Annotated in this window: 98 protein-coding genes and 2 tRNA genes (1 of these 100 only partly in view); 54 read left to right on the top strand and 46 right to left on the bottom strand. The window is 56.4% G+C overall.

Annotated features, from left to right (window positions below; genetic code table 11):
* On the bottom strand, positions 1-603 hold a 603-nt coding region (locus tag ACR0AA_RS08410), incomplete at its 3' end, for a PepSY domain-containing protein (protein WP_480755832.1).
* 193 nt (positions 604-796) lie between these two features.
* On the opposite strand from ACR0AA_RS08410, the gene ACR0AA_RS08405 reads away from it, so the two are divergent.
* The 11 genes from ACR0AA_RS08405 (at position 797) to ACR0AA_RS08355 (ending at position 11,535) form a co-directional block, all read left to right on the top strand.
* Positions 797-1,912, top strand: coding sequence for a hypothetical protein (locus tag ACR0AA_RS08405; RefSeq protein ID WP_480661903.1), 1,116 nt, complete (start codon positions 797-799; stop codon positions 1,910-1,912).
* Between the two features lie 638 nt (positions 1,913-2,550).
* Complete coding sequence (locus tag ACR0AA_RS08400; RefSeq protein ID WP_480755831.1) at positions 2,551-2,685, top strand: hypothetical protein; 135 nt, start codon at positions 2,551-2,553, stop codon at positions 2,683-2,685.
* A 358-nt stretch (positions 2,686-3,043) separates the two neighbouring features.
* Entirely contained in the window at positions 3,044-3,226 is a 183-nt protein-coding gene (locus ACR0AA_RS08395; protein WP_480661901.1) for a Flp family type IVb pilin, read from the top strand.
* Positions 3,227-3,378: 152 nt separating this feature from the next.
* Positions 3,379-4,194, top strand: a complete 816-nt coding sequence (gene cpaB, locus ACR0AA_RS08390; RefSeq protein WP_480661899.1) for a Flp pilus assembly protein CpaB — start codon at positions 3,379-3,381, stop codon at positions 4,192-4,194.
* 36 nt (positions 4,195-4,230) lie between these two features.
* On the top strand, positions 4,231-5,712 hold the full coding sequence (locus tag ACR0AA_RS08385; protein WP_480661897.1) for a pilus assembly protein TadG-related protein: 1,482 nt from the start codon (positions 4,231-4,233) through the stop codon (positions 5,710-5,712).
* Positions 5,709-6,200, top strand: coding sequence for a TadE/TadG family type IV pilus assembly protein (locus ACR0AA_RS08380; RefSeq protein ID WP_480661895.1), 492 nt, complete (start codon positions 5,709-5,711; stop codon positions 6,198-6,200). Before ACR0AA_RS08385 ends, ACR0AA_RS08380 begins: the two co-directional genes overlap by 4 nt.
* Positions 6,197-6,835 (top strand): TadE/TadG family type IV pilus assembly protein, encoded by a 639-nt coding sequence (locus tag ACR0AA_RS08375; RefSeq protein ID WP_480661893.1) that lies wholly within the window; start codon positions 6,197-6,199, stop codon positions 6,833-6,835. The genes ACR0AA_RS08380 and ACR0AA_RS08375 overlap by 4 nt, the downstream gene beginning before the upstream one ends.
* 11 nt (positions 6,836-6,846) lie before the next feature.
* Positions 6,847-8,052 (top strand): CpaE/TadZ family protein, encoded by a 1,206-nt coding sequence (locus ACR0AA_RS08370; protein WP_480661891.1) that lies wholly within the window; start codon positions 6,847-6,849, stop codon positions 8,050-8,052.
* 49 nt (positions 8,053-8,101) lie between these two features.
* Positions 8,102-9,502, top strand: a complete 1,401-nt coding sequence (locus ACR0AA_RS08365; RefSeq protein ID WP_480661889.1) for a TadA family conjugal transfer-associated ATPase — start codon at positions 8,102-8,104, stop codon at positions 9,500-9,502.
* A 12-nt stretch (positions 9,503-9,514) separates the two neighbouring features.
* Entirely contained in the window at positions 9,515-10,543 is a 1,029-nt protein-coding gene (locus ACR0AA_RS08360) for a type II secretion system F family protein (protein ID WP_480661887.1), read from the top strand.
* A 14-nt stretch (positions 10,544-10,557) separates the two neighbouring features.
* Positions 10,558-11,535 carry a type II secretion system F family protein gene (locus ACR0AA_RS08355; protein ID WP_480661885.1) on the top strand — a complete coding sequence of 326 codons (978 nt, stop codon included), beginning with the start codon at positions 10,558-10,560 and terminating at the stop codon, positions 11,533-11,535.
* Positions 11,536-11,561: 26 nt separating this feature from the next.
* Here the strand turns inward: ACR0AA_RS08355 and ACR0AA_RS08350 are convergent, their stop codons facing one another.
* The 4 genes from ACR0AA_RS08350 to ACR0AA_RS08335 form a co-directional block, all read right to left on the bottom strand.
* Positions 11,562-12,053 carry an A24 family peptidase gene (locus ACR0AA_RS08350; protein ID WP_480661883.1) on the bottom strand — a complete coding sequence of 164 codons (492 nt, stop codon included), beginning with the start codon at positions 12,051-12,053 and terminating at the stop codon, positions 11,562-11,564.
* Entirely contained in the window at positions 12,053-12,799 is a 747-nt protein-coding gene (locus ACR0AA_RS08345; protein WP_480755830.1) for a helix-turn-helix transcriptional regulator, read from the bottom strand. The genes ACR0AA_RS08350 and ACR0AA_RS08345 overlap by 1 nt, the downstream gene beginning before the upstream one ends.
* 525 nt (positions 12,800-13,324) lie before the next feature.
* Positions 13,325-14,182 carry a class I SAM-dependent methyltransferase gene (locus ACR0AA_RS08340; protein WP_480661879.1) on the bottom strand — a complete coding sequence of 286 codons (858 nt, stop codon included), beginning with the start codon at positions 14,180-14,182 and terminating at the stop codon, positions 13,325-13,327.
* 25 nt (positions 14,183-14,207) lie between these two features.
* Positions 14,208-16,250, bottom strand: coding sequence for an ASKHA domain-containing protein (locus tag ACR0AA_RS08335; protein ID WP_480661877.1), 2,043 nt, complete (start codon positions 16,248-16,250; stop codon positions 14,208-14,210).
* Positions 16,251-16,466: 216 nt separating this feature from the next.
* On the opposite strand from ACR0AA_RS08335, the gene guaB reads away from it, so the two are divergent.
* From guaB to ACR0AA_RS08320, 3 genes are all read left to right on the top strand, one after another.
* Positions 16,467-17,915, top strand: a complete 1,449-nt coding sequence (guaB, locus tag ACR0AA_RS08330) for an IMP dehydrogenase (protein ID WP_480661875.1) — start codon at positions 16,467-16,469, stop codon at positions 17,913-17,915.
* Between the two features lie 90 nt (positions 17,916-18,005).
* Complete coding sequence (locus ACR0AA_RS08325; protein WP_480755829.1) at positions 18,006-19,163, top strand: RsmB/NOP family class I SAM-dependent RNA methyltransferase; 1,158 nt, start codon at positions 18,006-18,008, stop codon at positions 19,161-19,163.
* Between the two features lie 104 nt (positions 19,164-19,267).
* Positions 19,268-21,562, top strand: a complete 2,295-nt coding sequence (locus tag ACR0AA_RS08320; protein ID WP_480755828.1) for an ATP-binding protein — start codon at positions 19,268-19,270, stop codon at positions 21,560-21,562.
* 4 nt (positions 21,563-21,566) lie between these two features.
* Here ACR0AA_RS08320 and ACR0AA_RS08315 read toward each other — a convergent pair whose 3' ends face one another.
* Positions 21,567-22,160, bottom strand: a complete 594-nt coding sequence (locus ACR0AA_RS08315) for a sulfotransferase family 2 domain-containing protein (RefSeq protein WP_480661869.1) — start codon at positions 22,158-22,160, stop codon at positions 21,567-21,569.
* 192 nt (positions 22,161-22,352) lie between these two features.
* Between ACR0AA_RS08315 and recA the strand changes: the two genes are divergently transcribed.
* From recA to ACR0AA_RS08295, 4 genes are all read left to right on the top strand, one after another.
* A complete protein-coding gene (recA, locus tag ACR0AA_RS08310; protein WP_480661867.1) occupies positions 22,353-23,420 on the top strand; it encodes a recombinase RecA in 1,068 nt (355 codons plus the stop codon).
* Positions 23,421-23,586: 166 nt separating this feature from the next.
* Positions 23,587-26,256, top strand: a complete 2,670-nt coding sequence (gene alaS / locus ACR0AA_RS08305) for an alanine--tRNA ligase (protein WP_480661865.1) — start codon at positions 23,587-23,589, stop codon at positions 26,254-26,256.
* A gap of 1 nt (position 26,257) precedes the next feature.
* Positions 26,258-26,545, top strand: coding sequence for a DUF1330 domain-containing protein (locus tag ACR0AA_RS08300; RefSeq protein ID WP_480661864.1), 288 nt, complete (start codon positions 26,258-26,260; stop codon positions 26,543-26,545).
* 368 nt (positions 26,546-26,913) lie between these two features.
* Positions 26,914-27,537: a transglutaminase-like cysteine peptidase gene (locus ACR0AA_RS08295; RefSeq protein ID WP_480661862.1), complete on the top strand. Its 624-nt coding sequence runs from the start codon at positions 26,914-26,916 to the stop codon at positions 27,535-27,537.
* A 130-nt stretch (positions 27,538-27,667) separates the two neighbouring features.
* On the opposite strand, the gene ACR0AA_RS08290 is transcribed toward ACR0AA_RS08295, so the two are convergent.
* The 6 genes from ACR0AA_RS08290 to ACR0AA_RS08265 form a co-directional block, all read right to left on the bottom strand.
* Complete coding sequence (locus ACR0AA_RS08290) at positions 27,668-28,426, bottom strand: hypothetical protein (protein ID WP_480755827.1); 759 nt, start codon at positions 28,424-28,426, stop codon at positions 27,668-27,670.
* Positions 28,427-28,862: 436 nt separating this feature from the next.
* The gene (gene typA, locus ACR0AA_RS08285) at positions 28,863-30,680 is read right to left on the bottom strand and encodes a translational GTPase TypA (RefSeq protein ID WP_480661858.1); all 1,818 of its coding nucleotides are present in this window, start codon (positions 30,678-30,680) and stop codon (positions 28,863-28,865) included.
* 76 nt (positions 30,681-30,756) lie between these two features.
* Positions 30,757-31,092 carry a DMT family transporter gene (locus tag ACR0AA_RS08280; RefSeq protein WP_480661855.1) on the bottom strand — a complete coding sequence of 112 codons (336 nt, stop codon included), beginning with the start codon at positions 31,090-31,092 and terminating at the stop codon, positions 30,757-30,759.
* Positions 31,093-31,481: 389 nt separating this feature from the next.
* The gene (locus tag ACR0AA_RS08275) at positions 31,482-32,639 is read right to left on the bottom strand and encodes an HD domain-containing protein (RefSeq protein WP_480755826.1); all 1,158 of its coding nucleotides are present in this window, start codon (positions 32,637-32,639) and stop codon (positions 31,482-31,484) included.
* Positions 32,636-32,881 (bottom strand): hypothetical protein, encoded by a 246-nt coding sequence (locus ACR0AA_RS08270; protein ID WP_480661851.1) that lies wholly within the window; start codon positions 32,879-32,881, stop codon positions 32,636-32,638. The genes ACR0AA_RS08275 and ACR0AA_RS08270 overlap by 4 nt, the downstream gene beginning before the upstream one ends.
* On the bottom strand, positions 32,881-33,534 hold the full coding sequence (locus tag ACR0AA_RS08265) for an alpha/beta hydrolase (protein ID WP_209503893.1): 654 nt from the start codon (positions 33,532-33,534) through the stop codon (positions 32,881-32,883). Before ACR0AA_RS08265 ends, ACR0AA_RS08270 begins: the two co-directional genes overlap by 1 nt.
* A gap of 177 nt (positions 33,535-33,711) precedes the next feature.
* Between ACR0AA_RS08265 and iscR the strand changes: the two genes are divergently transcribed.
* The 10 genes from iscR to ACR0AA_RS08215 all read left to right on the top strand — a co-directional run bounded on the left by iscR (position 33,712) and on the right by ACR0AA_RS08215 (position 41,518).
* Positions 33,712-34,170 carry a Fe-S cluster assembly transcriptional regulator IscR gene (iscR, locus tag ACR0AA_RS08260; protein WP_480661849.1) on the top strand — a complete coding sequence of 153 codons (459 nt, stop codon included), beginning with the start codon at positions 33,712-33,714 and terminating at the stop codon, positions 34,168-34,170.
* A gap of 51 nt (positions 34,171-34,221) precedes the next feature.
* Positions 34,222-35,265: a cysteine desulfurase family protein gene (locus tag ACR0AA_RS08255; RefSeq protein WP_480755825.1), complete on the top strand. Its 1,044-nt coding sequence runs from the start codon at positions 34,222-34,224 to the stop codon at positions 35,263-35,265.
* A gap of 18 nt (positions 35,266-35,283) precedes the next feature.
* Positions 35,284-36,804 (top strand): Fe-S cluster assembly protein SufB, encoded by a 1,521-nt coding sequence (sufB, locus tag ACR0AA_RS08250; RefSeq protein WP_480661845.1) that lies wholly within the window; start codon positions 35,284-35,286, stop codon positions 36,802-36,804.
* Complete coding sequence (locus tag ACR0AA_RS08245; RefSeq protein WP_480661843.1) at positions 36,804-37,007, top strand: hypothetical protein; 204 nt, start codon at positions 36,804-36,806, stop codon at positions 37,005-37,007. Before sufB ends, ACR0AA_RS08245 begins: the two co-directional genes overlap by 1 nt.
* A 51-nt stretch (positions 37,008-37,058) precedes the next feature.
* Complete coding sequence (sufC, locus tag ACR0AA_RS08240) at positions 37,059-37,814, top strand: Fe-S cluster assembly ATPase SufC (protein WP_480755824.1); 756 nt, start codon at positions 37,059-37,061, stop codon at positions 37,812-37,814.
* Positions 37,814-39,094, top strand: coding sequence for a SufB/SufD family protein (locus ACR0AA_RS08235; RefSeq protein WP_480661840.1), 1,281 nt, complete (start codon positions 37,814-37,816; stop codon positions 39,092-39,094). The genes sufC and ACR0AA_RS08235 overlap by 1 nt, the downstream gene beginning before the upstream one ends.
* A complete protein-coding gene (locus tag ACR0AA_RS08230) occupies positions 39,094-39,579 on the top strand; it encodes a YIP1 family protein (RefSeq protein WP_480661838.1) in 486 nt (161 codons plus the stop codon). The genes ACR0AA_RS08235 and ACR0AA_RS08230 overlap by 1 nt, the downstream gene beginning before the upstream one ends.
* Complete coding sequence (locus ACR0AA_RS08225) at positions 39,576-40,142, top strand: YIP1 family protein (RefSeq protein ID WP_480661837.1); 567 nt, start codon at positions 39,576-39,578, stop codon at positions 40,140-40,142. The genes ACR0AA_RS08230 and ACR0AA_RS08225 overlap by 4 nt, the downstream gene beginning before the upstream one ends.
* Positions 40,143-40,154: 12 nt before the next feature.
* Positions 40,155-41,375, top strand: a complete 1,221-nt coding sequence (locus tag ACR0AA_RS08220) for a cysteine desulfurase (RefSeq protein ID WP_480661835.1) — start codon at positions 40,155-40,157, stop codon at positions 41,373-41,375.
* Positions 41,376-41,441: 66 nt separating this feature from the next.
* Positions 41,442-41,518: transfer RNA gene (locus ACR0AA_RS08215), tRNA-Arg, on the top strand.
* A gap of 240 nt (positions 41,519-41,758) precedes the next feature.
* On the opposite strand, the gene ACR0AA_RS08210 is transcribed toward ACR0AA_RS08215, so the two are convergent.
* Both ACR0AA_RS08210 and mepK read right to left on the bottom strand, forming a co-directional pair.
* Entirely contained in the window at positions 41,759-41,935 is a 177-nt protein-coding gene (locus ACR0AA_RS08210; RefSeq protein WP_480661833.1) for a hypothetical protein, read from the bottom strand.
* 452 nt (positions 41,936-42,387) lie between these two features.
* On the bottom strand, positions 42,388-42,957 hold the full coding sequence (mepK, locus tag ACR0AA_RS08205) for a peptidoglycan L,D-endopeptidase MepK (RefSeq protein ID WP_480661831.1): 570 nt from the start codon (positions 42,955-42,957) through the stop codon (positions 42,388-42,390).
* Positions 42,958-43,311: 354 nt separating this feature from the next.
* On the opposite strand from mepK, the gene ACR0AA_RS08200 reads away from it, so the two are divergent.
* Genes ACR0AA_RS08200 through ACR0AA_RS08185 form a run of 4 tightly spaced genes read left to right on the top strand, consistent with a single transcriptional unit; the run spans position 43,312 to position 47,552 of the window.
* Positions 43,312-44,916 carry a L,D-transpeptidase family protein gene (locus ACR0AA_RS08200; protein WP_480661829.1) on the top strand — a complete coding sequence of 535 codons (1,605 nt, stop codon included), beginning with the start codon at positions 43,312-43,314 and terminating at the stop codon, positions 44,914-44,916.
* A 36-nt stretch (positions 44,917-44,952) separates the two neighbouring features.
* Positions 44,953-46,044 carry a UDP-3-O-(3-hydroxymyristoyl)glucosamine N-acyltransferase gene (lpxD, locus tag ACR0AA_RS08195; RefSeq protein WP_480755823.1) on the top strand — a complete coding sequence of 364 codons (1,092 nt, stop codon included), beginning with the start codon at positions 44,953-44,955 and terminating at the stop codon, positions 46,042-46,044.
* 32 nt (positions 46,045-46,076) lie between these two features.
* The gene (locus ACR0AA_RS08190) at positions 46,077-46,334 is read left to right on the top strand and encodes an acyl carrier protein (protein WP_480661825.1); all 258 of its coding nucleotides are present in this window, start codon (positions 46,077-46,079) and stop codon (positions 46,332-46,334) included.
* 9 nt (positions 46,335-46,343) lie between these two features.
* Complete coding sequence (locus ACR0AA_RS08185) at positions 46,344-47,552, top strand: beta-ketoacyl-[acyl-carrier-protein] synthase family protein (RefSeq protein WP_480661823.1); 1,209 nt, start codon at positions 46,344-46,346, stop codon at positions 47,550-47,552.
* A gap of 66 nt (positions 47,553-47,618) precedes the next feature.
* On the opposite strand, the gene ACR0AA_RS08180 is transcribed toward ACR0AA_RS08185, so the two are convergent.
* Positions 47,619-48,227, bottom strand: a complete 609-nt coding sequence (locus ACR0AA_RS08180; RefSeq protein WP_480661821.1) for an invasion associated locus B family protein — start codon at positions 48,225-48,227, stop codon at positions 47,619-47,621.
* A 431-nt stretch (positions 48,228-48,658) separates the two neighbouring features.
* Here ACR0AA_RS08180 and ACR0AA_RS08175 point away from each other — a divergent pair, with 431 nt between their 5' ends.
* Complete coding sequence (locus ACR0AA_RS08175) at positions 48,659-50,200, top strand: helicase HerA-like domain-containing protein (protein WP_480755822.1); 1,542 nt, start codon at positions 48,659-48,661, stop codon at positions 50,198-50,200.
* Between the two features lie 38 nt (positions 50,201-50,238).
* On the opposite strand, the gene ACR0AA_RS08170 is transcribed toward ACR0AA_RS08175, so the two are convergent.
* From ACR0AA_RS08170 to ACR0AA_RS08155, 4 genes are all read right to left on the bottom strand, one after another.
* A complete protein-coding gene (locus ACR0AA_RS08170) occupies positions 50,239-50,490 on the bottom strand; it encodes a hypothetical protein (RefSeq protein WP_480755821.1) in 252 nt (83 codons plus the stop codon).
* A 187-nt stretch (positions 50,491-50,677) separates the two neighbouring features.
* A complete protein-coding gene (locus ACR0AA_RS08165) occupies positions 50,678-51,991 on the bottom strand; it encodes a branched-chain amino acid ABC transporter permease (RefSeq protein WP_480755820.1) in 1,314 nt (437 codons plus the stop codon).
* A complete protein-coding gene (locus ACR0AA_RS08160; protein ID WP_480661813.1) occupies positions 51,988-52,998 on the bottom strand; it encodes a branched-chain amino acid ABC transporter permease in 1,011 nt (336 codons plus the stop codon). The genes ACR0AA_RS08165 and ACR0AA_RS08160 overlap by 4 nt, the downstream gene beginning before the upstream one ends.
* Positions 52,999-53,234: 236 nt before the next feature.
* Positions 53,235-53,609, bottom strand: a complete 375-nt coding sequence (locus tag ACR0AA_RS08155; RefSeq protein ID WP_480661811.1) for a hypothetical protein — start codon at positions 53,607-53,609, stop codon at positions 53,235-53,237.
* 537 nt (positions 53,610-54,146) lie between these two features.
* Here ACR0AA_RS08155 and ACR0AA_RS08150 point away from each other — a divergent pair.
* Positions 54,147-54,497 carry a hypothetical protein gene (locus ACR0AA_RS08150; RefSeq protein ID WP_480755819.1) on the top strand — a complete coding sequence of 117 codons (351 nt, stop codon included), beginning with the start codon at positions 54,147-54,149 and terminating at the stop codon, positions 54,495-54,497.
* Positions 54,498-55,018: 521 nt separating this feature from the next.
* Here the strand turns inward: ACR0AA_RS08150 and ACR0AA_RS08145 are convergent.
* From ACR0AA_RS08145 to ACR0AA_RS08135, 3 genes are all read right to left on the bottom strand, one after another.
* Positions 55,019-55,849, bottom strand: a complete 831-nt coding sequence (locus ACR0AA_RS08145) for an ABC transporter ATP-binding protein (RefSeq protein WP_480661807.1) — start codon at positions 55,847-55,849, stop codon at positions 55,019-55,021.
* Positions 55,846-56,634, bottom strand: coding sequence for an ABC transporter ATP-binding protein (locus ACR0AA_RS08140; protein WP_480661805.1), 789 nt, complete (start codon positions 56,632-56,634; stop codon positions 55,846-55,848). Before ACR0AA_RS08140 ends, ACR0AA_RS08145 begins: the two co-directional genes overlap by 4 nt.
* A 127-nt stretch (positions 56,635-56,761) precedes the next feature.
* Positions 56,762-57,943, bottom strand: coding sequence for an ABC transporter substrate-binding protein (locus ACR0AA_RS08135; protein WP_480661803.1), 1,182 nt, complete (start codon positions 57,941-57,943; stop codon positions 56,762-56,764).
* A 154-nt stretch (positions 57,944-58,097) separates the two neighbouring features.
* Between ACR0AA_RS08135 and ACR0AA_RS08130 the strand changes: the two genes are divergently transcribed.
* Complete coding sequence (locus ACR0AA_RS08130; RefSeq protein ID WP_480755818.1) at positions 58,098-59,192, top strand: PQQ-dependent sugar dehydrogenase; 1,095 nt, start codon at positions 58,098-58,100, stop codon at positions 59,190-59,192.
* Between the two features lie 7 nt (positions 59,193-59,199).
* Here the strand turns inward: ACR0AA_RS08130 and ACR0AA_RS08125 are convergent, their stop codons facing one another.
* Positions 59,200-60,204, bottom strand: a complete 1,005-nt coding sequence (locus tag ACR0AA_RS08125) for a GlxA family transcriptional regulator (RefSeq protein ID WP_480661798.1) — start codon at positions 60,202-60,204, stop codon at positions 59,200-59,202.
* Between the two features lie 169 nt (positions 60,205-60,373).
* Between ACR0AA_RS08125 and ACR0AA_RS08120 the strand changes: the two genes are divergently transcribed.
* Entirely contained in the window at positions 60,374-61,744 is a 1,371-nt protein-coding gene (locus tag ACR0AA_RS08120) for a class II 3-deoxy-7-phosphoheptulonate synthase (protein WP_239335189.1), read from the top strand.
* A 154-nt stretch (positions 61,745-61,898) separates the two neighbouring features.
* Here the strand turns inward: ACR0AA_RS08120 and ACR0AA_RS08115 are convergent, their stop codons facing one another.
* Both ACR0AA_RS08115 and ACR0AA_RS08110 read right to left on the bottom strand, forming a co-directional pair.
* Positions 61,899-62,369: an aminoacyl-tRNA deacylase gene (locus ACR0AA_RS08115; RefSeq protein ID WP_480661796.1), complete on the bottom strand. Its 471-nt coding sequence runs from the start codon at positions 62,367-62,369 to the stop codon at positions 61,899-61,901.
* A 188-nt stretch (positions 62,370-62,557) separates the two neighbouring features.
* Complete coding sequence (locus ACR0AA_RS08110; RefSeq protein ID WP_480661794.1) at positions 62,558-63,232, bottom strand: PAS domain-containing protein; 675 nt, start codon at positions 63,230-63,232, stop codon at positions 62,558-62,560.
* A gap of 244 nt (positions 63,233-63,476) precedes the next feature.
* Here ACR0AA_RS08110 and ACR0AA_RS08105 point away from each other — a divergent pair, with 244 nt between their 5' ends.
* The 12 genes from ACR0AA_RS08105 to ACR0AA_RS08050 all read left to right on the top strand — a co-directional run bounded on the left by ACR0AA_RS08105 (position 63,477) and on the right by ACR0AA_RS08050 (position 75,243).
* Entirely contained in the window at positions 63,477-64,367 is an 891-nt protein-coding gene (locus tag ACR0AA_RS08105; RefSeq protein ID WP_480755817.1) for a YicC/YloC family endoribonuclease, read from the top strand.
* 16 nt (positions 64,368-64,383) lie between these two features.
* Complete coding sequence (gmk, locus tag ACR0AA_RS08100) at positions 64,384-65,025, top strand: guanylate kinase (RefSeq protein ID WP_480661791.1); 642 nt, start codon at positions 64,384-64,386, stop codon at positions 65,023-65,025.
* Complete coding sequence (locus ACR0AA_RS08095; RefSeq protein ID WP_480661789.1) at positions 65,022-65,546, top strand: gamma carbonic anhydrase family protein; 525 nt, start codon at positions 65,022-65,024, stop codon at positions 65,544-65,546. Before gmk ends, ACR0AA_RS08095 begins: the two co-directional genes overlap by 4 nt.
* A gap of 32 nt (positions 65,547-65,578) precedes the next feature.
* Positions 65,579-66,625 (top strand): sensor histidine kinase, encoded by a 1,047-nt coding sequence (locus tag ACR0AA_RS08090; RefSeq protein WP_480661787.1) that lies wholly within the window; start codon positions 65,579-65,581, stop codon positions 66,623-66,625.
* 196 nt (positions 66,626-66,821) lie between these two features.
* Positions 66,822-67,862, top strand: coding sequence for a substrate-binding domain-containing protein (locus ACR0AA_RS08085; protein WP_480661785.1), 1,041 nt, complete (start codon positions 66,822-66,824; stop codon positions 67,860-67,862).
* 83 nt (positions 67,863-67,945) lie between these two features.
* On the top strand, positions 67,946-69,418 hold the full coding sequence (gene pstC, locus ACR0AA_RS08080; RefSeq protein WP_480661783.1) for a phosphate ABC transporter permease subunit PstC: 1,473 nt from the start codon (positions 67,946-67,948) through the stop codon (positions 69,416-69,418).
* Positions 69,415-70,776 carry a phosphate ABC transporter permease PstA gene (gene pstA / locus ACR0AA_RS08075; RefSeq protein WP_480661781.1) on the top strand — a complete coding sequence of 454 codons (1,362 nt, stop codon included), beginning with the start codon at positions 69,415-69,417 and terminating at the stop codon, positions 70,774-70,776. The genes pstC and pstA overlap by 4 nt, the downstream gene beginning before the upstream one ends.
* 12 nt (positions 70,777-70,788) lie before the next feature.
* A complete protein-coding gene (pstB, locus tag ACR0AA_RS08070; RefSeq protein ID WP_239335200.1) occupies positions 70,789-71,586 on the top strand; it encodes a phosphate ABC transporter ATP-binding protein PstB in 798 nt (265 codons plus the stop codon).
* Between the two features lie 16 nt (positions 71,587-71,602).
* Positions 71,603-72,304 (top strand): phosphate signaling complex protein PhoU, encoded by a 702-nt coding sequence (gene phoU, locus ACR0AA_RS08065; protein ID WP_480661779.1) that lies wholly within the window; start codon positions 71,603-71,605, stop codon positions 72,302-72,304.
* Between the two features lie 12 nt (positions 72,305-72,316).
* Positions 72,317-73,006, top strand: coding sequence for a phosphate regulon transcriptional regulator PhoB (gene phoB, locus ACR0AA_RS08060; protein ID WP_480661777.1), 690 nt, complete (start codon positions 72,317-72,319; stop codon positions 73,004-73,006).
* A gap of 123 nt (positions 73,007-73,129) precedes the next feature.
* A complete protein-coding gene (locus tag ACR0AA_RS08055; RefSeq protein ID WP_480661775.1) occupies positions 73,130-74,359 on the top strand; it encodes an acyl-CoA dehydrogenase in 1,230 nt (409 codons plus the stop codon).
* A gap of 116 nt (positions 74,360-74,475) precedes the next feature.
* The gene (locus ACR0AA_RS08050; RefSeq protein WP_480661773.1) at positions 74,476-75,243 is read left to right on the top strand and encodes an SDR family oxidoreductase; all 768 of its coding nucleotides are present in this window, start codon (positions 74,476-74,478) and stop codon (positions 75,241-75,243) included.
* Here the strand turns inward: ACR0AA_RS08050 and ACR0AA_RS08045 are convergent.
* Together ACR0AA_RS08045 and ACR0AA_RS08040 are read right to left on the bottom strand one after the other, a co-directional pair.
* Positions 75,240-76,109: an acyl-CoA thioesterase gene (locus tag ACR0AA_RS08045; RefSeq protein WP_480661771.1), complete on the bottom strand. Its 870-nt coding sequence runs from the start codon at positions 76,107-76,109 to the stop codon at positions 75,240-75,242. The genes ACR0AA_RS08050 and ACR0AA_RS08045 overlap by 4 nt on opposite strands.
* A gap of 47 nt (positions 76,110-76,156) precedes the next feature.
* A complete protein-coding gene (locus tag ACR0AA_RS08040) occupies positions 76,157-77,386 on the bottom strand; it encodes a serine hydrolase domain-containing protein (protein ID WP_480661769.1) in 1,230 nt (409 codons plus the stop codon).
* Between the two features lie 197 nt (positions 77,387-77,583).
* Here ACR0AA_RS08040 and ACR0AA_RS08035 point away from each other — a divergent pair, with 197 nt between their 5' ends.
* Positions 77,584-78,192, top strand: a complete 609-nt coding sequence (locus tag ACR0AA_RS08035) for a DsbA family protein (protein WP_480661767.1) — start codon at positions 77,584-77,586, stop codon at positions 78,190-78,192.
* Positions 78,193-78,204: 12 nt separating this feature from the next.
* Here ACR0AA_RS08035 and ACR0AA_RS08030 read toward each other — a convergent pair whose 3' ends face one another.
* Entirely contained in the window at positions 78,205-79,230 is a 1,026-nt protein-coding gene (locus tag ACR0AA_RS08030) for a phosphotransferase family protein (protein WP_480661765.1), read from the bottom strand.
* Between the two features lie 23 nt (positions 79,231-79,253).
* A complete protein-coding gene (locus tag ACR0AA_RS08025) occupies positions 79,254-80,072 on the bottom strand; it encodes an SDR family oxidoreductase (protein WP_480755816.1) in 819 nt (272 codons plus the stop codon).
* A 134-nt stretch (positions 80,073-80,206) separates the two neighbouring features.
* Between ACR0AA_RS08025 and ACR0AA_RS08020 the strand changes: the two genes are divergently transcribed.
* The 3 genes from ACR0AA_RS08020 (at position 80,207) to ACR0AA_RS08010 (ending at position 82,538) form a co-directional block, all read left to right on the top strand.
* Positions 80,207-81,208 carry an NADPH:quinone oxidoreductase family protein gene (locus ACR0AA_RS08020; RefSeq protein WP_480661933.1) on the top strand — a complete coding sequence of 334 codons (1,002 nt, stop codon included), beginning with the start codon at positions 80,207-80,209 and terminating at the stop codon, positions 81,206-81,208.
* Between the two features lie 128 nt (positions 81,209-81,336).
* Positions 81,337-81,786, top strand: a complete 450-nt coding sequence (aroQ, locus tag ACR0AA_RS08015) for a type II 3-dehydroquinate dehydratase (RefSeq protein ID WP_480661762.1) — start codon at positions 81,337-81,339, stop codon at positions 81,784-81,786.
* On the top strand, positions 81,783-82,538 hold the full coding sequence (locus ACR0AA_RS08010) for a LuxR family transcriptional regulator (protein WP_480661760.1): 756 nt from the start codon (positions 81,783-81,785) through the stop codon (positions 82,536-82,538). Before aroQ ends, ACR0AA_RS08010 begins: the two co-directional genes overlap by 4 nt.
* A 364-nt stretch (positions 82,539-82,902) precedes the next feature.
* Here the strand turns inward: ACR0AA_RS08010 and tsf are convergent, their stop codons facing one another.
* The 5 genes from tsf to ACR0AA_RS07985 form a co-directional block, all read right to left on the bottom strand.
* Positions 82,903-83,778 carry a translation elongation factor Ts gene (gene tsf / locus ACR0AA_RS08005; protein WP_480661758.1) on the bottom strand — a complete coding sequence of 292 codons (876 nt, stop codon included), beginning with the start codon at positions 83,776-83,778 and terminating at the stop codon, positions 82,903-82,905.
* A gap of 77 nt (positions 83,779-83,855) precedes the next feature.
* A complete protein-coding gene (rpsB, locus tag ACR0AA_RS08000; RefSeq protein WP_475203200.1) occupies positions 83,856-84,647 on the bottom strand; it encodes a 30S ribosomal protein S2 in 792 nt (263 codons plus the stop codon).
* A 166-nt stretch (positions 84,648-84,813) separates the two neighbouring features.
* Complete coding sequence (olsA, locus tag ACR0AA_RS07995) at positions 84,814-85,689, bottom strand: lyso-ornithine lipid O-acyltransferase (protein ID WP_480755815.1); 876 nt, start codon at positions 85,687-85,689, stop codon at positions 84,814-84,816.
* Complete coding sequence (gene olsB, locus ACR0AA_RS07990; protein ID WP_480755814.1) at positions 85,655-86,410, bottom strand: L-ornithine N(alpha)-acyltransferase; 756 nt, start codon at positions 86,408-86,410, stop codon at positions 85,655-85,657. Before olsB ends, olsA begins: the two co-directional genes overlap by 35 nt.
* Before the next feature lie 98 nt (positions 86,411-86,508).
* Positions 86,509-86,691 (bottom strand): DUF3553 domain-containing protein, encoded by a 183-nt coding sequence (locus ACR0AA_RS07985; RefSeq protein WP_480661752.1) that lies wholly within the window; start codon positions 86,689-86,691, stop codon positions 86,509-86,511.
* A gap of 44 nt (positions 86,692-86,735) precedes the next feature.
* On the opposite strand from ACR0AA_RS07985, the gene ACR0AA_RS07980 reads away from it, so the two are divergent.
* A complete protein-coding gene (locus ACR0AA_RS07980; RefSeq protein ID WP_480661750.1) occupies positions 86,736-87,332 on the top strand; it encodes a histidine phosphotransferase family protein in 597 nt (198 codons plus the stop codon).
* On the opposite strand, the gene ACR0AA_RS07975 is transcribed toward ACR0AA_RS07980, so the two are convergent.
* From ACR0AA_RS07975 to ACR0AA_RS07930, 10 genes are all read right to left on the bottom strand, one after another.
* Positions 87,329-88,591, bottom strand: coding sequence for a glutamate-5-semialdehyde dehydrogenase (locus tag ACR0AA_RS07975; RefSeq protein WP_480661748.1), 1,263 nt, complete (start codon positions 88,589-88,591; stop codon positions 87,329-87,331). The two genes, ACR0AA_RS07980 and ACR0AA_RS07975, sit on opposite strands and share 4 nt — an antisense overlap.
* Before the next feature lie 44 nt (positions 88,592-88,635).
* Complete coding sequence (proB, locus tag ACR0AA_RS07970) at positions 88,636-89,742, bottom strand: glutamate 5-kinase (protein WP_480661746.1); 1,107 nt, start codon at positions 89,740-89,742, stop codon at positions 88,636-88,638.
* Complete coding sequence (gene obgE, locus ACR0AA_RS07965; RefSeq protein ID WP_480661744.1) at positions 89,730-90,764, bottom strand: GTPase ObgE; 1,035 nt, start codon at positions 90,762-90,764, stop codon at positions 89,730-89,732. Before obgE ends, proB begins: the two co-directional genes overlap by 13 nt.
* A gap of 37 nt (positions 90,765-90,801) precedes the next feature.
* A complete protein-coding gene (locus tag ACR0AA_RS07960; RefSeq protein WP_480755813.1) occupies positions 90,802-91,338 on the bottom strand; it encodes a GNAT family N-acetyltransferase in 537 nt (178 codons plus the stop codon).
* Positions 91,335-91,943, bottom strand: coding sequence for a LysE family translocator (locus ACR0AA_RS07955; RefSeq protein ID WP_480661740.1), 609 nt, complete (start codon positions 91,941-91,943; stop codon positions 91,335-91,337). Before ACR0AA_RS07955 ends, ACR0AA_RS07960 begins: the two co-directional genes overlap by 4 nt.
* The gene (locus ACR0AA_RS07950) at positions 91,940-92,443 is read right to left on the bottom strand and encodes a GNAT family N-acetyltransferase (protein ID WP_480661739.1); all 504 of its coding nucleotides are present in this window, start codon (positions 92,441-92,443) and stop codon (positions 91,940-91,942) included. The genes ACR0AA_RS07955 and ACR0AA_RS07950 overlap by 4 nt, the downstream gene beginning before the upstream one ends.
* A gap of 84 nt (positions 92,444-92,527) precedes the next feature.
* On the bottom strand, positions 92,528-92,797 hold the full coding sequence (gene rpmA, locus ACR0AA_RS07945) for a 50S ribosomal protein L27 (protein ID WP_050602452.1): 270 nt from the start codon (positions 92,795-92,797) through the stop codon (positions 92,528-92,530).
* Positions 92,798-92,808: 11 nt separating this feature from the next.
* Complete coding sequence (locus ACR0AA_RS07940; RefSeq protein ID WP_480661737.1) at positions 92,809-93,426, bottom strand: 50S ribosomal protein L21; 618 nt, start codon at positions 93,424-93,426, stop codon at positions 92,809-92,811.
* Between the two features lie 206 nt (positions 93,427-93,632).
* Positions 93,633-94,355, bottom strand: coding sequence for a DUF2059 domain-containing protein (locus ACR0AA_RS07935; RefSeq protein WP_480661735.1), 723 nt, complete (start codon positions 94,353-94,355; stop codon positions 93,633-93,635).
* Positions 94,356-94,432: 77 nt separating this feature from the next.
* Positions 94,433-95,275, bottom strand: a complete 843-nt coding sequence (locus tag ACR0AA_RS07930) for a DUF2059 domain-containing protein (protein ID WP_480661734.1) — start codon at positions 95,273-95,275, stop codon at positions 94,433-94,435.
* 123 nt (positions 95,276-95,398) lie between these two features.
* Between ACR0AA_RS07930 and ACR0AA_RS07925 the strand changes: the two genes are divergently transcribed.
* Positions 95,399-95,488, top strand: a tRNA-Ser gene (locus ACR0AA_RS07925).
* A 499-nt stretch (positions 95,489-95,987) separates the two neighbouring features.
* On the opposite strand, the gene ACR0AA_RS07920 is transcribed toward ACR0AA_RS07925, so the two are convergent.
* Together ACR0AA_RS07920 and glsA are read right to left on the bottom strand one after the other, a co-directional pair.
* The gene (locus tag ACR0AA_RS07920) at positions 95,988-96,857 is read right to left on the bottom strand and encodes a hypothetical protein (RefSeq protein ID WP_480661732.1); all 870 of its coding nucleotides are present in this window, start codon (positions 96,855-96,857) and stop codon (positions 95,988-95,990) included.
* Between the two features lie 29 nt (positions 96,858-96,886).
* A protein-coding gene (gene glsA / locus ACR0AA_RS07915; RefSeq protein WP_480661730.1) for a glutaminase A crosses the window boundary here: on the bottom strand, positions 96,887-97,207 show its 3' portion. The gene runs 468 nt beyond the window's last position; the window shows 321 of its 789 coding nt (coding positions 469-789); its start codon lies beyond the right edge, outside the window — the gene reads right to left on this strand; it ends in the stop codon at positions 96,887-96,889.

Genomic DNA, 97,207 nt, shown 5'->3' with positions numbered 1-97,207 from the left:
GCCACCGGAGTTCCCGTTGCCACCGGAGTTCCCGTTGCCACCGGAGTTCCCGTTGCCACCGGAGTTCCCGTTGCCACCGGAGTTCCCGTTGCCACCGGAGTTCCCGTTGCCACCGGAGTTCCCGTTGCCGCCGGAGTTCCCGTTGCCGCCGGAGTTCCCGTTGCCGCCGGAGTTCCCCCTATTGTCGGAATTGCTCCTGCTACCAAACGCATTCGGGCTTCTGTTGGCGTTCCTGGCAATTGAAGCGGCGCTTTGCGCATTACCCGGCGAGGATTGTGCAGCTTTCGAAATCTGACGGCCGACATTAGACCGATTGGAAACGACGACCCCGGTTTTCGCGTTGACAATCACGCTCTGAATCACTCCATCAGGCTTTTTAACGAGAATTCGGTAGTAGATTTCGTCCGTTTTAAAAGCCCGGGCGTCAACCGGGGTTCCGCCGAAAACTCTCTCCACACCCTTGATGACCCGCTTCAAGCGGATGGCTTGTCCTGATGTGGTCGCCTTGCGGAGTTCCGACTGCCTCAATTCCTGGGCGTCGGCATGCACGTCTCCAGCAACGAAGAAGGACACCAGGCAGGCAAGTATTAAGAGCGTTTTCATATTCTCTCTTTGCACGAAACTATCCGATCAAACTCTACCCGTCGCAATGTGAACCCCAGGTGAACGACCGGTTTCGCGGTCGTTCATCTACGTTGCCGTCAACTAAAGAGGTTGTTTGGTGATTCGGCTCAACCACTCGTTGGGCTCCGAGACTAGAAGAGAAAAAAGGTCCAATTTTGGCATTGGGGGAGTGATGGGAGTTAAATCGTCCTGCTTTTTGAAAGCGACTACCATCGTTATCGCCCTTTTGGGGGGCGCGGCAGTTGTTTCAACTGTTGCGGCCCCTGATTTTGCTTTCGCTAAAGAGGGCAAAGGAAACGGAAATGGCGGCGGGAAGGGGAACGGAAACTCCGGCGGCAACGGCAACGGAAACTCAGGCGGTAATGGAAAAGGAAACTCTGGCGACAACGGAAATGCCAGTCGTGAGGCCAAAGGTAACGGTGCAGGCAAAGGCATCGGAGCTGGCAATAGTAAGTCGAAATCCGTGGCCGGCAGTAGAGGCGACCTGCAGAAAGGTAAGAAAACGTTAGCTGGCAAATCAAATCTCGGACGTTCGAAATCGACACGTAATAGAGACAATGTCCTTGAGAGAGTTGAATTGTCTCTGAGGGAAGTTTTTGGAGGAAAAAAAGCAAGGCAAAAAACGACAAAGCCTCAATCTCACTCCACTGGCTCAACCAAAGTGCGCCGCACAGTTGAAAAGAGAACGCTAGTAACGACTTCAACTCGACCTGAAGCCCGGACAATCAAACATGAAATGGCATACGTGCTTGGAGCACATCCATCCGAGTTGGGTGCGTTGAACGCAGCTCATGCCAGCGAAAACGCGCTACGCAATGCGGCGCCTAACTCGCGTGTCGGTCGTATCGCGACCTACCGGGATACCGTAATTGAAGGCGACGAACTGCGTGACGAATTAGCTGACAGAGAGGACTTCCTCGCGGGGCTGCAAGAACCGGAGCGACCAATATCGGAGATTGAAGATGATCTTAAAGACGCCGTGACGGACGTTCGTGAAAACAGAGATCGCGTTCAAGAACTGGAAGAAGCATTCGAAACTGATCCATCGCTCGAGGATGAGCTCAATCAGGCCAAAGAAGAACTGGCGGACTCAGTCGAAGTTGCCAGGGATTTGAGGGACGAAAGAAGGGCGGCCGTAGAGTACGAAGAGACGGTTCAGGAAGTAGAGGATCTGGCAGAGCAAGTAGAGGATCAGGAGGTCCTTGAAAGGGAAGCACTTGAAGAAGCTGCCAACAAGCCGGTTACGGACGAGGTCGAGGCTGCCGTAAAGGAGCTGTTGGGTATTTAATCAGAACAACTTAACAGTGTAAAAAGTTAGCGCAGTTTTTAAGGCGAATCTGTTATCAGAAGTACCAACCGCAAAATCGGATTTTTTTGATTTTGTCTTTCTTTTTAAGTATTATTTTATGTGTCTCGGGTGCTGTTCTGCCCCAGTGATATCAAGGACAAGTAAATCATAAGCTCGCCAAATCCTAAAGTGATTTGGGAATTTATTAGTTATGGTTCAGAGATTTTCTGACTCGCTGCCCTGAGCCACTTGTTGTTTGCGATCTCAAGAAACGCGACGTCTACCGGAGGAAAGTCGGAAAGCTTCGACGTGTTCGCAATCCTTTGCTCCTCCAGCAATTTGAGTGGAGGAACCGACCGGCTAGTCTGCTTGTTTGGCGTGGCATGTTTGACAATAGTTTTGTTCATGCATCCCCCTCTTAGAGGTCTGGAAAACTACTTCACGACGTTCGCTTGTGCTCATTATGGTGGATCGTGCTTTAATGTAGTAATAACAAACTGTTAAACTATTATTCATCTTGCTTTATACTGCTGGATTGCAGCGTTCTCAAAGCACATTTCACGCCGGTTGGTTGGCGGATCTCAAGTGCAGGAAATCTTCGACAGACAAACATGAACGCAATTCGCACGTGAAAAGTCTTGCGGGGATATCGTTCCGATAAGGAACTGCTGTGCGTTGGTGGTGACGTTGTTCGTTCACCCAGGGAAGAGGTCGATGTTGCCGACAAAGTCGCGCTTTCGTGGGTCGGTCTGGATCTGCTGATCCTTTGGTAGGGATCCGTTTGCCTTGGGGGGAAGGAATGGGGTCGTTTTGCTTTCCGTTAATGTGGTGGTGCGACTAAAGAGGTCGAACTTTCTTCGATCGCATTTAAAGGGTGTAGACATAAAACTCCACGAGAGAGTGAATTGGGTTTTGATGGGTTTGTGAATTTGATGTTTTTAAATTTGGATCGAATGGAGTTATCTAAAAACTTATTCGAGACGAAAAGAAAACACTTTTAGCGGGAAAAAGTTTTTGTTTGGGGGGGCGTTGGTGCGGCCCGCGCTTGTTACAGATTCAACAGGCTAGGGGGAAAACCTCGAGTCTGTGCGCAGTCCGCGCATAGTCAAAAACAGACTGGAGAAAAAAATTATGTTGAATGGAATTCGTAAGATCTTCGTACGCCTTCGCCGTGACGAAAGCGGTGCAACGCTGGTTGAATACGGCATCGCGCTGTTTGTTGCGATTGCGGTTGGCGGCTTTGTGCTGACCGACCTCGGCGCAGAAACTCTCGCGAACTTTACTGCAGCGGATGCAGCCGCGACCCGTCCGTAAACTGGAATTTTGTTCGGACTTTAACTTTCTTGCCTCCCCGTTGAGTTGCGGGGGGGCAAGACAGAGAAAATATCCAGAGAATTTATTTGTTGTTCGTCGCGCAAACGCAGGTTCAGCAAGTCGGTCCGTAGCCCTGAGTATTGGAGGATACAATGCGTTTGAAATCGTTAATGATGACCATTTTGGGGGTTGGGCTAGCTGGCGGTGCAGTAATGTTGGCCCAAGAGCAAATTCGGAACAGCCAGGTCAATGCCGATCCGACGATCGTGCGTGTTGTGGCCGTGGCCGAAGCAATCCCATTTGGCACGCCGATCGAAGGCTACAAGTTGACGACCATCGACTGGCCATCGGAGTCAGTTCCCGCAGGAGTTTTTACAAGTTTCGATGATGTGCTTCCAGCAAATGGCGGGGAGCCTCGCCGGGCCAAACGTGCTTTGGCACAGGGCGAGTTGTTGCTGGCTTCGAAAGTCTCGGAATTTGGGGAAAAAGTTACTATCGTTCAAACACTTGGCGAAAACAATAGGGCCATGGCCATCAATGTTGATGCCCAGACTGGTGTTGGCGGGTTTGTGACACCTGGTGACTTCGTCGACATTGTACTGACCCGAGGCAAGAACGAAGAATTGCGGGCGGTGACAATCCTGCAGAACATCCGGGTTGTTGGCGTCGATCAGACAGCTGACGAAGAATTGGACGAACCCGGTATTGCGCGCACTGTGACAGTCGAGGTGACGCCGGAACAGGGCCAACGACTGGCGCTGGCGCAAAAGGCCGGGCAACTCAGCCTGTCGCTGCGTTCCTTACAAACCGTCGAAGACGAGCCCCTAGAGGCTATTCGACTGAGTGACATCCTGCTTGAGAAATCTCCGGTCGTTGACGGAGCACCGAAACCGATCGTCAAGGTGCGCCGTGGGACGTCCGAAATTCAGGAAGTACCGGTCGCCACAAACGAGACCCGCACAAATTGATTTATTTCGCAGTTCATTGGCAGAAAGGTTGAGGGCATGTTTTCTCCGCGCAAATTCAAGAGAGACGAAGAGGGGACAATTCTTGTCTTTGTCGGGATTTGCATGGTGGTCATAATGGGAATGGCGGCTCTGACGTTCGACTTGGGACGTTTGGCCTCGACCCAAACTGATCTTCAGGCTTACACGGATCACGTAGCCTTGGCCGCGGCCGGAGAACTGGATGGCAACAATGACGCCATTACTCGGGCGACCAACGCTGCCGAGAACATGATCGAAGATACCCAGTTCTTTGCGGACGGTAGCCAGGACCTTGGTTCAGCCGCGGATTTTTCGCTGCGGTTTTTGACCGGACTGCCGTCACCTGACGATGATCCGAAAGACGAAGATTCGGTTGCGGGCTTCGCAACAACCGACCCGGCGCGTGCTGTAATGGTCGAGGTCACGGCAACACCCAGAACCGTCTTTCTGCCCTTCGGGCGTGCGTTGGCTGATTTGTTGGGCGTCACCCGACCGAACGAGGATGTGAACGCGGTCGCGATCGCTGGTTACACGCAATATGCCTGCGATGTGACACCATTGATGTTTTGCATCCCACCCAACTGGACAGCAGATGCAAACGAAGGTGCTGCGATCAAGTTGCGCACGGGCGGAAACAACTCTGCTTGGGGGCCTGGAAACTTTGGGTTCCTTGATCCGACGGATATTGGCATCAACCCGAATGGCCCTTGTGCCGGGGAAACCGGTGCCAGGCTCTACATTTGCCTGATCGCCGCGCATGGCAACTTGACGCAATGTGTTTCGCAGCGCGGCGTCGACACTGAGCCCGGACAGCGGAACGGGATCGGCAGTGCGATCTACAACTCGCGCTTTGACCTATTCCATTCGACCATGAGCAATCTGAGAAATGATCCTGCGTATTCGCCTGGCCCTCAGGTTATCGCTGGGTGGGAAAACACAGGTGGAAGCTGCCTGAATAACAACCCTACGGTTTCAAGCGACTCAATGCCTTTTCCGCCGGATGACTGCTTTGCGTCCGGTTCATGCGCCCACGGCGGCCGGTTTGGCGATGGCGATTGGTCGTCCGGGCGGACTGCATATCTGGACATGAACTATGGCGACGGTCCTGATGGCAGTCTGACGCCGCATCCATTGGGCGACCCAAGCGGAACCACGCGGTACCAGATGTATTTGGACGAGGTTGGCAGGTCTGCGGGGGGCAATATTCTTTCTGACCGCAGTGAAACGGGTCGCCCTCAATGCGCCAGGGAGACTCTGGACGATCCGGATCGCCGGACCTTCATTGCAGCCGCCATAGATTGTAACGCTAACCCGGTCTCTGGCCGCGCAAGGGATGTACCGGTCAAAGAATTCGTTAAGGTCTTTCTGATCCAGCCGTTGGAACAGTCCTCCGGCACTGATTTCGATATTTACGTTGAAGTGGTGGAACAGGTTGGCGGCGGTGTCGGCAGCAGCAGCGACGATGGCATCTTCCGCGATGTTGTGAGGCTGTACAGATGAAAAAACTGACCACGCTCGTAACCCGTATGAAACACTGTGAATCCGGCGCGCCTATGGTCGAGTTCGGGATGGTGTTGCCCCTGATCCTGCTGTTCTTCGCTGTGATCATTGAAGGTGGGCGCATTACATGGATCCATCAGGCAGCCGCTGCCGGAGTACGCGACGCTTCTCGCATGATTGCCCGAATTGCGCCGATTGACGCGTGCACTTCAGGCGGCGTCGGAGGGTATGACGGGATGGCAACGACTATTGTCGAAAACCAGTTGGGCGGGTCGTCGATCATGCCACATGGCACAACCGTCATTGATGTGACACCCACATGTGTCTCGCGGTCTGGCGCGTACAGGGTCGATCCGACCTCGATTGTCGAAGTTACGGCTGAGATCCAGATCGACTATCTGTTCGGCAACATGTTCAGCTTGTTTGGGGCAGGGCTTGGGCCGCTCACCACGGAAATTTCCGATCAAAGCAGGATTTTCGGGGTATGAGACATCTGACGCATATCATCCGATCGTTCTGGCGTAACGAGAAGGGCGGCGCTCTGGTAGAGCTTGGGATGGTGATCCCACTGTTCCTGGTCCTTATCTTCGGCATACTCGATTATGGCCGCCTGTATTGGTCAACGACTATGGCGCAGAAAGCCATGCAGGTTGCGTCGCGATTGGCAACTGTTGGTCCTCCACTTTGTGGCGCATTGCCCCCTGACCACGAATTGTCCAGTTCGGCACCCGCAAACACGCGGTTTGGTGCCTTGTGCCGCAGTGGTAACATATGTGCAGTTCCTAACCTGCCTCCCCCGTGTCAACTCGACACGTCGATGGCCTATGGCGAACGCATTTGGGATGAAATCGAAATGCTTCTGCCACCGGGCTCAACCGCAGCAAACGTGCAGTTCACCTATTCTCACGACACCCGTCTGGGATTTCTCGGGGGGCCTTATACGCCTGTAGTGACGGCGGAAATCGTGGATCTCGAGTTCGATTTTGCGCTGCCTCTGGGACCCCTGGCTGCATTGGCTGCAAGCGATCCGTCAATCACCTCAAGTAAACTGAACACTATTTCAATCCCTGCAATGAGTACATCGGTACCGGCCGAAGATTTGGCCGTCGGGGCCGTTGAGTAAGGAGTAAGATCATGAGTGCCAAACAGATTTCAGTTTTGTTGATTTCGCCGGACGAGCAAATCTATTCGGCAATCGAAGGATCTCTTGCCGGACAGGCCAACTGCCGCTTTACCGGTCGTCAGGATACCGTAAGCGGGGTTAACGGTGCTGCGGTTTCGCTTACGGCCCGTCACGATGTCGTTCTGTTTGATGTCGATGATCAGTCAGACGACCTGATGCAAACGGCGCGCACGATCTGCGACGCCAGAATGCCGAACGCCATCATCATTGCGCTGGCATCCGAAGATCTTCCATTGGAAAAAGCGCGCCAGCTTAGGAAGCTTGGTGTGGACGACGTGCTGCCGCGAACAGCGATCAACGAGGAAATCGTTCCTCAGCTCGATGAAATTCGCGCCCGTCGTCAAGCGCAGTTGCCTGCCCTTTGGGGAGGGCAGGCAACACAAGGCAAAGTCATCGCCGTTGCAAAATCTCGCGGTGGCGTAGGATCGTCGATCGTTGCTGCCAACATGGCAAACGAGCTGCAGTCGAAAGAGGGGTTCTTCAAGAAGAAAGCCACGAATGAGGTCGCACTTGTGGACCTAGACTTCCAGTTCGGCTCGCTTGCCGCGTTGATGGATGTGGAGGAAAGCGACGCAATGTGGCGAATGGCGATGGAAGAAAGCATTCCGGATGCTGCGTTCCTAGAACAAGCCATGATCAAGTCGCCATGTGGTGTGGATGTTCTTTCAGCCCCGTCGCGGTTCGGTCCGCTAAGCGCGGTGAAAGAAGAACAGATTGCCGCGATTTTGGACTGTCTCAAGCGCAGCCATGACTATGTGATCGTTGATCTGCCGCGTGCGTTGGTCGAGTGGATTACGCCCGTCCTGAGCCAGGCAGATCGCTTGTACCTTGTCACGGACGTAGCAGTGCCGTCGGTTCGGTCGGCGCGAAAGCTGATAGATTTTTACCAGTCCGAGAATCCAGCGCTGGAAATTCAGCTTGTCGCGAACCTTGAGAAAAAGCCGATCATTCCTGCGGCGCATCATCGCGCAGCCGCGAAACTGCTGGAGAGGGATTTCGCGTTCTGGGTTCCCAAGGATGATCGGACCGTGCGTGAGGCGGTCGACCGAGGTGTCCCGCTGCAGGACGTATCGAACCGGGCTCCCTTGACCCGGGCAATCAGGAAGCTGGCCCAACAGACAACTGCCGCTTTGCCTCCGCGTGTCGTGCATCACTGAGGCAACATTCAAGTTTGTGACGGTTATAGAATAAAAAGGGTAAAAAGATATGTTCCGTGAATTCGACAGAACAGGGCGCTCAGGACCAAAGACAGCAACAGTTGTGCCGTTGGGCGCGAGGCAATTGGTCGACCAAGAACCTGCAGAGGTCACCGCTTTTGAGGCCGAGAAGCTTGCCGCACAGCGCGACATGGAGGCGGACCGGATCGACCTGAAGGCGCGGATGCACAATTCGCTTTTGGACAAGCTCAACCTCGCGGTTATCGAGAAGGTCGAAGAAGAAACGCTGCGCGGTGAGATTGGCAAACACGTGACCGAACTGTTGCGGGCGGAAGGCCGCGCGATGCGCAGCGAGGAAGTTAAGCTACTGGTCGAAGAGTTGATGCATGAGGTTTTGGGGCTAGGGCCGTTGGAGCCTCTGCTGGCGGATCCGACCATCAACGACATCCTGGTGAATGGGCATAAACAGATCTTTGTCGAACGTTCTGGGATTCTTGAGAATACCTCGGCCAGATTTAGGGACGAGCGTCACTTGCTGCGGATCATCGACAAGATCGTAAGCCGCGTTGGGCGCCGTATCGATGAACGTCAGCCTTGGGTGGACGCGCGTCTGGAAGACGGTAGCCGCGTCAACGCAATCATTCGCCCATGTGCCTTGGATGGGCCGGCGCTGTCTATCCGGAAATTTGCCCGGATACCTCTGACAATGGAACGTTTGATCAAGAACGAGGCTTTGAACGACAGTGCGGCAGCCTTACTTCGCGGTTTGGTTGAAGCCAAAATGAACGTTCTGATCTCTGGCGGGACCGGTTCCGGTAAGACGACAATGTTGAACGCGCTGTCCTCCTACATCAGCCCCCGCGAACGGATCGTGACGATCGAAGACGCCGCTGAACTTCAGCTGCAGCAGGAACATGTTCTACGAATGGAAACCCGGCCAGCAGGCCTGGATGGAACCGGCGCGGTTGCGCAACGGGATCTGGTCCGGAACGCTCTGCGCATGCGTCCGGATCGCATCATCGTCGGCGAAGTTCGTGGATCTGAGGCGTTCGACATGCTTCAGGCGATGAACACAGGCCACGACGGCTCCATGACAACCGTTCACGCCAACAGTCCTAGAGATGCGCTGTCGCGTGTCGAACAAATGGTTCAGATGGGTGGCATCGAACTGCCCCATGCGGCCATCCGGGCGACCATTGCGTCGGCCATTCATTTTGTTCTTCAGCTCAATCGTTTGTCCGATGGCACGCGCCGCGTCACGTCCATCGCTGAAATTACGGGGATGGAGGGCAATATCGTCACGATGCAGGATATCTTCGTCTTCAAGCGCGAGGGCAAGGATGAGGCCGGGAACATTCTGGGTAAGTTCATGCCAACCGGCATCCGCCCAAAGTCAAGCGACGCCTTGGCCGCAGCTGGCGTCGACCTGTCCAACGTCAAGTTCAATTGAGGAGGGCAGAACATGTTGGAAGAAATTCGGTCCTACCTACCAAACGTGAACCTCGATGTGCTCATCGGGCCCGAAATGGAGATAGCCGGTTTTGACGGGCGGTTTGTTATCTCACTGCTCATCTTCATCGGTGCGCTAATTGCGTTTGAGGGTATTCGTCAGTTTCTGAAACGCGGCGAAAACAGGGAAGAAGCTATCAACCGCCGCATTCAGATGCTCAACCAGGGTAAATCGGGCGAGGATGTGCTGGATCTGCTGAAACCGCAGGAAGCCAAGCCTTTCATGAAGTCATTTCCTTTGGTCGGTGACTTGCCAGGAGCTTTGGCTGCTGCAGGCTTGACCATGTTGCCCGAAATGTTCCTGCTGGGATGTGGTGCGGCTTTCCTGATTTCGGCGATTGGTGGCTCAATGGTTGCTGACCCAATGAAAGTCGTTCCGATCTGTGCGCTGTGTTTCATCGTTTTGCCTTTGATCTTTTTGGGTGAAAACCTGAAGAAGCGGAAAGCAGCTCTGATTAAGCAGCTTCCTGACGCGCTGGACTTGATGTCTCGGGGATTGAAGGTCGGTCACCCTTTGAACACGACTTTGCAGAGCGTTGCCAACGAGATGCCAGACCCAATCGGTACCGAGTTTGGTCTGGTCGTCGATCAGGTTGCGTACGGTGAGGAATTGACCACCGCCATCAGAAATATGGGCGAGCGCGTCGAGGAAGAAGATATACAATACCTCGCGGTCGCACTGACGATGCAACACGGGACCGGGGGTGATCTGGCTGGTATACTTAGGACTCTGGCCAGCGTGATCCGCGCCCGGATGTCGCTGCGCAGAAAGATCAAAGCGATTTCGGCCGAGGGTCGGATGACGGCGTACATCCTTTCTCTTATCCCGGTCGGTATCGCATTGGTCATGACCATTATGACGCCGGAATATTACGGCAGCGTTATGCACTATCCCGTGTTCTGGCCGGTAATGAGTGCCATTGGCGTAGCCATCGTGCTCAACGCCATCATTTTGTTTAAGCTTGTCAATTTCCGGATCTGAAGAGGAGAGTGAAGATGGAGTACTTGAACACGTTCCTCGATAGTGGTTTCAACTCTCAGCTGTTGATCTTCGCGCTTGTTGCTGTGGGTGCAATTATCGCATTTTTCGGTATCTCTTCCTCTTTGAGCGAGCGTTCGACCGCGGCAGAGCGGATGATTCCCAAGCGACAGCGTCAGAACCTTGCTCGGCTTGTTCCAGATAATGTAGAGGGCGAAGAACCAACGGGCTTGAGCGCCGCTCTAATTCCAAGCGATGCTAGCCTTAGGCTGGAAGTCGGCCAGGTTCTTGCGCGCGCAGGGTTTCGTGGCAAAAACGCAATCGCAAACTTCTATTTGACCCGTTTAGGCCTGGCAACGTTTCTGCCTTTGGTATTCATGGTCCTGCTTTATTGGCAGCCTTCCAACAGTGCCGGTGCCCGTATCGCTGACTACGTGGCCGGACTTAACGCTTTTGAAATTCTGAGAAATCTGGGGATTCTATGTGGTATCGGGTTCTTTGTCCCTCAATTTTGGATGAACTCCCGCATCAAAGAACGCAAGCGCCGGATGGAAAACGCGTTTCCCAACATGCTGGATCTGCTTCAGATCGGTATCGAGGCCGGTATGGGGTTTGACCAAGCCTTGTTAAAAGTTGCGGTGGATATGCAAACCGTTTCCCCTGAAATGTCCGAAGAGATCTTAATTGCTCTGAGTGAAATTCAAGCCGGACGCGATCGGGAAATTGCGCTTATGCGCATGGCGCGTCGCACGGGGATCGACGAGATGAGTTCTTTCGTTAGTGTCGTCTTGCAGTCAACCCGGTTTGGCGTACCGCTTTCAGCGGCGCTGACCACCTATGCCGAGGAAATGCGTGAGTTGCGAGAACTTCGCGCCCAGGAAAAAGCCAATAAGTTGCCGGTGCAGATGTCCGCAGTTATGGCAAGCCTGATGCTGCCCTCCATTGCTGGTCTGATACTGGCGCCAATCGTTATACGTTGGGTGGAGACGTTCTGATATTGGATTGGCCGGGCAGCAAACGTTTATGGGAAAGTAACGTAGACAGACAGGCCGGCCAGAATTAGTCCAGCGGACCCGATTGCTATTCCCATTGGAAATTTGTTGGACTGAATCGTTTCTACAAACGCCGGAGAAGGGTGTTTTACGGCTTTTCGGAGCAGGGCCAGGGAGAACAAGCCTATCGCCATCGAAAACGACAGTAAAATCATATAGGTGGAGATGGCTGGTAAAGGCACAGCCAAAAACACTATGGGAAGTATTTTAGCGTCGCCACCGCCAAGCCAACCTATGACAAACAATCCTAGGCAAATTGAAAAGCACAATGCTGCGACCGCAAGGCGCGGAGGGATATCATTAAGTCCTAGAAAGGGCATTGTGATTACAAAGAGCCCGACACCTACTAAACAGTAGAAGTTAGGTATTCGAAAATGGATGAGATCCGTCCATGCGATGGCCACAAACAAGGGACAAAAAAGCCAAAGCGTTAACCAGCTTTGCCAAGGTACTTCCAGCATTACGCCTGCGCCTGACGTTGAATCCCATGCAATGCTTCGCGTTCCTCGAGGCTAACAAGGCGACGTGCTAAGTTATGAAAACTGTCATGCGCCGTTTTTGAATAGATATGCTTCAGGTGCGTTCTGACAGTTGCAGGCCCAATCCCAAGCTCTTCACCAATAGACTGTGAAGAAAGTCCGCGAGAAATGAGTACGCACACTCGCCATTCTGCCCGGGTTAGCCCGGCAGGATTATCCACGCTCATTATTAGCGCGTTTTCAGTTGGTTTTTTGAGTTTTACCAGCGATTGCCGCGACAACGCCTCGGTAATCAGGCCGGGACGGCGATTTTGGTAAATTTCAGACAGCTCTTCGGCGATAGCCTCGATGCCGACGCGGTACTCCTGCTCGCGGTCGCGGCGGAAATGCAATTCCAGGAAATCGAGCTCATGCCCCTTGTTGTCCAGGCAAAGAAAAAGGATGTCGTGCAGCTTTCGGTGGGACACCCAGTCCAGAACCAGAGAGGACATGTCTGCCGGGTCTTTTCCTTCTTCCAGGTAACTGAAAACTGATGCGCGCTTCGGTTTATTGCTGAACGGGCCCAATACATCGTTCGTGAAGGAAAGAAACAACGGGCGCTTGCTGTTTTGACTATGTCTATCGGCGCGGGCGGCTACTCTGTCAGACCCCTTGTTGAGCCACACACGACTGACAACGCCGCATTCTGCGCCAAACGCATCTATAATTGTTTCCAGTGCTGCGTCCAAAACGACTGCGCCTTGGCTCCACTGTATAAAATTTATCAATGCCTTAGTGTGTCGTGCGTTTGGAAACCACGCTCCACCTTGGCCAATCCCCAATCTCATATTGCACCAACTTTAACTCGTACAAACTCAAACTGTTCACCTATTACTTGGTGTTTGATTTTTGGCGCTCGAAGCCCTCATTAAGAGAGTACACGTTGCGTAAGAAAGTTCACTCAATTTGAGAATAACCGCTCGAATTCCAATCCGATTGTTTCGCTTAAGCGCACAATAGTGTTTGGAAAAAATAATTGAATTGCTCACGTGCTGAACGCCCGACGAGTCAGTAGACAAACTAGTGCTTATTTACCCGAGACATTGATCGCTAGATAGAAGCCTAATCACAATCCGTGCAGCGATGTTCAAGCAACTGGCAATACCCAATGTGACTCAATTGAACCCTGACAACTACGCCGTACCGACTCCAATTGATCTGTGGTTATTTAAAGCATGCTGCAACAGTAACATGGTGTACACGGCCAGTTCCAATCACTCGGATCGACGGGCCTGAAACAGATTGATTTCGGCAGGAATATGAACGGCGTCCCCGGTAGCATAGGGACAGAACGCGTTGGCAACGGAATGCTGAATCGCGGCTACATCCTCGGGCTGACCGTCGAAATGGGCGATGACGCGGGCCGCGGGGCCAACGCTGGTGCAAAGCTCTGCACAACCTTGCAGCGTTCCTTGAAAGTGCAGAGAAAGCGGCGCAGCCTCGACGCGAATGTCGGTCAGACCTGCCTGCGCCAGCAGCCCGCAGACGCGCTCCCGATCATGAAACGCTAGCGGGCCGGGAGCATTGCGGTCCACCTTTGGCGGGGTGCCAAGGCGTTCGGTTGCCGCGACGTGGGGCAGTTTAAACCATGGGTTCCCGGCCAAGGGACCCCAGGCGGCAAAGATCATCTGGCCGCCGGGCTTCAAAGCTCGGGCCATGTTTGCGAAGGCCGCCACGGTGTCCTCGAAAAACATGACACCGAAACGCGAGATCATGACATCCCGTTCACCCTCGGCGAATGGATGGGTTTGGGCGTCTGCGAATTGAAACGCGATATTCTCGGCGCCGGCATCGGACGCGCGACGTGCCGCGCGGTCTAGAAATTGCTGTGAAAAGTCTGCAGCCAGAACATGTCCGTCCGAACCGACGGCCCGGGATGCAGCGATTGAACTAGCGCCTGTGCCGCATCCGATGTCCAGCACGTGCATTCCCGGCTGAAGCTCTGCGCGCTCCAGCACGAGTTTCAGAACCGGGGCCATCAAATCGTCTAGCTGATCTTCATATGTCAGCCATTTGACCCCGGACGGAGATTTGCCCCAGTATTCAGCCTGTTCTTCGTTTGCTGTTTGCATGTCGCCCCTCCGTATTCAGGGGCGACTATGACCTCCTGCGCCGCCGACGACCAGATTTTTCTTCCGAACCGCCAGAGTTAAACGACGGGGACGGAAGAGTGACCACCTGGGCCAGTTCGGGGAAGGGATCCGTTTTGTGAGGAATCGCATTGGCGGCGACGAAGTGCTCTTGAAACTTCGGTTCGATGGCCGTCTCGACCTTGGTGATCTCACGCACAACTCGTTCGATTTCGGCACGGGAACCGATGTTGCACAAGGCGATCCGCGCGCCGGTGCCAGCGGCGTTACCTGCGCTCGAGACCTTGTCCAAAGGCGCATCGGGGATCATGCCCAGAACCATCGCGTGTTTGGTCGAGATATGCGCGCCAAACGCCCCGGCGAGGACAACGCGGTCGACGGTGTCGACCTCCATCTCATCCATCAGCAGCCGGGCACCGGCATAAAGCGCGGATTTGGCCAACTGGATCGCGCGAATGTCGCCCTGAGTGACTGTGATGCGCGGGCCACCCTCGGCGCTTGAATCGTGGATAAGGTAGGCATGGGTGCGGCCTTCAGGAACGCAACGGGTCGTGCCGGTTTGCTCGGCCGATCCGATCAGACCGCCTTCGTCAAGCAAGCCTGCGATGCGCATTTCGGCAACCGCCTCGATGATGCCCGAGCCGCAGATGCCGGTGATGCCGGTCGTTGCGACGTCCTGATCGAAGCCTTCCTCATCCGACCATTTCTCGGACCCGATGACGCGGAAGCGGGGTTCTTTCGTGACCGGGTCTATTTCGATCCGTTCAATGGCCCCCGGTGCTGCGCGCTGACCCGAACTGATCTGAGCGCCTTCGAATGCGGGGCCAGTGGGCGAGGAACAGGCCAGAACGCGACTGGTGTTGCCCAACAGGATTTCCGCGTTTGTGCCCACGTCGACGATCAGAACAAGGTCCTCGGATTTACCGGGCTCTTCGGACAGGGCGACAGCTGCACAATCCGCGCCGACATGGCCAGCGATGCAGGGCAGAATATAGACCTGCGCGCGCGGGTTCATCTTGGTCAGGTCCATCTCGCGCGCGGGCAGGGACATGCTTTCCGACGTCGCCAAAGCGAAGGGGGCTTGCCCCAGCTCAACCGGGTCGAGACCCAGCAGCAAGTGATGCATGACCGGGTTGCAGACGAACACGGTTTCCACGATTAACTCGGCGTCGATCCCGGCTTCCTCGGCAATCGACGTTGTCAGGTCGTTGATGGCCTCACGCACGGCTTTGGTCATCTCCTGATCGCCACCGGGGTTCATCATGGAATAGGAGACCCGGCTCATCAGGTCTTCGCCAAAGCGAATCTGCGGGTTCATCAGGCCCGAAGAAGCCTTGACCTCACCGGTTTCCAGATCGGTCAGGTGGGCAGCGATGGTGGTCGATCCGAGGTCGATCGCCAGACCATAAAGCCCGTGCTCATGCAGGCCGGGCCAAATTTCGACCACACGCGCCACGTCATCCTTGTGACCTTTGTGAACGGCGACGGTGACCTCCCATTTGCCTTTGCGCAGAACGGGTTGGAGTTTGGACAACAGCGACAGATCGGCGGTGACGGCGTCGATGTTCCATTGCTCGCGCAGGGCACGCTCAAGCCGTTCCAGATCCCCGGTGGGCGAGTGCATGTCGGGTTCTTCAACGACCACGAAGTACAGTCGAGTCGCCGGATCCATGGTGATGGCGCGCGCAGCGGCGGCCTTGCGAACGACCTGACGGTGCACCTGGCTTTCGGGTGGCACGTCGATCACGATGTCCCCCTGAACGGTGGCCTGACAGCCCAGACGGCGTCCAGTTTTCAAACCGCGCTTATCGTCATAGCGTTGCTCGACCGCGTTCCATTCGCTCAGCGCGTTTTCGGACACGGTGACGCCATGCTTGGGGAACTCACCATAGCTGGGCGTGATCTGGCATTTCGAGCAGATCCCGCGACCGCCACAGACAGAATCCAGATCGACACCCAACTGTCGTGCAGCGGTCAGAACCGGAGTACCCACGGGGAAGTGCCCGCGTTTGCCTGACGGGGTAAAGACGACAAGGGGGTCGGTGGTCATTTTTGGCCTGCCTTTTGTATTCGCGCGTATGCCGGGCAAGATATGGGTTTACGCGCAAAGGGAAAGCCATTCAGCGGCACGTTTTGCACGTCTTGCGTCGTTTTTTACCGTAGTATCGCTCTGCAGCGGGAAACTAGTTTAGGTCAGGGGCTTTTCCTCGGCTCAAATCCATGTAATAGGGTCACCGCCAAACGGGCTTTTGCATGGGGTTAGTAGATGCAGATTCGTGAGGCGCTTACCTTTGACGACGTACTCTTGGTTCCGGGGGCATCGACGGTGCTGCCTGCTACGGCGGATACGACGACGCGCGTGACGCGCGAGATCACCATGAACATCCCACTGCTCAGCTCGGCCATGGACACAGTGACCGAAGCGCGCATGGCCATCGCGATGGCACAGGCCGGTGGCATCGGTGTCATCCACAAGAACCTGACAGTCGAAGAGCAGGCACGCGAAGTACGGCGGGTGAAACGGTTTGAGTCTGGGATTGTTTACAACCCCGTAACCCTGCGCGCGGATCAGACGCTGGCGGATGCTCAGGCGCTCGTTCAGCGGTACAACTTCACTGGTTTCCCTGTAGTCGACGATGGCGGTCGTGTGGTTGGCATCGTGACCAACCGCGATATGCGTTTCGCCACTTCGGACGATACGCCGATCAAGGCGATGATGACGGCTGATAACCTGGCGATGCTGCAAGAACCTGCGGATCTGGAAGAAGCCAAGAGCCTTATGCGGGCCCGCCGGATCGAAAAGCTGTTGGTTGTTGATGGAAACGGCAAGCTGACCGGCCTGCTTACCTTGAAAGACACCGAACAAGCTGTGCTGAACCCAACCGCTTGTAAAGACCGGCTGGGCCGCCTGCGGGTGGCTGCCGCAACCTCGGTCGGTGATGCGGGATTTGAACGGTCTGAGCAATTGGTCGATTCCGGCGTTGATATCATCGTGGTGGACACGGCTCATGGTCACTCACAGGGCGTTCTGGATGCGGTGAAGCGGGCCAAGACGCTGTCGAACGAGGTTCAGATCATCGCGGGCAACGTAGCAACCGGTGAGGCCACCAAAGCGCTGATCGATGCGGGCGCGGATGCGATTAAGGTGGGCATCGGGCCCGGTTCGATCTGTACCACGCGGATGGTTGCCGGGGTTGGTGTGCCTCAGCTGACAGCGATCATGGACTGCGCGACGGCTGCCGGAGACGTTCCGGTGATTGCGGATGGTGGCATCAAATTCTCTGGTGACTTCGCGAAGGCAATCGCGGCCGGCGCGTCCTGTGCGATGGTCGGCTCGATGATCGCGGGCACGGATGAAAGCCCGGGCGAGGTGATCCTGTATCAGGGCCGTTCGTTCAAATCTTATCGCGGCATGGGCAGCCTCGGCGCTATGGCGCGCGGCTCGGCGGATCGCTATTTCCAGAAGGACGCAGCAAACGACAAGCTGGTTCCCGAAGGGATCGAAGGGCAGGTGCCTTATAAAGGCTCCGCCAGTGCGGTGGTGCACCAATTGGTCGGCGGTCTGCGTGCGGCGATGGGTTACACCGGCTGCGCGACGGTCGAAGAGATGCGGAAGAACTGCAATTTCGTGAAAATCACCGGTGCAGGGCTGAAAGAAAGTCATGTGCACGACGTTCAGATCACCCGCGAAAGCCCGAACTACCGGGTGATGTGACGCAACTGAGTTTGCAGCGCGGCGCCCCAACCAGGGCGCCGTTTCGCGTTTTTAGCCCTCGCGGGCCATTCAGTGAAATCGGAAAACTTCATGACCCCAGCAGCGCGTGTTCAGGCTTCGATTGAAATCCTCGACGATATCCTTGCGGGAGCACCGGTCGAGAAAGCCCTGACCGGATGGGCGCGTCGAAGCCGGTTTGCAGGGTCCAAGGACCGCGCGGCCGTTCGCGACCATGTGTTCGAAGCGCTGCGTTGCAAACGATCCTTTGCGGCATTGGGCGGTTCGTTGACCGGGCGCGGGATGATGATCGGCTCAATCCGCGCAACCGGTGACGACCCTGAAGGTTTGTTTTCCGGAGACAGACATGCTCCTTTAAAGATCGGCAGCGAAGAAGTTGGGCGCGATTTCACGTCAGATGCGGAACGATACGACATCCCCGACTGGCTCTGGCCGCGCTTTCAAGCCGCGCTTGGAGATCAGACGGTTGGGGCGGCCAAAGCTCTGCAAGGTCGGGCACCCGTCCATTTGCGAGCCAACCTTGCTAAAACCGACCGTTCCAGCGCGATGGCTGCCTTGGCAGAGGAAGGGATAACGGCTCAGGCACACCCGGCTTGCGACACCGCTTTGGAAGTCACTGAAGGTGCCCGAAAAATCTCTCAGGGTCTCGCGTATAAAGGAGGCTTGGTCGAATTGCAGGACGCGGCAAGTCAGGCAGTTGTCGAGGCGTTAGACTTACGACCGGGCCTGCGTGTGCTGGACTATTGTGCAGGCGGCGGCGGCAAGTCATTGGCGCTAGCGGCCCATTCGGGCGTTGAGGTCTTTGCCCATGATGTGAACACGGGGCGCATGCGGGATCTGCCTGCCAGGGCCAAACGCGCGGGTGTTCAGATCAGATGCCTGCAGCCCGATGAGGTCGCGCAACAAGCGCCCTTTGACGTGGTTTTGGTCGACGCGCCTTGTTCCGGCAGCGGTTCATGGCGGCGTGCCCCGGCGGGCAAGTGGGCGCTGACCGAGGAAAAGCTGGACGCACTGAATGTCATTCAGTCCGACATCCTGAGATCCGCGTCCAAGCTGATAACTCCGGATGGAGTGTTGGCCTATGCCACCTGTTCGATACTGGATGTGGAAAATGGCGACATCGTCGATGATTTCCGTGAAAAATATCCGGAATGGACCGAGACTTTTCGGAAGTCGTGGCTTGTAACACACGGTGCAGACGGCTTTTTCTCGGCACACTTGACGCGATAACGCGTCAATCATTAACAACTTTAGGTAGAGAGCGCCGTCGACTTTAAGAGGGCGTTAACCTAATTGGGGCTGAGTGTGACAAGGCCTTCCGCACCGAGTTGTTAATGTCTGAGACTGCAGAAATTTTTCCCGAGCCGACTTTCCGCAACACACCGGCGCTTGGCCGACTAATACCCTTGGTTGTCTTGGGTGCGCTGCTGAGCTTGATGCCGTTGACAGGCATGTTGCCGTCAGTCTGGACCACAGGATTTGTTGTCGCTGGGGCGTCCTTGTTGTGCGCCGGTTTACTTGTTGTACTTCGCGGCCAGATTTCGGATTGGTCAGCGCGCAGAACTGCTAGGGTTATGGCGGTTTTTGCCGAACAGGATCTGTTTCCCACAGTGATCGCAAATGCAAACGGGGACATTCTGACCGCAAATTCTCGGGCAAGGACGCGGTTTTACGCTTTTCCTGGCGTGCGTCTGGAGCAGTGCCTGAAATCGATGTTCGCGAACCCCGCTGCGATTTTGTTGCGCCTGCAATCCATCGCCGAGATCCACGAAAAAGCCCGCGAAGACATCGTAACCGTCGGTTCGACGGTTCCCATATCGGTATTCAGCGTCGGACATGACCTGTTCTGTTGGCGGTTTCACCTTGATGAGGAAGGGCAATGGGATGACGTCGCAATCCCCGTTCTGACTCTGGGTCGAAACGGTACAGTTTTGCGCGTGAATGGCGCGGCTGAGCACCTGTTGGGTTTCAGGCCGGACAATGTGAAACAGGTTTTTCCCGGAGACGTGCCAATGGCCGGAGAGGTTGTGCTGGCCGAAAAGTCTGAGGGGCAGGTTCCTGTTACCGTTTCCGAACTGTCGAATTCCGGAACCGTGCTTGATCTTCTTATCCTTCCGATGAGTTCTAAGGGCTCGCACCAAGGAGATGCACCCATTGTCGAATTGCCCGTGCCGGTAATGTGCCTGTCGCCCGACGGAGAGATTCTTGAAGCCAATCGAATGGCAACCAAGCTGATCGGAGAGATTCAGCCAGGTAAATCGAACGTGGTGCAAATCATGCACGGGCTTGGCTATCCAATATTGGAGTGGTTAGAGCGTACGGCTGCCGAGGAAGGCGAAGCGCAACGCTCAGAGTTTCTGCGCCTGACGCGACAGGACAAAGAGGTTTTTGTTCAGGTCACGCTGAGCCGTGTAACGAACAATGGGCGGGTGTATCTGATGGCCGTTCTGAACGACGCCACCGAACTTAAGACACTTGAGGCCCAGTTTGTGCAGGGGCAAAAAATGCAGGCTGTCGGGCAACTGGCGGGCGGCGTGGCGCATGACTTCAACAATCTTCTGACAGCGATTTCGGGGCATTGTGACCTGCTGCTTCTGCGGCACGATCAAAGCGATCCCAATTACGGCGATCTGGTTCAGATCAACCAGAACGCCAACCGGGCCGCAGCACTGGTCAGCCAGCTGCTGGCCTTCTCGCGCAAACAAACTTTGCAGCCCGAAGTGTTGGATCTACGCGACACGATCTCTGACCTGATACATTTGTTGAACCGGCTGGTGGGTGAGAAAATCCGTCTGACTTTGAGCCATGATCCGGTACTCAAACCCGTGCGTGCCGACAAAAGGCAGCTTGAGCAGGTCTTTATGAACCTTGTCGTGAACGCTCGGGATGCGATGCCCGAAGGTGGCGAGGTGCGTATCGAGACCGAGGTTGTGTCTTTGACCGAACCGCTTAGGCGGGATCGCGCGACAGTTCAGCCCGGTGAATACGTCACCGTGAAAGTGATCGACAGTGGCACAGGAATCCCGGCGGATAAGCTGCAAAAGGTGTTCGAACCGTTCTATACGACCAAACGAACCGGTGAAGGCACGGGTCTTGGTCTGTCGACTGTTTATGGAATCGTGAAGCAGACCGGCGGGTTTATATTCGTCGACAGTGTTCAGGGGCGGGGAACTGAGTTTACGGTGTATTTGCCTGTTTCCGCCGCACCGCAAAAGGTAAATCAGGATCACTCAATTATTCCGGAAAACCCCAGTGCGCGGCAAGGAGAGGGTGTGGTCTTGCTGGTCGAGGACGAAGCACCGGTCCGGGCATTCGCCACGCGGGCTTTGCGTTTGAAGGGATACACCGTGCTTGAGGCCGCCTCGGCTGAAGAGGCACTGCATCTGCTGGAAGACGGCTCCCTGATTGTGGACGCCTTTGTCACGGACGTGGTTATGCCCGGAATGGATGGCCCAACCTGGGTGCGCAAAGCGATGGAGACTCGCCCGGACGTGCGCGTGATCTTCATGTCAGGTTACACGGAAGGCGCATTCGGAGATTCCGGTCCGGAGATCGCGAACTCAACTTTCTTACCTAAGCCATTTTCGTTAACACAACTGACCGAAGCGGTTTTCCAGCAATTGAACTAACGCGTTAAAGCGCGGCGTCGTGGCAGGCAAACTCGTCTGCATGGTGTTTGCGGAACTTCCTTTCCGTTTCCTGCCGTAAGGATAATTCGCGAACAGGCGAAACATTCTCGCGCTGTAAAGTGATGTCCATGTTTAATCGATCCTGCAGAAAGTTCAGGATTTTGTCTTGGTTTTCGTATTTATAAACATGTGTCGCGCCGAATCCGTTGTTCCGTGTGCGAAAAAACTGGCTCTGACTGCCGACGTCCGCGAACTCCGGGCGGGGGTTTTGCATATAGGCCTGCACAAAGTCATCAAAGCTCAGATCGCGGGTTGAATGCGGGTGACCGATACGGTCGTCGCGGCTACGGTATTTGTACCAACTGCCCAGCCAGTCGATCGGTTCGCGAACAACGGCCATGATTTCCATCTCGGTGTCGTACATTTTGCGAAAAATGTTTTGGAAAAACCTGTCATAGCGGCGCACCGGTGCATGTTTCAGCTCGGGCGGGCCGGTAACGACAAAGTCCGCGCGATCGCTTAGGGCGGTGTGGTAAGCCGTGCTGCCTGTCTTGGGAACAGCCAGAAACGCAAGGCGTTCCTTATAGAAAACAAGCATTTAATCGCCTTTTATCGAGATGCTGGACAAGCGCAGATTGGCGTAAACCACTCTTTAACACAATTGCCCAACAGTAAGTATTGTAAGTTTTAGTTGAAATGTTCTCTTTTTGGTCTCATAAGGAACAAGAGGCGAACAAAGCAGCGATTGCCGCCCGATCAAGGGTGTGACAAAAGAGAAGGCGACAGGACAATGGCGGATCTTCTGACTATGAGCGACAAGAAAAACGCAGACAAGCAAAAGGCGCTCGACAGCGCGCTGGCGCAGATCGAACGGCAGTTCGGCAAGGGCTCGATCATGAAGCTGGGCGAGGACGCCAAGCAGGATATCGATGCAAGCTCGACCGGTTCACTGGGTCTAGACATCGCGCTTGGGATTGGCGGTCTGCCGATGGGTCGGATTGTTGAAATTTACGGGCCGGAAAGCTCTGGCAAGACCACACTGACGCTGCATTGCATTGCCGAACAGCAGAAACGTGGCGGTGTCTGTGCGTTCGTTGACGCGGAACACGCGCTTGACCCACAATATGCGCGCAAGCTGGGTGTAGACCTTGATGAGTTGTTGATTTCCCAGCCCGACACCGGCGAACAGGCACTTGAAATTACCGACACGCTGGTTCGTTCGGGTGCGGTGAACATGGTCGTGGTCGACTCGGTGGCGGCGCTAACGCCGAAATCGGAACTTGAGGGCGATATGGGCGACAGCAGCGTCGGTGTGCAGGCCCGTTTGATGAGCCAGGCGATGCGCAAGCTGACCGGCTCGATCAGCCGCTCGAATTGCATGGTGATCTTCATCAACCAGATTCGGATGAAGATCGGCGTTATGTTCGGCAGCCCGGAAACCACCACCGGTGGTAATGCGCTGAAGTTCTACAGCTCGGTCCGTCTGGATATCCGCCGGATTGGCGCGATCAAAGACCGGGATGAGGTGGTTGGTAACCAAACCCGTGTCAAAGTGGTCAAGAACAAGGTGGCCCCGCCCTTCAAGCAGGTCGAATTCGACATAATGTATGGCGAAGGGATCTCGAAAATGGGTGAACTGCTGGATCTCGGCGTTAAGGCCGGTGTGGTCGAAAAGTCGGGTTCATGGTTCAGCTATGGCGATGAACGGATCGGGCAGGGGCGTGAGAACGCCAAGCAATACCTGCGCGACAACAGCCGCGCCGCGCTTGAGATCGAAGACAAGATTCGCGCTGCCCACGGTTTGGAGTTTGACATGCCGCCCGGCGCGGCTGAAGAAGATGATATCCTTGAAGCATAATTGACGCCGAGGGGGTTAAGCATGCCCTAAGAAGCGGAATTGATGAAGACAAGGCGGTCCATTAGGGCCGCCTTGTTTCGTCTCGGACTACCTACGCTGTGGACACTCTTGAGGCACGGGGATAAACCGTTTTCGGAACAAATTGATTGTGCGCCGAGAGAGCCTTATGCCCACGCTGAACGATATCCGCTCAACCTTTCTGAATTATTTTGCCAAACAGGGGCATGAAGTGGTCGCGTCCAGCCCACTGGTGCCGCGCAATGACCCGACCCTGATGTTCGTGAACTCGGGCATGGTGCAATTCAAGAACCTCTTCACTGGTGTTGAAACCCGCGATTATCAACGGGCGACAACATCGCAAAAATGCGTGCGCGCCGGTGGCAAGCATAACGACCTCGATAATGTAGGTTATACCGCGCGACACCATACGTTCTTTGAAATGCTGGGCAACTTCTCGTTCGGTGATTACTTCAAACACGAAGCGATCCCGTTTGCCTGGGAACTGATCACCAAAGAATTCGGTATCGACAAGAACCGACTTCTGACCACCGTGTATCACACCGACGACGAGGCTTTTGAAATCTGGAAAAAAGTCGGCGTGCCAGAGGATCGGATCATCCGCATCGCCACCAGCGATAACTTCTGGCAGATGGGGCCGACCGGTCCGTGCGGTCCGTGCACCGAGATTTTCTATGACCACGGCGATCACATCTGGGGTGGCCCTCCGGGCTCGGCCGAGGAAGATGGCGACCGGTTCATTGAGATCTGGAACATCGTTTTCATGCAAAACGAACAGTTCGAAGATGGCTCGATGGTCGAGTTGGATATGCAGTCGATCGATACCGGCATGGGGCTGGAACGCATTGGCGCATTGCTGCAGGGCAGCCATGACAACTATGACACCGATCTTTTCAAAACGCTGATCGAGGCGTCGGCAGAGGCGACGGGTGTTGATCCTTACGGTGACCAGAACGTACACCACCGGGTGATCGCGGATCACCTGCGCTCGACGTCATTCCTGATTGCCGATGGTGTTATGCCCTCGAACGACGGGCGTGGTTATGTGCTGCGCCGGATCATGCGCCGCGCCATGCGCCACGCGCATCTATTAGGCGCGAAAGATCCGGTGATGCACCGTCTGGTGCCAACGCTGGTGCAGTTGATGGGTGCCCAGTATAGCGAATTGGGCCAAGCGCAGCCTCTGATCGAAGAGACGCTGCTGCTGGAAGAGACGCGTTTCAAGCAGACTTTGGATCGTGGTCTGAAGCTGCTGGATGACGAGGTCGCTGGTTTGGCCGAGGGTGCCGCGCTGCCAGGTGACGCCGCGTTCAAGCTGTATGACACTTATGGTTTCCCGCTGGACCTGACGCAGGACGCCCTGCGCGAAAAAGGCCGCACCGTAGATACCGATGGGTTTGATGCCGCTATGGCCGAGCAAAAAGCCAAAGCGCGTGCGGCCTGGGCCGGATCGGGCGAAGCAGCGGATCAGGCCGTTTGGTTTGACGTGTTGGACAGTGCCGGTGCGACAGATTTTCTTGGCTATGACACGGAAATGGCGGAAGGGCAGATCGCGGCTCTGGTCGTGGATGGAGTATTAGTCGACAAGATCGAAAAGGGCGGCTCTGGCTGGGTCGTTGTGAACCAGACCCCATTCTATGGTGAGGCCGGTGGTCAGGTCGGCGACACCGGCGAAATCCGACGTCTGGAAGAACGTGATGATGTGGCGCGTGTCGAGGACACCAAGAAGTTCGCGGATGGCAAGGTCTACGCTCATAAAGTCACCGTCGAACATGGCACTCTTTCCAAGGGTGACGCCGTGGAGCTTGAGGTTGACCACGCTCGACGCACAGGCATTCGGGCGAACCACTCAGCGACACACTTGCTGCATGAGGCGTTACGCGAAACTCTGGGCGATCATGTCGCGCAGCGCGGATCGCTGAACGCCGCTGACCGGTTGCGGTTTGACTTTAGCCACTCCAAGGCGTTGAGCCGTGAAGAGATTCAAAAGGTCGAACGTGACGTAAACGAGTTCATCCGCCAGAACTCGACCGTTGAGACGCGGATCATGACCCCTGATGATGCGCGAGAACTGGGCGCGCAGGCTTTGTTCGGCGAGAAATACGGCGACGAGGTTCGCGTCGTGTCCATGGGTAAAGCGCCCACAGGCAAAGGTCAGGATGGCGAAACTTGGTCGATCGAACTGTGCGGTGGTACACACGTTCGGCAAACAGGCGACATCGGCACCTTTGTGGTTCTGGGCGACAGTGCCAGCAGCGCTGGCGTGCGTCGGATCGAAGCCCTGACAGGTGATGAAGCCCTGCGCCATCTGTCCGATCAGGATCAACGCCTGAGTCAAATCGCGTCGGAACTGAAGGCGCAGCCGGACGATGTTGTCGGCCGCGTGAAGGCGCTGTTGGACGAACGTAAATCGCTGCAAAACGAAGTTGCACAATTGCGCCGCGATCTGGCCATGGCCGGTGGAGCCGGGCAGGGCGGTGGCGAAGCGCGGGATGTGAACGGAGTATCTTTCCTGGCGCAAGCGCTCAATGGTGTCTCGGGCAAGGACCTGCCCGCACTGATTGATGAGCACAAAAGCCGGTTGGGTTCGGGCGCTGTGCTGCTGATCGCGGATGCAGGCGGCAAGGCGGCAGTCGCGGCCGGTGTGACAGCCGACCTGACGGATAAGGTCTCTGCGGTTGATCTGGTCCGCGCAGCTGTTGCTGAACTCGGCGGAAAAGGCGGCGGCGGACGCCCGGATATGGCGCAAGGTGGCGGCAAGGATGCTTCGAACGCGGATGCGGCGATCAAGGCCGCTGAACAGGTATTGGGAGGATAAGATGGCAGCACTCTGGATTGCGCATGTCACGGTGAAGGATGCCGACGCATACGCGAAGTACGCCGAACTGGCCGGACCGGCGATTGCCAAACACGGTGGTGCGTTCATCGCGCGCGCTGCTCGGTACGTCCAATTGGAAGGCAAGGAGCGCCCACGTAACGTGATTGCCCGCTTTCCCTCGGTCGAGGCTGCTGTGGAGTGCTATAACTCGCCCGAGTATCAGCAAGCGCTGGACCACGCCCGGGAGGCAAGCGAACGCGAACTGGTGGTTGTGGAAATCGCCGAATAGAATCACTGATGGCTCTGACCGGCTCATTCTCAGCCGGTCGAGCGATCACATGCGCGGATTCCAGCCGAACAGCTCACATTTGTTGGGGGCTGAAATGTGGCACTTTTGCCTCGTCTGGATTTTTTTTTGATTCCAGCGCATTATTGGGACATCAAGCGAATCTTTGGAAGATTTTGCGCCTTGATTGTGGCGGTTTTCCCCTAATTCTTGCGCGAAATGGTCATATTAAGTTACGAAATTCCGCCTCTTTTCACCTGCAGGTTCGCCTCAGGTTGTACAAGCAGTACCGTATACCAGTACTTGGTAGTAAGTGAACGCGGTCCCGTTTGTCGGCAATCGGTTGAACAAACTGGGATCGAGGTACAGGCATGAAATCGGTGAATATCGGACTCAAAACTGCTCTCGGGCAGTTGGCTACATATTCAGGTCGGGCAGTCGGGATTGCTGCTTTGGTGTTCGGGGCAGCGTTCGCTGGCTCCGGGGTCGACGCGAGCGAGGGAAACTTCATTCGAGCACTCGCCTCGTCCCCTCCGCCATCCGGAGCCCAGCAATTGTGCCGCCAATATTCCTGGGCGTGTTCAAGCAAAGCCTCTGTACGAATGTCGTCCCAGCAGGAAATGCGGATCATTCAGCGGATCAACCGACAGGTTAACGCAACCACTCAAACGATTACGGATCAGTCTCAATATCGCACGCGTGAGCGGTGGGCTTTGCCGACCTCACGGGGGGGAGACTGCGAGGATTTTGCTCTTTTGAAGAAAAGGGATCTTATCAGAGCTGGAGTCGATCCAAGTAAGCTTCTGATTGCGACTGTACTGGACACGCGGCGGAACGCGCACGCTGTTTTGGTCTATCGGTCCGCGGGCGGGGATCTGGTGCTGGACAACCTGACCGACCGGATCAAACCATGGTCGGCCACGCGGTATCTGTTCCTCCGGATGCAAGATCCAAGAAAACCCAGTAATTGGGTTGGTGTGTACGGCAAAAGCTAAACTTCTTCTTTAGACTAACCCGGAATCCATGACGTGAAGAAAGGGGCGACGCTTGGCTCGCCCCTTTATTTTTTGGAAAGCGCTGCATTGGATATTTAGCGCTTTCATGGATTAGCTCACGCTATTGAGATCAGAGCGTGCCACCGCTGCCATCGCTGCCGCCGCCGCTGGCACCGCCGGCGCTGCCGCCGCCGCCATCGCTTCCGCCGCCACTGGCTCCACCTGTGTCGCCGCCGCTACCATCGCTGCCGCCGCCGCCGGAATCGCTGTTGCTGCCGCCGTTGCCGTCGCCGCTGTTCGAATTTCCGCCGTCATTGCTGCCGCCATTGCCGCTGCCGCTGTCGGAGTTTCCGCCGCCGTTGCTGCCGCCGTTTCCGTCGCCGCTGCTGGAGTTTCCTCCGCCGTTGCTGCCGCCGTTTCCATCGCCGCTACCGGAGTTTCCACCGTCGTTGCTGCCGCCGTTGCCGCTGCCGCTGCCGGAATCCGCTCCGCCATTGCTGCCGCCGCCGCCATTGCTACCACCGCCGTTACTTCCACCGGCACCACCGCCGCTGCCGCCGCTGCCATCGCTGCCGCCGCCGCCATTGCTGCCGCCGCCGCCATTGCTGCCGCCGCCGCCATTGCTGCCGCCGCCGCCATTGCTGCCGCCGCCGCCGTCGTTACCATTTCCGGCTTCACCACTGGTTCCAGAAACTCCTGCGCCACCACTGCTTCCACCCGAAGCGCCGCTGCCGCTGGCAGAATCTCTGTTGTCGTCATCGCTGGTCCGATTCCGCGTTACGGTCGCGGTTGGGATGTCTGTCAGGATAGCTGCAAACAGGGGACAGGACTCTGACGTGCGCGCCAGGATATCCTCGAAATCCGCGCGGCGCTGGATGTAACGCAGCATCCTTTTGTCGACGACTTTGCAACCACAAAGCGTTTCCGTTGAAACAGATTGCCGGGCTGTTTTGACGTTACAAACCTCAGATGCCTGAGCCGCGCTGGACGCCATGAATGGGAATGTCGCGGATACAAATACAATCGAATATAAACGGGACCTTACGCGCATAGCGCTACTCCTTCAAACTCGTTACCAAAACACTACAATGAAGTAATTGTGCCATAGTTTTGACAAAAATACATCCGTATATTGCCGCATTTTATCAAAGAGTGTCAGCAACAAAGATCGAGAAAATTGCAACCTATTGGTGAAACTATATGAAAAACAAAAGAAAAGCCCGCCAGCGTGACGGGCTTTTTCATTCCAAAAATAAGCTATTTGGAAACAAATATGTCACATTTGAGGCATTGTTTTCTATTTGTAAACAATGCCTCAAGCCGGGTCAGGCTGATTTTGCCATCCGTTTCCGCTCGTGAGGATCCAGGTAGCGCTTACGCAACCGAACGGCGTTTGGAGTGACCTCAACCAGTTCGTCATCGTCGATGTACGCGATTGCTTCTTCCAGCGAGAACTGGATAGGCGGCGTCAGACGTACCGCGTCATCAGACCCACTTGCGCGCACGTTGGTCAGCTTTTTGCCTTTCAGCGGATTTACCTCTAGATCGTTGTCACGAGAATGCTCGCCAATGACCATACCCTGATAGACGTCCGTCTGCGGGGAAACGAACATCCGGCCACGCTCTTCCAGGTTCCACAGAGCATACGCCACGGCCTGGCCGTTTTCCATCGAGATCAGAACGCCTGCACGACGACCCGGGATCGGCCCTTTGTGCGCTGCCCAACCGTGGAACACGCGGTTCAGAACGCCTGTGCCGCGGGTATCGGTCAGGAACTCGCCGTGATAACCGATCAAGCCGCGCGAGGGCACGTGAGCAATGATGCGGGTCTTGCCTGCACCAGCGGGGCGCATTTCGACCAGTTCGCCCTTGCGAGAGCCGGTGATCTTTTCGATCACAGCGCCCGAGTATTCATCGTCCACATCAATCGTGACCTCTTCGATGGGTTCCATACGCTGGCCATCTTCTTCGCGGAACAGAACCTGCGGGCGTGAGATGCTGAGCTCGAACCCTTCGCGGCGCATGTTCTCGATCAGAACGCCCATCTGCAGTTCGCCCCGTCCGGCAACCTCAAAGGCTTCGCCGCCAGGGGTGTCGGTGATGCGGATCGCGACGTTCGATTCGGCTTCTTTCATCAGGCGGTCACGGATAACACGCGACTGAACCTTTTTGCCGTCACGACCTGCCAAAGGAGAATCGTTAATGCCAAAGGTCACTGTGATGGTCGGCGGATCGATTGGCTGGGCGGGCAGGGCTTCTTCGACCTGCGGCGAGACCAACGAGTCGGCCACGGTTGCCTTGCTCATTCCAGCAATGGTGACGATGTCACCGGCTTCGGCTACGTCGATAGGCTGCTGGGCCAGACCACGGAAGGCCAGAATCTTCGATGCGCGGAAGTTTTCAATCAAAGTGCCATCGCGGCTCAGCGCCTTGAGGCTGTCGCCTGCTTTCAGAGTACCGCTTTCCACGCGGCCGGTCAGAATGCGACCGATGAACGGATCGCTGCCCAGTGTGGTGGCCAGCATGCGGAAAGGTTCGTCTTTCTTGTCGGCCTGCTTCGGTGCAGGGACGTGATCGACGATCAGGTCGAACAGCGCCGTCAGGTCCTTACGTGGGCCGTCCAGTTCCATGTCGGCCCAGCCCGAACGGCCCGAGGCGTACATCGCCGGGAAGTCCAGCTGGTTATCGTCAGCACCTAGGTTGGCGAACAGGTCGAAACACTCGTCCAGTGCGCGGTCGGGTTCGGCGTCAGGTTTGTCGACCTTGTTCAGTACCACGATCGGACGCAGCCCCAGCGCCAGCGCTTTCGAAGTCACAAACTTGGTTTGCGGCATCGGGCCTTCGGCGGCATCGACCAGCAGGACAACGCCGTCCACCATGCTGAGAATGCGTTCCACTTCACCACCGAAATCAGCGTGGCCGGGAGTGTCCACGATGTTGATGCGCGTGCCTTTCCATTCGACCGAGGTCGCCTTGGCCAGAATGGTGATGCCGCGCTCACGCTCCAGATCGTTGCTGTCCATGGCGCGTTCCGCCACGGCTTGATTTTCCCGGAACGCGCCGGATTGTTTGAGCAGCTCATCCACCAGGGTCGTCTTGCCGTGGTCCACGTGAGCGATGATTGCGATGTTGCGCAGGTCCATGAGAGGTCAGCCTTTGAACGGGAAGTTGTCGCGCGCATAGCGCGGCGCGACAAAATATACCAGCCCTAACCGGTCGTCAGTGGCCTGCAGTCTTGGAAAACAGGTGAATAATCAAAATTCCTGCCAAAATCATCGCAAGCCCGATCACCGCAGGCCAATCCAGTCGCTGCCCGAAAACAATGAAGCCGATGACCGCGATCAACACGATCCCCAATCCGGACCAGATGGCATAAACGATGCCAACAGGCATGTATTTCAGGGTCAGGCCTAAAAGGTAGAAGGCAACCCCATAGCCAATTACGACCAGCACAGAGGGCCAAAACCGGCTGAATTGCTGACTGGCCTGCAAAGCCGTGGTGCCAATCGTTTCGGCGAACACCGCCAGCAGAAGTATGAAATAAGCTTTTGGCACCGCAGGTCTCGATCAAGTTGCACAGTGCGTGGTTGAGCACGAAATCCTGTTTGTCGGCAAGGGGATTCGAGGCAACCGCCGTGGAATTCCCGGAAGGCAGTCTAGCGTTCCAATTACCCCTAAAGTCAGGATAACCATACTATTTCAAACGGAAAAACTCTGATAGATTTGCAGTGTTTTTAGTTTCTTTTTTATGAGTTTGTTATGACGAAATTTGCAAAATCCGTCATCGTTGCTTCGGCTTTAATCGTGGCGCTTGGGTGGCTTGCAGGCGGGGGGTCCGTCGACAAAAATGCAGCCAAATTTGTTGAGCGGTTAAACAGTATTCAAGTTTAGGCGCCTGCCGAAACGATGGAAAAAGGGGCATTCGTGTCCCTTTTTCTTTTGGGTCAATCGATGATGCTTTCCGAGAAGAATGCGCCTAATTGCGGTCGCAACCATGACCACAAATCCGGTGCACCCCGTTTGATTGGCGTTCCGACGCGTTGTTCAATCTGCGCGAAGGTCACATCGAAATCCACCCAAGACCCGCCACCGGTTGCCAGATTACCGATTGGTGTTTGAAATCGGTCAATCGCCTTGGCGAAACGGGCATCCGCAGATTCGGCGGCCTCGAATTCTTGCCACAGCGCCATAAAGTCCGCCTGAGGTGTCGTTGGAAGAAGGCCGAACAATCTATTTGCTGCGGCCAGTTCTTCGGCCTCTTGCGCGGCGTGGTCCACCGGCCCGTGGATGGGGTGATCTCCGGCGTCGATCTCGACGATGTCGTGCAGCAAAAGCATTTTCAGAGCCCGGTTCAATGAGACTCCGGGTTGCGCATATTCAGACAGTACCCAGGCAAACAACATGATGTGCCAGGAATGCTCAGCCGAGTTTTCGAACCGGTCGCCGGACAACAGGCGCGACGCACGGTAAACGGATTTCAGGTTGTCCGCTTCGGCCAGGAATGGAAGGCGTTCGGAAAACGTAGTTTCAGGCGCCGGGGCACCTTGCAGCATGACGCAGGCCAACGCGTGAGCCTCGGGAAACTCTGTGGCCAGATAAGCAGCACGCCCGCCGCTGAGATTGTCGCGTACAACGTCGATATGTTCAGGGTTGGGATTCGGCGCGCACAGGACCTGAAACATGGGTTGGCATCGGTCCAGGTACTTGGCGAATTTGGCGTCCGGGGTGGTGTCGGCCTCGAACTCTTCCCATAGGTCACGAAATTCTGATGTCTGATCATCCGGCAAAAGCCCGAACAACGCGTCAGCGGCAGCGCGTTCGGCACGTTCCACGGCCTGCCAGTCCGTTTCCAAATGGATGGGATGATCGCCGACGATGATTTCCACCAGATCGTGCAAGATCAGCATCTGGATCACTCGATCTATGCGCACGTCATCGCCAGCCAACGGCTCCATCACCAGCGCCCATAAGGCCAAGTGCCAGCTGTGTTCAGCGGCGTTCTCGTGGCGGGATTGGTTCAGTAGGGTGTTGGCGCGGTCGACTGACTTCAACCTGTCCGCGCGTTTCAGAAATTCGATTTGCGCGGACAGTCTTTCGGTCATTTCTTTTCAATCGCTTTCATTTTGGATCGGTGTTTGGTCAGCGTCTCGATGACAAACTTGCGCGCCTTGCGTTCGGCAAGGCGCACACGGATTTCGGTCAGAAACGCTTCTTCCAGCGTTTGGGAGGACGCGCCCAAAAGCTCGCCCACCTCAACAAAGAAGCGGTCGTTGCCCGTTTCATCCATCACTTTCATAGTGTCCTCGGCCAGTTTGGCTGCGAGGGTTGTGATGGTATTTGACATCAGCGCGTGTTCTCGGTCAGGCGACGCTTCACGTAGTCGCTGACATCGGTGATCAGCGTATCCATGTGACGTTCCTGGAAAAAGTGATCGGCACCCTCGACCTCGTTATGAGTTATGGTGATACCTTTTTGCTCGTGCAGCTTGTTGACCAGCGCAGTGGTATCCGCAGGCGGGGCCACACGGTCAGCCGAGCCGTTGATGATCAAGCCGGAAGACGGGCAGGGCGCCAAGAATGAGAAGTCATACATGTTGGCCGGAGGCGACACGCTGATAAAACCCGTAATCTCAGGGCGGCGCATCAGCAGCTGCATTCCGATCCATGCACCAAACGAGAAACCGGCAACCCAACAATGCTTGGAGTTGTTGTTCATCGACTGCAGGTAATCCAGCGCCGATGCGGCATCGCTCAACTCTCCGACGCCCTGATCGTATTCACCCTGGCTGCGGCCAACACCGCGGAAGTTAAAGCGCAACACGGTGAAGCCCATGTTGTAGAACGCATAGTGCAGATTATAGACCACCTTATTGTTCATGGTCCCGCCAAACTGTGGATGCGGGTGCAACACGATGGCGATCGGTGCGTCTTTTTCCTTTTGCGGGTGGTAGCGGCCTTCCAGGCGGCCTTCGGGTCCGGGAAAAATCACCTCGGGCATGTGTGCTTTGGTCCTGTCTTTTTCTTCTCGGTGCTACGATATACTTGACGATAATCGTAAGGCACCTTAGAACGGTTCTAATTGTGATGCTTTGCGCAGGGCGCTGCCCGTCGGAGATACGCACTGGCGGCGGCGGCGTCAATGTTTTCGCGTATAACCTGCCATGAGGGAAAGACAATGAAGCTTTCGACTAAGGGTCGTTACGCGATGGTCGCATTGGCCGATATCGCTCTGCAGCCGACAGACGATCTGGTGACGCTCAGCGAGATTTCCGAACGGCAGGATATCTCACTGCCTTACCTCGAGCAGTTGTTCGTAAAGCTGCGCAGGGCCGATCTTGTTGCATCTGTCCGTGGTCCGGGCGGCGGTTACCGTCTGGCGCGTCCGGCGTCCGAGATTCGCGTTGTCGAAATCTTGGGGGCGGTGGACGAAAACGTTGATGCGCTGCAGAAAGGTGCAGGTGCATCCGGTGCGTCTTCAGGAAGCAGGGCGCAGTCCTTGACAAACCGTCTGTGGGAAGGTCTCAGCGCGCATGTCTATGTGTTTCTGCACCAGACCCGCTTGTCTGACGTCATCAAGAACGACTTGGCTCCGTGCCCGGCTGTACCCAGCCTGTTTGCCGTGGTTGATGAGTGATCCGATGTCTTTCGTTGTTTGCCCGTTTTGCTTCAGGAAAAAGATGTATCTATGAAACGTGTTTACCTGGATCACAACGCAACGACCCCGCTGCGACCCGAGGCGCGCGACGCGATGGTTGCCGCGATGGAGCTGTGCGGTAATCCTTCTTCGGTCCATGCCGAAGGCCGCGCGGCCAAGGCTTTGGTCGAACGCGCCAGGACGCAGATTGCCGCGGCATTCGGGGCGGATGGAGCTGATATCGTTTTCACCTCTGGTTCGACGGAGGGTGCGGCTTTGGCTTTGGCTGGTCGCGATCTGCATGGTTCAGCTATTGAGCACGATGCGATCAGATCGTGGATCATCGAAGATTTACCGGCCTCTCAGTCCGGTCTTGTAGATGTGTCCAACCCCGAACAATCGACACTGCAACTGGCAAACTCCGAGACTGGAGTGGTCCAGACGTTGCCCAACGGCTTGGCCGTCACGGATGCGACTCAGGCGTTTGGCAAATTGCCGGTGGCTTTTAACTGGATGGGTGCCCAAATGGCGTTGATTTCGGCGCATAAATTGGGCGGGCCAAAAGGTATTGGTGCTGTCGTGATGAAACGTGGCACGGATCTGCCTGCATTGATCAAGGGTGGCGGTCAGGAGATGGGCCGACGCTCGGGCACGGAAAATGTCATTGGAATCGCGGGCTTTGGGGCCGCAGCTGAGGCTGCCGCGCGTGATCTTTCCAACGGCGTTTGGGAACAGGTTCGTGAATTTAGAAATATTCTAGAAAATGCCCTTGAGGCTGGTTCTAAATCTACTATTTTTGTCGGGAAAGGTCAGGGCCGCCTGCCAAATACCTCATGTTTCGCAACCCCCGGCTGGAAGGGCGAAACACAGGTCATGCAGATGGATTTGGCGGGTTTCGCTGTAAGTGCAGGCTCTGCCTGTTCCAGCGGGAAGGTCCGGGCCAGCGCGGTATTGACCGCCATGGGATATGATGAGGTGACAGCAGCCAGCGCGATCCGCGTTTCTCTGGGTCCTCAGACGACCGAAGAAGATGTGCTGCGTTTCGCCGAGACGTGGCTTGAAAAAGAAAAGAAGCATCGCGCGCGCGCCGCGTGATCTGACGGAGGGTGTCATATGGCCGCTTTGGACCAGACCCAGGTAAAAGAGGGTGTCGATCAGGAAACCGTGGATGCGGTACGCGAGGTCGGAACCTACAAATACGGATGGGATACCGATATCGAGATGGAGTACGCCCCCAAGGGCGTGAACCCGGATATCGTTCGCTTGATCTCGGAAAAGAATGAAGAGCCGGAGTGGATGACTGAATGGCGTCTGGCCGCGTTCGAACGCTGGACCAAGATGGACGAACCGAACTGGGCCATGGTCCACTATCCCAAGATCGACTTTCAAGACCAGTATTACTATGCCCGTCCCAAGTCGATGGAAGAGAAGCCTAAGTCGCTGGACGAGGTCGACCCCAAGCTGCTGGCCACTTACGAAAAGCTGGGTATCCCGCTGAAAGAACAGATGATTCTGGCTGGCGTTGAAGGGGCCGAGGATATGCCCGCCGAGGGCCGCAAGGTCGCCGTAGACGCGGTGTTTGACTCTGTGTCCGTGGGAACGACCTTCCAGGACGAACTGGCAAAACACGGCGTGATCTTCTGTTCCATTTCAGAGGCGATCAAAGAGCATCCCGAACTGGTCAAGAAGTATCTTGGTTCCGTGGTTCCGGTTTCAGACAACTTCTACGCCACGCTGAACTCGGCCGTGTTTTCGGATGGTTCGTTCGTTTACATCCCGCCGGGCGTGCGCTGCCCGATGGAGCTGAGCACCTATTTCCGCATCAACGCGGAAAATACAGGTCAGTTCGAACGTACGCTGATCATCGCGGACAAAGGGTCTTACGTCTCTTATCTGGAAGGTTGTACCGCGCCCCAGCGTGACACAGCGCAGCTGCACGCAGCCGTTGTCGAGATCATCATCGAAGAAGATGCCGAGGTGAAGTACTCGACCGTTCAGAACTGGTTCCCAGGTGACGAGAACGGTAAGGGCGGAATCTACAACTTTGTGACCAAGCGTGCCGATTGCCGTGGCGACCGGTCCAAGGTGATGTGGACACAGGTTGAAACCGGATCGGCGGTGACGTGGAAATATCCGTCCTGCATCCTGCGCGGCGATGAAAGCCAGGGCGAGTTCTATTCGATCGCGATCACCAACAACTATCAGCAGGCCGATACCGGCACTAAGATGGTTCATTTGGGCAAGAACACCAAGTCGCGCATAGTCTCCAAAGGGATCAGCGCGGGTAAGGCTCAGAACACCTATCGCGGGCTGGTCTCGATGCACCCCAAGGCTAAGGACAGCCGCAACTATACTCAGTGCGACAGCTTGCTGATCGGTGATAAATGCGGGGCCCATACGGTTCCATATATCGAGGTCCGCAACAATTCCTCGCGCGTCGAGCATGAGGCGACAACCTCCAAAGTGGATGAAGATCAGCTGTTCTACTGCCGCCAGCGTGGCATGGACGAGGAAGAAGCCGTGGCACTTGTGGTCAACGGGTTCTGCAAGGACGTCCTGCAGGCGCTGCCAATGGAATTCGCGATGGAAGCGCAGCAGCTGGTTGCAATCTCATTGGAAGGCTCGGTTGGCTGATGGCGCGTAAGCCTGGTAAGTCCATCCGTAAGGATGATGTGTTGACCCTTGTGGGTTACGTGCTCCCGGTTTTGGGCGGGTTGCTGGGCGTTGCCTACGTCAACACCAACCATATGGAATTCATCAACCCAGTCTGGGCTGTAGGTGGTGGAGCGATCCTTGGATGGGTTGCGGCACGCATCATGCGTCGGATTCTGGGATAGACATAGACCGGGGCTATCGGACGCCCCTTGCGTTACGCAAAAGGACAAAAAATGCTGGAAATCAAAAACCTGCACGTGAAACTTGAGGAAGAAGAAAAGCAAATCCTCAAAGGCGTCGACCTGACCGTCGAGGCAGGCAAGGTGCACGCGATCATGGGCCCGAACGGTTCGGGCAAGTCAACCCTCAGCTATGTGTTGTCGGGCCGCGACGGGTATGAAGTGACCGAAGGCTCGGCCACTTTGGACGGCGAGGATCTGTTGGAAATGGAACCGGAAGAGCGCGCTGCTGCCGGTGTCTTCCTTGCATTCCAGTACCCGGTCGAAATTCCGGGTGTTGGTAACATGACCTTCCTGCGTACCGCCGTGAATGCCCAGCGAAAGGCGCGCGGTGAGGAGGAACTGTCGGCCGCCGACTTCCTGAAGCTGGTTCGCGCCAAGGCAAAATCGCTGAAGATCGACGCGGATATGCTCAAGCGGCCGGTGAATGTTGGCTTTTCGGGTGGTGAGAAGAAGCGGAACGAAATCCTGCAGATGGCAATGCTGGAACCCAAGATGTGCATCCTGGACGAAACGGACTCGGGTCTGGACGTCGATGCGATGAAGCTGGTGGCCGAAGGCGTGAACGCGTTGCGAGACGAAGGCCGTGGCTTTCTGGTGATCACCCACTATCAGCGTCTGCTGGACCACATCAAACCCGATGTTGTGCACATCATGGCAGATGGTCGGATCGTGAAAACCGGTGGTCCCGATCTGGCGCTGGAAGTTGAAAGCAATGGTTATGCCGACATTCTGGCCGAGGTGAACTGATGGCGCTGCCCGAAGTTAAACAAACCGCGACCGAGGCGCGGCTGGCCGCGCTAACTATGCCCGACGCCGGTTGCACCCGCGCCGCGCGCGAAGATGCGCTGGCCCGAGTGCTGGAGATGGGTCTGCCGGGTCGGCGCGACGAGTATTGGAAATACACGCGCCCGGACACGCTGATCTCGCCCGAAGCGCCACGTGCTGCGCTGTTCCATTCGGATGAGCCGCTGCTGTTCGGCAATCTCGACCGTCTGAAGATCGTCTTTATCGATGGCGTGTTCAGCCCCGAGGAATCGGACGATCTGGAACTGGAAGGCGTCAAAGTCGAACGTATCGAAGATATCTGCTGCAAGGATATCCATTGGGCCAAAGAGTTGTACGGCGTTCTTGAAGCGCGCGGGCAGTCTCCGGTTCAACGGCCACTGGCGGCTTTGAACACGGCGTTTGCGGCAGACGGGGTTGCGATCCATGTGACTGGTAAACCGTCCAAGCCGATCAGTCTGATCTATCGCCATGCGTCGGAAACCTCTGACGCCATGCTGCACCATATCGTTCGTGTAGAAAGCGGTGCTGAGGTGACGATCCTCGAAAACGGTCCGGCAGCATCGCGTTTCAATAAGTGCATGGAGATCGACATCGCTGACGGCGGTATGCTGCATCATGTGCGCGCGCAGGGTAGGGATCACGAGCGTCGTGCGGCCACGCACATGTTCACCCGCCTCGGTCAGAAATCGGTCTACAAGTCCTTCACGTTGACGGTGAATGGCATTCTGACTCGCAATGAGCAGGTGATTGAACTGACCGGCGACGATGCGGTTGCCCATGTGGCGGGCGCATGCGTCGGCGACGGTGAATTCCACCACGATGACACGGTATTCATCACGCATGATGCGGTGAACTGTGAAAGCCGACAGGTCTTCAAGAAGGTTCTGCGCAATGGCGCGACCGGCGTGTTCCAGGGCAAGATCCTGGTCAAGGAAGGCGCTCAGAAGACCGACGGTTACCAGATCAGCCAATCATTGCTGCTGGATGACGATAGCCAGTTCCTCGCGAAGCCCGAGCTTGAAATCTACGCCGACGATGTCGCCTGTTCACACGGTTCGACCTCGGGCGCGATTGACGAGACGGCGCTGTTCTACCTGCGCTCGCGCGGTGTTCCGATGAAGGACGCCACCAACATGCTGACGCTGGCGTTTCTGGCCGAAGCAGTTGACGAGATCGAGGACGCAGCGCTGGCCGAGGCCATCGTGGACCGCCTTGAAGGCTGGTTGTCGCGGCACATCTGATGCCTTTGACGTCAGATATCGTGGCCACCTATCGGGGGCCGGGACAGGTCGTGCGCCGCTTGCTTGACCTAGGCCCGCGCGAGGACAGGGCGTTGGTGTTTGTCATGGCTTTCTGTGTCGTGGCCTTCATCGCGCAACTGCCTGGCCTGGCGCGGCGCGCACATTTTGAAGGCGTGGAACTGAATGCACTGATGGGTGCAAGTTTGTTCGGAACGGTCTTTATCCTGCCCCTGTTCTTCTACTTGCTTGCCTTTGTCTCTTATGGGGCGGCGCGGCTGGTAGGAGGGCGCGGTACGTCTTACGGTGCGCGACTGGCCTTGTTCTGGGCGCTGCTGTCATCAACACCGGTGTTGCTGTTGCATGGCCTTGTCGCAGGATTTATTGGGCCCGGCCCAGCCTTGACAGTCGTAGGAGCCGTCTGGTTTTTTCTTTTTCTCTGGTTCTGGATAGCAGGCCTCAGACAAGCGCAGAGGCATCTGGAATGAACCCCGCTGGCATCGTCGAACTTGCGATAATGACCCTGACCAACCCCGCACAAGCAGCGCGGAGATTGCTGGACATGCGCCCGGGACGTGAGGTTTTGTGGCTGGCTTTTTCTTTGGCTGTTGTGCTGAACGGGCTTGTCCAGCTTGGCATCGATCAGCTTATCCCTCTGCCGGAAGGTGAGGTTGCCCCGGTTCCGCAGCCTATCTTTCTAAGCCTGCTCCGTTCCGCAGGGGCCATGATGCTGAGCGTTGCGGCCTTTTTGTTTGTTGGGCGGCTGCTCGGTGGTCGCGCGACATTTGACGATATTCTGACGTTGACGGTCTGGCTGCAGTTCCTGCAGATCGCCGCGCTGTTGATTACATTGATCATCATGATCGCGCTGCCGTTCCTGATGCTGATGTTTTTACTCGCCACAGCGCTGATCAGCCTTTACGTCACGCTCCATTTCCTGAATGAAGCGCACCAGTTCGGTTCGCTTGCAAAGTCCTTCGGGGTCATAGTGTTGTCTGCCTTGATTGCAGTGCCCTTTGTCCTCGTTCTAACGCCCGGCGGCCCTGTATAGGGAAAGAAGACCATGTATGATGTTCAGAAAATTCGCTCTGACTTTCCGATCCTTTCACGGGAAGTGAACGGGAAACCGCTGACCTATCTGGACAACGGTGCTTCGGCGCAAAAGCCGCAGGTCGTCATCGATGCTGTGACGCGGGCCTATGCCGAGGAATACTCGAACGTTCACCGTGGTCTGCATTTCCTGTCGAATCTTGCGACCGAGAAATACGAGGCCGTTCGCGGCACCATCGCGCGTTTTCTGGGGGCGGCCAACGAGAATGAGATCGTACTGAACTCGGGCACGACCGAGGGAATCAATCTTGTCGCTTACGGTTGGGCCATGCCGCGCCTGCAGGCCGGGGACGAGATCGTGCTGAGCGTGATGGAGCACCACGCCAATATCGTTCCGTGGCATTTCCTGCGCGAACGGCAGGGCGTTGTCTTGAAATGGGTCGATGTGGACGCCGACGGTGGTCTGGACCCGCAGGCCGTAATCGATGCGATTGGCCCGAAAACCAAGTTGGTCGCCGTGACACAGTGCTCGAACGTTCTGGGCACTGTGGTTGATGTCAAAGCCATCTCCGAAGGCGCGCATGCCAAGGGCGTTCCGGTGCTGGTCGACGGTAGCCAGGGTGCGGTGCATATGCCCGTGAATGTGCAGGATATCGGATGTGACTTCTACGCGATCACCGGGCATAAACTCTACGGTCCGTCTGGTTCGGGCGCGATCTACATCAAATCCGAGCGTATGGCCGAAATGCGCCCCTTTATTGGCGGCGGCGACATGATCAAAGAGGTCAGCAAGGATCAGGTGATCTACAACGACCCGCCAATGAAGTTCGAGGCCGGTACACCGGGCATCGTTCAAACCATCGGCCTTGGTGCTGCCTTGGATTACATGATGAATCTGGGGATGGAGAATATTGCCGCGCATGAGGCGGGCCTGCGCGATTATGCGATGCAGAAGCTGACGGGTCTGAACTGGGTGCAGGTTCAGGGTACGCGCCCTGACAAGGCCGCGATCTTCAGCTTTACGCTGGATGGGGCGGGACACGCGCATGATGTCTCGACGATTCTGGACAAGAAAGGCGTCGCTGTCCGTGCCGGTCACCACTGCGCCGGCCCGCTGATGGATTTCTACGGCGTGACTGCGACCTGTCGCGCAAGCTTTGGTCTGTACAACACCACGGACGAGGTCGATACCCTGATCGACGCGCTGGAACTGGCGCATGACTTGTTTGCGTGAAACCGGGTTAGCAGCTGTCGATTTCCAGTTGCACCCGGTTCGGAACAAGGTTAGCTAACGGCCAAGGCACCTGTAGCTCAGCTGGATAGAGCGCTGCCCTCCGAAGGCAGAGGCCAGAGGTTCGAATCCTCTCAGGTGCGCCATTCTCTTATTTTAAGTTCTGACAAAACGGTTAGGCAGTGAGCTTCGTTGCATGCTGTTTTTGACACTGATTTGGGGCCGCTGGAATCTAGTGTTTGGCGTTGCCTGGTGGCGCAAGTAAGGACGTTCGCTAGAGCTGCAACATAGAGGGATTTTTTAAACCGGCTTAGGTGCGGCTCATTCTTCACGCGAAGTAGCCATGCCATTTGCAATACTGGCGCCTCGCAGGGATGGGGCTGAAATCACGTAAAAACCAGTGGCAAATAGGCGGCCACCCCAGCGACAAGTGCGAAGACAACAACGGGTGGCTTGTCGTCGCTATCCTTGATTTGATGTCGGAACTCCCCGGCTTGGCACCCAAGTTTCTGCGCCGCGGCCAGAAGGAAAAAGGCAATGACATCAATGATTGTCGTGATCATAGGTTTACTCTTTTGATATCCAATTTGATCGTAACCCTGACAGGTTGGAAGGCGCTTGGAGTGAGCAGCCGAACCTTTTTGCTTTTGGTGTCTGCCACGTAGGGAGGTAAGACTTGGGCGTCGCCGTAGTGTCCGCAGGTGATCCGCCCCACTGTCCTTGATACGAAGGCGGAAGTTACCGGTATTGGCGGAGCCCAGCGGCGTGGTAGCTGATCAACCGGACGGAAGAGTGTTGTCGCAGTAATTGAGCGCGTTCGCAGCTCGTCCCGGGTTAACCTGTATCAACAAGGGCCGAAACCGCAGGCCAAAGTTCCCTGAGGTTCGCCTAAATCTCACAATAAGATCTGAACGACTGGTTTTTCCCTATATGGCCCAGAACGTTCCGGCAAAACGCAAAAGAGCGCCTGGCGGCGCTCGATAACGGTCAGAAACGAAACGTGTTATGGAGGGGCTCAACCGCCCCACGACCGAACTTCACCGCAATCCATATGGACGAAGTTCGAACGGTAGTACTTGCCGACACCACCGGCGCGGCAGGACATGGCCGCCTTGGCCATCTGGGAAACCGAGCGCGAGGACAGGCGCAGGTCAGCGGCCTGGCCTTTCATGTGCAGCGAATTCTTTGCTACACGGCGCGACCGTGAACGGAGCATCGCGTTGGTCTGGGGGGAGCGGTAGCCGGATAGGAGCATATAGGGTTCGTTGACATCCAGCAGATTGTGAGATGCAGCCATGATGTCGATGGTGCGCAGGTCCATAGACTTGACCTGATCGGTTCGCCAGTCACGCATGAAGTGGTTCACTTCCTTGACGGCGTCCTTGATGTACTTGCCGTCGACCCAATAGACCATATCAATCCGTTCGCCGGTGCGGCCCGAATACATGCGAATACGACGGATATCACCGCCGCCACGCAAAAAACCTGCTGCATTGGAATAAGTCGGTGCTGCTACAACTGCTGTTGCCGCGAATGCGCCCAATAGGGCACGCCGGGTCAAACCCGATGTACTGCTCGTGGTCATTTTGTTTCGTCCCGTACTGTTCCTGCCTGCACACGATGTTACGCGCGCGATCTTAATTTTTTCCCATCCCAGATGCGGGATTTATGACACAGTCGCAAAAGGCAGCCAAGAAATCTTTCACATTCATCTTTTCAAGGGGGAATTTTCGGCAGTTTTTTGCGCAGGTGATGCAATTTGGTATAATATTGAGGCAATTAGGCTTTGGCGCGACATGGCCGATGCAAACGCGCATCAGGAGCAAACTGATGCGACATATTGATGTATTTGTGAATGGACAAAATGTCCGGCTGAAAACCATATTTGTTCGGCACGCGCCTCAGAATGCGCAAGTTATTGAATAATCAGGGTCATCTCATGCGAGCATTTTTTCGGTTGCCAACGAGTCTCATTTTCGCCGCTTGCATTTCGGCGTCTGCCTCTTTGGCAACTGCACAGACATCTACTGAGACAGCCTTTCAGATGGCCGTTGCTGAATTTGCCTCGGCAGGATCTGGCATAGCCGATTTCTATCGTACCAGTGGTTTTTCGCCGATCTGGGTCGGCAATACGACGGCGCACGAGGCGCGGCGGGCACGATTGATTAAAGAGCTGTCTTCGACGCATCTGCATGGTCTGCCCGACGGACCGTATGACGTGCAATCGCTGTTGACCCAAATGCAGGACGCCAATTCTCTCCGAGATTTGGGAGCGGTCGAAATCGCGCTTACCAAGGCATTCGTAAATTATGCAAGTGACCTGTATTCAGGTGCTTTGCGCCCGGCGGACATTGACGAAGGGCTGGTCCGGAAGGTTGCGCGGCGATCAGCGTCCGAGCATTTGCAGGGTCTGCTCGCTGCGGATGGCGATGCCTATTTTGATCAACTCGCACCGCAATCCACCCAGTATCGGGCGTTGATGAAGCAAAAAATCGCACTTGAGGCGCTGGTCAATCAAGGGGGTTGGGGTGTTGGCGTTCCCGAGGATAAGCTTGAGCACGGTGACACAGGTCCTAATGTAATTAAGCTGCGTAACCGGTTGATTTCGATGGGTTATCTGCGGCCAACTGCAAGCCCGACCTTCGGCGATGCGATGCTGGCTGCGGTTCAGGAGTTTCAGCAGTCGCACGGATTGGCACCGGATGGCGTGGCCGGACAAGGTACCATCGCCGAGCTTAACCGCAGTGCTTCCGAACGACTTAAGGCCGTCTATGTTGCTCTGGAACGCGAGCGCTGGTTGCCGCGCGAACGGGGCGAGCGACACATCCTGGTAAACCAGGCGGATTTCTCAGCCAAGATCGTGGACGATGGCCGTGTGACCTTCGAAACTCGCGCTGTGATCGGAAAGAACGTTCATGACCGTCGCAGCCCGGAATTCTCGGACGAGATGGAGCATATGGTCATCAACCCAAGTTGGTATGTGCCGCGCTCGATCATTACGAAGGAATATCTGCCAAAACTGCAGTCGAACCCCAACGCGGTAGGTCATATCCAGATCACGGACCGTAGTGGTCGAGTGGTGAACCGGGGCGCTGTGGATTTCACCCAATTTAACACCCGGAACTTCCCGTTTGCGATGCGCCAACCCCCCAGCAAAAGCAATGCGTTGGGGCTGGTGAAGTTCATGTTCCCCAACAAGTACAACATCTATCTGCATGATACACCTCAGAAATCCCTTTTTGCACGTGAGGTGCGGGCATTCTCGCACGGGTGTATCCGGTTGGCGCAACCGTTTGAGTTCGCCTATGCGCTGTTGGCCAAACAGGAGGAAGACCCCAAGGCGTTCTTCCACCGTGTTTTGGCGACCGGTAAAGAAACGACTGTCCAGCTTGAAAAGCACGTGCCGGTTCACCTGATCTATCGCACGGCCTATATCGGCCCGAAGGGTGAAGTGCAGTATCGTCGCGACGTCTATGACCGCGATCGCAAAATCTGGGAGGCTCTGCAGAAAGCAGGGGTAGCCCTGCCGGACGTTCAGGGGTAAGCACCGGGGGCAGGTCCTTAATTCGGGAAGCCCGTCATGCAGTATACCATTGAGCAAATTGCCGAAGCCTTGGGCGCAGACAGCCAAGGCGATCTGACCGTTGTTATAGAGCGCGCCGCAGAACCGGCCGACGCCGGGCCAACAGATCTGGCAATGGCGATGTCACCGAAATACGCCGACGCGCTGAACGCGGGCTCAGCTCGCGCTGCGGTCTTGTGGGAAGGTGCGGACTGGCAGGCAATGGGATTGGAGGCCGCGATTTTCGTGCCGCGTCCGCGCATGGCGATGGCCGGGGTCACCGCGATGCTGGATCGCGGGCAGGGGGTTGAGCCCGGTATTCATCCCTCAGCCGTGATCGACCCAACTGCGGAAATTGGCGAAGGTGCCTCGATTGGGCCCCTGACAGTTATCGGCGCGCGTGTTCGCATCGGCAAAGGCGCCGTCATCGGCCCGCACTGCGTAATTGGAATTGACTCAGTTCTTGGTGAAAATGCGGTGCTGCGTGAGATGGTGAGCATTGGAGCCCGCGCAAAAATTGGCGACCGTTTCATCGCACAGCCGGGTGCGCGGATTGGTGGTGATGGGTTCAGCTTTGTAACGCCCGAGGTCTCGGGTGCCGAGAATGCTCGCAAAACCATGGGCGATCAAGGCGAAGTACGCGCGCAAAGCTGGCTGCGTATCCACTCCCTTGGCGCTGTGGAAATTGGCAATGACGTCGAGGTTGGATCGAATTGCACCGTCGACAATGGCACCATCCGGAACACATGCATCGGCGATGGGTCAAAGCTCGATAATCTGGTTCATGTCGGCCACAATACGCGCGTTGGTCGGGATTGCTTGTTGTGCGGGCAAACTGGCGTATCTGGCTCAGTTGAGATCGGAAATAACGTAGTTTTGGGCGGCCAGACCGGTGTGGTCGACAACATTTTTATCGGTGATGGTGTGATCTCGGGCGGGGGTACGAAAATCCTGTCTAATGTGCCCAAGGGACGCGTGATCATGGGCTATCCGGGCATCAAAATGGAAACCCATACAGACATTTACAAAGCGCAACGACGCCTGCCTCGGCTGGCACGTGACGTCGAGGCGCTGAAAAAGGCTGTTTCCAAACAGGCTCCGAGCGATTAAATCAACCACAACATGATAATCAGAGGATCGACATGAGCATCAGCGACCGCGTCATCGCAATCATTGCAGAGCAGGCCGTGCTGGAGCCATCGGATGTGACCCCCGAAAGCACGCTCGAGGATCTTGGTATCGACAGCCTGGGATTGGTCGAGAGTATTTTCGCCATCGAAGAAGAATTCGACATCTCGGTTCCGTTCAACGCCAATGAGCCAACGGCCAGCGACTTTGATATTTCGAACGTGGCGAAGATTATCGCCGGTATCGAAAAGCTGGTGTCGGAAAAGGTCTGACATAATCTCATGAAACGCGTCGTCATTACCGGGGCCGGTACAATCAATTCGCTGGGCCACTCGGTGCCCGATACCCTAGAGGCAATGCGCGAAGGGCGTTGCGGCATTTCCGAGCTTGAGTTTCGTGATGTCGACCGGTTGGCCATCAAGATCGGTGGTCAGGTTCGCGGTTTTGAGGCCGAAGGTCGCTTTAACCGCCAACAGATGAGCCTTTACGACCGGTTCACGCAGTTCACTCTGACAGCCGCGAAAGAAGCAATTGATCAATCAGGGATTGAGTTTCACGGCGAACTCGCCGCCCGTTCCGGCGTTGTTCTAGGCACCGCCGGTGGAGGTGTTTCGACCTGGGATGACAATTACCGCTCGGTATACGAAGACGGTAAGAACCGGGTACACCCGTTTGTCGTGCCCAAGCTGATGAACAACGCGGCGGCCAGCCACGTGTCGATGGAGCACAACCTTAAGGGCCCCAGTTTTACCGTTTCGACGGCCTGCGCTTCGTCCAATCACGCAATGGCGCAGGCGTTCCAGATGGTCCGCAGTGGCGCGGCTCCGGCGATGCTGACCGGTGGTTCCGAATCCATGCTGTGTTTTGGAGGCGTCAAAGCCTGGGAAGGGCTGCGCGTCATGTCGAAGGACGCCTGCCGCCCGTTCAGCGCAAACCGCAACGGTATGGTTCAAGGCGAAGGCGCAGGGGTGTTCGTGTTTGAAGAGTACGAACATGCGCGCGCCCGCGGTGCCGATATCCTGTGCGAAGTTGTTGGGTTCGCAATGTCCTCGGATGCGTCGGACATCGTGATGCCCAGCAAACAAGGTGCTGCCCGTGCCATGTCGGGCGCACTTGCAGATGCACGCCTGAGCGCCGACAAGGTGGGGTACATCAACGCGCACGGAACCGGCACGGCGGCTAATGACAAGACGGAATGCGCGGCCGTCGCGGATGTTTTTGGTCCGCACGCTGATGAACTGATGATTTCGTCCACCAAGTCAATGCACGGCCACCTGATCGGCGGGACCGGCGCGGTGGAATTGCTGGCCTGTATCATGGCGCTTCGGGATGGTGTGGTTGCCCCAACCATTGGCTACGAAGAGCCGGACCCGGAATGTGCGCTGGACGTAGTGCCGAATGAAGCGCGTGAGGCAAAAGTGGACGTGGCGCTTAGCAACGCTTTTGCGTTTGGTGGGCTCAACGCTGTGCTGGCCTTAAAACGGGTGTAAATCAAGTTATCTGACGCAAAAGCGCCGCCGAGGCAGTTCGGCGGCGCTTTATTGTTTTGGAGAATCTTAGTTCTGTAGGACTTTCAGGCCGTCGAACCCGGCTGTGAAGCCAGCCAACGACACTTCCATTTCCAACAGTTGGCTAGGTGCGAGGACCGAAACCAGCGACAGGGTTGCCTTGGTGCCGGCTTTCATCGCGTCCACATCGCCCTGGGTAAAGCCCAGTTGCGCAAGGCACCCGACGGGGTTGCAGTGATGATAGTCATAGCGCTTGCCCGGTGCGCCATCCACAGACAGAGCAAGTTGGGCTTGCAGCATCGTTTCAAGGGGTACGACCACGGTTGCGCCTGCGACGGCAGCGGCGCCTTCGGGAAGCCTTTCAATGGTGATTTCCGCAATCGGCTGGCCTTGCTCACCAGTCAAAATCTGACGCATAGCACAAGGGTCTTCATCCGCATTGGTTTTGATGCACAGGATCGACCAGTCGCCTTTTTCTTCTTTGACGTATTGCTCGCCAATTCGCGGTCCGGATTCACCCAGATCCAGATCGTTTCCGGCCTCGGTCTGCGAGGATTCGGGCTGTTGTTCGGTTTCCTGCGTCGCTTCCTGCGCGTAAGCGGCCCCGCACCACAGGGCGGCAGTCATCAGGCTGACGGATAGAGTGTTCTTGATCATGAATGCCTCGGCAATGTGTTTATTTTGCTTTGGTCTATCACCCTTGGTTGATGCTGTCAGGGGCTAAGGTTGGCCATTTCAGGATGTGAACGTTTTTTTGCCGCCCAGACCGGCTCGGCCTGCGTTTCAGCCAAGGAAAAAGGGAGCCGGTGGAGCGGCTCCCTTTCATAGAATGTTCTCCCCGTCGGACTGGCCGACTTAGTTATGCGCAGACGTTACGAAAGGCGGGCGCAGCGGTCAACTGCTAACCTGAATTTTTAATGCCTCGGCCATGATTTGTGAAAAAAACCGCGCCCGAAGGCGCGGTCAGTCGACAGGGAGGAAAACTGCCGCCCCGCAACCTGAACCACGAGGGCAGCAATTAGACTTTCGCAGGTAAAGGTTAACTTTGTATGCTGGCCGCAGATCGGTGGAAATAAGGCCTTACATTCATGGACGAAAACATCTTTTTGGGCGGTTCTGGCAACGACTACAGCCAACCGCAGTCGCTGACGCTGAAATATGCCAATCGCCACGGCATGATCGCAGGGGCAACGGGGACAGGCAAAACCGTGACATTGCAGATCTTGGCGGAGGGGTTTTCCCAGGCGGGCGTCCCGGTTTTTCTGTCCGATGTCAAAGGCGATCTGTCCGGTTTGGCCAAGGCAGGCAGCCAGAGCCATAAGCTTCATGGGGCGTTTCAGGACAGGGCGCAACGGATCGGATTCTCCGACTACACCTATGCGGCTTGCCCGGTCACGTTCTGGGACCTGTTCGGCCAACAGGGGCACCCCGTCCGTACAACCGTGACCGAGATGGGACCTCTTTTGCTATCGCGCCTGATGGATCTGAGCGAGGCGCAGGAAGGGATTCTGAACATCGCGTTCCGAGTGGCTGACGAGGAAGGATTGCCGTTGCTGGATCTCAAGGACCTTCAGTCCCTGCTTGTCTGGATCGGAGAAAATCGCGCCCAGCTGTCGTTGCGGTACGGGAATGTTTCTACCGCATCAATCGGAGCCATCCAGCGCCGTCTGCTGGTGCTGGAAAATCAAGGGGGCACCAAGCTGTTTGGAGAACCCGCGCTGGAACTGGCCGATTTGATGCGGGTGGACGAAAACGGGCAGGGCGTCGTGAATATTCTGGCTGCCGACAAGCTAATGGGATCACCCCGCCTGTATGCGACCTTCCTGCTTTGGTTGCTCAGCGAGCTGTTCGAGGAATTGCCCGAAGTTGGTGATCCGGACAAACCCAAGCTTGTTTTCTTTTTTGACGAGGCGCACCTTTTGTTCGATGACGCCCCCAAGGTTTTGGTCGACAAGGTCGAGCAGGTCGCGCGTTTGATCCGCTCAAAGGGCGTCGGCGTCTATTTCATCTCGCAAAACCCGGCAGATATTCCCGAGGATATACTTGGTCAGTTGGGCAACCGGGTTCAGCATGCATTGCGTGCGTTCACGGCGCGGGATCGCAAGAACCTGCGTCTTGCGGCGGAAACCTATCGCGAAAACCCTGCCTTCGATACCGAAGAGGCCATCCGTGAGGTTGGCGTGGGTGAGGCGGTGACCTCGATGCTGCAAAAGAAAGGTGTACCGGGGATTGTCGAACGGACCCTGATCCGCCCGCCCGGATCGCAACTGGGGCCGATCACCAAGGCCGAGCGGAAGGCGTTGATGGATGCCTCGGCGATGAATGCGAAATACGGTAAATTGACGGACCGGAAGTCTGCGTTTGAAATCCTTCAAACCCGCGCCGATGCAGCAGCGCAGGCCGCCGCTGAGGCCGAAGAGCAGTTGGAAGCCAAATCAACCGCAGAACGGGAATTCGCGACCGCAAGACGCTATTCCGGCAGTCGGGTCGGGCGGTCATCCTCGCGCGTAATGCGCAAGAAAGACACGTTTGCCACCGCGATGAGCGAGGCCGTGATCAAAGAGCTGAAAGGAACAACCGGCCGCCGCATCGTGCGTGGCATTCTTGGCGGTTTGTTCAAAGCCAGATAGGGGCTGTCGGGCAGGAGTATTCTTGCCCGACGCTTATCCTACTTAAGACGACGCTGACCTTCTTGCCGGCAATAGGCATCCGCCTCGGGAACTGACATCTTGGTCGCCGGGAAGTTGATTGCCCGATCCCAGGTTACGCGGTCCTGACGGTATAGCTGACAAGTGACCTCGCCTTTGGGCGTTTGGACTTTGACCGGCGTCGTCTCCAGATCTTCCGGAGAGGGAATACACCCCGCCACAGCGAACAGCAGCGGGACAATAAGGATCGTTTTGGTGAGGGAAGTATTCATGTGCACTCTTCTTATACTCGTAGATTTCCCGAATGATCGCGGGCCAAGGGTCAAATTAGCGTAAATACTGGCCAAAAAGAGGGCTGGATCATGGCGGTACTGAGGGTCGTCTAATCTGAACGCCTCATGAAATCAAGAAACCGCGCCAAAGAGTTAGCGCGGTTTCGAGAATTGATGGCCTGTGATCTTACTTTTCGGGGATCAAACCCCGTGGACTGAATCTGAGCACGATCAGCAAAATAAGCCCCATCGTGAACAGGCGCATATGCGCAGCGCTTTCGATCAGATGCGACTTGAGCGCGCTGCCATCCGGCATGCTTGCGGTGATCAGGTTCATGAACCACAAACCCATCGGCTCGACCTGAACCCACAGGAACCAGATCAGGAATGCGCCCAGAACGGCACCAAAGTTGTTGCCGGACCCACCTACGATCACCATGACCCAAACGAGGAAGGTAAACCGCAGCGGGTTGTAGGTGCCGGGGGTAAGTTGCCCGTCCAGCGTTGTCATCATCGCGCCGGCGATTCCGCAGATGGCCGAGCCGAGAACGAAAATCTGCAGGTGACGGCGGGTGACGTCCTTGCCCATGGCTTCGGCTGCGACTTCGTTGTCGCGGATGGCGCGCATCATGCGGCCCCATGGGCTTTTGAGCGCCATCTGGGCCATCCACAACAGGACAAGCAGAACGATCATGAACAGCAGCGAGTAGCCCAGCTTGACCGAAAGGGTCGACGCGATAACTGGGTCCAGCCCAAACCAGTCCGCCCGGGCAATAAAGTTGGGGTCGTTCTGCAGTTCGACTTCGTATCCAACGACAGGCGAGGGGCGCGGGATGCCGTAGACGTTCTTGACGCCGCGGGCCAGCCAGTCCTCGTTTTTCATGATCGCGATGATGATTTCGGCAATGCCAAGCGTCGCAATCGCCAAATAATCCGAACGCAAGCCAAGGGCCGTTTTACCGATCAGCCACGCAGCACCAGCGGCCAGCAGACCACCAGCAGGCCAGGCGAGCAACACCGGCAGGTTCAAGCCGCCAAGGTTGCCTTCCACGGCGGGATTGATTGCCTCGACAGCTGCCGCACTAGGGTCGAAGACCGCGCGATAGATGAAAAAGCCAACGATCAGGATGGCGATGATCGATAGTGTCCGCACGCGCCCCTTTGGCATTTTCTGCGCAACCAGCACGGCCGCAACAACCGTCGCAGCGCCCAACAGCAATGCCAAAACGATACCGTATCCGCCTGAGGACCATGCTCCGGCTGTCGGAGGTGTCGAAACCAGCACAACCGCCAGACCGCCCAGCGCAACAAAACCCATGACACCAACATTGAACAGGCCGGCAAATCCCCATTGCAAGTTGACGCCGATGGCCATGATGGCCGAGATCAGCCCCATGTTCAGGATCAGGATCGCTGCGTTCCAGCTTTGGGTAAATCCGGTCAGCAGGATCAATCCAGCTACAACCACGAAAAGCAGCGTGTTTTTGACGGACTCGGTCATACCGCTTTCCCTTTAAACAGACCCGTAGGTTTGAACAGAAGCACGATCAGCAGGATGACAAAGCTGACGGCGAATTTGTAATCGGTGGACAGGAACTGGACCAATCCGGATGGTTCGAGGCCCTCGGGCGCAACGTATGTCAGCACTTTTTTCCACGCATAGGTGATCGTCACTTCGGAAAACGCGATGATGAACCCGCCTGCGATCGCGCCGAGCGGGTTGCCGAGGCCACCAACGATGGCAGATGCAAAGATCGGCAGCAGCAGCTGGAAATAAACGAAGGGCTTAAAGCTCTTGTCCAGCCCGTACAACACGCCAGCCGTGGTCGCCAGAGCTGCCACGATGATCCAAGTGATCATCACGACGCGTTCGGGGTTGATCCCCGAGAGCAGCGCCAGATCCTCGTTATCGGAATACGCGCGCATCGACTTGCCGGTACGCGTCTTGTTCAGGAACCAGAATAGCAGCGCCACGGCGACTACGGCGACGACCACGGTGATACCCTGAGAGGTCTTGATCGCAAGCCCTTCGCGCAGACCGGTCATTGCCTTGAAATCGCGAGCGGAAACAATGAATCGCGCGCCGTCTGAGAACCGCTGATCATCCGGCCCGATGACGAACCGCACAAGGCCGTTCATGATGAACATCACACCCATTGAGACGATCACAAGGATCACCGGCTTGGCCTTTTGCTCCCGATAGAACCGATACACCAGACGGTCGGTGATCAGCACCAGAACGATGCAGCCCAGTATCGCAAAGGGCAGGGCCAGCAGGGCGGTGGGCAGCGGGCCAAAACTTACCCCGGCGGCTTGCAGGCCCCAGGTGACCAGCACAGCAATCATCGCGCCAAAGGCCATCGTGTCACCATGGGCAAAATTCGAAAACCGCAGGATGCCGTAGATGAGGGTGACCCCCAGCGCCCCAAGAGCCAGCTGACTGCCGTAAGCAACCGCAGGCACGATGACAAAGTTTGCCAGCGCGACTAACGCATTCAATAAGTCCATTTGATCGTCTCGTTCTTTCGGGTGCGGCTTTATGGCATGCGTTTCGCCATATGCACAATCATTCCCGTGCGTTTTCTGACGGTAATTGGGGAAATTTCTGACCCGAAAACCACAATGTCAGCAACAGTTGCAATACCAGCGCCAACAGGGGTGTCTTTAAGAGGGTTCAGGTGGGGTCAGACCCGCCTGAACCTTTTGCCAATTTAGCCGGTATTGCGGAATTAAAGCATACCTAATCAGTTTACGGCGCAGGTGCCACGCTCATTGCGGCTGTTGGCGCCCGTCGCCCGGATTGCCAGAGCACCAGAAGTGTTGTTGACCGTGTAACCGATGCTACCCCCCTTGGCGAGCTGAAGGAATTCATTCGCACCGAGACCTTTGAAAACGTGCACTTCGGTCACTTCACCATCAACGCTCACAGTTCCCTTGGATTCGCCCTCGATGCGTTTCAGTGTGATCTTGGTGGGCGTGGCAAGAGGACTGCATTTACCGGACTTGCAAACCTCTTCAATCTGACACTCGTAAACAAACTCAGCTCCCGGCGTTTTCTGCGTTGTAGCCTGCGCAGCAGCGGGCAGGATCAAGGCAGCAAGAGCGGCCAGATGTTTCATAAAAGCTCTCCTAAAAGATGTTGGCCGATGGATCGGTCCGGTCGTGGTCAAAACGGACCTTCGAAGGCCCGGTTTCCGCGCCTGACTAGGCTGCGAAAATGGCGAGAATTGATCTTTCCGGGGTCAGAATTCTGAAGGGCAAAATTTATTGTGACCGGTGTCTGCAAAAATTGTGCATTGAAAAAACAGGATTAATTTCTTGCGGGCCGTCCGGTGACAGACGAGCATTACTGGTTCTGCCATGTTTCAGCCACATTGAAGCGCGGCGGATGTAACGTAAGCAGAATCTCTTTGTCACGAACCTGAAACAAGCGGAATCGTCTGAAGTGCCATTTCCTGAGAAACAAGGAGTTTCGGGCAGCGGTCGGTCTCACGCAACCTCAAGATGGAGTGATCCACCCGGAACTCGGCTTTGATCTCAACAGGATATCCCTAGTTTTCCAGAACGGCTCGCTCGGACTTGCGAAGCCCAAAGTACGGAATACGGATCGCGTTGCGATGTAAACCCAACGGGTCCGGGGAACAGAAAGGCAAGAAATGAAAAACGTGGCAATTTTGCTTTTGGGGTTGGCAGTGCCCGGTGTTGCGGCAGCTCAGAACGATCCTCTGAACGGAGAGGATTTCGTGGTGAACTGTACCTCGGACAGCACAGGTGGCGCGGTGACACTGGCGCGGTCGGGGGCAACGGATAAAGGTTTCATCGTAACGGATGAGGTCAAAGGTGAGGCCACGATCATTGGCGGGCTGAACTCGCTGACGTTCCTGCACATCAAAGACAAGGATGTGATTACCTTTGTCGTCGATTTTGAGAGCCTGAACTATGACATGTCAATCAAAGGTCCACATGCCGCGCAGGACTTTGGGTCTTGTGGTGATCCGATTGGGTGAGCGATCCCAAGCATCAACGCGGTGAAAACAGGGCTAAAAGCGGAACGTCCTGTTTTCCTTCTTCTTGGATTGGTTGGGAAGACAACCATGCGAGCAAGTTGAAACGAAAACGGAGAGCGGTATCAGGCGTTTTGTGGCTAGTACTAATTTGATCCGCCGAAGTTAGGACATTGTCCGTGCCACTGGGAAGTAACGAACTCTCCGAACATTGCTGTATGCCGAGAGTGAACGGCTGTCCCATCTTCCAACACGGACGTGGATTGAACTATTCCGCTCCCCGCGGGTTCAACGAAAGAAAAAGCTAGATCACCGGAAAGCGGCATGACCAGAACCAGATCTAAATTCCCTTGCATGTATGCTTGGCCTTGGTCGTCTAAAAAGAAAGTTAAGTTCATTTCCTTTCTTTCGCATCCTCCGGCTCGAGTGCACTCAGTATTGAACTTACAAACGAAGGATGTTGCTTGCGCTGCTAACATGCTGAGGCATCAACAATAGAAGCGCCGCTGTTGCTCTTCGCATCCTCAGCCCCCTAGGAAACTCTTCCGGACTTCTGGATCAGCCAACAGCTCCTTGCCCGTACCGGTATAGGCATTCCGCCCCTGAACCAGCACGTATCCCTTGTCCGCGATCTCCAGCGCCTGGCGGGCGTTCTGTTCAACCATCAGGATCGGCAGTCCGGTGCGAGAAACCTCGATGATCCGGTCAAACAGTTCATCCATCACGATGGGCGAAACACCTGCGGTCGGTTCATCCAGCATCAACACCTTGGGCTGTGTCATCAGCGCGCGACCGACGGCGACCTGTTGGCGCTGGCCACCCGAAAGCTCTCCGGCAGGCTGGTTGCGTTTGTCGCGCAGGATGGGGAAGAGATCATAGACCTGCTCCATCGTCTGGCTGATGTCGTCGCGCCGGATGAAAGCGCCCATCTCAAGGTTTTCTTCAACCGTCATCGACGTGAAGATGTTCGAGGTCTGCGGCACGAATCCCATGCCGCGGATCACGCGATCCTGCGGGGTGAGGTTGGTGATGTCCTCACCATCCAGCCGCACCGCGCCCGAGCGGACATCAAGCATGCCGAACACCGCCTTCATAGCGGTCGATTTGCCAGCTCCGTTGGGGCCCACGATGACCGCGATCTCACCTTTGTCGACGGCGATGGTGCAGTCGTGCAGGATGTCCGGCCCTTTGCCATAGCCGCCGGTCATGGTGTCGCCGATCAGAAAGGGGCCGCCTTCAACTCTGTGCGTTTTGCCGCTTTTCGTGTGCGCAGGCGTCATGGTGCCAACCCCGTGGGTATTGGTGATCGAGGCGTCCTTGTTGCCCTTGTCATCCTGATAGGGATTGTCGCTCATGCCCCGGCCTCCAGCTTGTCTTTGTTCTTCAGGCCGGTGCCCAGATAGGCCTCGATCACGTGCTCATTTGCCTTGATCTCGTCCAGAGTCCCCTCGGCCAGCACCTTGCCCTCGGCCATACAGATGACCGGGTCGCAGATCTTGCCGATGAAATCCATGTCGTGCTCGATAACGACGAAAGTATAGCCTCGCTCCTTGTTGAGGCGCAGGATCGTGTCGGCGATGGTCATCAGCAGGGTGCGGTTCACACCTGCGCCGACCTCGTCCAGGAACACGATCTTGGCGTCGACCATCATGGTACGGCCGAGTTCCAGCAGCTTTTTCTGACCACCCGAAACCTGACCCGCCTTGTGGTCGGCCAGATGTTCGATGGTCAGGAACTCCAGCACTTCATCAGCCTTGGCCTTCAAGGCGCGCTCTTCATCGGCGATGCGCTTGCGGCCGAACCATGTGTTCCACAACGATTCCCCGGATTGCGCGCCGGGGACCATCATCAGGTTTTCGCGGCAGGTCATCGACGAGAATTCGTGCGCGATCTGGAATGTCCGCAGCAGTCCCTTGTGGAACAGGTCATGCGGCGGCAGACCGGTGATTTCCTCACCATCCATGAACACCTTACCGCTGGTCGGTGGCAGAACGCCCGCGATCACGTTGAACAGAGTGGTTTTGCCAGCCCCGTTCGGACCGATCAGGCCCGTGATCGAACCTTTTTGGATTTCCAGCGACGCCCCATCCACCGCGTGAAACCCGCCGAAATGCTTGTGCACGTCCTCGACGACGATCATCTTTTCCCCTAGCCGCCGTTTTTCGGCGCTGTTGTCCCATCCCCGTTACAGAGGTGCGGCCTTTTTTCATTGAAACAGCCCGGACACAAGGCCCGGGCTGTTTGATTTTATGACGTTTGATACAGGATCAACGGAAGTTGACGGTTTCGTTCTTGCCGTCGGTCACTTCGATCTCGCGGTACGAACCCGCGCTTTCACCGGGGCCGATCAACTCAACGCCCGATGCGCCGACATAGTCGATGTCCTGACCCGCAGCCAGCAATTCCAGACCTTTAGCCAGTTCGCCCGGATAGATTTTCTCACCCGGAGCGTTGGCAACGTCCATGATTTTGGCGCCGTAGTCAGCAGGGTTGGTCGAACCTGCGGCCTGCATGGCCAGCATGAACAGAGCCGCGGCGTCATAGGATTCAGGCGAATAGGGCGACGATCCGTCAAAGCCTGCAGCCTCGGCCATGGCAAAGTACTTTTCAGCACCTTCACCGCCCGAACCGGCGATCTGACCGAACGAGCCGTTCAGGTCGGGGCCGACGTTTGAAGGCAGCGAGTCACCGATCATACCACCCGGCAGACCGAATGTGTCGAACGCACCGCTGTCCAGCGAGGACTGGATGATGCCCAGACCACCCTGGTCCAGATAACCTGCTACGACCAGAATGTCGCCACCGGCGGATGCCAGCGCGCCGACTTCAGCCGAATAGTCGGCTTTGCCGTCTTCGTGCGCGGCAACGATGGTGACTTCACCGCCGGCTGCTTCGAACGAGGACTGGATCGCGTCTGCCAGACCCTTGCCGTAGTCGTTGTTGGTGTAAGTCAGAGCGATCGAGTTGATGCCGCGGTCCTTCAGGATGTCGGCCATCACTTCGCCTTCACGCGCATCCGACGGAGCGGTGCGGAAGAACAGACCGTTGTCTTCCATGGTCGACAGGCCGGGCGAAGTCGCCGACGGCGAGATCATGACCATGCCGTTCGGAATCGCAACGTTCTGCAGGATCGCGCCGGTCACGCCCGAGCAGTCGCCGCCGATGATTCCGGCAACGCCGTCAGCAATCATGCGTTCGCCGTTCGAAGTCGCCAAACCATTGTCGATGCAGCCGGTGTCAGCGCGCGATGCAGTGACAGTCGAGCCATCCAGCAGTTTGCCGGATTCGGTGACTTCGGCCATCGCCAGTTCTGCGCCCGAACCCATGGCAGGTGCCAGCGATTCAATCGGGCCGGTGAACCCGAACAGAACGCCCAGAGTTACGTCTTCGGCCAGTGCCGGACCGGCCAGCAGAGCGGATGCTGCAGTTGCTGTAAGCAGCTTTTTCATATGGTTACTCCCTAATTGGAACGTATTCGTTCTGCGCACGACCCTAGGCAAGCTGTCTGGAAAAGAAAAGTCCTAACGCAAATGTGTTTTTGTCGGACATAATCCTATTTGTTTTGATGTGTTTGTCGCAGAATTCCGGAACTGGAGATTTATGATGATTAGGGCTGTTGCGATTCTGGTCCTGTCGGTTTTGGCCGCTCCCATCAATGCCGATGTCCTGCAAACCTCAGCCGGTGCGGTGCGTGTCACGTCGATGGTCGAGGGGTTGGATACGCCCTGGGCCATCGGGCTATTGCCTGACGGCGGTATCCTTGTGACCGAACGGGACGGGGAGCTTTTGCTTGTGTCGCAGGGAAACGCCAAACGCGTCGGCGGTGTGCCCAAAGTGGCGGCAAACGGGCAGGGCGGATTGCTGGACATTACTGTCGCCCTGGATTTTGCGCGAACCCGCGAAGTCTTTCTGACCTTTTCAAAGCCCCAAAGAGGCGGGGCTGGCACGGCTGTAGCCGTGGCACGCCTGTCGGAAAATGGGGACCGGCTGAACAACGTACGCGTTATTTTCGAAGCCGTTCCGGGCGGATCTACTGGTCGGCACTTTGGTTCGCGGGTCGTCGAGGCGCAGGACGGGACGCTTTTTGTCACAATTGGCGACCGCGGGGATCGTCCGACCGCGCAGGACAGGTCCAACCACATGGGGACGGTCATTCGCCTAAACCGGGACGGAACGGTGCCCGCTGACAACCCTTTCGTCGGTAAGTCGGGTATTCGGCCCGAAATCTGGTCATATGGACATCGGAACGCGCAAGGCGCAGGGCTGGACGGTCAGGGCCGCTTGTGGATCTCGGAACATGGTGCTCAGGGCGGCGACGAGGTGAATCTGATCCGTCCGGGCCGGAATTACGGCTGGCCGGTGATTTCTTACGGCGTGCACTATTCAGGACAAAAGATAGGCGAGGGCACTTCAAAACCGGGAATGGAGCAGCCAGAGCATTACTGGGATCCCTCCATCGCTCCGTCCGGGCTGATGGTTTACTCTGGTAAGCTGTGGCCGGAATGGAGAGGTGACATCTTCGTCGGTTCCCTCAAATTCGACTATATCGCACGGCTTGAAGGGGCGCCCCTGCGCGAGGTTGAACAGATCAAGGGCCCCGAAACCGAGCGTGTGCGCGACATCGTCGAAGCCGCTGACGGGTCGATCTGGTTTATTTCCGTGGGACAGGGGGCCATCTATCGCATGACCCCCGGATAGGCGCGGATCAGACCGAAAGCCGCCCGCTTTGCGCACCACGCTCTCGGTAGGGCGTGGTGTTGTAATGTGCCCGGTAGCATTTCGAGAAATGACTCGGCGAGGCAAATCCGCAGGCCAGCGCGACGTTGATAACGCTCATATCCGTTTGCATCAGCAGGTTACGCGCTTTGTGCAGTCGCAGTTCCATGTAGTAGCGCTTGGGCGAGCGGCTGAGGTATCGGCGGAACAAACGTTCCAGCTGTCGCGTGGACATACCGACATCCTTGGCCAAAATCGAAGGCGAGATCGGCTCTTCGATATTCTTTTCCATCATCAGGATAACCTGGCTCAGTTTTGGATGCCGCACGCCGATCCGTGTTGGCGTCGACAGGCGCTGCGTATCCTGATCGGTGCGGATCGATGAATAGATCATCTGATCCGCCACCGCATTCGCCAAATCCTCACCAAAGTCGTCGGCAATGATCTTGAGCATCAGGTCAATTGAGGACGTTCCGCCTGCCGTCGTCATCCGGTTGCCGTCGATCTGGAAGACGGATTTTGTCAGTTCGACCTCATCGAATTCCTCGATGAAACTGTCCGAGTTTTCCCAGTGAATTGTGGCGCGCTTGCCGTCGAGCAACCCGGCTTTGGCCAAGGTATAAGCCGCTGTACACAATCCGCCGATGCGCAGTCCGCGACGCGCCTCTCGGCGGACCCAGTTCAGGATTTTCTTGGTTGTCGCCAATTGTACGTCTACGCCGCCGCAGATCAACACAACGTCGTCGCGCTGCAATTCGATGAGGTCGGCATCCAGGCTGAATGTGGTCCCGGCAGAACAACTGACCATCTCACCACCTTCGCCAGCCAGCGTCCATGTATAGAGCTCTTTGTCCGCCATCCGGTTGGCAATGCGAAGACTGTCCAATGCAGATGCAAAAGACAGCAAAGAGAACTTGTCCAGGAGGACAAAGACGAAATGGCGAGGATTGGCCTCAGTGCCGTCCACTGTGACAACTTGGCGTTGCTCTTGCATGGCTTGGTGTCCTTGATTCGGCGCCGTGTTACGTGGCGTCCGGCGTCAGTATTATCAGCCACCATGACCAAAGCTTGTTTCCGACGTCAAGGGGCGCAAAAGGGATATGGTCAGTCTTCATTGCATTTTGTATAGAGACCACCTGACTACTTCAGCGGAGATCAAAGCTATGACCGAATGGCAAAAAACGAACTGGCGCAATAAGCCCCGGGTTCAGATGCCAGAGTATACCGACGCGGCCGCATTGGCCAAAGTCGAGGCTCAGCTTTCACAGTATCCGCCGCTGGTCTTTGCAGGCGAAGCACGGCGTCTCAAGCAACATCTTGGTGCCGCCGGTCGCGGCGAGGCCTTCCTGTTGCAGGGCGGGGATTGTGCTGAAAGCTTTGAACAATTCAGCGCGGACGCGATCCGCGACACCTTCAAGGTGATGCTGCAGATGGCGATGGTTCTGACCTATGGCGCCAAGGTGCCTGTGGTCAAAGTGGGCCGCATGGCGGGCCAGTTTGCCAAACCGCGCAGCGCGCCGACAGAGGTTGTGGATGGCGTGGAGCTGCCCAGCTACCGCGGTGACATCATTAACGAACTGGCGTTCACGCCAGAAGCGCGCATTCCGAATCCCGGAAAGATGCTGCAGGCCTATACTCAGGCAGCGGCCACGTTGAACCTGTTGCGCGCCTTCTCGACCGGTGGTTTCGCCGATATGAGTATGGTGCATTCGTGGACCCTGGGCTTTACCGATGAGCAGGATGTTCAGAAGTACTCGGAAATTGCCGACCGTATTCAGGACACGATCGACTTCATGAATGCTGCTGGCATCACGGCCGATACCACGCATGAGTTCTCGACCGTGGAGTTCTACACCAGCCACGAGAGCCTGCTTCTGGAATATGAAGAGGCGCTGACCCGTCTTGATTCGACCTCCGGCAACTGGTTGGCTGGCTCGGGTCACATGATCTGGATCGGCGACCGTACGCGTCAGCCGGACGGCGCACATGTCGAATTCTGCAGCGGCGTGCTGAACCCAATCGGCCTGAAATGTGGTCCGACCACGACCGCCGAAGACTTAAAGGTTCTGATGGCCAAGCTGAACCCGGAAAACGAAGAGGGTCGCCTGACCCTGATCGCACGGTTCGGTGCAGGCAAAGCAGGTGAGCATCTGCCGCGTCTGGTCAAGGCTGTGAAGGAAGAAGGCGCAAAAGTCACTTGGGTCTGCGATCCAATGCATGGCAACACGATCAAGTCGGCGACCGGGTACAAAACCCGTCCGTTCGACTCGGTCCTGCGCGAGGTGCGCGATTTCTTCGGTGTACATCAGGCCGAGGGCACCGTTCCCGGTGGCGTGCATTTCGAGATGACCGGTCTGGACGTCACCGAGTGCACCGGCGGTGTGCGCGCCGTGACCGAAGAAGACCTGTCGGATCGCTACCACACAGCCTGCGACCCGCGTCTGAACGCCTCGCAGTCGCTGGAGCTGGCCTTCCTGGTTGCGGAAGAACTGACCAACCTGCGCCGTGATCGCAACAAGCGCGCGGCCAGCTGATATCAGTTGAAGAGGATTGGCAGGGTGCATGGTAACGCAGCCTGTCCGGTGAGATGCAAAAACCACGAAGACCTGTCGCGATAATCGCGGCAGGTCTTTGATTTTGTAGTGTATTGCCCACTCAATAGTGTCCAACGGCAATCTGTAATGTCTGTTAGTGCATACAGCAGAACGCGCCGTGTTTTACATCCTTCATCATCGTGTCAAAATCCTCGCCGCGCATCTCAATCAGAGTTTTGTGATCTCCCGCCTCAAACCAGATTTTATCAAGCCCGGTTAGGCTGTTATCAACGACGGTCGGAACATCATAAGCATCACCTACCGGAGGGACTGCTCCGAGGGCGCAATCATCAAACAGATCGCGCATTTCAGATTCCGGTGCCAAACCAAGGCGGCGGTTCATCATTGATTGCAAGGCGGTCAGATCGACCTGATGATTGCTGGGCAGAACAGCCAGCATCGGTCCTTCTTCCATATGAATGAGAACGGATTTGGCCAGGTGATCGCCGGGGACATGCGCCGCTTCGGCGCATTCGCTGGCAGTTGCCGCATATGGGTGCGTGATAGTGTCAAAAGGAAGCCCTTGGGCGTCCAGATGGTGTTTCAAGCGAGTTGCAATAGTCATGGTGCCCTCCGTGTCATCGAAGGCGTCCCGGCCGCAGAACCTGCCACGGTGCGCGCCCAGGGCGCGAATTGGTATGTGAGTTTACATTTTGCGCCTGTTGCGCGGCTCGGGCAAGGGGGTAGGGTCCCTGGCGCAACAAAATACGTTTGGTAGGGTCCGCCATCGGAAAGGCCGGTTTTTTTCGGCTTTCAATCCTTGCGGGACACGACCAGCCGCAGATGCGACCCAGGTCGTTTGAATTGCCTTTGCTCTTCCGCAAAACCGGCTTCAACGGGTTGGGGCTGCGGTTTCGGCACCTGCACGTCCGAAACGGGACGTAAGTTGATATCCGAAATAGTGAACCGCCGGGGCGTAGCGCCAATTGTGCCGTCGCTGACCATGACGCCCAGGATCCGGCTGACATCGCCCAGGTCGCTTTTTAGCGGCAGCAGGATCATTCGCGCCTGCAGTTGAACGCGGCCAAGTTTGCCCGACGATTCAAGGCTCAGGTTTGCGATCGCTGGCTGGGCGAAGACCTGCTCTAGAACGTTCTTGACCTGATCGCGCACTGCGGGTTCGAAAAAGGCGGTCAGGGGCATGCCGCGAACTTCCATTCCGGCAAGTTTGTTCAAATGGCTGCCTGCCAGACGAAACCTTGCCAGACCAGGGGCGATGCGTTCCAGAACAAACGTGTATTCCAGAATGTTCTCAAGCCCGCGCGGGTCGATTTGCGAACGCATGGGAACGTCGTCACCTGACAAGAGCGCCGTCCAATACGCCTCGGCCTGTCGGATGGGCGAGAGGCTGCGCCCGCTGTCAAAACGATCCATAGCGACGATCTTTCCAAAACTTGACCCGGAACCGTTCCCGAAAAAGGTTTTCATTTTCATCACCCTGGCGTCTATCGACCGTCATTTTCATAAAATGCGAAATACCGGGGACTTCTTTCAGAGACCAGCCTTCGCAATGGTAAGATAGACGCGGGTTGATTCAATTTTGGAGCAAATCTTTAACGAATGGTTAATGACTGGCGCACAAAGGCAGAGTCAGCAAACACTTGCCCTGTGTCCATTGTTGGCATTAGGTGCGCTCAGCAAACGGGATCGGGCAGCTTTAGGAAGGGCAGGCATGATAAAATCCATGACCGGATTCGCCTCGGGTAAAGGGGCGTTTGGACCTCATAGCTGGACGTGGGAGTTGCGTAGCGTGAACGGCAAAGGGCTGGACATGCGTCTGCGTGTGCCCGAGTGGCTTACCGGGCTTGAGGCCGCGTTGCGGGCCGACATGTCGAAACAGCTGAGCCGAGGCAATGTCACGCTGTCCTTACGTCTGAGCCGCGATGAATCCGAACCAGACATGGTGTTGAATGAGGTGGCGATGGGCGCGGTTCTGGACGCCGTGGCGCGGACGCAAGAGATGGCCGCTGCGCGGGAGGTATCCCTGGCCCCATCCACAGCCGCTGATCTGATTTCCCTAAAGGGGATGATGGACGCAGGCAGTGACGTGGATGATCCGGCACCGCTGGTCGCGCACCTGACCTCAGAATTTGCCGGGTTGTTGTCCGATTTCATCGAGATGCGTCAAACCGAGGGGCGCGCGCTTGCCGCCGTTCTGGATGAGCAGCTTGATCAGGTCGCCACGCTGACCGCTCAGGCGGCAAAGTTGGCAGAACAGCGCAAGGACAAGATGGCCGAAGCGTTGCGCGATAACTTGGCGCGTGTGCTGGACAACGCCCAAGGGGCTGACCCCGACCGCGTCGCGCAAGAACTGGCGCTAATTGCTGTCAAAGCGGATATCACCGAAGAGATCGACCGCTTGAAGGCGCATGTTGTGGCCGCGCGGGATCTGTTGGCGCAAGGCGCACCGGTCGGGCGCAAGCTGGATTTCCTGATGCAGGAGTTCAACCGCGAGGCCAATACGCTGTGTTCGAAAGCACAAAGCGCCGACCTGACGGCGGTTGGTCTTGAGTTGAAGGCCGTAATAGATCAGATGCGCGAGCAAGTGCAGAACGTGGAATAACGACAGGAGCGCCCAAATGGCGGATCGACGCGGCCTACTAATCATTCTGTCCTCACCTTCGGGGGCCGGTAAATCGACCTTGGCCAAGCGGCTGATGCAGTGGGATTCGGAACTTGAGTTCTCGGTCTCGGCCACCACGCGGGCACCGCGTCCCGGCGAAGAACATGGGCGCGAATACTACTTCCTGAGTGAAGATGCGTTCCGCCAGCAGGTGTCCGAAGGACAGATGTTGGAACACGCACATGTGTTCGGCAATTTCTACGGCTCTCCTGCAGGGCCTGTTCGCGACTCGATTAATACTGGCAAGGACGTTCTGTTTGACGTGGACTGGCAGGGTGAGGTGCAAATCCGCAACTCAGACCTGGGTAAGCACGCCCTGTCGATCTTTATCCTTCCGCCGTCTATCCCCGAACTGCGCCGCAGGCTCGAAAGCCGCGGACAGGACAGCGAAGACGTGATCGCCAAGCGGATGCTGAAAAGCTGGGATGAGATCAGCCACTGGGGCTATTACGACTACGTGTTGATCAATGATGATCTGGACGCCACCGAGGAAAAGCTGAAAACCATCGTCAGCGCCGAGCGTATGCGCCGGATCCAGCAACCTAAACTGCAGAACCACGTCCGCACGCTGCAAAACGAATTCGAAGGTTTGTCATGACGATTTACGCTCTGGGCAATCACACACCGCAAATCCACGAAGACACATGGGTTGCACCGGACGCCAACCTGATCGGGAAAGTCGTGCTGGAGCAGGGGGCCTCGGTCTGGTTCGGCTGCACGATACGCGCAGATCACGAAGAGATCCGTGTGGGCGAGGGCAGCAATGTTCAGGAAAACTGCGTCATGCATATCGACGCCGGATACCCTCTGACCATTGGCAAGAATTGCACCATTGGTCACAAGGTCATGCTGCACGGCTGTACAATCGGCGAGAACACACTGATCGGGATGGGCGCGATTGTTCTGAACGGGGCGAAGATCGGGAAAAACTGCCTGATCGGTGCCGGGGCGCTGATTACCGAAGGCAAAGAGATCCCTGATAATTCTCTGGTCATGGGCTCTCCGGGTAAGATCGTGCGGGAGTTAGACGAGGCGGCGGCGAAAAAAATCACGCTCAGCGCGTTGCACTATCAACAGAACATGCGCGCGTTCAGGGATATGTTGAAACTCGTGCCTTAGCGCGATCCCAACTGGTTCAAGAGAATTCAGACATGCCAAACGACCTGCTTGCTGAAATCGTGTCGGCCATCCCGATGCCTGCCCTCATGGTGGATCAAACCGAACGCATCATCGCCGCCAATACCGATGCCCGGACAATGCTGGGACAGAATATCGAAGGTCGGCATTTCGCGACGATCCTCCGGCAGCCTCAGGTCATCGACGCGATGGAACAAAGCCTGCGCAGCAAAGGGCCGGCCAAAACCCGGCACCTCGGCAATGATGGGGCTCAGGATACCACGTTCGAAGTTCAGTGCCGTTACATGAACGGCGTGGGTGCCGTGGATGGCGGCGCAGTCATGGCGGTGTTTCAGGACATAACGCATCTGGAACAGGCCGGGCAGATGAGGCGCGATTTCGTGGCGAATGTCAGTCATGAATTGCGCACGCCATTGACGGCTCTCATGGGATTCATTGAAACCCTGCGAGGCCCCGCGCGCGATGATGAGGCCGCGAGAGACCGGTTTCTTCAGATCATGACCGACGAGGCCAATCGCATGAATCGGCTGGTGGGCGATTTGCTGTCGCTGAACCGCGTTGAAAGCGAAGAACGCGTCAGGCCCAAAGAGCAGCTTGAACTGACCGGGTTGTTGCAATCGACTTTGACTTCGCTGCGACCTCTGGCCGAGAAGGCAGGTGTGGACCTTACGCTTGATGCGTCATGCGGGCCGATCACGTTGACCGGTGATAGCGATCAACTGCGTCAGGTCTTCACCAATCTGATCGAGAACGCGATCAAATACGGCGGCAGTGGAGGAGTTGTGGACGTGCGCGTCGTGTCATCCGAACGGGACACTGCCATGCGCGGCCCGGCGGTTCGGGTTCAGATCGCTGACAAAGGGCCGGGAATCGACGCCGTTCATCTGCCGCGCCTGACCGAGAGATTCTATCGGGCAGATAGCCACCGATCTCGGGAACTGGGTGGTACGGGGCTGGGCCTTGCAATCGTAAAACACATCGTGAACCGCCACAGGGGCCGCTTGCGTGTCGAAAGTGATCTGGGCAAAGGCTCTGTTTTTACGGTGATATTGCCGCGGTGACCGCGGACGTTTCGCCTGGAAACAATTCTCGGTGCTGACCCCCTACGCCTCGTCAAGTTAAGAAATACTAAGTAATTTGTGACTTGTCATAAAACCGTTACGTACTTGTCACAAAAGGCTTACCGACGCCTCTTAGGGGTTCGCCCCAAGATCATCATGGGGGTGATCAGAATTTACCTTTCTCAAGGAGACTGAAATGTCCTTTGTAAAACTGTCGGCTTCGGCGCTTACCATTGCTGCTGTATCGGCCACCGCGGCCGCTGCTCGTGACCAGGTTCAGGTTGCTGGTTCGTCAACCGTGCTGCCTTACGCTTCGATCGTTGCAGAAGCCTTCGGTGAAAACTTTGACTTCCCGACGCCGGTTGTTGAATCGGGCGGTTCGTCGGCCGGTCTGAAGCGTTTCTGTGAAGGTGTTGGCGAAAACACCATCGACGTTGCGAACGCATCGCGCCAGATCCGTGAAAAAGAAATCAAAGCCTGTGCTGAAAACGGCGTTACCGACATCATCGAAGTTCAGATCGGTTATGACGGCATCGTTTTCGCATCCGACATCAACGGCAACTCGTTCGAATTCACACCGGAAGACTGGTACAAAGCCCTGTCCGCTCAGATCGTTGTTGATGGTGAACTGGTCGACAACCCGAACAAAACCTGGGCCGACGTCAACCCCGCGTTCCCGGCGCAGCCGATCGCAGCTTTCATCCCGGGCACCAAGCACGGTACCCGTGAAGTGTTCGAAGACAAGGTGATCCTAGCCGGTTGTGAGCACCTGGGCGACTTCGACGTCTACAAAGCTGCCAACGGCGACGACAAGAAAGCTGCCGAAAAAGCCTGTATCGCTCTGCGTACCGATGGCGTTTCGGTCGACATCGACGGCGACTACACCGAAACTCTGGCCCGTATCGACAGCAACAAGGACGGCATCGGCGTCTTTGGTTTGGCGTTCTACGAGAACAACACCGACAAGCTGCAGGTTGCGACCATGTCCGGCATCGTTCCGTCGACCGAGTCGATCGCATCCGGTGAATATCCGGTTTCCCGCCCGCTGTTCTTTTACGTGAAGAAAGCCCACATCGGCGTGATCCCAGGCCTGAAAGAATATGCTGAGTTCTTCGTCGCCGACGAGATCGCTGGCCCCGACGGCCCGCTGGCAGAATACGGCCTGGTATCCGACCCTGAACTGGTCAAGGTACAGGAAGCTGTTGCCAACGAAACCGTACTGGGCGGCGGTTCCTAATCACCCTTGCTAACCGAACCGGGGCGTTTTATGCGCGCCCCGGTTCTTTTTGACTCCATCTCTGCCATCCCCACGGAGTTCTCATGGCGTTATCCTGGCTGTTGCTTATCCTGCTTGCGCTGGCAGTGATCGGATACTTTGCGGGTCGGTCCCGCGCATTGGCAAGCGCGGGAGGAGACGCCCGCGATTTGCATTCTCTGCCATCTTACTACGGCTACAACGTTGCGCTGACGGCTCTGGTTCCCGCAGTTGGGGTGCTGATCGTCTGGCTTCTTGCCCAACCGATGATCGTGAACAGCACGGTATCCGGACTTATTCCCGATCAAGCGATCCCCGAAGGGTCTGATCGCGGTCTGATCATGAGCGAGGTGCGCCGTGTCGCCTATGGCCTGGACGGCGCCGTTGCCAGTGGTGCAATGACCGAAGCTCAGGCTCAGGATGGCAGCGCTGATATCGAAATCCTGACCAAAACGCTGAAAGATGCAGGGCAGGTTCTGACGCAGGACATAACACAGCCCATTCTGGTGGCGGCGCAGAAATTCCGCAGCATGACATCGACCGGGACCGTCGCGATGCAAGTCGTCGTACTAGCTCTGGCGTTGCTTGGTGCGGCTTTTGCTTATGTGCGCACGCACAAGGAATTCCGGGCCCGCAACGTGGTCGAGCAGGGCGTTCTGGCGCTGTTACTGTTGGCCGCGTCAATCGCGATCCTGACGACGGTCGGAATCGTTCTGTCGATGCTTTTTGAGACCATGAACTTCTTCCAGCTGCACTCTTGGAAGGATTTCTTCTTCGGCAGCACCTGGGCCCCGAACTTCCGCGGCGGCAGCGAGCTGTCGATCCTGCCGCTGTTGTGGGGAACCTTGTATATTTCGCTGATCGCATTGCTGGTAGCCGTGCCGATTGGCCTGTTTGCTGCGATTTACCTGTCTGAGTATGCCTCGGGCGCGACACGCTCCATCGCCAAGCCTCTGCTTGAAATCCTCGCCGGTATCCCGACCATCGTTTATGGTCTGTTCGCTTTGCTGACCGTTGGTCCGGCGCTTGTTTCGATGTTTGGCCAGGGCGGCACACTGGGTGTGGGCTGGATGGCCAGTTCCAACGCGGTTCTGACCGCCGGGCTGGTGATGGGTATCATGCTGATCCCGTTTGTCTCGTCGCTGTCGGATGACATCATCAACGCAGTACCGCAATCCATGCGCGACGGCTCGCTTGGCCTTGGTGCAACACATTCGGAAACCGTGCGCAACGTGATCCTGCCCGCTGCGCTGCCGGGCATCGTCGGGGCTGTTCTGCTGGCCGCCAGCCGCGCCATCGGTGAAACAATGATCGTTGTGATGGCCGCCGGTGCGATCGCCAAGTTTTCGGGCAACCCGTTCGAGGCGATGACGACCATCACCACGCGGATCGTCAGCCAGTTGACCGGAGACACCGACTTTGCCAGCCCCGAAACGCTGGTGGCGTTTGCGCTAGGTTTGACCCTGTTCATCATCACGCTGGGGCTGAATATCTTCGCCCTCTACATCGTACGCAAATACCGGGAGCAGTACGAATGACCGATATTTCCCAAACACCTGGCGCTGCTCCGACCGCGAAACCCAAGGGTGGTTCGCTGTTCGAAAAGGACGCGCGCACCAAGCGGCGCAATGCGGCTGAAAGCCGGTTCAAGATGTACGGCATCGCCGCAATCGGTATCGGGCTGCTGATGCTGGTCGTTCTGGTGACGAACATCGTGACCGCCGGTACCGGGGCCTTTCAGCAAACCTATCTTGAGCTGGATGTCGACCTGAAGGCAGACAAGCTGGACAAGAAGGGCAACCGCAATATCGAGGATATCAAGAAGGTTTCGACCTTTGGTTATGCGCCTCTGATCGCGTCTGCGCTGGAATCCGAAGTTGCAAAACTTGGTATTCAGACCGATTTGTCGGCCAAGGACATGGGCAAGATCCTGTCCAAGGCGGCACAGGCCGAATTGCGGAACTACGTCATCGCCAACCCTGATGAGATCGGTAACACGGTCAGCTTCCGCTTTCTCACCAACAGCCGCGTCGATGGATACATGAAAGGTCGCGTAACCCGCGACTCGATTGCCAATGATAAGAGCATCTCGGTCGAACAACTTGATTTTGTTGACCAGTTGCGCAACGCCGGTGTTCTGTACAAGGCGTTCAACCCCGACTTTATCCTTGGTGCTGATGCCTCTGACCAACGGCCCGAGGCTGCAGGTATCGGTGTGTCCATGCTGGGTTCTCTGTTCATGATGTTTGTGGTGCTGGCGCTGGCCTTGCCGATTGGCGTAGCAGCCTCGATTTACCTCGAGGAATTCGCACCGCAGAACCGACTGACCGACATCATCGAGGTCAACATCTCGAACCTAGCTGCCGTTCCATCCATTGTTTTTGGTATTCTGGGTTTGGCCGTCTTCATCAACTACATGCACCTGCCGACATCCGCACCGCTGGTGGGCGGTCTGGTGCTGACGCTGATGACCTTGCCGACGATCATTATCTCGACCCGCGCGTCGCTTAAGGCGGTCCCACCGTCGATCCGCGATGCGGCGCTTGGGGTAGGGGCCTCGAAAATGCAGGCCGTATTCCACCACGTTTTACCGCTGGCCGCACCCGGCATCCTGACCGGCACCATCATTGGTTTGGCGCAGGCATTGGGCGAAACTGCTCCGCTGTTGCTGATCGGGATGGTTGGATTCATTGCCTCGAACCCGCCCGACGGGATCGTCGCGGGCTTCCTGTCCCCGAACTCGGCCATGCCGGCGCAGATCTACGAATGGTCCAAGCGCGCCGATCCGGCCTTTTACGAACGCGCATGGGGGGGCATCATCATTCTGTTGATCTTCCTTGTCACAATGAACACGATTGCGGTCATCCTGCGCCGCCGCTTCGAACGCCGCTGGTAAGTGGAGGCTATAATGAACGATATGACACGAGTGGAGAGAACCGTGGACTCCAAAGCTATCAAGATTGCCGCAAAAAAGGTTCAGGTCTATTACGGTGAGACGCACGCCATCAAAGACGTGGACGTCGAGATTGAAGACAAAACCGTAACGGCCTTCATCGGCCCGTCCGGCTGCGGCAAGTCCACTTTCCTGCGCTGCTTGAACCGGATGAACGACACGATCGACATCTGCCGCGTCAAGGGCGATATCCTGCTGGATGGCGAGGACATCTATGACAAGCGGGTCGACCCGGTGCAGCTGCGCGCCAAGGTTGGAATGGTTTTCCAAAAGCCGAACCCGTTCCCCAAGTCGATCTATGACAATGTCGCATATGGCCCACGCATCCACGGCCTTGCCAAGAACAAAGCCGAATTGGATGAAATCGTTGAAAAATCCCTGCGCCGAGGCGCCATCTGGGATGAGGTCAAGGACCGTCTGGACGCCCCGGGCACAGGTCTTTCGGGCGGTCAGCAACAGCGTCTGTGCATCGCGCGGGCGATTGCAACCGCACCCGAGGTCCTGTTGATGGACGAGCCGTGCTCGGCCCTGGATCCGATTGCGACGGCTCAGGTCGAGGAACTGATCGACGAACTGCGCTCACGCTATTCGGTGGTGATCGTGACCCACTCGATGCAGCAGGCCGCACGGGTCAGCCAGAAGACGGCGTTCTTCCACTTGGGCAACTTGGTCGAGTTTGGCGAAACGGGGCAGATCTTTACCAACCCCGAAGATCCCCGCACGGAAAGCTACATTACCGGCCGTATCGGCTGAGGACAGGTATTTGAACATGACCGAACAACATATTGCATCCGCATTCGACCGCGACCTGGAAGCGGTACAGGCCCATATCATGAAGATGGGTGGGTTGGTCGAAGCCGCGATCATGAATTCCGCGCGCTCGCTTGAGTCCCGCGACGAGGAACTGGCCCAAGAGGTGCGTCAGGGCGACAAGGCCATCGACGCGCTTGAGGACCTCATCAACGAGGAAACAGCCCGGCTGATTGCGCTGCGTGCTCCTACGGCGAGTGACCTGCGTCTGGTTCTTTCGGTACTGAAAGTGTCGGCAAACCTGGAACGCATTGGGGACTATTCCAAAAACATCGCCAAGCGAACCACGGTTCTGGTCAATGCAGGCGAGATTAACGGCAGCGCTGCAGCCCTGCGCCGCATGGCGCGCGAGGTCGAGCGGATGCTGCGCGACGCTCTGGACGCCTACATCCAGCGGGACGCCGAACTGGCCGCTGACGTGATTGACCGGGATGAGGAAGTCGATCAGATGTACAATGGTCTGTTCCGTGAATTTCTGACCTTCATGGCCGAAGACCCGCGGAACATTTCGTCCTGCATGCATCTGCATTTCATCGCCAAGAACATTGAGCGTATGGGCGACCACGTCACCGCCATAGCCGAGCAGGTTGTTTATCTGGTCACCGGCGAGCGCCCGACCGAAGCGCGGCCCAAGGCCGATATCACGTCGCAATCCGCATAGGAGATTACGGATATGTCTGCGGATCAACCAACTGTTCTGGTTGTCGAGGATGAACTGGCGCAGCGTGAAGTGCTGGCCTACAACCTCGAGGCAGAAGGCTTTCGGGTTTCCAAAGCGGCCAACGGCGAAGAGGCACTGCTGCTGGTAGATGAAGATAGTCCTGACATTATCGTTCTCGATTGGATGATGCCGAACCTCAGCGGGATTGAGGTCTGCCGCCGGCTGAAAACACGGCCTGACACGCGCGCGATCCCGATCATCATGCTCTCGGCACGATCCGAAGAGGTCGACAAGGTGCGCGGTCTTGAAACTGGTGCCGATGACTATGTGGTCAAACCGTACTCGGTCGTTGAGTTGATGGCGCGCGTACGTACTCAACTGCGTCGGGTTCGTCCGGCGACTGTTGGAATCCGGTTGGAATACGGTGATATCATTCTGGACTCGGAAACTCACAAGGTCAGTCGCAACAGCAAGCCTTTGAAACTGGGTCCGACCGAATTCCGCCTGCTGAGCACGTTTATGGAAAAACCCGGACGCGTCTGGAGCCGCGAGCAATTGCTGGATCGTGTCTGGGGCCGGGATATCTATGTCGATACCAGAACGGTTGATGTTCACATCGGCCGCCTGCGCAAGGCTCTGACCCAGCACGGCGGCGAGGATCCGGTTCGGACAGTCCGCGGTGCCGGTTACGCGCTGGGGTAAGCGAACGGGGCAGGGCGCGCCCCGTTCTATGAGGTTTACTCATGGTTAGATGCGAAACTCTGACTGTTTTTTGCGTTTCTGGCGGGTTACTTTGCGGCAAAGCTGACTAAGCGGAGAAGCAAGATGAACGCCCCTGACACAAAACCGACTTTGCGCGCCAAAGATGCACCTGATATGGGATCGTTCACATGGGACGATCCGTTTCGCCTTGCGGATCAGCTGACCGAAGATGAGCGTATGATTGCGGCAAGCGCAAATGCATACGCGCAGGAAAAGCTTCAGCCCCGGGTTTTGGAAGCTTTTCAGAAAGAAGAGACCGATCCGGAAATTTTCCGCGAGATGGGCGAAATGGGCCTGTTGGGCACCACGATCCCCGAGGAATATGGCGGTCTGGGCTCAGGTTACGTGTCCTACGGATTGGTCGCGCGCGAGGTTGAGCGTGTCGACTCCGGCTATCGATCAATGATGTCGGTGCAAAGCTCGCTGGTGATGTATCCGATCTATGCCTATGGCAGCGAAGAACAGCGTCGGAAATACCTTCCGAAACTGGCCAGTGGTGAATGGGTCGGCTGCTTTGGCTTGACCGAACCAGACGCAGGTTCCGATCCCGCCGGAATGAAAACCCGCGCCGAGAAAATCGACGGTGGCTACCGGCTGACCGGCAGCAAGATGTGGATCTCGAACTCGCCAATTGCGGACGTATTTATTGTCTGGGCCAAATCTGATGCCCATGACGGCAAGATCCGCGGCTTTGTTCTTGAAAAAGGCCTCAAGGGTCTGAGCGCGCCAAAGATTCAGAATAAAATGAGCCTGCGTGCGTCGATCACCGGTGAGATTGTGTTGGACGGCGTCGAAGTGGACGAGGGTGCGTTGCTGCCTCACGTGCAGGGCCTCAAAGGTCCTTTCGGATGCCTTAACCGTGCGCGTTATGGCATCAGCTGGGGCGTCATGGGCGCCGCCGAATCCTGCTGGCATGGCGCTCGCCAGTACGGGCTGGATCGCAAACAGTTCAACAAGCCCTTGGCACAGACACAACTATTCCAGCGCAAACTGGCAGACATGCAGACTGAGATCGCGCTGGGTCTTCAAGCCAGCCTTCGTGTTGGTCGTCTGATGGATGAAGCCGAAGCCGCGCCCGAAATGATCTCAATCGTCAAGCGCAACAACTGCGGCAAGGCATTGGACATCGCTCGGATGGCGCGTGATATGCACGGCGGCAACGGTATCTCTCTGGAGTTCCAAGTGATCCGCCATATGGTCAATCTGGAAACCGTGAACACGTATGAAGGCACACACGACGTTCACGCGCTGATCCTGGGGCGGGCGCAGACCGGGCTGCAGGCCTTCTACTAGGATATTTCAGATATCGTGTAATCGGTATTATGTATAAAAATAGCTGTGCGATTAGGGCTTTTCTCTAATCGCCAGTGCCTTACGATACTTTCCTAAACGCCTGAATGGAGTTTTGGATGAAGTTGAATGGTAAGACAGTGGTCGTAACCGGCGCAGCCAACGGCATTGGCAAAGGCCTTGCAACCCGGTTCGCGCATGAAGGTGCTACTGTCGTATGCGCAGATATCGAAGCGGATGCTGCGATATCTGTGGCCCAGGAAATCGGCGGTCACGCAGTTTCTTGCGACGTTTCTGACGAAAGCAGCATCAAAGCGCTGATTGATCACGTCGAAGATAAGATCGGCCCGGTTGATCTGTTTTGCGCAAATGCTGGTATTCTTACACTCGGTGGTCTCGACGTGCCGGATGAAGATTGGGATCGGATCTGGAAGATCAATGTCATGTCCCATGTCTGGACAGCGCGGCACCTGGTTCCACGTATGATTGCTCGCGGCGGCGGTTACATCATGACCACGGCCTCGGCGGCTGGATTGCTGAACCAACCCGGCGCTGCGCCATACGGGGTTTCAAAGCACGCTGCCGTTGGTTTCGCTGAATGGCTGTCTCTGACGTATGGCCATAAAGGCCTGCGCGTGTCCGTTCTGTGTCCACAAGCGGTTCGATCTGAAATGACGCGCGGCTTTGAGGACTCGGTCGCGTCTATCGACGGAATGCTGGAACCCGAGGACGTTGCCCAAGCCTGTGTTGAAGCGATTGAGGCAGAACAGTTTCTGGTGCTGCCACATCCGCAGGTGTTGGACTATATGAGGCACAAAACCGGGGATTATGATCGCTGGCTGGGCGGAATGCGTAAGCTAAATCAACAGTTTACCGAAGGCGGCTAAGGCTTTTTCTGCGCCTTGCGCATCAGACCTTCCTGAGTGACCGATGCCACTAGCGTGCCGTCCTGAGCGTAAATGGACCCTCTGTTAAAGTTGCGCCCTCGCCCGGTCCAAGGTGAATCCATAGAATATAGATGCCAATTCTCGAAGTGGATCGGAGCGTGAAACCACATCGCGTGATCCAGGCTGGCGGCATTGACTTCGCCGGTAAACCAGCTCAGCCCGTGTGGGCGCATACCAGAACCCATGAGATACATGTCCGAAGCGTAGGTCAGCAGTAGCTGCTGAGTGGCTGCATCAACGCCTGCAGCGCCAGGCATACGGAACCAGACCTGGTTTCGGTCATCCGATTTCTCCGGCGTAAACGGGTCCAGGTGACTGGCTTCGCGGACTTCGATCGGACGCTCTCGGGTCAGCTCTCCGCGCAGTTTCTCGGGTACCAGATGCAGGTATTTCTGGCGCAGTTCGGTGCGCGACGGATAGCTTTCGGGTGATCCCGTTTGAGGCATCTGGTGGTGGTGATCCCATCCCTCATCGAGAATGTGAAACGAGGCCGACATGTTCAGGATTTGCTTGCCGTGCTGAATCGCGACCACGCGTCGCGTGGTGAAGGAACCTCCATCTCGGGCTCTATCAACTTGATAAATAACAGGAATAGACGGATCACCGGGGCGAATAAAGTAGGCGTGCAGAGAATGACACAGCCGATCTTCTACGGTTCTGTACGCCGCCGCCAACGCTTGTGAGACGACTTGTCCGCCAAATATCCGGGTCGGTGTTTCTCCACCTGATCCTGTGCCCCGAAACAAATCAACTTCAAGCCTTTCGAGGTTCAAAAGGTCAAGAAGGACACGTTCTGCTTCGGTCATGATTGTCGCTCCGGTTATTCAGGCTAGGCGTATCAGTGCCACATGGATCATTCAATCAAGGCAGCCAAGACGAGTGCTTTTAGTTCTGCACGTGACGGGTATGAACTGGACGGGGACAATTGGGTGAAAAACACCGCGCTCAGATCGTTGCAGCGATCAATCCAAAAGAACGTCGACGCCATGCCGCCCCAACTGAAATCGCCCAACGAACCGGGTGTTCGGGTGCGGCCCGGGTTCACGACCACCGAGCCGGCCAGGCTGAAACCCATGCCTTCCATCGGCTGTTCGGCGAAGCTTTGCGGGCCCATCGAGGCGATGTCGCCGGGCAAATGATTATGCAGCATGAAGTCTACGGTCTTGGGACCCAATAGCCGGTTCCCGTTACCCTGCCCTCGGTTCCGCATCATTTCGACAAACTTCGAATAGTCGTCAATCGTACTGACCAAACCTCCGCCACCAGAAAACGTTGTGGCGTTTTCAAAAGGAGAGTCACCCGCTTGATCCGTTAGCCGCAGGGTATCCTCGCCGGTTTCGGCCGAGTTCAGCGCCATGGCATCCCCGGCCAGTGGCGTATACAGGGAGGCAAACCGATCCCCTGCCCCTTTGGGTACAGAAAACCCGGTTTCGACCATTCCGAGCGGCTCAAAAATCTCTTGAGCAAAGAACTGATCGAGTGACTTTCCTGAAACCACCTCGACCACACGGCCCAGCACATCCGTGGAAACCGAGTATTCCCAGCGGGTTCCGGGCTGAAACGCCAGCGGCAATTCAGCCAGCACGCTGATCCGGTCTTTCAGAGGACCTTGATCCGGACCAAAGATAAGGTCTTTTGCATCCATCGCCGACGGCAGAACGCCCGGATTGAACGGATAGCTGAACCCCCCTGTATGAGTCAGCAATTGGTGCAGCGTTGGCGTCGGGGCATCCTCGGTCTGGTCCAGACGTTCCGCGCCCAGGACCAAGGCCTTCATCGACCCAAACTCGGGAATGAAATCAGATATTTGAGCGTCGAGGTGAAACAGGCCACGCTCGGCCAGCATCATAATGGCAACCGAGGTGATGGGCTTGGTCATCGAATAGATGCGGGCAATCGTGTCCCTTTGAAATGGCAGCCCCTTTTCGACACTTCTGACGCCACACTCATGAAAAAACACTTCGGAACCTTGATGTCTCAGCAACAGCGAACTGCCCGCGTATTTCCGTTGATCGACATATCGCTGCATCCAGTCGCGGATGCTGTTCAGGCGGGTTGGATCAAGGGCCAACTGGCTGCACATGGATGTCAGGTCTCCTTGGGTCGTGAGACTGATCTTGACGGGTGGCGCACTGAATTGACAGGGGAATTCGCGTTTTTTCGCTGTTGGGTTCACTGCAACGCTGCGTGTCTTTCATTCCACCTGTTACACTGAATGCGTTACAGATTCGCCTTGTGTCGCAGAGTGCAGTTCATTGATCGCCGTATCGGAGTTAGACCATGACGCAGTCAATAGATTTCATTTTCGATTTCTGCAGCCCCAATGCCTTTCTGGCGCATAAGGTTTTGCCCGAGTTAGCCGAACGTGACGGTGTTCAGTTGAACTATGTGCCTGTGTTACTATCCATAGTGTTCAAGGCGACGAACAATCAAAGTCCGTTTCAGGCTTTCTCAGAAAACCGCCAGAAGTCAGCATATCTGACCCATGACCTTCATCGTTTTGCCCGGAGGCGCGGTCTGAGTTTTCACATGAGCCCGCATTTCCCGATCAATACGAAATTCGCAATGCGGGGCGCTATTTTTGCGTCAGGAAAGTCATGGGAAAATAACTATATAGAAGCTGTTTTTGATGCGATTTGGGTGCATGGACAGAAAGTCGATGAACTAAGTGTTCTGATGGACATTATACAGGAACATGGACTTCCTGTGCGAAAACTGCGTGAGGCAATGACCGGCGCGGACGTGAAGCAGCGGCTAAAAGAACAATCCAAAGCCGCTGTAAGGCGCGGGGTATTCGGGGTACCCACGATGTTTGCTGGGTCCGAGATGTTTTTCGGCAAAAACAGCCTGGGTAATCTTGAGTTGGAGCTTTCTCAGTCTGAACATTGAAAGCCGCCTGACCTATTGCTCAAGCGCAGCAAGGCCGTGTTTCGCGAACACCGGGACGTAGGCGCCGAACACCTGCGCGCGCTTGGGGTCTGACGCATTTCCATCCAGTGCGCGTTTGTAGACACCCTGCAGAATTCCTGCCATTCGGAAGAAATTGAAGGCCAGGTAAAAACCGAAACTCTCGATCCCTGGCAGATTCCGGCGCTGACAATAGCGTTCGATAAACTCCTGATCAGATGGCAATCCCAATGCCTTGCGGTCAACGCCGGCCAGTCCTCGCCCTTCCTTGCCGGGTGGCAGCTGCCATTGCATGATGACCGCGGCCAGATCCGCATAGGGGTGTCCGATGGTGGACAGCTCCCAGTCCAGAACGCCGACGCAACGTGTACCATTTTGCTGGAACATCAAATTGTCGATGCGGTAATCGCCATGCACCAGTGTTCGTTGCCCGTCGTCCTTTGGGATCGACGATTGAAGCGCGGAAATCAGAGTGTCCATTTCGGCAATCGTCGTTGTTTCTGAGGCTCGATACTGCTTGGTCCACCGTGCAATCTGACGTTCAAAGTAGTTTCCCGGTGGGCCATAGTCAGACAACCCGACCGCATCGACGTCGACCTCGTGCAGATCGGCCAACACGCGGTTCATTTCGTCGAACACGCCCGAGCGGGTTTCGTTGTCGGTCCCATCCATGGTGGGTTCCAAAAACACGCGCCCCTGCAATCGTTCCATGATGTAGAAAGCGGATCCGATAACGTCGTCGTCCTCGCACAACAGCATCATGCGAGGAACTGGCACCGCACTTTCGGCCAATGCCTTTTGGACCTGAAACTCCCGTTCCACCGCATGGGCCGATTTCAACAAAACGCCGGGCGGCTTGCGACGCAGCACATATGTTTTTGATGGCGTGCGCAGCTCGAACGTCGGGTTGGACTGGCCTATTGCGAACTTCGTCGCCTCTAGCGGTCCTCGGTAGCCGTCTAGATTTGCGCTCATATAGGTATCGAGGTTTAGCAGGTCGAGTTGGGCTTTATATGTCATTTCAAAAACCTATGACCCATTTCTTACAGCGCCTCGGCAAAGATATTGCCGGCCGTTACAACGTTGATGCCACCAGAGACAGGGATGACGGCCCCGGTAACGTAGCTGCCGCCACGTCCACACAGAAACAGCACGCACCCGGCGATATCCTCGACGCGTCCGACGCGTCCCATCGGCACCGATTTGCCAACCTTGTCGCGGGTGCCTTCGTCGGCCGTTGCGAAGGCCGTCATGCGCGACACAAAAGGTCCGGGTGCTAGGGCGTTGACTGTGACGTGATACGGGGAAAGCTCCTTGGCCAGAATTTTGGTCAGGTGCAGCACGGCGGCTTTCGATGCAGAATAACTGTAGGCGCCATCACCCATGGGAACTTCGCCCATAACCGAACCCACATTGACGACGCGTGCCGGGTCATCGGGGGTTCCGGACTTCATCAGCATAGGCAGCAGTCTTTGGGTCAGTTCAAACAACCCGGCGACATTGATAGACATGACCTTGTCCCACGCGTGATACGGAAACTGCCCCATCGGCGCGCCCCAGGATATCCCGGCATTATTCATCAATATATCAAGCTGATCCGTGCGCCTCCTGACCTCGTCAACCATCGCCTGAACACCGTCTTCGGTGCCGACATCACCGCTGAACCCTTCTGCGCTGCCAGGGGCGCCTAGGGCATTCAACTCGGCGGCGACGGCCTCACAGGCATCACCCTTGCGCGATGCGATTAATACGCGTGCCCCTGCCCTGACCAGCGCCTCGGCTGCCATCCGGCCAATTCCGGTCGCACCACCGGTTACCAGTGCGGTTTTTCCCTCCAGTGAAAATAGGGCTTCAGGGGTCATTGTCTGCTCCTCGATTGTGATTAGTGGCGCGGGCGATGGTCGCGGACGAGGATTGCGCCTCGCCGAATTGTTGACAACGTCCGCCGCTGCGCCAAAGTTCCTCCTAACCGAATAACAAGGACAACATGGCCGATATGCAAGCTTTACTCAGCGTCGCTCCGGGCGGGCCGGAAACTTTGGAACTTACGACTCTACCCGATCCGGTGCCGGGCAAAGGAGAATTGCTGGTCGGAGTCAAAGCCGCCGGGGTCAATTTTCCCGATACGCTGATGATCCAGGACCTGTATCAGATCAAGCCACCAAGACCATTCGCCCCCGGAGGTGAAATCGCCGGTGAAGTATTAGCAGTTGGCGAGGGCGTCAGCGGATTTGATGTAGGCGACCGGGTTTCGGCGCTGACTGGACACGGCGGTTTTGCAACGCATCTGACCGTCAAGGTTGCAACGGCCGTCAAGTTTCCCGATACGATGCCTTTCGAAGACGCGGCCTGTTTCATTTTCACCTACGGAACCTCGTATCACGCGTTGAAGGATCGCGCGGCGTTGAAGCCCGGGGAAACCCTTTTGGTCTTAGGTGCGGCGGGAGGCGTCGGAAGCGCTGCCATTGAGTTAGGCAAGGCAATGGGCGCCCGGGTGATCGCCGCGGTATCTTCGCCGGAAAAGGCGGATTTCTGCCGTCAAATCGGTGCGGATGAGACCATCGTCTATTCACGCCAGATGGATCGTGACGCGCAAAAGGCATTTTCTTCTGACATCAAAGCGTTAGCTGGCTCAAATGGAGTTGATGTCGTCTATGACGCTGTTGGCGGCGACTATGCTGAGCCCGCACTGCGTAGTATGGCGTGGAATGGAAGGTTTCTTGTTGTAGGTTTTCCGGGTGGCATTCCCAAAATCCCGCTCAATCTGCCGTTGTTGAAAGGCTGCCAAATTGTTGGCGTGTTCTGGGGGGCTTCGGTGTTTCGGGACCCAAGGGGCCACGCGGAAAATATCAGTGAGCTGTTCGATTTATATGCAAAAGCTCAGATAAAGCCGCAAATCAGCGCCCGATTTCCGTTGGAAAACGCGAGCGACGCTCTGACCTTGCTGAGTGAGAGGTCTGTTCTCGGAAAAGTTGTGGTTACGATACCCGAAACCTGACAGCAGCCGAGGTTCATTATCTAGGGATGATGGTGTTCGATTGGCGACACTCGCCCGATGAGTGCGCAGGCTGGTGGACATCCATACCTTTTCACGTTTATGAACCAATAAATGGGGATTGTGAAATAATGTATAAAGTTCTGATTTTGAACGGTCCAAACCTGAACCTACTGGGTACTCGGCAACCCGAGGTTTATGGTCGTACGACTTTGAAAATGGTCGAAGAAGCTTGCGTAAACCATGGTGCGTCCGTTGGGTTGGACGTTTCACATGTGCAATCAAACCACGAAGGTGCGTTGATTGATGCCATCCATGCGGCCAAAGGTACGCAGGATGGGATCGTTCTGAACGCAGGAGCTTACACCCACACGTCGATCGCACTGATGGATGCGATTTCCTCGGTCGAGTTGCCGGTGGTGGAAGTTCATTTGTCCAATATTCATGCCCGCGAGCCCTTTCGACACACTTCCTATATCGCGACGGTTGCACTGGGCCAGATTTGTGGATTTGGCCTTCAAGGCTACGTTATGGCGCTGGACGCGCTGTCGGCTCATCTCAAGAATGAGGGGGCCGCATGAAGCTGGGCGAATACCTTAATTTTCTCAGCTACGTCAAAACGCTGGAAGAGCTTTGGGACGCTCATTGCCGCCAGATGGCAGAGTTCGGTTTCGACCGACTGCTGTATGGTTACACGCGTTACAGAACCGAAACCTCGCTGGGTGACCCCGAAGACTTCACCATCCTGACCAACCACGGGAATGACTACATTGATGGTTTCGTGCGGGACGGACTGTACTTCCACGCTCCGATGTTGAAATGGGCGTTGAACAACGAAGGTGCAGCCAGCTGGAAACTGATCCAGGACATGAGTTCTGACGGCACGATGACCGCCGAAGAACGTCAGGTCTATGAGTTCAACCGATCAAAAGGTGTGGTGGCCGGATACACCATCAGCTTTACGTCTGTGTCGATGCGGTCCAAAGGGGCAATTTCACTTTCCGCTGGTGGGTCGGTCAGTCAGAGTGACGTCGACGCGATCTGGGCGGAACATGGCGATGACATCCTGTTGATGAACAATGTCGCGCACCTCAAGATCCTCACCCTGCCCTACAATGCCCCAAACCGAGCCCTGACAAAGCGCCAGCGTGAGGCGTTGGAGTGGGTCGGTGACGGAAAGACAACGCAGGATATCGCCCTGCTCATGGGGCTGACCGCGGCAACGGTAGAAAAGCATCTCAGGCTCGCGCGCGAATCTCTTTCGGTTGAGACCACGGCGCAAGCTGTACTGAAGGCTTCGCTGCAAAATCAGATGTTCAAAATGGAAGCATGACGTGTCATTTTTGACGCTGATTTGCGTCAATTTACGTTGGGTAAGGAAAACATGACTTCCCAAATCTGAGCCCTAGTTGCAAAGTGATAGCGTTCCGTGAGTGGTGGCTTTAGCCTGGGAACGTTTTGGTTGGATCTTTGCATTAACAAAGCTCTCCGATCACTCTGACACAAGGGCGCCTATTTGTACGCGTCTCTTAGTTGGAATTTTGGGGGGCCTCGACCATCCCCATCTGCGGGGCCCCTCATTCCTTCAATAATCATGTGAGTTCGGTGCGCGAACCAGCGAAAAAAAACCGGCTACGCATAGCGTAACCGGTTAATTTCTTTTCAGGGTAAAGGCCCCTTTCGAGGCCTCTCCTGTCTTAGCCTTGTGCGGCTTTGGCAACTTCGGCTGCGAAGTCTTCTTTTTCGACCACGATGCCTTCGCCAACTTCCAGACGTACGAAACCGGTGATGGTTGCGCCTGCTTCTTTGGCCGCTGCTTCAACGGTCAGGTCAGGGTTCACAACGAAGGACTGGTTCAGCAGAGTCGATTCAGCCACGAACTTCTTCATACGGCCTTCGATCATCTTCTCGATCACCTGTTCCGGCTTGCCGGATTCACGGGCGATGTCCATCTGGACCTGCTTTTCCTTCTCGACCACTGCCGGATCCATGTCTGCCTCGGACAGAGCTGCCGGGTTCACGGCCGCGATGTGCATTGCAACCTGCTTGCCGATTGCTTCGTCACCGCCGGTCATAGCAACCAGAACGCCGATTTTGCCCATGCCGTGGGTGGCTGCGTTGTGGACGTAGGACACAACCGTGTCGCCCGACAGTTTGGCCATGCGGCGCACTGACATGTTCTCGCCGATGGTAGCGATCTTGTCGGTCAGCGTGTCAGCAACGGATTTACCGCCCAGATCAGCAGCCAGCAGTGCTTCGACATTGTCGACGCCTTCAGCTGCGTATGCGATCTTGCCAACCATTTCCTGGAAATCGGCGTTTTTCGCGACGAAGTCGGTTTCCGAGTTCACTTCGACCGCGACACCGCTGCCACCGTCGACGTGCACTGCAACCAGGCCTTCTGCTGCGGTACGACCCGATTTCTTGGCCGCTTTGGCCAGACCCTTGGTGCGCAGCCAGTCAACGGCTTCGTCCATGTTGCCGCCGGTTTCAGTCAGCGCCTTTTTTGCGTCCATCATGCCTGCGCCGGTCGAGTCGCGCAGTTCTTTAACCATTGCTGCTGTGATTGCCATCTTTTGGCTCTCCTCAATTCAAACGGAATTGGGGCAGGTCATACCCTGCCCCATATGTCATTTACGTGACGGGCAGCTTACGCTTCTGCAGGTGCTTCTGCTTCGGCGGGTGCTTCTTCAGCAACGGCTTCCTCGGCCGGAGCTTCTTCGAAGGCACCGATGTCAACGCCAGCCGCACCCATCTGAGCGGTCATGCCGTCCAGAGCCGCGCGAGCGGCCAGGTCGCAGTACAGCGAGATCGCACGGGCCGCGTCGTCGTTGCCGGGGATGATGTAGTCAACGCCGTCGGGCGAGCAGTTGGTGTCGACAACAGCCACAACCGGAATACCCAGCTTGTTGGCTTCTGCGATGGCCAGTGCTTCTTTTTTGACGTCGATGACGAACAGCAGGTCCGGAACGCCGCCCATCTCACGGATACCGCCCAGCGAAGCCTGCAGCTTGGCCTGGTCACGTTCCATGCCCAGACGCTCTTTCTTGGTCAGGCCTTCTGCGCCCGATTCCATCGCTTCGTCAATCTGGTTCAGACGGTTGATCGACTGGGAAACGGTTTTCCAGTTGGTCAGAGTGCCGCCCAGCCAGCGGTGGTTCATGTAGTACTGAGCCGACTTTTCAGCAGCTTCGGCGATCGGGCCAGCAGCCTGACGCTTGGTGCCAACGAACAGAACGCGGCCACCTTTTGCGACGGTATCACGAACAGCCTGCAGCGCCTGGTCCAGCATCGGAACGGTCTGGGTCAGGTCCATGATGTGGATGCCATTGCGCGAGCCGTAGATGAACGGGCCCATGCGGGGATTCCAACGCTGTGTCTGGTGACCAAAGTGAACGCCAGCTTCCAGCAGCTGACGCATGGTGAACTCGGGAAGAGCCATGCTATTTTCCTTTTCCGGTTTACGCCTGGGCGGGGGTGAAAGAAGCGGATGCTCCAACCGGCGGTCTTGATGAGGATGTCTCCCTCAAAAAGGCCAAACCCCGCCTGCGGGTTTGAATGGCGCGCGTATACGGCAGGAATTCGGGCAGCGCAAGGGCCAATCGCCCTTATTTTTCAAGCCGCGCCAAAGCATGCGCATGGCGCACGGCCTCTTCGCAATGTGCGGCGAGCGCTTTGCGGTCGGTGAAGTCGCTGACCTTGGCGGGCGCATGGTAGATCAACTCGACACTGCCCTGCTTGCGGGCGCTCAGTGTTTTGAGGAGATGCGGCGCGAAATCCATATCGCCCCACCAGCCATAGAACCGGTCCGGTTGTCCGACAGGCGCGTGAAACACCACCGAAACGGGTTGAACATACATAAATTCCCGAAGTTCCTCTGAAAAGAACGCCGCGAAGAGTGTTGTTTTGAATGGCAAAACGCGCAGTCCGTCGGTCGAGGTTCCTTCGGGGAAAAACAACAGCTTGTGGCCAGCTTTTAGGCGTTCTTCGAAGATCAGGGTCTGTTCGCGGGCCTTCTTGCGGTCGCGCTCGATAAAAACGGTGCCCGTAGAACGTGCCAACCAACCAATTCCGGGCCATTTGGCAACTTCGGCTTTTGAGACGAAATAAACGCGTTTGCGGGCATTTAGTGCAAAAATGTCCAGCCACGAGGTGTGGTTTGCGACCACGGCCCCGCGCTCTTTCATCAGTTCTCCGGAACTGCGAAATCCTATGCCCAGTAGACGCAGCGCATTGCGACAGACGAATTGCGCGATAAACGGGGTGATCGGGCGGCGTACCCCGTACAAGGGGCGTTCGATCAGGCGCACTGCTAACAGAAGGATCAGTCCGCCGAAGACAAGCAGCGCCAGCGGTACTCCTCGCAGGACCACTAGCGTCCAGCCGACCAACCCCAGTTCGACTGGGTCAGGCGCATCCTCACTATTCCAAAGCGGATCGGACACCGGCTCAGGCTCCGCCATAGATACGTCGCTGGCGTTCATTCATACGCGCCGTGTCAAGGATCAGGCAGACATCCGTCGTGTTGAAGGCGTGGTCGATGAAGGCCCCCTCACCCACAAAACCGCCGAGGCGTAGGTATGCCTTGATCAGTGCGGGTACCTGCACCATCGCAGCGCGCCGATCCAGAGCATCTGGCGCGACGAGGTCCATGGATTGAAACACGTCCGGCTGAGCTCTGACCCGCAGGTCCGGTGGGGCCAGATGGTTGTGGTGCAACATCGACAAGGGCTGCGCGAGTTTTTGAACGTCGATGCCGTGGAAACTGGCGACACCAAACAGTACCTCGATTTCGCGCTCGGTCACATATCCGGCTAGGCCGTTCCACAGATGGTACATCGCCGTGCCGCCCCGATAGTCAGGATGCAGGCAGGACCGGCCAAGCTCCAGCAGCTTGCGGCCGCTCTGCTTCAATACGGTCAGATCGTATTCGTCTTCGGAATAGAACTGTCCCAATTCCAGTGCACGTTCGCCCGGTAACAGCCTGTAAACACCGATAACTTCGCCTGTGGCGTCGTCATAGGCCAGCATGTGGTCAAAGTAGGAATCAAACCGGTCCTGCTCTAGGCCTGCTTCGTGGTCCACCATCTCACCGCCGCCGCCCAATTCGCGGACGAATACGTCGTAACGCAACCTTTGCGCCGCGCGCAGTTCTGCCTCGGACTCGGCAAGTTTGATGGTGAAAGAAGGGCCTGCATCCGGCATCGGGGTTTCCGTTATTGTTTAGGCGCTGATACCGCAGTTTTTGGGCGAATGGCAACCGGCACGGCTGGTGCCGGGCGTTAACCATTCCTAAACCAGTTTCACGGATCAAAGACCGGCATCAGGGCGATGCGGGTTCCGTCAATCACAACTTTCCCCTGCTCGCGGAAGTTCACGGTGACTTTGCCCCCAATGTTGGACTGTACCTGACCAACACCCCAATCGGGGAAATCGGGGTGGCGGACATACATGCCCGGTGCAAGAATGGCATTGAGGTCTGTCATGAACGGGCTCCGGTCCGGCGGCAGATACAGCAGGAGAAGTATGCATGGGCGACACCAACGTCAATCTGGCCGAATTGATCGGCTCCCGGATTTGCCACGATTTGATTAGTCCCATTGGAGCAATCACCAATGGTCTCGAGCTGCTTGAGATGGTTGGTTCTGTTCAGGGGCCTGAGATGGAGCTGATTACGGGCAGTGTTGGCAGTGCCGGGGCAAGAATTAGGTTCTTTCGCGTCGCTTTTGGTTCGGCCAGTGATCAGCCCCTGGGCCGCGCCGAGGTCTCGGAGCTTCTGAAGGACATCGAACGCGCCGGCCGTGTCCGCGTCAACTGGCATCTGACCGAGGCGGTTCCGCGCAATCAGGTGAAACTCGCCTTTTTGGCACTGATGTGCTGTGAAAGCGCAATGCCCATGGGCGGCGAGGTAACGGTCGAAAGTTTCGGCGGCGGTTGGACGGTAACGGGCGTTGCCGACAAGCTAAATTTGGATATGGATCTTTGGAAGAACCTGCCAAAGGGTCAGTTTCCAAACAAAGTAACCCCGGCTCAGGTGCAGTTTGCGCTGTTGCCACAAACCGCCGTGTCGATGGGGCGGCGGGTGTCGGCGGAGACCGCCTCAACCCGCGTTGTCATCCGTTTTTAGGAACGGACGGTCCCATTGCCACGGACCAGATATTTGAAGCTGGTCAACTGGGCGGCCCCTACCGGGCCGCGTGCGTGCATTTTGCCGGTTGCAATACCGATCTCGGCCCCCATGCCAAACTCTCCGCCATCGGCGAATTGAGTCGAAGCGTTGTGCATCAGGATCGCGCTGTCCAGCCGCTCAAAGAAATGCGCAGCCGCTTGAGCATCCTCAGTCATGATGCAGTCCGTGTGGTTCGACCCAAACTGCCGGATATGAGCGATGGCCGCGTCAATGTCCGCCACGGGTTTGGCCGCGATGATGCTGTCGAGGAACTCTTTGCCCCAGTCATCATCGGTTGCCTCAACGCTGCCTTCGATGGCCAAAGGACCTTGGGCATGAACTTCGACGCCAGCAGCTTGCAGGGCTGAGATGATGTCCCGGCCAAGGGTCTCGGCAATGTCCTGATGGATCAGAAGGCATTCAGCCGCACCGCAAATACCCGTGCGCCTTGTCTTGGCATTCAGCACGACATCCAGCGTTTTCTGTGGGTCGGCCGCCTTGTCGACATAGATGTGCACGATGCCCTCGAGATGCGCAAAGACCGGCACGCGCGCCTCGCGCTGAACCAGTCCGACCAGCCCCTTGCCGCCACGCGGAACGATAACGTCCACGTAATCGGTCATGGTCAGCAGTTCCTGTACTGCGGCGCGATCCCGCGTCGGGATCAGTTGTATCGAGTCTTCAGGCAGGTTCGCGGCCTTCAGCCCTTCGACAAGACAGGCGTGAATGGCGGTTGAGGAATGGAAGCTTTCCGAGCCACCGCGCAGGATCACCGCATTGCCGGATTTCAAGCACAACGCGCCCGCATCTGCAGTAACATTGGGACGGCTTTCATAGATCACCCCGATGACGCCCAGCGGTGTGCGCACGCGCTGGATGTTCAGGCCCGAGGCCATGTCCCATTCGGATAGAACTTCGCCGACGGGATCGGCCTGATCTGCAACGGTGCGAAGACCGTCGACCATGCCCTGAACACGCGCCTCGTCCAACATGAGGCGATCCATCATCGCAGGGCTCAGGCCTTTTTCGCGACCGAACTCCAGGTCTTTCTTGTTCGCCTCGATGATCTGCGCGCGATTGGCCCAGACGGCGTCAGCCGCGGCGATCAGTGCAGCATGCTTACGTTCGGCACTTGCAAAGGCCAGATCGGCCGAGGCCGCTTTGGCGCGTTTTCCAAGATCGGCCATCAGGGCGGGAATGTTGTCGAAATCCTTCATCTCAGGTGCCTTTCGGTCGGTCTTTTGGTTCTACCATCGCGCCGTTACAGCGCCAAATCATCGCGGTGGATCAGCACGGCCCGGCCTGGATACCCCAGTGTCGCCTCGATTTCCGAGGATTTCCGCCCTTTGATCGCATCCGCCTCTTGCGCGGTATAGCGGCTGAGGCCCTGTGCGAGCCGCCGCGACTGCGGATCCATGATGGCAACCGGATCGCCACGCCCGAAGTCGCCAGTGACTTCAACGATGCCAGCGGGGAGCAAACTTTTACCGTTGCCCAACGCCTTTGCAGCGCCTGCGTCGACCACAATCTCACCGCGGGGCTTCATGGCCGAAATCCAGCGCTTTCGCGCGGCATGCGGGTCAAGAGTTGCCGTGAACCAGGTGCAGTTTGCGCCATCTTCAAGCGATTTCAGAGGGTTCAGAGTCGAACCTTCGGTAATTGCCATGTCACACCCTGCCGCCGTTGCCATCTTGGCCGCCAGCAGTTTTGTCTTCATCCCGCCCTTGGACAGGCCAGAACCCGCGTCACCTGCCATCTCTTCGATCTCTGGCGTGATGGTTTCGATAACGTCGAACCGCTTGGCAGTGCTGTCCTCGTTGGGGTTGCCAGTATAGAACCCATCCACATCGGACAACAGGATCAGCTGGTCGGCCCCTACCGTCACCGCGATCTGCGCCGCAAGCCGGTCATTGTCGCCATACCGGATCTCATCTGTGGCCACTGTGTCGTTTTCGTTGACAATCGGAACCGCACCCAAGCTCAGCAGAGTCTCCAGCGTCGCGCGCGAGTTCAGGTAGCGCCTCCGGTCTTCGCTGTCTTCCAACGTCACCAGAACCTGTGCGGTGGTGATCTTGTGGGGCGTCAGAGCCTCTTCATAGGCGCGTGCCAGCCTGATCTGGCCCACCGCTGCCGCAGCCTGAGACTGTTCCAACGGCAAAGTCGCCATTGGCAGGCCCAAAACTCCGCGCCCCAATGCGATTGAGCCGGACGAGACTAGAATCACATCAGTCCCCTGCCCCTTGAGCCACGCCACGTCTCGGGCAAGCGAATGCAACCAGTCTGATCTCAGCAAACCCGTATCGCGATCTACCAGCAAGGCAGACCCGATTTTGACCACCAATCGGCGTGCTGCGGTCAGGGTTGCCAAGACTTCGTCTCCTCAACGGGTTTTTGCCGCAGTCGGTTTTCGTCGATTTGGGTTCGCAAGGCGCGCAAAACCTCGGTCACGCCCAGATGCGCAACGCCGGACATTGTCATCACAGGGCCGCCAACGGCCTCTTCCAACTCGGCCTTTTTCAGCTCCAACTCGTCCTCGTCCAGCGCATCGACCTTGTTGAGAACCGTAATGCGTGGCTTTTCCGCCAGCTCACCGCCATAGGCTTCGAGCTCATGAATGATGGTCCGGTAGTCCTCGGCCACGGTTTCCGACGTACCATCGACCAGATGTAACAGAACAGCGCACCGTTCGACGTGGCCAAGGAATCGATCTCCGATGCCACGCCCTTCGTGTGCGCCTTCGATCAGGCCGGGGATGTCGGCGACAACGAATTCCACATTGTCGACACCCACGACGCCCAGATTGGGATGCAGTGTTGTAAACGGATAATCGGCAATCTTGGGGCGCGCGTTTGATGTGGCGGCCAGAAAGGTCGATTTACCCGCATTGGGCATGCCCAACAGACCAACATCTGCGATCAATTTCAGTCGCAGCCAGATCGTACGATCAATTCCGGCCTGCCCCGGATTTGCGCGGCGCGGAGCCTGGTTGGTGGCCGATTTAAAGTGCAGGTTGCCAAAGCCACCATTGCCGCCCTTGGCCAACAAGAAACGCTGCCCAACTTCGGTCAGGTCGCAGATAACCGTCTCTTCGTCTTCGTCCAGTATCTCGGTGCCAACGGGAACGCGCAGGATGATGTCGTCGCCATCCTTGCCTGTCCGCTGCTGACCACGGCCGGGCTGGCCGTTCTTGGCGAAGAAGTGCTGCTGATAGCGGAAGTCGATCAGGGTGTTCAGCCCATCCACAACCTCGGCCCAGACGGACCCGCCTTTACCGCCGTCGCCGCCATCGGGACCGCCGTATTCAATGTACTTTTCGCGCCGAAAGCTGACGCACCCGCCACCGCCGGCCCCGGACCGGATGTAGACCTTTGCAAGATCGAGAAATTTCATGACTGTCCCCTAATGCAAAGGCCCCATCGGCCACAAGTCAGAGTTTTTTACTGTACGTCCAGGTGGGCACATTAGCATCGCGTGCCACCGAATAGCTTTCGGCATCTCCAAGGTATTCAAACCCGCAATGCGTAAGTACCCGGGCCGAGGCCGGATTGTCCTGAAACACGCTGGCAAACATCGTCGCATTTTCAAACGGGTTTGCATTGACCAGCGCTTCGACTGCCTGCGAAGCGATGCCTGTGTTCCAATAAATCGGCGCGACCCAATAGCCAACTTCGGACTGGTTCCGGTCAAGCCGTTTCAGCGAGATCAGGCCGATCAGCTCGGGACCACCATCCTTGGTTGCATCCATGACCCAGACGTCCTCGTCTCGTTCGTCACCCATCGAGCGGGTGATGAAAGCCGCGGTCGAGCCAGGCGCCAGTGGATGCGCGATACTTGTGGTCATGCGCGCCACGCGCTCATCACCTGCATAATGTTCAATGAGACCCAAATCCGAACGGCGCAGTGGGCGCAGATCGAACCGCTCGGTTTCGATGACCGGCTGGTTTATTATTGTCTCAAGTTTCATGAGTGCGTTCCTCCTCCGAACAACACAAAAAGTACAGACGCAACAGTGAGACTGGCTAACGTCCACATCAGATATTTTTCCACGGGCCGACCTTCAACCACGTGGGCAATTCTATCTCCGGCAAAAGTCCAGATCGGATGTAAGACCGCCTGGCAAAACAATAAACAGAGAGCGATCGTGAACGTTGCGTTAAACGTGGGCGTGCCAGCCGCAACGAACCCGGTAAACCCGGCGATGATCATGGCCCAAGCCTTTGGGTTAAGGGGGTGAACAATCAATCCCGCCCAAAAACCGGGCACTTCTCCGGTGCTCTCACTGCGCGACAGGCGCAGGTTGGCGATTTTCCACGCAAGCCAGCAGATATACGCCGCCGAGGCGTATTTCAGCACCGTAAAGACCATCGGTGCCTGGTCTGCGAGTTGCAGCAGACCAAATCCCACCGGCCAGATGATCAACTGCTTGCCCAGGATAACGCCGGCCACAAACGGCAGCGCCGCCTGAAACCCATACCGCGCACCCGTGCCCAACAATACCATGTTGGCGGGACCTGGCGTGCCAACCTGACTGGCAGCAAAAATCAGGAAACTGGCGGTGGCGACTGTCATTTTTTCGCCTCCCATGCGTTCCTGTCCAATTCCATCCATTGTAGCGTCACGGTTTTGCCGGTCGATCGCACAACGGTTTCGGACTGCGAAGTTGGAACGAAGCCAAGCTTGGACAGCACGGAACGAGAGCGTTCGTTGCCAAGATGGTAAGAAGCCTTCAGGCTGTTGCTATCACCATTAAAGTGACGGTGAACAACAGCGCTTGCGCTCTCGGTCGCAAGGCCTTGACCCCAAAAGGACTGTCCCAACCAATACCCGAGCTCTTCACCTGCAGAAACAGTGCCGATCAGTTGGCCATCTTTTTCAATCGCAAACGCGTCATAAACCTGTGAAGCCAGATTGGTGACGAAGTTTTCCGCGTCTTCAATGGTAAAGGGAAACGGAATGCTGTTCACCCAGCGCACAACATCCAGATCGTTCAGGAGCGCAACCATACGCGACGAGTCTTCACGCCGGAACCGACGCAAGACAAGAAGCTCTGTTTTAATCACTTCGGTCATGGGACCGCTCCTGAAAACGAGAAAGGGGACCGGCACTTTGTGCCGGTCCCCCATGAATTTTTCTTAAACCTTCTGGGTTTCGGCTTACTCTGCGGCCTCCGCCACTGGCAGGACCGAAATAAAGGTGCGGTTTTTGAGTCCCTTGTGGAACTTCACGGCGCCATCAACAGTTGCAAAGATGGTGTGGTCTTTGCCAATGCCTACGCCTTCGCCCGGCCAGAACTTGGTGCCGCGCTGACGTACGATGATGTTGCCTGCGATGGCTGCTTGGCCACCGTACAGTTTCACGCCAAGGCGGCGACCAGCTGAGTCGCGACCGTTACGGGAGGAACCGCCAGCTTTTTTATGTGCCATTCTCTCTCTCCTTAGCCTTTGGCCAGCTCTTTGGCCTGCTCAACCCATTCGGGCTTCACTTTGACCGTTTCGATAGCAGCAATCTGCTCGTCCGACAAGGCGGCCAGAGCAGCAAAGCTCTCGATACCGGCTTCGGCCAGCTTCTTGGCAGCGGCAGGGCCGACACCGTTCAGCTTGGTCAGATCGTCAGTGGCAGCAGCAGCGGGTGCCTCTGCTTTGGCTTCAGCTTTCTTCGCAGCAGGCTTTTTAGCCGCCGGAGCAGCTTCGCCAGCCGGTGCCGAACCGGTTGCAGCTTTGATGCCCGACTTGTCAGCGCCCGACGACAGGATGTCGGTGATCTTGACCAGAGTCAGTTTCTGACGGTGGCCAACGGTGCGCTTCGAGCTGTGCTTACGACGACGCTTGACGAACTTGATGACCTTGTCACCTTTGATCTGTTCGATCACTTCGGCCTGAACGCCTGCGCCTTCAACGAAAGGTGCGCCAACCACCGGAGCGTCACCGCCCAGCATCAGAACATCGTTGAATTGAACTTTTTCACCTGCGTCGGCAGCCAGCTTTTCAACGCGGAGCACATCGCCCGCCTGAACCTTGTACTGCTTGCCGCCAGTCTTGAGGACCGCAAACATGCGTCTTTCCTTTTCTAACCCGCGTTCTGTGGTCCCCGTCTGGGTGTTTCGGCCTAGGCCACCTCGAACAGCGCGCCCTTTTCGGGCTGTGTGACGACCCATGGGACCAGCCCGATGGGTCAATAATAACGATACCCGGCGCGGAGAAACCGGCCGGGATGCGCGCTTATCCATAGAATACCGGTGAAAGTCAACATCAAAAGCGGTCAAAGATCCGACGCGCTCAGAACCCTCGAGACCGCCTGCCCAAGTTGATAGTAGATCTGGTCATACATCAGATCGAAACCATCGAAAAAGGCTTCATTCACGGCGCGTCCGGTCTCGGTCCGGGAAAATGCGATGTTCTCGCGCATCTGTGCCTCGTTCAGGGGCTGATAGGCAACCAACAGAAAGGAGTACATCCAGATTCTGGTTTCTTCGGTGACGCTGTCCTTGTCCGACAACAGCTGCGCCAGAATGTCTTCTGAACTGGCACCGATATCTGCGCTCAGACCGCGAAAGAAATTGTAATCCGAACTGAGAGAGCTGTGAACGTTCTTCTCGATCAGTTCATTGACTTCGATGTATTCGTCAACAAGGCGATAGAATTGACTGTCGCGCGAGCCGTTGACATAGTTCTCACGCGCCATGTCCTTGATGGTTTCATCCGCAAATGCCTGTCGCGCCGAGTTTTCCAGCGAAACAATGGTTTGCCCAAGGTCGCTTTCAAAGAACACGATGGCGCGGTCCAATTCGCTGCCTGTCAGGCTGGCCTCGAAGGTCTGAGTGATCTGCTCGCGCATCCAGATCGGATCATAAATGTCGTCCACCTGTGCTTCGAACAGAGGGCCGCCGTTACTGCCAAGGAACGTGTCATTCAGATCCTGTCCCTGCACCCTGCCCTCTTCGCGCAGAATGTCGATGACTTGTTCCAAATGGAGTGCCTGCATCAGGCGCTCAACCCTTTCTTCCGCTGCCAGGGGCGCAGCGCAAAGCAAAAGGGGCAAACAGAAGGCAAATAAGCGCATCAGATATCCTGAGCCGGGTGCAGGTCAGCCATCCGTGCCGCGAGAACTTCGAACTTCATAGCCATGATTTCGTACTGAATGGCATTCAGCAACTCATAGACTTCCTGCATCAAAGGCTGCTCCAGCGCCTCCGCATATGCGATGACTTCGGAATCCGAAAAGTCCTGATAGGTGTAGGCCGCGCCGGCAAGCGCAGACAGTTGTAGCGCCTGGCGCATACCAGTTTCGTTGCGCTTCATCATCTGACGCAACTCATCCGCGTCCAGTTGCAGGTCGATCACACCCGAAGCGCTTGCAGCAAGAAGGAACCGCACCTGAATTTCCTGCAGCGCGCGCAAAGCCGTGCCGCTGGAATCAATCGCATTGTTCATACGCTTCAGGTTTTCAACGCGCATGGAGCCATTCTTGATCAGTTCGGAAACGATCTCTTGGCCTTCTAGTTGTTTTGCCTCGTCATCCTCGATCATATGAGACGCATTTTCAGCGTCGACCAGACGTTGACCAAGATCCGAAGCATAGAATTCAACCGCGTGGTTCAGCGCATCGTCGCTCAGCGTCTGCTCAAGAATCGACACCGCGGTTTCGTGCATGTCCTTGGTGTCAAAAACTTCTTCGGTCAGACGTGCCCAGTCGGACCCGAAACCCTCGGGGTCGATTCCCAGCATTTGCGGCGCAGAAGCGGACGCAAGCGCGATGCTCTCCAGCGCAACGTCAAACCCCGTAGTGGTGAGAAAGGCTTCGATCCGGTCCCTTCCGGCAGCGGCAGCGTGTTGAGATGCGGCTGTAAGGGTCAGAAGCAACAGAAAAAGCGGAAAACCGATGTGGCGTGCAAGATATGTCATAAGGATGAGCCTAGGCGAAATACGTCGTCAGGCAATGGAAAATCCCAGCTTTGTTAATTTCGGGAATTTTCTGCTTGCACCCTCTCGCGTTCATCACTAAATCCCCCCCTCACAGACCCCCGCGGAGAGGTGCCGGAGTGGTCGAACGGGGCGGTCTCGAAAACCGTTGTGGGTGCAAGCCCACCCAGGGTTCGAATCCCTGTCTCTCCGCCACTATCCCCTTAAAAAAATACGTGGCCACTTGTGAGAGCCGCCAAATCGCCTGCATAACCTCGAAACTCGGCATACTATGCCGAGATTTGAGGTTCCAATTGCGCCGACTATGCCGTCTCGAGACGCCGGAACCTGGTTCCCGGACCTCGCCAGATGGCCGCAAATGATATCTCCTGACTGCAAATAAAACAGGTCTCGCAAATACTGCGAGGCCCGATTTCAGGTCATGAGCAACTGAGGCTTGCCAGAAACCATTGTCCCCATCAGAGCGCACAGCATCTTGCTCTTCCTGTGTCAGATATCGAAGATAATACCGCTCGGTTGTCCTCACCGACAAATGGCCGATATATCGGCTGACCCGATATATACTCCAGCCTTCCTGCAGGGGTTCGATTGCAAATTTGTGCCTGATATCATGCAGGCGTGAGCCGAAACCGGTCTCCTGCCCGTATTCCCAGAACAGATTCGATGCATCCTTGTAATGCCCGTGAGAACCGCTTTAAAGCGCGAGAACTCCGGCCAATCCATGTTTTCGTGCAGTGTCAACAAGGTGATGAAACCGGGCTCTAAATCGGTGTTCATGCGGGCGATGTCTTTGGTGTGCATGAGTGCATAGGGTCTTCGCATGGACATCAATGCAGCGGCATAAATCGAAAACTGCCAGACAAGGACTGTTGGTTTGCTCGCCTGAACTTCCAACACGTCGAAGAGATCCGTCTTCATTCGCAGATCGGCGGCGTTGTTTGTCGAATCTAAGGATGTTTACCGCGACATCTCCCCCTGCCCGCGCGACATTCTCGGTAAAGCTTCCCTGTGGGCTGGCTTGCTGATCTGCCGAGCCTCCGGGGAGGTTGGAAACACTCTCGGGGTCGACGCCCGGCAAGTTACCCTCTCGGACATCCCCCAGTTTTTGCAGACCCGTCTTTGCCGACCGTCCGGAGCGTTTGAAAAACCGCCCGATCCCCTCGGGCACGCCTTTCAGAGTTTCTTTCGGCTGTTTGGCAAACTGGCGCAGGTTTTCGAAGGTCTCTCCGGCTGTTTCCTCAGCTGCATCGATGAACTGCTGATCGTTCTGGATATGGTCAAGCGCAGCAAGAGCTCGAATTTCGGTCAGACGCGCTTTTAACATGCCTGGACCCGAGGCTGAGAATTGTCCGAATGTCGTTTCAATACGGTAAGTTGACATGAAACCATCGGTCGGCACCTGTTCTTCGATGCGGTAAATCTCGGTCGAAAGCGGAATGCCCTGGACGCTTTCCTGCGCAGACAATACGGGCGGCACTTCGTATTCGATGCTTAGCGCCGTGTTCGGAGCAAACAATAAAGCGACCGGGACGGCTTTCAGGAAATTACTCTTGATCAGGTTCATTTTTTCCACCCACTTTAATTTGATCAAGTTCAGAACACCGACCAGCTGAGCCTATGCGCCAATTCCTCGACTGCTTTGATCGCCAAGACCGCGTTGCCTTTCTTGTCCAATGCGGGGCTCCACGCGGCGATGGACCCAACGCCGGGGACAATGGCGACAAGTCCTCCGCCGACCTTGCTTTTGCAGGGCAAACCGATCCCAAAGGCGACCTCACCTGAGGCGTCATAACACCCACAGGTCATCATCAGCGCATTCACGCGGCGTACGCGTTCTGGCGTGACACCCGCGGTTTCCGCGTCAGGCCCGTTGCCCTCGGTTGCCAAAAACCGTGTGGACGCAGCGAACTGACG

Source organism: Ruegeria sp. CE8, from assembly GCF_056537465.1.
Note: the sequence above shows the minus strand (reverse complement) of the source record. Positions and strands in the feature narration are given on the sequence as shown.

Excerpts from the sequence above, each read along its gene's own strand:
- ACR0AA_RS08405 (WP_480661903.1), top strand. The coding sequence starts at position 797 with ATGGGAGTTAAATCGTCCTGCTTTTTGAAAGCGACTACCATCGTTATC.
- ACR0AA_RS08395 (WP_480661901.1), top strand. The coding sequence starts at position 3,044 with ATGTTGAATGGAATTCGTAAGATCTTCGTACGCCTTCGCCGTGACGAA.
- cpaB (WP_480661899.1), top strand. The coding sequence starts at position 3,379 with ATGCGTTTGAAATCGTTAATGATGACCATTTTGGGGGTTGGGCTAGCT.
- ACR0AA_RS08385 (WP_480661897.1), top strand. The coding sequence starts at position 4,231 with ATGTTTTCTCCGCGCAAATTCAAGAGAGACGAAGAGGGGACAATTCTT.
- ACR0AA_RS08380 (WP_480661895.1), top strand. The coding sequence starts at position 5,709 with ATGAAAAAACTGACCACGCTCGTAACCCGTATGAAACACTGTGAATCC.
- ACR0AA_RS08375 (WP_480661893.1), top strand. The coding sequence starts at position 6,197 with ATGAGACATCTGACGCATATCATCCGATCGTTCTGGCGTAACGAGAAG.
- ACR0AA_RS08370 (WP_480661891.1), top strand. The coding sequence starts at position 6,847 with ATGAGTGCCAAACAGATTTCAGTTTTGTTGATTTCGCCGGACGAGCAA.
- ACR0AA_RS08365 (WP_480661889.1), top strand. The coding sequence starts at position 8,102 with ATGTTCCGTGAATTCGACAGAACAGGGCGCTCAGGACCAAAGACAGCA.
- ACR0AA_RS08360 (WP_480661887.1), top strand. The coding sequence starts at position 9,515 with ATGTTGGAAGAAATTCGGTCCTACCTACCAAACGTGAACCTCGATGTG.
- ACR0AA_RS08355 (WP_480661885.1), top strand. The coding sequence starts at position 10,558 with ATGGAGTACTTGAACACGTTCCTCGATAGTGGTTTCAACTCTCAGCTG.
- ACR0AA_RS08350 (WP_480661883.1), bottom strand. The coding sequence starts at position 12,053 with ATGCTGGAAGTACCTTGGCAAAGCTGGTTAACGCTTTGGCTTTTTTGT.
- ACR0AA_RS08340 (WP_480661879.1), bottom strand. The coding sequence starts at position 14,182 with ATGCAAACAGCAAACGAAGAACAGGCTGAATACTGGGGCAAATCTCCG.
- ACR0AA_RS08335 (WP_480661877.1), bottom strand. The coding sequence starts at position 16,250 with ATGACCACCGACCCCCTTGTCGTCTTTACCCCGTCAGGCAAACGCGGG.
- guaB (WP_480661875.1), top strand. The coding sequence starts at position 16,467 with ATGCAGATTCGTGAGGCGCTTACCTTTGACGACGTACTCTTGGTTCCG.
- ACR0AA_RS08325 (WP_480755829.1), top strand. The coding sequence starts at position 18,006 with ATGACCCCAGCAGCGCGTGTTCAGGCTTCGATTGAAATCCTCGACGAT.
- ACR0AA_RS08320 (WP_480755828.1), top strand. The coding sequence starts at position 19,268 with ATGTCTGAGACTGCAGAAATTTTTCCCGAGCCGACTTTCCGCAACACA.
- ACR0AA_RS08315 (WP_480661869.1), bottom strand. The coding sequence starts at position 22,160 with ATGCTTGTTTTCTATAAGGAACGCCTTGCGTTTCTGGCTGTTCCCAAG.
- recA (WP_480661867.1), top strand. The coding sequence starts at position 22,353 with ATGGCGGATCTTCTGACTATGAGCGACAAGAAAAACGCAGACAAGCAA.
- alaS (WP_480661865.1), top strand. The coding sequence starts at position 23,587 with ATGCCCACGCTGAACGATATCCGCTCAACCTTTCTGAATTATTTTGCC.
- ACR0AA_RS08300 (WP_480661864.1), top strand. The coding sequence starts at position 26,258 with ATGGCAGCACTCTGGATTGCGCATGTCACGGTGAAGGATGCCGACGCA.
- ACR0AA_RS08295 (WP_480661862.1), top strand. The coding sequence starts at position 26,914 with ATGAAATCGGTGAATATCGGACTCAAAACTGCTCTCGGGCAGTTGGCT.
- ACR0AA_RS08290 (WP_480755827.1), bottom strand. The coding sequence starts at position 28,426 with ATGCTGCGTTACATCCAGCGCCGCGCGGATTTCGAGGATATCCTGGCG.
- typA (WP_480661858.1), bottom strand. The coding sequence starts at position 30,680 with ATGGACCTGCGCAACATCGCAATCATCGCTCACGTGGACCACGGCAAG.
- ACR0AA_RS08275 (WP_480755826.1), bottom strand. The coding sequence starts at position 32,639 with ATGACCGAAAGACTGTCCGCGCAAATCGAATTTCTGAAACGCGCGGAC.
- ACR0AA_RS08270 (WP_480661851.1), bottom strand. The coding sequence starts at position 32,881 with ATGTCAAATACCATCACAACCCTCGCAGCCAAACTGGCCGAGGACACT.
- ACR0AA_RS08265 (WP_209503893.1), bottom strand. The coding sequence starts at position 33,534 with ATGCCCGAGGTGATTTTTCCCGGACCCGAAGGCCGCCTGGAAGGCCGC.
- iscR (WP_480661849.1), top strand. The coding sequence starts at position 33,712 with ATGAAGCTTTCGACTAAGGGTCGTTACGCGATGGTCGCATTGGCCGAT.
- ACR0AA_RS08255 (WP_480755825.1), top strand. The coding sequence starts at position 34,222 with ATGAAACGTGTTTACCTGGATCACAACGCAACGACCCCGCTGCGACCC.
- sufB (WP_480661845.1), top strand. The coding sequence starts at position 35,284 with ATGGCCGCTTTGGACCAGACCCAGGTAAAAGAGGGTGTCGATCAGGAA.
- ACR0AA_RS08245 (WP_480661843.1), top strand. The coding sequence starts at position 36,804 with ATGGCGCGTAAGCCTGGTAAGTCCATCCGTAAGGATGATGTGTTGACC.
- sufC (WP_480755824.1), top strand. The coding sequence starts at position 37,059 with ATGCTGGAAATCAAAAACCTGCACGTGAAACTTGAGGAAGAAGAAAAG.
- ACR0AA_RS08235 (WP_480661840.1), top strand. The coding sequence starts at position 37,814 with ATGGCGCTGCCCGAAGTTAAACAAACCGCGACCGAGGCGCGGCTGGCC.
- ACR0AA_RS08230 (WP_480661838.1), top strand. The coding sequence starts at position 39,094 with ATGCCTTTGACGTCAGATATCGTGGCCACCTATCGGGGGCCGGGACAG.
- ACR0AA_RS08225 (WP_480661837.1), top strand. The coding sequence starts at position 39,576 with ATGAACCCCGCTGGCATCGTCGAACTTGCGATAATGACCCTGACCAAC.
- ACR0AA_RS08220 (WP_480661835.1), top strand. The coding sequence starts at position 40,155 with ATGTATGATGTTCAGAAAATTCGCTCTGACTTTCCGATCCTTTCACGG.
- ACR0AA_RS08210 (WP_480661833.1), bottom strand. The coding sequence starts at position 41,935 with ATGATCACGACAATCATTGATGTCATTGCCTTTTTCCTTCTGGCCGCG.
- mepK (WP_480661831.1), bottom strand. The coding sequence starts at position 42,957 with ATGACCACGAGCAGTACATCGGGTTTGACCCGGCGTGCCCTATTGGGC.
- ACR0AA_RS08200 (WP_480661829.1), top strand. The coding sequence starts at position 43,312 with ATGCGAGCATTTTTTCGGTTGCCAACGAGTCTCATTTTCGCCGCTTGC.
- lpxD (WP_480755823.1), top strand. The coding sequence starts at position 44,953 with ATGCAGTATACCATTGAGCAAATTGCCGAAGCCTTGGGCGCAGACAGC.
- ACR0AA_RS08190 (WP_480661825.1), top strand. The coding sequence starts at position 46,077 with ATGAGCATCAGCGACCGCGTCATCGCAATCATTGCAGAGCAGGCCGTG.
- ACR0AA_RS08185 (WP_480661823.1), top strand. The coding sequence starts at position 46,344 with ATGAAACGCGTCGTCATTACCGGGGCCGGTACAATCAATTCGCTGGGC.
- ACR0AA_RS08180 (WP_480661821.1), bottom strand. The coding sequence starts at position 48,227 with ATGATCAAGAACACTCTATCCGTCAGCCTGATGACTGCCGCCCTGTGG.
- ACR0AA_RS08175 (WP_480755822.1), top strand. The coding sequence starts at position 48,659 with ATGGACGAAAACATCTTTTTGGGCGGTTCTGGCAACGACTACAGCCAA.
- ACR0AA_RS08170 (WP_480755821.1), bottom strand. The coding sequence starts at position 50,490 with ATGAATACTTCCCTCACCAAAACGATCCTTATTGTCCCGCTGCTGTTC.
- ACR0AA_RS08165 (WP_480755820.1), bottom strand. The coding sequence starts at position 51,991 with ATGACCGAGTCCGTCAAAAACACGCTGCTTTTCGTGGTTGTAGCTGGA.
- ACR0AA_RS08160 (WP_480661813.1), bottom strand. The coding sequence starts at position 52,998 with ATGGACTTATTGAATGCGTTAGTCGCGCTGGCAAACTTTGTCATCGTG.
- ACR0AA_RS08155 (WP_480661811.1), bottom strand. The coding sequence starts at position 53,609 with ATGAAACATCTGGCCGCTCTTGCTGCCTTGATCCTGCCCGCTGCTGCG.
- ACR0AA_RS08150 (WP_480755819.1), top strand. The coding sequence starts at position 54,147 with ATGAAAAACGTGGCAATTTTGCTTTTGGGGTTGGCAGTGCCCGGTGTT.
- ACR0AA_RS08145 (WP_480661807.1), bottom strand. The coding sequence starts at position 55,849 with ATGAGCGACAATCCCTATCAGGATGACAAGGGCAACAAGGACGCCTCG.
- ACR0AA_RS08140 (WP_480661805.1), bottom strand. The coding sequence starts at position 56,634 with ATGATCGTCGTCGAGGACGTGCACAAGCATTTCGGCGGGTTTCACGCG.
- ACR0AA_RS08135 (WP_480661803.1), bottom strand. The coding sequence starts at position 57,943 with ATGAAAAAGCTGCTTACAGCAACTGCAGCATCCGCTCTGCTGGCCGGT.
- ACR0AA_RS08130 (WP_480755818.1), top strand. The coding sequence starts at position 58,098 with ATGATTAGGGCTGTTGCGATTCTGGTCCTGTCGGTTTTGGCCGCTCCC.
- ACR0AA_RS08125 (WP_480661798.1), bottom strand. The coding sequence starts at position 60,204 with ATGCAAGAGCAACGCCAAGTTGTCACAGTGGACGGCACTGAGGCCAAT.
- ACR0AA_RS08120 (WP_239335189.1), top strand. The coding sequence starts at position 60,374 with ATGACCGAATGGCAAAAAACGAACTGGCGCAATAAGCCCCGGGTTCAG.
- ACR0AA_RS08115 (WP_480661796.1), bottom strand. The coding sequence starts at position 62,369 with ATGACTATTGCAACTCGCTTGAAACACCATCTGGACGCCCAAGGGCTT.
- ACR0AA_RS08110 (WP_480661794.1), bottom strand. The coding sequence starts at position 63,232 with ATGAAAACCTTTTTCGGGAACGGTTCCGGGTCAAGTTTTGGAAAGATC.
- ACR0AA_RS08105 (WP_480755817.1), top strand. The coding sequence starts at position 63,477 with ATGATAAAATCCATGACCGGATTCGCCTCGGGTAAAGGGGCGTTTGGA.
- gmk (WP_480661791.1), top strand. The coding sequence starts at position 64,384 with ATGGCGGATCGACGCGGCCTACTAATCATTCTGTCCTCACCTTCGGGG.
- ACR0AA_RS08095 (WP_480661789.1), top strand. The coding sequence starts at position 65,022 with ATGACGATTTACGCTCTGGGCAATCACACACCGCAAATCCACGAAGAC.
- ACR0AA_RS08090 (WP_480661787.1), top strand. The coding sequence starts at position 65,579 with ATGCCAAACGACCTGCTTGCTGAAATCGTGTCGGCCATCCCGATGCCT.
- ACR0AA_RS08085 (WP_480661785.1), top strand. The coding sequence starts at position 66,822 with ATGTCCTTTGTAAAACTGTCGGCTTCGGCGCTTACCATTGCTGCTGTA.
- pstC (WP_480661783.1), top strand. The coding sequence starts at position 67,946 with ATGGCGTTATCCTGGCTGTTGCTTATCCTGCTTGCGCTGGCAGTGATC.
- pstA (WP_480661781.1), top strand. The coding sequence starts at position 69,415 with ATGACCGATATTTCCCAAACACCTGGCGCTGCTCCGACCGCGAAACCC.
- pstB (WP_239335200.1), top strand. The coding sequence starts at position 70,789 with ATGAACGATATGACACGAGTGGAGAGAACCGTGGACTCCAAAGCTATC.
- phoU (WP_480661779.1), top strand. The coding sequence starts at position 71,603 with ATGACCGAACAACATATTGCATCCGCATTCGACCGCGACCTGGAAGCG.
- phoB (WP_480661777.1), top strand. The coding sequence starts at position 72,317 with ATGTCTGCGGATCAACCAACTGTTCTGGTTGTCGAGGATGAACTGGCG.
- ACR0AA_RS08055 (WP_480661775.1), top strand. The coding sequence starts at position 73,130 with ATGAACGCCCCTGACACAAAACCGACTTTGCGCGCCAAAGATGCACCT.
- ACR0AA_RS08050 (WP_480661773.1), top strand. The coding sequence starts at position 74,476 with ATGAAGTTGAATGGTAAGACAGTGGTCGTAACCGGCGCAGCCAACGGC.
- ACR0AA_RS08045 (WP_480661771.1), bottom strand. The coding sequence starts at position 76,109 with ATGACCGAAGCAGAACGTGTCCTTCTTGACCTTTTGAACCTCGAAAGG.
- ACR0AA_RS08040 (WP_480661769.1), bottom strand. The coding sequence starts at position 77,386 with ATGTGCAGCCAGTTGGCCCTTGATCCAACCCGCCTGAACAGCATCCGC.
- ACR0AA_RS08035 (WP_480661767.1), top strand. The coding sequence starts at position 77,584 with ATGACGCAGTCAATAGATTTCATTTTCGATTTCTGCAGCCCCAATGCC.
- ACR0AA_RS08030 (WP_480661765.1), bottom strand. The coding sequence starts at position 79,230 with ATGACATATAAAGCCCAACTCGACCTGCTAAACCTCGATACCTATATG.
- ACR0AA_RS08025 (WP_480755816.1), bottom strand. The coding sequence starts at position 80,072 with ATGACCCCTGAAGCCCTATTTTCACTGGAGGGAAAAACCGCACTGGTA.
- ACR0AA_RS08020 (WP_480661933.1), top strand. The coding sequence starts at position 80,207 with ATGCAAGCTTTACTCAGCGTCGCTCCGGGCGGGCCGGAAACTTTGGAA.
- aroQ (WP_480661762.1), top strand. The coding sequence starts at position 81,337 with ATGTATAAAGTTCTGATTTTGAACGGTCCAAACCTGAACCTACTGGGT.
- ACR0AA_RS08010 (WP_480661760.1), top strand. The coding sequence starts at position 81,783 with ATGAAGCTGGGCGAATACCTTAATTTTCTCAGCTACGTCAAAACGCTG.
- tsf (WP_480661758.1), bottom strand. The coding sequence starts at position 83,778 with ATGGCAATCACAGCAGCAATGGTTAAAGAACTGCGCGACTCGACCGGC.
- rpsB (WP_475203200.1), bottom strand. The coding sequence starts at position 84,647 with ATGGCTCTTCCCGAGTTCACCATGCGTCAGCTGCTGGAAGCTGGCGTT.
- olsA (WP_480755815.1), bottom strand. The coding sequence starts at position 85,689 with ATGAACGCCAGCGACGTATCTATGGCGGAGCCTGAGCCGGTGTCCGAT.
- olsB (WP_480755814.1), bottom strand. The coding sequence starts at position 86,410 with ATGCCGGATGCAGGCCCTTCTTTCACCATCAAACTTGCCGAGTCCGAG.
- ACR0AA_RS07985 (WP_480661752.1), bottom strand. The coding sequence starts at position 86,691 with ATGACAGACCTCAATGCCATTCTTGCACCGGGCATGTATGTCCGCCAC.
- ACR0AA_RS07980 (WP_480661750.1), top strand. The coding sequence starts at position 86,736 with ATGGGCGACACCAACGTCAATCTGGCCGAATTGATCGGCTCCCGGATT.
- ACR0AA_RS07975 (WP_480661748.1), bottom strand. The coding sequence starts at position 88,591 with ATGAAGGATTTCGACAACATTCCCGCCCTGATGGCCGATCTTGGAAAA.
- obgE (WP_480661744.1), bottom strand. The coding sequence starts at position 90,764 with ATGAAATTTCTCGATCTTGCAAAGGTCTACATCCGGTCCGGGGCCGGC.
- ACR0AA_RS07960 (WP_480755813.1), bottom strand. The coding sequence starts at position 91,338 with ATGAAACTTGAGACAATAATAAACCAGCCGGTCATCGAAACCGAGCGG.
- ACR0AA_RS07955 (WP_480661740.1), bottom strand. The coding sequence starts at position 91,943 with ATGACAGTCGCCACCGCCAGTTTCCTGATTTTTGCTGCCAGTCAGGTT.
- ACR0AA_RS07950 (WP_480661739.1), bottom strand. The coding sequence starts at position 92,443 with ATGACCGAAGTGATTAAAACAGAGCTTCTTGTCTTGCGTCGGTTCCGG.
- rpmA (WP_050602452.1), bottom strand. The coding sequence starts at position 92,797 with ATGGCACATAAAAAAGCTGGCGGTTCCTCCCGTAACGGTCGCGACTCA.
- ACR0AA_RS07940 (WP_480661737.1), bottom strand. The coding sequence starts at position 93,426 with ATGTTTGCGGTCCTCAAGACTGGCGGCAAGCAGTACAAGGTTCAGGCG.
- ACR0AA_RS07935 (WP_480661735.1), bottom strand. The coding sequence starts at position 94,355 with ATGCAGGCACTCCATTTGGAACAAGTCATCGACATTCTGCGCGAAGAG.
- ACR0AA_RS07930 (WP_480661734.1), bottom strand. The coding sequence starts at position 95,275 with ATGACATATCTTGCACGCCACATCGGTTTTCCGCTTTTTCTGTTGCTT.
- ACR0AA_RS07920 (WP_480661732.1), bottom strand. The coding sequence starts at position 96,857 with ATGAACCTGATCAAGAGTAATTTCCTGAAAGCCGTCCCGGTCGCTTTA.